The following is a 115,343-nucleotide window of genomic DNA, read 5'->3' as shown; positions in this document are numbered from 1 at the left end:
TGCCCCGGGTTTGATGCCGGAGGGACTCCGTCCTCGCGGTCCGGAACCTTTCGAAGGGCCAATGGCTGTTGCCCCAAGTCCATGGACCGGTGGCTCTTTTCCCGTGCACCACGCGAACGGAACGCACGCGCTTACGGCAAGGCCTCGTTTTTGGGCACGTTTCGAACGTCCTTTCCTTTCTTTTTCGCCCTGGCGTCGCCTTTTCGGGCCCGGCCATCATGGCTGACCCGCTCCGCGGCGGCCTCGCCCCAGGTACGCCTCGATCACCCTTGGGTCCTTTTGAATGGCCAGGGGAGCACCCTCCGCCAGCACACGACCGTGGTGCAGCACCACCACCCGCGTGGCGTAGGCCATGACAATGTTCATGTCGTGTTCCACCAGAACCATGCCCATGCCCACACGTTGGTGGGTGGCGATCCAATCCATGAGGGCTCGACTTTCGTTGGGCGAACATCCTCCCACGGGTTCATCCAGTAACAGCACGGCGGGTTCCATGGCCAAGGCGCGAAGCATTTCAAGAAGCTTTTGTTGGAACAGGGAGAGCGTGGCCGCCGGTTCGTGGGCCAAGGCGGCAAGAGGTGTTTCTTCGAGGAGTTCCATGGCGCGTCGACGAAGCTCTTTCTCTTCCCGTCTTTCTTTGAGCGTGTGGGCCATGGCTTGCAGGAATCGGGACCGGCCGAAGTGATGCATGCCAACCATGAGGTTTTCCAGAACCGTGAGGTGCTCAAAGATTTGAACCGCTTGAAAAGTGCGGCCCACACCCGTACGGGCCACTTCGTGAGCCGGTCGCCGGCTCACGTCCACATCGCGCACCGCCACGTGACCTTCCGTGAAGCGCACCAAACCCGAGACGGCGTTCAGAAGCGTCGTTTTGCCGGCACCGTTGGGTCCGATGACGGCGACGATTTCCCCCGAATGCACCGAGAAAGAAACGTGAGCCAGTGCCTGAAGCCCTCCGAACTGCACGGAAAGGTTGGCCACGCGAAGAACAGGCGTTTCGCCGATGTTTTTGGCTTTCGATGAGTCCGGCTTTCGAGTTGAAGGGCTCAATGCCCGAAACCCCGAGCCGTAAATGGATCGCGCATCGTCCTTTGGGCTGGATGGGCCGCTCATTGAACGTGAAGGCGTGCGATGGCCTGCGCGCCAAAAGGCGTTCAAGGCGGCGGGGAGCAAACCCTGAGGAAAGAAAACGAGAGAAAGCGTCAGAAGCAGGCCGTAAACAAGGACCTGAAAGTCTTCCATGGCGTGCAAAAGTTCCCGCAAGGACGTGAGAATCACCGTCCCCGCCAATCCTCCCCACAGGCTTCCCAGCCCGCCCACCACCACCATGGTGATCACTTGAACGGAATAAAAAATGTCGAAGGTGCTCGGGCTAATGAACGTCATGTAATGGGCATAGCTAAAGCCTGCCAGCCCGGCCAGCATGGCGCTCAGGGTAAACACCTGAACCTTGTATCGAGGCGTGGGCACCCCCAGGGTGCGGGCTGTCAGTTCCTTGTCATGAATGGCTTTTAAGGCACGTCCGATGCGCGAGTCTTCCAAGTTGAGCACGCCGGCAAAGACGGCCAGAAAAACCGACCACGCAAAGAAAAAGAATCGTCGGTCCGTGTCCAGAGCCCAAGGACCTAGGTGCATGCCCGGAATGGCGGCCAGACCGGAGGGGCCCCCTGTCAGCGGTTCCATTTGATTGAGACCGATGCTGACGATGATGTTGAAGCCTAAAGTGGCCATGACGAGGTAATGACCTTCCAGCCGCAGGGTCGGAACAGCCAGAGCGATGCCGAAAAGAGCCGTAACTGCCAGAGCGACGGCCAGGCCGGCCCATAGGGGCCAATGGAGCTGGGTTGTCACGATGGCGCTGCTGTACGCTCCGAGTCCGAAAAAGGCGCCGTGACCCAGGGAAATTTGTCCGGCACAGCCGATGAGAAGATTAAGTCCCAGCACCACCAGGGCATTCAGAGCCATGATGTTGAAAAGGACAAAAAAATAATCGTTGGGCAGTAGAAAGGCCGTCAGACCCAACGAGATGGCGAGGCAAAGGAGCGGTTTCCAGGCCTTGGGGACCAACGGGAGAGAGCGCATAAGGGTTAAAGCCTTCGAACTCGTTCACTGCCGAACAGCCCGGCAGGCCTTACAAACAAGACGGCCAACAAAATAATGAAGGCGAAGGCGTCTTTGTAGGCGGAGGAAAGGAATCCGGCCCCAAAAGATTCCAACAGCCCCAGCACATACCCTCCAAAGACGGCGCCCATGGCACTGCCGTACCCTCCAAGTATGGCTGCCGAAAAGCCCTTGAGTCCCAGCATCAGGCCACCACTATAGCTCATGCTGGTGAGCGGAGCGATCAAAGTGCCGGCCAAGGCGCCCATGGATCCGGCCATGCCAAAGGCAAGGGCCGTGACCTTGGGGACCGAAATGCCCATGAGAACCGCTCCGTAAGGGTTGTCGGCGGCGGCGCGCATGGCCTTGCCGAGTAGCGTGTGCCGATAAAAGGCGTAGAGAAGCCCTAAAATAAGGAGGGAAAGGCCGATAATCCAAAGCACTTGAGGCACAATGGCGGCAGAGCCCACCATGATGGGAGTTTCCCTTCCCAGAGGTGGCAGAGCATGAACGTTCTTTCCCCAAACCAGCATGCTGGCGCCTCGAACACTTATGGAGACACCAACGGTAATCATGACGAGTACCAGAACATGGCGATGGCGGGCGTGCCGCAAAGGGCCCCGTTCCAGGGCCAAGCCGCACAGAGCCCCGAAAAGCACGGCGCCGGCAAGAGCCGCAGCCATGGGCACGCCCAGTTTTTTCAAAAGGGTTCCGGCCATGAGCGCTCCGAGCATGACAAAATCGCCCTGGGCGAAATTGACGATGCCGGTGGCGTTCTGGACCATGCAAAACCCCAAGGCGATCAGGGCGTAGATGCTCCCGTGAGTGAGTCCTGAGACCACAAATTGGGGTATTTGTTGGAAGAGAGAGACATCCATAGCCGGGCTAAACTCTTTGACGAAAAGTCTCTAGGCCCACATGTTTCCATGACAAAAACGCGTCAATCCATGCGAGCCTCACTTGCTGCCTGTGCGCCTGCTTCCAAAGCCTTGAGGCTTAAAGCCGCCCTCGTGCCGGCCGTCTGAGCCAGCACGGCGGTAAGATCTTCAATGGAGCAGAAAAGAGCCCCTTGGGCCACCGCATAGCCCAGAAGGACCATGTTGGCGGCCACCGCATTTCCAAGCTTTTTGGCCAGGCCCACGGCATCGATGTCTCCGGGCGCTTTGGGGGGCGAGCGATGGCAAAACACCTGCCCATCGGGGCGAAGCAGGTAGCCGTGGGTCTCCAGGCTCTCTTGGTGAAGGGCCAAGAGCACATCGGCGCACCCCGGACGAATAAGAGGGCTTGTCAGAGGCGATGAAATGAGGGCGTCCGTGGTGCAAGGCGCCGTATGGGCATCGTAGGTAAAAACTTTGAGGTGGCCGATGACATGGCCGCCCCTCTGAGCCATACCATGGGTTTCGGAAACCAAAACAGAGAGATCTTTGCGCAGAGCCGCCTCCGCCAGGAGTTTGGTGACGAAAAGGACACCTTGTCCTCCGAGACCGCTGACGGCGATTTGTTGCTGTTGCATGGTGTTTGTCCTTCTCTATTTGTCCATCACGCGTCCGCTGAAGGCTTGACGATGGCTTTGTGAGGGCACACCTCCACACAGACACCACATCCGGCGCAGAGATTGTCGTCAATGGTCACGGCCTGGTTTTCCCCGTGGAAGATCAAGGCCGGGCATTCGAAAAACTTGAGACAAAAACCGCAGCCTTCGCACTTTTCAGTCACGATGGGCTGTTGTGGGCGGGGTTTGCGGCCTTCATGTCGGCTGTGTTCCATGAGGCACGGCCGTCGCGCGATGACCACGGCCATGCCGCCGTTTTCCGAATCTTGGCAATGGGCCTTGGCTGCCTGCAACAGTTCCATGAAGCCGGTAACGTCGTAAGGGTCGCCGACACTCACATGGTTAACGCCGCAGGCCTTGGCCAGGGCTTCCAATGAAACGGCAGGCACCTTGGTTCCATCGGCCGTGACGCCGGCAGCCGGCGTGGGTTGATGGCCCGTCATGGCGGTGGTGCCGTTGTCCAAAATGATCACGGGAAAGCGACACCCTTGGGTGACAGCGTTGATCAGGGCGGGCACGCCCGCGTGATAGAAGGTGGAATCACCGATGGTGGCCACCACGTGCCGGCTCTCTTGACCCGCATCTCGATACGCGTGGTAAAAGCCGGCAGCCTGACTGATGGAGGCTCCCATGCACAAAACGGTGTCCACGGCGCCCAGGTTCAGCCCCAACGTGTAGCAGCCGATGTCACTGGCATAGATACCCTTGGGAAACACTTTGCGAATGGCAAAAAAGGCTGCCCGATGTCCGCAGCCGGCGCACAGCGTGGGCCGTCGCCCAGGAGCCGGGGGTGGACTTGGCGCGGCGGGAGAAAGATTCAAGAAACGACGCAATATATTTTCCACGATTTCCGGCAGCAGTTCCCCTTCCTTGGGAACGTGCCCGCTCCATCGTCCTCTGACTTTCTTTCGATCCCGAATCTGCCCTTCAATCACCGGCTGCGTTTCTTCCAGAACGAGAATCTCCGAGGCGGCTTCCAGAAGCTCGGAACAAAAGTCTTCCGAAAGAGGGTAGGGCATGGGCACTTGGTAAATGGGGACTCGGTCCCACAGGTTCAGGGCCCGAAGGATTTCTACCGCATGAGCACACACGGCTCCGGAAGTCACCAGGACTTTGTCAAAAGGTTTGATTGCCTGAGGTTCCGTGGCCTCACGGAGCGCGTCGGCATTGAGAAGCCGAGGCTGCCAGAGGGCATCGCGGGAGATTTTTTCTAGTTTTTCATTGAGCTGCTGATGAAGCCGATAACGGAACTTGGGCGTGGCCGCCCATCGACCCGGGTCCTTTTCAAAGACGGGCTGAACCACATCCGTGCAAAAGGCTCGCACAGCCATGTCCTGCCTCGCGTGGCAAACTCGAGTTGTGGGACGAAGAATGACCGGGATCTCATAGTGCTCGGAAAGGGTGTAGGCCGAAGCGATCCACTCCCGAGCTTGGGACGGTAAAGCAGGGTCCAACACCGGCAACTTGGCGAACATGGCAAACTGCCGCGTGTCCTGTTCCGTTTGGGAACTATGAGGTCCGGGGTCATCGGCCACGATCAGGAGAAACCCTCCTTTGACCCCCGTGTAGGCGGCACTCATGACAGGATCCGCGGCCACATTCAAGCCCACCTGCTTCATGGCGGCGGCAGATCGCCTTCCCGCGTAGCTGTTGGCCAGAGCCGTTTCGACCGCCACCTTTTCATTGACGGACCATTCCAAATGGCATGGCACGCCGTGGTGTTTTTTGAGCTGGATCAATGTGGCCATGATTTCCGAAGCGGGGGTTCCGGGATAAGACGTGGCCATGGAGCAGCCCGCTTCCAGGAGTCCATGGGCTATGGCTTCATTGCCCAGCAGTATTTTTCTCTCGACCACGAAAAACTCCTGTCTTTCCTCGTTCATGGTTAAAAAAACCAAAGGCCGTGAACGGGCGCGCCGTCCACGGCCTCAAAGAGCCACATTTACGGCTCCAGGGTGGACGGTCCGCACGCCGCCTTTTCCACCACCATGAGCCGCTCCGAAGACCAACCATAAAATGCCGCGTCATCATTGCGATCCGTCCGCCATGATGTGCTTCATTCCCTTTTCAACGCGCTCCGTTTGTAGCAAAAGACATTCTCAAGGGTCAAGAGATCCTCAGGATGCCTGGCCCCAGGAACATTGGCATGGTGGAGTGTACTTGAATGAAGGGGACTTTTGAGGTTTCGGGGCCCGTGCCGGCTTGGGCTATGGTTGGGTCGAGTGCCCGGCGGTCTTAAAAGAGGAATCAGGAGGGGGAATGACATGGACGACGCGGTGCGAGCTTTTCTGACGGAAAAGGTGGCCCAAGAACCCTATGCCCGCCATTTGGGTCTGCGGCTTGTGGCCATGGACACCGGCTACGCTTTGGTGGAAATGGATTTCGATGAAAATAAGCAAAATATCCACGGCCTGGCCCACGGCGGCGCCGTGTTTTCGCTCATTGACGAAGCTTTCGAGATTGCGTCCAATTCCCACGGCATCATGGCGGTGGCGCTCAACATGAATGTGACCTACATGGCTTCCCCGCGCCTCGGCACCACCTTGCGGGCGGAAGCCACGGAAGTTCACCGCACGGTGCGAACGGCGAGCTACCAGATTCGTGTCACCGACGCCGACGGAACCCTCATCGCCATGTGCCAGGCGTTGGTCTATCGCAAAAAGGACAAGGCTTTTGCGGCCACCACGTCCCCGATGGCCAAGGAAGACGTGGCGGCGGGCGAAGGCGCATTGAGCACATGAACCTGGCCGGCTTCAGCTATGATGACGAAATCGTCCAAAAGCCTGCCGTCGGAACTCAGGGCTTGAGCTCGAACCCCGGCACCTCCAGGTGCCAGATCCTTCGCCGTGATGTCCGGCACCAATTTTTGTAAAGCTTTGGCAAAGAGACTTTTTGAAACGGATCGAATCATTTCCTGAAGGCCCGTTTTCCAGTACTTGCGCGCGAGTTTGAAAAAGCCTGGATAGGTCAAGGTTTCCAGGATGTCGCGCCGTTGAACGGTGGTGCGGGTGTAGCCTTCCCGTGCCCAGGCCAAGACGGCATTGGGACCCGCTTCCACAGAACCGTCGATGCGACGTGTGAAGTGCACTCCAAGAAAAGGAAATCTGGGATCCGGCACCGGGTAGATGAGGGATCGAACCAGGTGACGGCGCGCTTTGTGAAGGCTGTAATATTCCCCGCGAAACGGAACGATGCGACACGGGGGTGTGAAGCCGCCAAGGCGGGCCACGCGGTCAGCATGTAAACCGGCACAGTTGATCACGAGTCGAGTAGAAAACTCCCCTTTGGAACTGACCACGACCGTGGTGCTGCGCCCTTGGTGCATGCCAACGACCGGCTGGGCAAACAGCAGGCGGCCGCCTCGAGCTTCGACCTCTTGGGCCAGCTTTTGGGCCACTTGACGGAAATCCACGATGCCCGTGGTCGGAACCCACAAAGCGTGAAGGCAGCGGACATGAGGTTCGATGTTTCGAGCTTCCGCAGGGGAGAGAAAGGCCATGTCAGGCACGCCATTGGCCGTTCCGCGTCGCTGCAATTCCTGAAGCCGTTTCACTTCAAGGGAGTTGGTGGCCACGACGATTTTTCCGCAGATTTCAAACGGAATGGAGTGGTCTCGGCAAAAATCCACCAGCGCTCGGGCTCCTTCCATACACAACGATGCCTTTAAGGATCCGGGGCGATAGTAAAGGCCCGAGTGAATGACCCCGCTGTTATGCCCCGTTTGGTGTGTTCCGGGCTTGGCTTCCTTTTCCAGAACCACCACATTCAAAGACGGCATGCGCTCCAGAAGCCGATAGGCCGTGGCAAGACCCACAATACCTGCACCGATGACGATCACATCCTGTTTTTTCATCGTCCGCTCCATTTTGGTCAACGAAACGTCGACCGTCGCCTCCCTCACGCGTCGGGGTCCAGGCATGGATTAAAATAGCCGAACCGAAGATCGGGAAAGCGGTCCTGAAGCATGTCCAGGACGCGCCGAATGCCCAGGGGTTTTTGAACAGGTCTGAAGCCGATGGATTTCAAAATCCATTCGGGATCGGCGTTGAAGTTGCGCATTTGGATGAGGTCCACTGAAGTTCTTTCCAGTAACGCGCACAAGGCGCGCACCTCATCCGGATCGTCGGTAAAGCCGGGCAAGACAAAATAATTCAGAGAAACAAAAAGGCCTCGCGATTTCATGATTTGAATGGATCGCACCACATCGTCAAAGCCGTAGCCTTTGGGTCGATAATAGGCATGGTAGAAGGCCGGTCTTGCCGAATTGAGGCTCACCCGCAGACTGTCCAGCCCCGCATCGGCCAACCGGGCGATCACGTCTGGAAGACTGCCGTTGCTGTTGCCATGAATGGTTCCTCGAGAGGTTTCCCGGCGTATTTGTCGAATGGACGCTTCCAAGGTTGCCCCTTGTAGCAAAGGTTCTCCTTCGCAGCCTTGCCCGAAACTGACCACAGCTCGAGGGGCCTTGCGCAGGTGAGAGACGGCGACTTCGGCGATTTCATCCACCGTGGGCACGAACCGTATCCTGTCCTGGGTGGCGCACAGGCCCGATGCTTCCTGAAGACTGATGCAGCCTAGGCATCGCGCGTTGCAGGAAGGAGATGTGGGAAGCGGGGCCTCCCAGCGGTTCATGAAAAAATTTCTGGCCGCCGGGCACCCATAGGTGAGGGCGCAGCGGCCCAGGTGCTGCACCAGGCGGTTGGTGGGAGCCTGCCGCATGCGCCGCCGAGCGTTCCGAGCTATGGTCTCGGGGTCGAAGTGCTTGAAGTCCTGCCGGGGATCGGGATCGATGCGCAGGGCCGTGGTGACAAAGCCCCCTTGTAACCATCCCACGGCCGTGTAAGCAAAAAGCGGCAGAATGGGAGCATGGCGGTGCGTCTTGTAGGCGGCGCTGTAGAGCTGCGTGTGTGCCGGAGCGACGAAAGCCGCCACGGCCTCCACCGTGTGTCGAGGATTGTAGGGGTCGTGCCGAAGCACCACAAACTTCCTTTTTTCTCGGTCATAGCCTACGGGAAAACGGCCAGGCAGTCGAAAAAGTTCGCTGCCTTGAGGCAACGCAATAAGGTCCGCGGGCGAAGGCCGTGTGAAGCGCCCCGCGCTGGATGCGGCCATTTCCAAATAGGGATGTTCCAAAATGCGGCCGGAATGGTCGGCGTAGAGCAACAGAGGACGGTGGGTGGCCATGGCGGGCTCTGCGAGGCTCCTTATGGGTTTTCCAACAGATCTTGGAAGGACAGGAATTCGACTTTTTCCGACAAGCGCAGTTGCCGAAGAAGTTCATCAAGAAACGTGAAGGCAAAGGATGTCATTCTTTGGTGATGAATCATGATCCCTGCGGGCGTATCCTTATTCAGAGCGGCACGGAGTTCTTGCAACAGGGCGGCATAGTCGGCAGGGCCGTCTTCGTGTTTGCGGGTGTGCAGGTCCACGGCAATGCGCAGGTTTTTTAAGCGTCCCTTGTTTTTTCCGGCCTTGGGCAGAGGATCCATCGTCGAAACCGCCTGAAATCCCAGCTGTGCGAGCACTTCCAGGGTCGTGGCACTGCAGCGGTTCCACGGCGGTGTAAACACGGGAAGAAGGCGGTCCTGAAAAATATTCAGAAGTTTCATGTTCCCGCGCCAGATGTCCCTCCATTGCTTTTCTAAAGGGCGCTGATGACCGAACTCGGCCTTTTTCCCCGTTTTTTGCCAGTTTACATGCCGCCATCCGTGTTGATGCCATCCCCAAAGGTTTTCGTGGAGCGGGGCGGACGCCAGAATGCGCGCCGTGCGCGTTTCGGTGAGCCAGGCGGGGACGACGGCCAAGGCCAGGGGCACACCGTGTTCTCGAAAGAGGGCGCACAGGGCATCAAAACTGTAACCCGCCGCGCCGATGTCATCGGCGCGAAAAAAAAGGCGGGCCTTGTTTCCGGAGGGAAGCCGCTGCACCAGGTCTTCTAAGCGTTCGCGCCAGTGAGGAAGAGGGCTACGCCACAGTGCTGAAAACACGCGGGGTTTGGGCAGGCGCCGTCCCTGATTGACTTCGTCCATGGCTTTCGCCTTTCTTGACGCCGTGGCAAAAGCTCGCTAGGAGCTTGTCTGGCGGCATTTTGACGTGCGAAGGATGTCCATAACTTCCTCAGACCGTTACCTCGAAACGTGTCTGAAAACGCCTTCTTGGTCTACAGGATGAAGCGCACGAACGCAATGCTTTGCACGAATTCTTCGAGGTTGCTCATGGTTACATGGGCATGATGACCGCGCCAGAGGCCAAAACTGCAGGATTTTCCATGGAAAGGCGCTTGCGCACGCATGTGCGAGCCAAGGTGCACCGTTTTGCCGCCTTGGTGCCTCAGGAACTGGTCTCCGTATGTCGCCGGGAAATGGAAAGACTTGACCTGGACATCCTAGAAGAATCGGAAGCGGGCATCGAATTTCAAGGCAAACTGGAGGCCTGCTACCGGGCGAACCTGTGGCTGCGCACGGCCGGGCGCATTGTGTGTCGGTTGGCTTCCATAAAAGTGGGCGCGCGTGAAGAGCTTTTCGCCAAAACGGTGCGCCTTCCGTGGGAATTGTGGATCGATGCCGGCGTGCCCGTTCGCGTCGATGTGTATCTCAAGGGAGCTCGGCTCAGGCACAGTGGCCTGGCTCAAAAGGCTTTTCAGGATGCTTTGCAGCAGCGGTTTAAGAGTCTGGGGCGTTCGGTGTGCTTTCTTGAGGGGAGCCACGGGGAAAGGAAAACGGAGGAAGATGCGGTCCTCGAGGGGGAGGGTTTTGTTCAGCGGATTCTTCTGCACGTGGAACACAAGCAGGGCGTCATCAGTTTGGATACCTCGGGAGCGCATCTTCATCGAAGAGGGTACCGAATCCGGCATGCCGGAGCGCCGATTCGAGAAACCTTGGCGGCCGCTTTGCTGCTTCAATCCGGCTGGACCCCTCAAATGCCCTTTGTGGACGGCATGTGCGGATCCGGCACGGCCGTCATCGAAGCAGCTCTTTTGGCCGCGAACATTCCACCCGGGCGACGTCGGCGGTTTCTCTTTCAAAAATGGCCGTCCTTTCAGGAAAAGACGTGGGCGTATCTTTTGAAAAAAGCCGATGCCGGCACGAAAACTCCAAAGCCCGGGACATTGATCGGCGTGGACCTGGATGCCAAGGCGGTGGCTGTGGCCCAAGAAAATGCCCGTCGAGCCGGCGTGGGCGAGTGGGTGACGTGGCACGCCATACCCTTTGAGCACATGGATCCTCAACGTTGGTCTTTGGCTCCCGGCCTTGTTTTCTTGAATCCCCCTTATGGCGTCAGACTGGAAGCCGATCGCACCCTTTACGAGCGCCTTGGGCATCATCTTGAGCGCTGTTTTCGGGGCTGGAAAGCGGTGGTTCTGGCCCCCCATCGCGAGCTTCTCATGTTCAGGTCCGTGCGGCCTCGAAAGATTCGGCGCCTGCGTCACGGAGGCTTGTCCATATGCGTGGGTTTCTATGACCTGTCATGAGGATGCGTTTAAAACAAGGTTAAATCGTTCAAGAAAAAGAAAGCGATGGCAAGGCGGTGAAAAAGGAGTCGGCCGTGTCCATTCTCATCGAAGAAGCCGCGCCTCGAGACGGCCTCCAAAACGAAGCGCGTGTGCTGAGTGTTCAGGAACGAATTCAACTCATTGAAGCTTTGGTGGATTGTGGCGTGCCCCGCATTCAGGTCGGCTCCTTTGTGAACCCTCGAGCGGTGCCTCAGATGGCCGACACGGAAGGGGTGGTGCGAGGTCTTAGGAAGAGAAAGGGCGTGGTTTATCGTGCGTTAGTTTTTAACGCAAAAGGTCTGAAACGGGCCGCCGCCTGCGGGCTGGATCATGTGGCCGTGTTCGTTTCGGCGTCGGAAACCCATAGCCTGCGCAATAGCGGCTGTGACGTAGCGGAAGCTCTTCGCAGAGCCGAGTCCGTAGTGCGCGAAGCCAAAGCCGGCGGGATTGTGGTGCAAGCCGGTGTGATGAACGCTTTTGGGTGCCGTTTTGAAGGCCCGATTCCCGAAAGTCGCGTGCTCCGGGTGGCGGCCGTTCTTGCCGAAGCCGGTGCGGACGAACTCTGTCTTGCGGACACCGCAGGCTGCGCAAACCCTCGGCAGACCGAACGCCTCGTGGAAACCTTTTTGAAGACGTTTTCCGTGCCCTTGTCGCTGCATCTGCACGACACTTTTGGCTTTGGACTGGCCAATGTGTATGCCGCCTGGAAACTGGGCGTCACGCGCTTTGACGGGTCCTGTGGCGGCCTCGGCGGTTGCCCTTTTATTCCGGAAGCGGCGGGAAACATCGCCACGGAAGATTTGGTGCACCTCTTTCACGCCATGGGAGTCCCGACGGGCATCGACCTGGAAAAGCTCACGGTGGTTCGAGGTTTTCTCGAAACCATCGTGCAACGTAATCTCTCGGGGCGCTATGGCCGCACAGGCTGCCGCCTATAAAAAGTGTGTTTCGATGACCATGTGAAAAAATTTCTCTTGACGGCGACGCCTATTCTTCCTGTATTGAACGTACCGCTTGGCGACGGGCCACCCATTGCCTACCCCTGATGAACGGCCCGGTGCATTTTTTCCAGAGAACCACATCGTATTAAGCCGCTGAAGTTCTGTTCCTGCGCGTACTGTGAAACGAGCGTTGTCGGCGCTCTACGGCGGACTTCTTTTTTCCTGCGACGGTGCCTCATTCTTTTTCCCACCTCTTTTTGTCGGCGGCCGAAAAAGCACGAAGGAGAAGCCATGCAGGACGCTCTATTTCCTGGGATATCGAGTCGAATCATTCCGAAAGACCTGATGGAGCGATGGCGGCGAGCCGAGACGGCTTCGTGGCCTGTTCGTCCGGAGGGTGACGGTTTGGGAATGTGGATGGAAACTCCTCAGGGCCGATACCGCATTCTTTCCGAAGAATGGCTTGGACCCGGTGTGCGTCTAGGTTTGCTTGGCGCCCGTTATGCCCGCGATGGGCTTCGACAGGATGCGCCACGATCCATGGCCGCCTTCCTTTGCCAAAGACACCTTGCCCACGGCCGCTTTTACGCCCTCATGGTTCAGGCGGCTCAACGAACATCCGAAACCCGGGGCGTGGCCGTCTTTGTGCAAGATGCCCAAGGGGACTATGCGCTTGTGGACAGTCCTCTGGACGACTCGACCCTGTGGCCATTTGTCCTTGTTTTTGCCCAGTTAATGGGCCTGCGTTCCCAGGATCCGGCTCGATACGACGACTTCGGGGATTTCCTGGTTCTGGGTGGGCACAACCTGGTGGAACGACACAGTACGGACAAGCGGGTTCGATACGTGTCCCGCAAGATCCGCGTGGACAAGGCGCAATGCACGGGATGTTTGCAATGTGTGGGGTTGTGTCACGAGATGCGGATTCATGTGAGTCCGACAGGTATCGAACTTCTTGGGGCTCAGGAAGACCACTGCACGCACTGTGGTCTATGTCACATGCGCTGTCCCCACTTGGTTTCCGTTCCTTACACCGCGGACCAGGAATCGCCGTCGCGGCGCCGCGCATTCGTGGATTACGGCATCGGCATTCGGCTCTATGGGAATCATGTCGCCGCCTGGGAACGGTGGCTTACGGCGTTGGAAAAGGACGGTTCGGGCCCGTACCCGTACGCGGTGCAGTCTCTCGCCTTCCGTCGAGGCCCCTTAGGATCCTGGCCGGAAGAGGCCATTGAGCAGATCGTCCTCACACCGGTGCCTCGGGATGAATGGCCAGGGCGCGTTCCAGGAAGGGGATTGACCGTGACCTTCTTTTTCAACGGCAACCCCACCTGCCTGATTCGACCGCGATTTACGGCCGGCCTTCTATGTGTCACCGAAGACGGCCTTGTGGAACAGGACCTTTTGGCGGCGGCTTTACATGCGGGGCTTGAAGTGCGAGCCACGGGGCTTTTTGATAGACCCGTGACGAATTTTCGGTCACCCACCCTGGGATCCTCCTCGGTGACGCGAGTGCATGTGCCGGCCAACGAGGTGACCCGGTGGTTCAAGGAACAGGGCTTGTGGGACGGCCGATCCATCGGCCGGCTGTGGCGTGAAGGGGACATCGACCTCATTCTTGCGCCGCGATACGAAGACGTGCCGGCAAAGGTGCATGCGGAAGTCCTGCGAGATGTGGGAAGGGAAGGGCTCATTCTGAGTCCGCACCTGCCTCAGAAACATCCGGTGACGAAGAGCCCGTTACTGAACGGGCTGACCAGGCACTTGCAAGAGATCTTTTTGCGGCACCCCGAACTGTTGCAGGAGGAAGCGACCATTGCGCAAAAGCTTCTCAACGAGCTTCCTCAATCCGCGGCACAGCTTCATGCCCGCTACGGTCCCATGGCCTTTGCGGGGGGACATTCGGCGTGTCCGTCTTGCGCCGAGGCGCAGGTGCTAGCGATACCTGTGGCCATGGCCATAGCCATGAGTTTAGCCCGCGGCGAGGTGCCTCAGGTCGCCTTCACGTGTGAAACGGGTTGCATGAGCGAAACCCTAAACAAGATGAACGAAGCGGCGCAGAAGGTTCCGGGAGGGCGGACGGTTTTTGGGGGTGGTTTTGCCTTTGGCGAAGCCATGAGCCAGGTGTTGGATCGTGCCGTGCGCATGGGGCTTTTGAAAAAGGGGCGGCGCTACGTGGTGAGCCAAGGTGGTGACGGTGGGGCTGTGATCGGCCTTCCGGCATGGCTTAACGCCCTGCGCCAGCAGGCTTTTCTCATCCGACAACGGTGGCCCAACGTGCTGCATTTCATCACGGTTACCGATACCCAGGTCTATTCCAATACGGGAGGGGAAAGCTCGGCCAGTTCGCTTCTGGGCATGGGAACCTTGACCACACCCATAGGAAAATTCCTCATGGGCAACCAAAGGGTCCAGTGGACACTCATTAATCTGGCAGCGGAATTTCCTGGGGTTCTTGTGGGGATGGGGCACAGTGGGGATCGAGCCGCTGCCCAAGAGTTTTGGCTTCTCGCGGACCGACTGGGACAATCCGCCATGCGATGGGACGTGACCCCGTGTCCGGAGACCGGCAAGTTTTTCGGGCAAGATCCCGACGATTACGCCCGCATTATGGCCCATGCGGGCATGCTTCCCGAAGTGGTGTTTTACGGCCGATACCGCAAGCGCGTGGCCCCGTTTCATCCGGAAGATCGGGGAAAACCTTACGAAGAATGGCGTATGGATCCCAAGCCGGTGCTCTATTGGATCTCCAGGGATCCCCGCTACAAAGCCTTGCTCAAGCGCGATGAGGACACCGGTCAGTGGGTGCCCAGAAACGCTTTGGCCCGATTCCTCATCATGCAACTGGAAACCTACCGCGATCAAATGAACTGGCAGATCGACCTAGAAACTCGCTTGATCCTTCAGGCCGAAAGACGAGTGCGAGCCTTCATGGACGATCTGAGGTCCCAATGGGCATCGGCACGCGTGGACGGCAGGGCCTTTCCCTACGCGGTTCTTTTCGACGACGACGGCCGACTCAAACCGCATTTTGCCGAAACCCTGGAACGGGACATGGTGTTACGGCTTCTCGGACAGGAAACCGGTGCTCGGTATGCGGATCTTCGAGACGGGTTTCATGATGAAGACGAAAAACGGTGGCGTGCCGTGGTTCGCGCCCTAGAAAGCCTGGAAGCCTATGAATCAGGGTTGGAGGCATTTGGCGATGAGGAACAAGCCTTGAACCGATGGCGCAGGGAAGCCCGCGCGGCCTTGGAACAGGTCCACAAAGCTTATGCCAGACTCCGAGATGCCGCCCGGGCTTTGTGGGAAGCCGATCCCATCGGCAAGGAACTGTTTCAAACGGACAACGAGCTCGACTCCTCGGCCCAGAGCCAAGAGGGCCTTACAGGGATTTTGTTTCAGATCTTGGATCGCCTTTTGGAAGAGCGCACGTTGGCGGCATGGACCGAACTGCAACAATATCGTTTGTCCCAACAGTTGCGTAGGGATTTTCTGCAAACCGGGGGGCTGATTCGTGTTCAGCATGTTCAGGCTGCTGGGCATGAGCGGGAAGCGCTTCGACAGGTGCTTTCCCGATTTGGACCGTTTACCATCGCCGTAGCCAGTCTGGCGGGCGATCGTGGCATTGCCATCAACCGTGTCTTTGCCCAGTTTCTCACCGCCAAAGGGTGTTGGGCGGGAATGTCCTGGCAGTTCGGTTCTTCCAAAAGAGGCACGCCGGTCCTTTCCGCAACCTTCGTGGACAGCCGGCCCCTGGAAAGAAAAGACGCCATGTTCTCCTTTGATGCCCTTGTGGTGGTGGTGACCAACTTTGAAGAAATGAAAAGAGATCCGCACATGCTCTTTGGATCCCTGCGAGTGGGCGGAACAGTGATCGTGAATCATTGGGACGAGCCGGAACGGCTCTGGACGGAAGTGGTGCGTTTTTGTCCGGAAAACCTTCGAGTTGCGGTGATGGCTTTAAGGCAACAAGCGTTTCAGGACGGCGGATGGTCCCCTGAGCGTTTAGAGTTGGAACTGGATCGGGCATTGGGCACGCCAGGCGGGGAGGCGGCATTCCCAGAGCGTGATCGACTGCGTACCTTATGCCGCGCCTTGGTCTCCTGCCGCATGATCACCGTGGATATGGACGGCATCATGGAACGGTTGTCCGGACGGTCCGGGATGGTGTCCAACCTGGTGGCGGTTTCGGCCATCTTTGATGCCCTGGTGCATGCCGGCCTTCCCTTCAACTGGGATAGGGACAAGGGGATCCTCACTCGAGGATTTCCCGGCGCCGTGCTCAAAAACCCCGAGCTGCTCGCCCTCTACGAAAAGGCCATGGACAGGGCTCGAAGCGAACGGCACGAATGGCCGTCGCCCATCTTGACGAACGTTGCCACGGGTGAGGAAGTGCCCGTGAAGAGCGTGCGTTTGTCCGGGTCGAGGGCCGAAGCGGATCGGCGTGGTTGTGCGGACGATCCCGGGGATGCCCTGATGATCATGGGCGGGACATTGGCCGGCATGGTTCTTTCGCAGATTGCCCTGCCCGAACATCCTCTCTTTTACGTGGGTTTTCCCATCACACCGGCCGGCAATCCCTTTTATGCCATGGCCGAAGCTTTTGCCAACGGACACCCCTACATCGTCGTGGATGAACTCAACCCATCGGAAAAAGTGGCGGCGGAAAAGCTCTTGGGAGTCGCGCGCACCGGTATGTTTCTACCCGTCACCTTTACCGCTTCCCAAGGCTGGCGGCTCTTTACGGAAATCATTCCCCAGTTCGTTGGAGCGCGGCTGGAAGGGCTGTTTCTTCTGGCCAAGAGAGCCTTGGCGGCGCCCAATTTGAACATTGAAGAGAGCCACACAGATTTCATGAGTTTTCGAGACGATGGCGGCATCATGTTGGCGCCCAAGAGCATACAAGAATACGTGCCCTGTTTGTACTTGGCTCGGCTTTTAACCCACTTTGCCAAGTTGCCGGTCATCTTGTCCATTGGTGGCATTACGGACACGCACAAGATCGGGCTTGTTCGAGTGCCCCCTGATGCCGTGGTGCGCCGGTGGTTGACGGAAACGCTACAAGGGTTTGATTTCTCGGAACACCGCATTGTGAATGCAGATGGGCACCGGGTGGTGCACGGTCCCAGTTGTACGGCCGCAACGTATCAGGAAACGCAAAGCGAGGTGGAAAAGGCCCACGAGATGGTACGCTGGGTGTGGCCCAAAGCCGTGGAGGCCGTGAGGCGTTTGACCGGGGTTCAGCTGCATCCTTTGGAGGTGCGTGTGGCCGGCTCAGCTTTCGAAGAAGCGTCCGTGCCCACCACGGACAGCCTGAAAACCCTCCTCGTTTTGCAAGGATCCTTGTTTCCCAACGCTGTGGAGGCTCTGCAAGAACTGGAAGAGGAGGGCTGGCGGGGCATGGGGTGCGTGTCCGTGCGGCTCATGAATCCCTTTCCGGAAGAAGAACTCCAGCAATGGCTGAAGGGCATGCGAGCCGTGGCCGTTCTGGATCGGTCCAACAGTTTCGGATCTATTCCGCCGTTAGCGTCCCGCGTTTTCAACGCCTGTGCTCGCTTGGATCAGGGGGCCAAGGGCCCACCTCCGGCGGTGCTGCGCAGCTTGGTGGGCGGTTTGGGCGGCCGCGAAATCACGGTGCCGGAAATGAAAGAGCTCTTGCTGTCAACTCATCTGCTTTTCAGTCCCCTGGAACCTTGGGAACGGGAAGCTCTGAAACACTGGATCCAGGAAGATGACACGCTGAAGGACTGGATCGAGGAACTCACGGCGCTCCACATAAGAGCTCTGGCACGGCACACGCGGGTTCCCAAATACTTTCCGGGCCAGGATCATGAAGCGGAAGAGTCCTTTAGAAAGCAGCTGCATCGGCGCATCATCGCGCGCGACTATGTGGGGCTGCTGGCCCACTACAATCAGGTGGAGTTTGTGGGACCGAGGGAAGTGTACGAAGAAACCGAGCTTCGCCGGCGCCTGATTGTGGAACTGGAGAAGCGCTTGGCTCGTCTGGCGGCGAATACGGGCCGCAGTGATGCGCGCCGCGCTCTGGTGTTGCTTCACTACGGAGGATCGGCCGAAGACAGGGAAAAGGCTCGCCATCTTCTTGCCAAATCACCCAGGGAGTCTGTCTCGGCAGCGCTTTTGCGCCGGTTCGGACTGGACGCGGACGCCCTTCCAGGAGCTTTTCAGACGGAGAGCCCGACTGGGCCTTTGGGGGAGCCGCTTTCGGTCCATTCCCATGCCGTCATGGAAGAAGCCGACAAGCCAACCTCCACGCCATGGACGTGCGTTTTGGAAGACATCGAACGGGAAATCGCGGCGCTTGTCGCCGTGCCCTTTGAAGCCGAAGAGGCAGCTCGCATAGAAAAGGTTGTGCGCCGTCTCGTGAACCTTTCCTGCCGCCGAGCAATGTTGCTCAATCCCGAAGACTACGATCGTCTTCTCCTCGAATTCCTGGCTCAGGACGAAACATCTCAGTGGAGCCGCCTGCGCACAAAGATTCCTCAAGAATTGATTGGCCATTTGGAAACGGAATACCTGTGGACCTATCGCGATGTGATTGATCGATGGGTGCAGCGGGAAGTGATCGGCAAACTGTACGCTCCGGAAATCGAAGACTTTTTTGAGGGGCAGGGTCGAGGGAAACTCCAAGCGTTCTTAAACGGGCTTTCGGATTCGTTGAGTCCTAAACAGAAACGGCACATGGTGGAAGAATACGTGCGACGCCACGTGTTGGTCGGCACCACAAAGACTCAGGACTTTTATCTAGAATATTTTCGAACCTGGGTGTGGCCCGACCTCAGTGGCCAGGGCGCCATCTAAGCACAGAACGGGGGAGACCATGGGCATCGAAGGATTCACTCCACAGCGTTCTCTGGAACAATTCTACTCCGGCCTTTTCGCCGAATGGGAAAGCGCCCTGCGAAAGACGGCGAGAGAGATCACGGGGACCCTTGCCGAAAGGTTTGAGTTTGGAGAAAGCCTTCAACACCTTAGCGTCGCAGTGGTTCAAGCCATTGAAACCTTGCACGGCATCGACAAGGTCTGGAACACCGATGCTGAGGATGTGGATCCTGAAAAAGTATGCCTCGGCGCCGTTCGCCATAGTTGGTTCGAAGCGGGGGATCCTTTGGAGCATGCACGGCGTGTGGGGTCTTTTGCGACCCAGCCGTGTGATCTTCTTCCTTGGGTGCGTTGGTTTCTTCTTGTGGAAAACTATCATCGCACGGACCCCGCCTTTCATGAGCGCCGTCTGGACCGCTTGCGCTATCTCAAGTCGGAAAACCCCGAAGCCCCCTGTGTCACCCACGAGGATGTACTTCTGTGGCTGGAACACCAGCTTCTCATCAACGAAAACGAACCGCTTTCCACCATCGCTCACAAGTGCGCCAACCAGTTGCGTTATCGCCTCGATGCAACTCTGAGGCCGGACGTGGCGCTGGAAGCCTTTTTTTACCTTCTGCTGCGATGCCACCAGTTTTGCCTGGCCGAGACCATGACGGATGAAGACACAAAACGGCTTCAATCCGTTTTGGGATGGCGTCGTTTTCTATCCTTGACGGATGTCATGCTCGTCGTGATTCAGCGTGTGGTGGAAAAAGAACCCCTGCCGGATGCGGTTTCGATCCTCGAAGGCCTCATGGCCGACGGTTTTCGTATACGGCATGCAAGCTTCAAGGATCCCTACGAAGCCGATGTGGTGCCCCCTGAAGAGACCGCGCGTTTTGAGGAAGCGAAACTGCGCCTATTGACGCCCATTCAAGAACTGCACGGTTCCCTGGAACAGGATTGCGCCTCTGTGTTTGAGTTCTGGCAGCAGCAGCGCGCCAAAGTGCTGGACCAACTCCTGAGCGAGATTCGGGAACTCAGGGAGATGATTGTCCAACCCTTGCCTCGAAAACACGCAATCGTTCAAAGTCTTCGCTTCTTCACATCGTGGTCTCTGGCCGGTTTGAAAGACATGCCCTATGAAGAGGGCGTCAATGCCTTGAAGGATCGGGTGCGCACTGCGTTTCCGGAATACCTCGTCAAAGCGCTGGTGCGGCAGCGCCGTGGCTACGAAGTGGCGACGCGAAAGGAGCTGGCACATCTTCTGGAACGAGAATGCCGTTTGCAATGGGAAAGCTTCCGGAAAAAGCCGGGTTCTCGAACTTTTGGAGAAGCTGATTTTCATGTGGCCGTTCGCACCGAGGTCCTGGCCCATGGCCCCACTGCTGCGCCGAATGGCGCTGCGGACCCCAAAGAGTTACAACGGGTTCTGGACGCCTTGGGCGAACATGTGGCGCGTTTCAAGACCTCTTCGGCATCATTAGACGCATCTTTTTGCTTGGGGACTCCCACGACCTTTCCCCCCACGGGAACACCCCTTGAATTTGTGGAGCTTGTTCGTGAGATCGTTCCCTGGTCAAAGGCATGCCGCAGTGCACCAGCTTTGCAAAGGCTTGCTCCTAAAAAGGCGTTCAGCTTTTTTGAGCGAACCGTGGCGCGATTTGCCGAAGCCTTTTACAAATTGGTCGTTGCGCAGTGGAAGAAAGCGCAAGGCCACACGTTGCATCTCTCCATGGACCAAGTTCCGGCATTGGCCGCCGTGCTGGTTCCTCCGTGGGCAAAGGTTACCCAAGGCCTGGCGCAAAAAGCTGTGCAAAAGTTTCAAAACAAAGCGACCTCATTGTATCGACGTCTTAACCATCCCGTGTGCCTGAATGAAGAAGAAGTGGGCGTGCATTTAGCCCATTTCATGGTTCAGGAACTGAAAGCCGACGTGTTGCAGGCCGCGGAAAAAGGCACTCTGGACGCGGTGCGCTCAGCCCTAGTGGGAGAATCCCAGCGCCTTGTGCTTCCAGGGCAGGTGCGCCAGAAGATGGTCCCGGAAAAATTCCTGCTGCAATGGGCGGGGATTTTGAACGGTCGATCAGGGGATGAAGGGTTTACAAGAAACCTGATATCGATCTTGCCGGGATTGGATTGCGGCGCCTGCGGCGAAGCTCGATGTGCCGGTTTTGCTCTGGGGTTGGCGCAAGGTCGACGGCGGGTGAACGAGTGCGTTCATCTTGCGGTCGTTGAAAGGGAGAGACTTGCGCAGGTTCTTAAGGCCCATTTAGCGGAAGCCTCTTCACAGGATGCGGTCGGTTCTGCTTACGAACTTTTCAAAAACCCTAGCGCATGGAGGCGCCTGGGAAAAGACCACGCGGTGCGCCGTGCGGTGACCAAGGTGCTGGATGTGTCGCACCAAGAGGTGCGCCGACGGGTCATGGAAAAGGCCATGTCCCGCTGGCGCACGCTGGAATCCAAGCCCGGTGTGTGCAAGAGACCGGATTCCGAAGCCTTTTATCAAGCCCTTGTGGAAACCATCGGGTATGAAGCCACGGAAAAAATTCGGCCTGAAGAGCGGCACTGGTTGACTCAAAACGGTTCCGTGCGGTTGGAAAAGGAATGGGAGCGCCTTAAGGACCAAACCGATTGGCTGGCCTTGGAACGACGTATGGTGTCCGGCGGGCCGTCGGTTCAGGAGGCCCATCCCGAGATTCAGGCTGAGCGATTCTATGCCTCCGTTCCTTACCTCCACTTACTGAGCGCGGAAGATCGGCAACGCTTGCTGGCGCATCGGCTGGAGCGTTTTGAGGAACAGTTTTTTGAGTGGTGGAATCAAGATCTTCTCGCCATGAATCACCCTCGCTACCGAATCGACAACTGGGAAGAATTCTCCAAGGTCGTGAAAAACGCCTACTGGCATCAGGAAAACTTTCCTCCCCCTCGGCGCGTGGCAGAAGAGCTTCTTCAGGAAATGGAACAACGAGGCGACAAGGAGATCTTCTTTCGGGATGTGCTGACCTCATGGGTTCACGATGGAAGAGAGTTCAGGCCAGAAGGCGACGCGACGGGTGCGGGGAGAACAATCCCCAGCGCGGTAATTGACAACCCTGCGGCCTTAAAAGCGCATGTGGAAAGCATCTGCCGCGATATGGTGCGTCGTGGAGACAAGACAGGTTTGGGCCTTGGTTCGCTGAACAGAAATCGCCTTCGGGAAATGGCCTGGCAAGCGTTTCAAGCATCGAAGGTGACCTTGGCCGAAGAATTCTTGCCGGCCGAAGGTGAGGCTTCGGAACACGAGCTCATTCGAAATCTTATCGGTGAAGTGTTGGAGCGGCAGGAACAGGTCAGGCGACTGGCCGTTCTTGTCGAGGAGGCTGTCAGATCGAACCGCGCGGAACAGCTCCCCGCCGAGGCCCTTCGAGCCTGGCTGCTCGAGGCGTTGCATGGTGGCATGGAGCCACCGAAAATTCTGGAAAAAATGTTTGGTTGGTTTCACCGCTATCCTTCATGGAAAGATGCCCTGCTCCTGGACGTTCTTCAGAAAATGGTCGTCTTGGTTCGATGGCGCCTTCTTGTGGAAGCTTTTTCAGGGGTCGTTCTGGAGGGCATTCCGGACACGGCTATTGGGTGGTACGAGACCGCGTTTCCTCGATGGATGAAAGAGGTGGAAATGGCCGTGCGCCGCTACGCCGACTTCGACCGAGAACGGCTTCTGCATTACCTCTTCGTCTTGGCCAAAAGAGAGGGGGATTTGGACGTGATCACGGCTCTGTTGCGAGAAATCCGCGAAACTTCCGATATCATTGAAGCGGCGTGGCTCCAGTTTACCAATGATCGCCTCACGGAAGCCTTGCCGGTTCCCTTGGCCAAGGGCTTGGGGGCTCGCTACAGCCTTTTAGTGAATCGCATGAAGGATCTGGAACCCGTACGTCGATGTTTGCGCCAAGGGGTATCGCGAGGAGAAAAGCCCGATGTGGCGGCTGCCGTGCGTGAACTGCAGCTCTACATGCGGTTTCACATCGTCCAGCAGGCAGCCGAAGCCATGAATGAAGAGGCCTGCTTTGAGGCCTTTTGGGACGAGGGGTACAACCTGGAAGGGTTAAGCAAGGACGAGCTGCGTCACGCCTTTACCCGTGAATGGGAGCAGAGAAACCGATGGCGCAAGGACCGCATCTGGATCATGACCATGGCCGTTGCGCGACGGCTGGCATCCCAAAGCCATGAGCTCTACGAAGCCGACAAGGCCTTTTCCAAAATTCGCCAAGGTTTGCTTAGAGGAGAGGGCTTTGAGCACGCTCGGGATGTCATGCAGCGTCGCGGCATTGCCTTGGGAACCCTCAAGGAAGCCATGTACCGGGAATTGTCGGAACTCCTGGAAAAGGAGCGCATGGAGTCCTTTCGAAAGCGTATCCGTCAGATTGTGCATCAATTGGATCGCAAAAGGCTTCGCATTGTTCAGGCATGGTATGAAGGTGCCATCGATCGATACAGTATCTTTCATGTTCTTCGCCAGTACCAAAAACGACCGAATCCCCCTAGCGATGAGGATTTTCGTGACTTCTTTATGGAGCAATGGTTTCAGCGCATCGAGACTTTGAGGGCATCGCATCGAGAGGACCGCGAGGATCGCATTCGTGAAGTGGATGAAGGATTCCAGGTTCTTCTTGGCGTGTCACCGCTGGCTCTGGAAAAGGAGGCGGAAAGGGAAGCGGCCGAGGCGTGGAGCGGCTGGCTCCAGGCGTCTCAGCAGGAAATGACACGGCGGCTCTGGACCATGGGCGATGCCGTGTCGCCCGTGAGGATCTAAAGACTCGATAAAGGATGGAACGCAAGGCTCTGCGCACATCGGTCCATTTCATGGCGCCTTCCGGCGCCTTTGTAAAACGAAGCAACGAGGTCTGGGAGTCACCGATGTAGGTGAAGGAAGGCTTGGAACACTGCTTGAGAATAAAAACGTCGGCCGTGGAGAAGACACCATGAACGCTTACCAGCCCATAAATCCTCGAATGTCGTGCGATCCCGCCTGGTGGATGGAACGCCTGCAAGCCGCCGTGGTTCATGCGGGACCGATTCGAGATACCCGCTTGCCCAAAGACCTTTGGCCATTGGCCATGGTGCTCCGTGCGCTGCGATCGGGACTGGACGAACTGCGGTTGCTTTTGGGTGATGATCCGGAAAGTCTTGCCACGTTCGTGTCCAAGCTTGAGGCGCAGGGCCCGGAATTGTGGGGGCGTGATCGGGAAGACGCTTTTGTCCGTTTGGTTCGAGAAAGCCTGGGACGAAGGGACTGGCGCGAGAAAGACATGATCGACATGATCCTCGAGTACCTCAGAGCTTCCGGTCCAAGACTTCCCAAAGATCTGAGGAAGTCTTTGGAAGCCTTGGATCTGGCGTTCGCCGATGCTAACGCTCGAGGCCGTGCCATTAGGGATGGGCTGGTCAGTGAGGCTCGAGGTGGACTGGGCGGCCTTCAATGGGTTCGCCACGTTGCGCCCGAGCTAAGGCGGTGCCCAGGGCCGTTGGGACCGGATTCCCTGACATGGCTTTGGGAAACCCTGGCCACTGTGACCGGATGCGCTGAAGAGCTCGCCGTGCCTTCACCGGACGATTGGGTGTCCTTGCCGGGATCGGAGTTGTGGAAGGACTTTGAAGCGGCTCTGAGGAAAGCGTGGGGGAAACAAGGCCGAAGCTTTCCTGTCAAGGATCTGGAAAAGGCCTCTTTGTACCTTATGGAAGATATGGAGGCACGCGATCCCCATCATAGGTATTTCATTCGATTCTTAATCGAAAACGACGCGGCCTACCGCCGTCTTCTCAAGACCTGCTACGCTGATGAGAAGGTGCAGAGGGCGGCCTTAGAGCAGGAGTGCGAACGTTTTAACCGTCTTCCCGAACATGCCGCCCACCGTGTCAGCTACGATGAGGAAGAAAAAAATTGGTGGCTTAAAGCGTTTTTCTTCAGACCCGACGTGGTCCAGTGTTTCGTGGAACGGGAAAAAGTCAAGGACATGTATCGTGCTCTTGGGGGACTGGATGCGCGAGCCTATCTGCCACGAGTGCTCCATGAGGTTCAGGGGCTGTTTGGATACGTAACCCCGGAGGCGTGCCAAAATATCGTGGAACGTCTGGGTCTGGACCCCGAAGACGTTCTCCGAGTCATTGCTTCGTACAAGCAATACAGCGCCGATCCGTCCGGAGAGATCATCATCTATGTGTGCAAGGGAACGGCCTGTTTTCTCCGAGGTCAGCCTGAATTGTCGCGCCGCCTGACCATGGAGATCGGAGCGGAAGTGGATGTTGTGGGGCGCTATGGTGTCCAATACGTGGAAATGGACTGCTTCGGTGTCTGCCATTTGGCTCCCGTGGTGCGAGCCGGCAATCGGTTTTACGGACAACAGAAAGCCGAAGACATTCCTCGGCTCGTGCGTCAACTGATTCAGGGCCCGGACTATACAAATCGGCAGCTTTTCGTGGCACGCCTCGTGGAAAAATTGGTGTCCGAAACGGTGAGCGAACCTATTGAGGCCTTGAAGGTAGAGCGTGTGGACGTTTTTCCCAAAACGGGATCAGGGCTGACCGTGCCGGAGGCTTTTCGGGACGAGACCTTCAGCGGCGGCGCCGTGGTGTTGCATGCCGAGGGGGATGTGGCCGTGGAGCGGCCGGACGGGCGAAGAGAAGATCTTGGGCGGTTGATTCCTCGAGTCCTGCCGTTCAAGATGCGGGATGTGGACGGTTCCGATCGCTTCGGAGCCGTGATTTATGGTAAGAATCGGCGGTTGATTCGAGGGCTTGGCCTACCCGAGATGACCGACGAAAGCATCCTGGCTGCGGTGCTTCCTCCGACTGTTCATTTGGTGGATGGTCTCGTGGCCCTGATAACACCTGAGCGCACGGTGATTCTCGGGCCTTATACGGACCGGCTGCTCGTTGTGGAATCATCCCAGGCCTACCTGGGTGTGGTCCTGACCGGGGAAAGTTCCGGTGTTCCCTATGGAAACGATGCGGCGGTGAAAGGCGAATCCGCAGGTCATCAAGACCCCTCCTTTCGATCCGCTCAGGATCGTGTGGTTTTGGGCTATGCCAGCGCCAAGAACCCCATGCGCATGGATTCCTACCGCGAGGCGGGAGGGTATGAATCCGTGTTTCGAGTGTTGGGATTTCGGGGCGAGCCTCCCTGGAGTCCTGAGCGCCTTATCGCAGAGGTTCGGGACGCGCGACTGCGGGGACGCGGAGGCGCCGGTTTTCCCACGGGTCGAAAGTGGGAAGCCATGCTGCGGGCGGTGTGTCGCATCGAGCCGGAAGACGGCAATCAGGACCCCATCAAGCTGATCGTGGCCAACGGCGACGAAGGCGATCCTGGAGCCTTTATGGATCGCACGCTCATCGAACAAAAACCCCACCAGGTCTTGGAAGGAATGATTCTGGCTGCCATAGCTGTGGGGGCCCGCTATGGTGTGATCTACGTGCGTAAGGAATACGAAGACGCCGTGCGAAGCCTTGAGGATGCCCTTTTTGAGGCGCGACGCTGTGGATTTTTGGGGCACAATATTTTCGGTGTGCCCGGTTTGCATTTCGACATCGAAATACGCTTGGGGGCTGGGGCTTTTGTTGCTGGAGAAAAGCGGGCCATCATGCGCGCCATCGAGGGCAAGCCGGCCGAGCCGACCATCAAGGCACCGTCCAACACGGTGCGGGGGTTGTGGGGCAAGCCCACCCTGCTCAACAACGTGGAAACCTTTGCCAATGTGCCCGTCATCATCCAGCGAGGTAGTGCCTGGTATGCGGGTCTGGGCACGTCCCGAAGCGGTGGAACAAAAATCTTTTCTGTGGCAGGCATTGTGAAAAAAACCGGCCTGGTGGAAGTTCGATTCGGCAAGACCCTTGCCGATATCATTGAAATCTGCGGAGGCGTTCAGGATGGAAAGAAGCTTTCCGGGGTACAAATCGGCGGGCCGTCCGGAGCCATTCTCTCTTTGACGGGAGCTCGAGCCTATCTGCTGCAAACCCCGCTGGACTTCGACACCTTCAGTGATGCTGGGGCCATGTTGGGATCAGGCGGGCTGGTGTTTATCGGAGAAGACGACGACGTGGTGCGTTTGGCCAGGCATTTTACGGATTGGCTCGCAGAAGAGTCCTGCGGGCAGTGCCCGTCGTGTTTTCGGGGGACCCGGGCTTTGGGAAACGTGCTGGATCGGCTTCTAGCCGGGCAGGGTAAGGCGGCTGATATTCATGAACTATGGGCCATGAGCGACGTGGTGCGCTCAGGAAGTCAATGCGGCCTTGGGACCACCGCCGCCAATCCGGTGACCAGTGCCCTTCGGTTCTTTCCTGCGGCCTTTTTTCACTACCTTTTGCAAAATCCCGAAATGGGACGGCGCGACGTTTTTGAAGCCCTGGAAGCTTTGCGTCTGCTCACGCGCCAGGACCTTGTTCGCGTAACCGGCGTGCGGCGCCATATGGAAGGCACGACGTTCACATTGAAACGCCATCTGGTGCGATTTCTCGTGGAAGAGATCGAAAAAATAGACCAATACCGTCCGAGGTCATGTCGAATGACCGATCGATTGCTTCGCCTTTTGGGATTGCCCCGCTACGAAGTGGGCCAAAGGGAAGTCGTCATGGAATGGCGGCATGTGGCCTGATAGCCTCTTCCACGAGACCTGCACAAGTATCTAGGGGCTTTTGGCCGTGTCTCGATGGGCGTTTCCTGAGGAGGCTGAGCGGTAGAGTACTTGCCTGGTCTCGAAATGTGCTTGCTCGGTCTGCGAGGGCACCTTTTTCCCGTTTGTTGAGGCGGTCCCGAGGGCCAATAAGGTCTTACTAAGGACGCCACGCCGACCTCAGGAGGCACGCATGACCACCGGGGACGGCCTGAGGCTTGGATGCAAGAGGCGTCCAAAGGATGGTGGAAAGTTGGAAGAAAAGCCAAAAAAGGGTGGGTGACGATGACCAAGGAGAGAACATACCTTGAAGCCTTTCGAGAAATAGTGCAGGTGGTGAGCGGGTCTCTGGACGTGCAGAACGTGCTGCAGGCCATGGTGAAAACTGTTCCTAAAGTCCTGAAAGCCAAGGCGTGCGCCGTTCGCCTTCTGGATCCCAAAGGAAGAACCCTGGAACTGGTCGCCAGCTATGGCTTGAGCGACGCTTACATTCATAAGGGCCCAGTGGATGCCGACCAAAGCTTGGCGGAATGCCTTCAGGGGCACACGGTGATCATCGACGATGCGGCCACCGATCCTCGCGCCCAGTATGGAGAGGCGGCAAAGAAGGAAGGCATCGTGGGCATCTGTTCTGTGCCGCTCAAAGTCAAGGGGCGTGTCATCGGTGTGTTGCGCATCTACACGGAAGAACCCAAGAGGTTTCAAGAAGAAGACCTGGCTTTCGTGGAGGCCCTGGGGGAATTGGGAGGGATCGCCATCGAGAACGCTCGCCTCTATGAAAGATTGAAAAAAGACTACGAAGAAGTCATGAGCGACGTCTTTCGTTTTGTCGGCTACCGTCGAAGCCTATAAGTTTAGCGGTTCAAAGCCCAGAGGCCTCAAATCTTACAAAAATGGTCGTGTAAGCTCTCAATATGGCTGAAAGAATTTTCAAGAATTTTGACGAAGCTGCCGATCTTTTATAGAACCAGGGCAGGTGTCTGCGCAAGAAGGGTTTTAGGCCTGACGCTTTCTGAAGCGCCATGGGGTGCAACACGGGAGCGAAAAGGTCCAGATGGACGCCATTATGGTGAGGTGGGTGGATATGGCGAGATCGGCGGCGGTGCTCGACACTGGGTTTGGCGCTCTCGATCTTCGAAAGGCTCGGAAACAATCCCTCACAGGACCGGTCACCTTTGAAGAGCTAGGTTACGAGGCTTTTCCCATTAAATTCTTGGTTCCGGACTTCATGGTGCCGTGCAATCTTTATATCCCGGTGATGGCCAAGGGGGAAAAATTGCCCACGTTCGTTAAGGTCTTGGAACGGGGGCAGTCTTATTCTGAAGCGTGGAGAAAGGCTCTCAAGGAGCAACGCGTCCACGAGCTTTATGTTGAAGCGCATGAAGTGGCGGAGTTGGACGGTTATTTTCATGAAATTCTGCGGGCGTATGCCGAAGATGAGGCCACGCCCATCGCGCAGAAGGCTTTGGTCCTACATCATTATGGAGAATTCATTGCACGGCGTCTCTTTGGAGAGGTGAATGACGGAACGTTTGTCAAGAAAGCGGGTCAATGGGCCGACGCCGTCGTTCGGTATCTTCGCTCGAACCGGTTGAGGGCCGGCCACATCTATCGCCGATTCATGAAGAATTATGAGATGTTTACGCACAGCGTTCAGGTGTCCATGTTGGCCATGGCTTTTTGCTGGCATATGAACTGGCGTCATGAAGATGTGGTGCGGCTTGGATCGGCCGGTTTGTATCATGATATCGGCAAGGTATGGGTGGATTCGCGCATCCTCCTGAAGCCCGATTCCCTGACGCGTGAGGAATTTGCCCACATTCGGCGGCATCCGGAAAGTGCTTACGCTCATTTGGCTTCCATGGGATGGATGAATGCGGATCAGTTGGCCACCGTGCGCCAACATCACGAGGCCATGGATGGCACGGGTTATCCTCTAGGCCTCAAGGGCTCCGAGATTCACCCTTTTGCTCGCGTGCTGCATATTTGCGACTGTTTCGATGCCCTCACGACGCATCGCCCCTACAAGAAAGCCGTCACCCCCTTCAAGGCTCTCAGGATTATGCAAAGTGAGATGAGGCTTTCCTTTGACCGGCACCTTCTGTATAAGTTCATTCAATACCTTGGCTCGTGAACCGAGCCGCCCCAAAACCGCTCAAAAGCACGGGAAGGTTGCTGAAAGCATTGGAGTCAACAATGCCACCAAGCCAAGTTTTTCTTTACGATACCACGCTGAGGGACGGAACTCAGGCGGAAGATTTCAATCTATCCCTGACGGACAAGATCCGTGTGGCCTTGAAGCTGGACGATTTGGGCATTCATTACATTGAAGGGGGATGGCCGGGATCTAATCCCAAGGACGAAGAATTCTTTTCGGAAATACGAAATTATGCGCTGAAGCGGGCAAAAATTGCCGCCTTTGGCTCCACGCACCATCCTTCCAAGCGGGCGGAGCACGACCCAAATCTACACGCCTTGGTGGAGGCCAAGACGCCGGTGGTGACCATTTTTGGCAAGAGCTGGACGGTGCACGTCAAGGAGGCTCTACGAACCACACTTGAAAAGAACCTGGAAATTATCCGCGATAGTTTGGCCTTTCTGAGACCGCAGGTGTCCACCTTGTTCTACGATGCCGAGCACTTTTTTGATGGGTTTCGAGAAGACTCGGAATATGCTCTGGCCACTTTGGAAAAGGCCGTGGAAGGCGGTGCCGAGTGCCTGGTGTTGTGTGATACCAACGGAGGCAACCTTCCGTCCTTTATACAGGAGGCTATCAAGGCGGTTCAGGAACGGTTTCCCAACGTGCCTCTGGGTATACATGCGCACAACGATTCGGATCTGGCGGTGGCCAATTCGCTGGCGGCTGTGGAGATGGGAGCGAGCCAGGTGCAGGGGACGTTCAACGGGGTGGGGGAGCGCTGCGGCAACGCCAACCTTTGTTCCATCATTCCCGCTCTGTGCGTGAAGATGAACATCCCATGTCTGGATCCCGAAGATTTGCGAAAGCTTCGGCAAGTTAGTCGATTTATTTTGGAAATCGCCAACGTGCCTCCCAATCGGTACCAACCCTACGTGGGGCGCAGTGCCTTTGCTCATAAGGGTGGTGTGCATATCAGTGCGGTGGAGCGCCATCCATCCACGTATGAGCACATTGACCCGGCTTTGGTGGGGAACAAGCGGCGGTTTCTCATTTCCGACCTGTCCGGGCGGGCAGGTGTTCAGCGCAAGGCCATGGAGTTCGGCATTCCCATTTCTTCCAAGGATCCTGTGGCCTTGGAAGTCCTCAATCAGATCAAGGAATTGGAGCATCAGGGGTACCAGTTTGAAGCCGCCGAAGCCAGTTTTGAACTCCTCATCAACAGGGCCATGGGCCGCTTCAAGAAATACTTTGAACTGATCGGCTATCGCGTGGTGGATCAAAAGTTCAGTGAAGACGGCGATCCGGTTTCGGAAGCGACCATTCGCGTGAGGGTTGGTGGGCAGGAAGAGCACACCGCGGCTTTGGGGCGCGGGCCTGTGAATGCGCTAGACAATGCGCTCCGAAAGGCTCTTGAAAAATTTTATCCAGAGCTCAAGGGCATGGTACTGACCGATTACCGCGTGCGCGTCCTTCCTGGCAAAGAGGGCACGGCATCCAAGGTGCGTGTCTTGATCGAATCCCACGATGGTAAGGAACGTTGGGGCACCGTCGGGGTGTCCCACGACATCTTGGAAGCCAGTTGGCAGGCGCTGGTGGACAGCATCAACTACAAGATGTACATGGCAGAAAAAAATCAGGAAAAGAAGGGCTGTGGCGAAAAGTAAGCTAAGCCTTTTCCACGTCATTATTGGGACTCATGAAGGCCTCGATCGATTTGGCACAATGAGCGCATTAGGGGATGGGCGCACGACCTGGTACCTTGTCGGTTGACCATACTTTTGGGCCGTGGGAAGGCCACGGCCCTCCTTTTTCGAAAACAGCCGGAAGTCCAAGAAGCGATCAACCCCTATGACGGCTTTGCCCAGGGCACTCCTTTTTCAGGATGAAGTCCTTCGAGGTCATGCCCGGAGGGGATTCAGTCAGTTATTGAGGCTTTGTACGGGGGCGGGAATGCGGCCCCCAAGGCAGATGAATTCCGTGGACAATTCCCCGTTAGGCACGGGAATGATGGTCGCTTCTCCCAAAAGGCCTCCAAAGTAGGCCTTTTCTCCTGCCTTTTTTCCGGGCACGGGAATGAGTCGAGCCGCCGTGGTCTTGCGATTGATGACGCCGATGGCCATTTCGTCGGCGATGATGGCGGCCAGGGTTTCTGCCGACGTGTCCCCGGGAAGGGCCACCATGTCCAGGCCCACGGAGCAGACGCTGGTCATGGCTTCTAGCTTTTCCAGGCTGAGGTGCCCTCGGCGGGCCGCCTCCGAAATGTTCAGATCTTCGCTCACGGGAATAAACGCCCCGCTCAAGCCTCCAACGTAACTGCTGGCAAAGGCGCCCCCTTTTTTCACGGCATCGTTGAGCATGGCCAAAACGGCGGTGGAGCCAGGCACACCGATGCTGTGCAGGCCCAGGCTCTGAAAAATCTCACCCACACTGTCCCCCACGTTGGGCGTGGGTGCGAGGCTCAAGTCCACCACGCCAAAGGGAATGTCCAAGCGTCGGGCGACTTCGCGCCCGATGAGTTCCCCCACACGGGTCACCTTGAAAGCGGTGTGTTTGATGACTTCCGCCAACTGGCCCAAATCCAGCCCTGGGTTGGATCGGCGTGCTCGGTCAATGGCTTTGCGCACCACTCCGGGGCCGCTGACGCCCACATTGATGACCGCCTCTGGTTCCCCGACGCCCAGGTAGGCTCCGGCCATAAAGGGAATGTCTGGAGGAATGTTGGCAAACACGCACAGCTTGGCGCACCCGATGCCGTCGGCGTCGGCTGTGGCGTCAGCCGTGCGCTTGATGATTTGGCCCATCATATGGACCGCGTCCATGTTAATGCCGGCCTTGGTGCTTGCCACGTTCACCGAAGCGCACACGCGCTGAGTCTTTGCGAGAGCGTCCGGAATGGCATCCATGAGGCTCACATCCCCGTTGGTGAATCCCTTTTCCACAAGAGCGCTGAACCCTCCGATAAAGTCCACGCGAACGATTTGAGCGGCGTCGTCAAGGGCCTGGGCCGCCTTGACAAGCTCTTCCCGTCCAAAGGCAGCCCCAACGACGGCCAAGGGACTGACGGCCACGCGTTTGTTGACCACGGGAATGCCGTACTTGTCTCCCACTTCGTCGCAGACGGAGACGAGGTCGTGGGCCAGGCGAAGGATTTTTTGCCGGATTTTTTCACAAAATGCGTTCACATCGGAATCGGCACAATCAAAAAGACTGATGCCCAGGGTCACCGTGCGCACGTCCAAATGTTCGCTTCGAAGCATTTCCAAGGTGGAAAGAATCTCACGGTCCGAAAGCATAGCTTACGTCAACTCCTCATGAAGTTTTTGGGGCTTTCCGTCTGAATCAGACACGATGGATCGCCTCAAAGATGTCCCGATGCTGAAGACTGAGGTCCAGCCCCAAGTCTTGCGCCCTTTGGCGAAGGGCTTTGCGAAAAGCCTGCTGGTCAATGTGCAGGGGAATATCCACTTCGTAGATCATGACATTGCGCCGAGGATCGGTTCCGCCTCGAAAGGCCGCCCGCAGGTTCGTGATATTGACGCCAAAGCGGGCCATGACTTCCGTTATTCCGGCCACAAGACCCAAGCGATCAGGCCCGATGGTGGTGACCACAAAGGGTTGGCTTGGCGGGGGCTCGTATCTTATCGATAGCCTGACCGGTTTGATCAGGACCGAGAGATCCATGGGCTTGAGGTGCTCCTGAAGCCGGCTCTCCAGTGCCTCCATGGACAATCCCTTGGGAAGCGACGCCATAAAAACCCCGGCAAACTCCGATTGAAGAATGGTTTGGCTGACATCCTCGATGTTGCACTCATTTTCGGACAGAACTCGAGAAACGGCGGCCACGATGCCGGGTCTGTCCGAGCCGAGAACGGCGATGAGCACCTTTTCAACAGGCATGACTCTACCTCCCGTGACCTGACACGCGATTCCGTGAAGATCTGCACGCTAACGTGCGCGCTTCGCCAAGTCAATGGCTCATGGGCCACCCTGCCCCTGAGCCTCAAGGCCGCTTTCATGGCCTAGCTGGTTCATGGAAAGGGTTTTGTCCCTCAAAAGAGTTGCCTTCCTCTTTGGTGTTGCCTTACCTAGGTTGCGGAGGTGCCTTTGTCATGTTGGGAAGTGTTGTCTTGTCTACAGGAGCGCCGCAAAGCGCCCCAGGGGCTTACGCCTTGCGCCGCGTTCCCCCCTTTGGGGTCTGCTTCTATGCGAGTTATAGGGATCGGACCCGGGTCAAGTGAAGAGGCTTGAAGGCATCGACGGCCACAATAAAGGCACTCGACTTTCTCAGAGGATTCTTGTTAAAAATTTCTAAAAAGCCTCGTGGTCATTTTTGCCGTGCGAGCATGGAAATCTTTCAGTGAGTTTCAAAGCGATTTTTTAAAGGAGACCTTACATGAAAGTTCTTTTGGTTTACCCGGAGGTTGCTGAAACCTTTTGGAGTTTCAAGCACGCTCTGCGCATCGTGCGCCGCAAAGCGGCTTTTCCGCCACTAGGTCTTTTGACGGTTGCGGCTCTTTTGCCGAGCCATTGGGAAAAAAGGGTGGTGGACATGAACACCCGTCCCCTCAAAGACGAAGATATTTTATGGGCGGACTATGTGTTTGTCAGTGCCATGATTGCTCAGCGCCGATCTACTAAAGAAGTGGTGCGCCGATGTTCCAGTCTCGGTGTGCCTGTCGTGGGAGGCGGTCCCCTGTTCTACGGCTATGCGGAGGAATTTCCGGATGTGGACCATGTGGTCATCGGGGAAGGGGAAAGCATTGTTCCGGAACTTGTGGCCGACTTGGAAGCCGGGCGTGCGCGGCCCCTTTACCGCACGGACGAACATCCACAGCTGGATCGCACCCCATTGCCCTTATGGGATCTGATTCGTCTCAAGGACTACGCCAGCATGAGTGTACAGTATTCTCGAGGGTGCCCGTTCAACTGCGAGTTTTGTGACATCATCGTGCTCAACGGCCGAAAGCCGCGCACCAAGCCGCCGGAACAGATGATCGCCGAACTGGAAGCGCTCTACGCCAGAAAATGGCAGGGATCCGTGTTCATTGTGGACGACAATTTCATCGGCAACAAGCATAGCGTCAAGACCGTGCTGGAACACATCATCCGCTGGCAGGAACGGCGAGGCCGAAAGTTCAGCTTTTACACGGAAGCCTCCGTGGACCTGGCCGAAGACAAAGAACTGATGGATCTCATGGTTCGAGCCGGATTCAACAAGGTTTTTTTGGGATTGGAAACGCCTTCCACGGAAAGCCTCAAAGAATGTGGCAAGGGCCAAAATCTGCGCCGCCCATTGGCCGAATCGGTGCGCATCATTCAAGAAAACGGGCTCGCCGTCATGGGCGGTTTCATCATCGGCTTTGACAACGATCCTCCGGACATTTTTCAAAAGCAGGTGCATTTCGTGCAATCCACCGGCGTGGTGACGGCCATGATCGGCCTGCTGACGGCTGTCCCTGAAACGCGGCTTTACAAAAGGCTGGAACGGGAAGGGCGCCTTCTCTTCAAGCCCAACGGGGACAACACCAGCATCGAGGGCACCCTCAATTTTATTCCCAAAATGGATCGACAGAAGATCATGGACGGCTATCGTTGGGTCATGGACACCATCTATTCTCCGCAGATGTACTACGAACGCATCAAAGCGTTCCTGGAAACCTACCGGCCTCGCGCCAAAGCCGTCCTGGAAAAGAACGACATTGTCACTTTTCTGCGTTCCTTGTGGTACCTGGGTGTTCGAGACACAAAGGACTCTCGATCCTGCTTTTGGAAGCTCCTGAAGGAAACGCTCCTTCACTATCGCGCAAGCCTCGCCGACGTGGTGACCGTTCTCGTCTACGGCTATCACTTTCGGAAGCTGTTTCATTCGGGCATGTTCAAAAATTCGGAAGTGGCCGACGGGCACTCGTAAAGCGCCGAGGCGAAACGTGTCCGAAGAAGGCCGCCGAGCTCAAAGGGGTTTATGACGGCGCCGTGAAGGCGGCCTTGTCATGTTCATCTTTCGGTTGAAGGCCTTCTTTAAGGCTAAGGAAAAGATCGGCGAAGCGGCGTTCCAAGTCCTTTATGTGAAAGATCGCGCGCAGCCGGCGGGAGGTGGGTCCGAGGATTTCCAAAAAGACATCCAGGCGCGCTGCGGGCAGCAAGGATCCCAAGCGTTCCGGCCATTCCACCACGGCCACACCGTGGCCAAAAAGGGCTTCCCGCCAGGGAAGGGTTTCCAATTCTTCCGGATCACTGATGCGGTAGCCATCCATGTGATAAAGGCGCAGGCGGCCTTCGTATTCGTTGATCAGGGTAAAGGTGGGGCTGGTGATGGCCGTTTCTGCGGGAATGCCTAGGCCCAGCGCGATGCCTCGGGTGAGCAGGGTCTTTCCCGCTCCCAGTTCCCCCCACAAAGCCACCACATCTCCGGAAACCAAGCGCTCGCCTATGGCACGCCCAAAGGCCAGAGACGATTCCGGAGCATGGGATTCCACGCAGATGACTGTGTTCATGCCGTCTCCAACGCTCCGATGACCAGAGGAATGTGCTCTAGGAGATCCGAAGCCAATAGACCTCGCGTCGTCTTACCCTGGCAAACGTTTTCTGCGGCCTTGCCGTGAATGTATGCGGCCAGGCACGCCGCCTGAAACGGTTCCACCCCTTGGGCAAGAAACCCGGCAATCATTCCCGTGAGCACATCGCCCATGCCGCCGGATGCCATGGCCGGCGTGCCGGACCCGTTGATGGCGACGCGCCCTTCAGGCGACGCAATCACGGTGCGGTGCCCTTTGAGAAGAACGATGACGCCGTGTTGCCGGCTGAATTCCTGGGCTACCTGAAGCCGATCCGCCTGCACGTCGGCGACACGGCATGACATCAGCCGAGCCATTTCTCCGGGATGGGGCGTCACGATCACCGGCACGGGGGCTTCACCAAGGGTGTCCAAAGCGCCGGCCAGAATGGTGAGGGCATCGGCGTCCAACACCAAGGGACAGGGTACGCGGGAAATGAGGCGAAGCAGCAGGCTTTGGGTTTCCGGGTGCAGAGAAATCCCCGGACCTACGGCAAGAGCCTGCTTTCCGTGCAGAAAGTCCAGAATCTCGGTCTCGGCCGCAATGGATGCGCTGTGTTCCGAGGTTTCGGGGATGGGCAAAGTCATGGCTTCGGTGAGTTTGACTTCAAGAATCGGGTTCAGGGAGCGGGGCACGAACAAGGTCACAAGCCCTGCGCCGACCCGGGCAGCGCCAAGGGATGCCAAGGTGGCCGCTCCGGTTTTTCCTGGGGACCCGGCAAGAAGGCATACATGTCCCGCTCGCCCTTTGTGCGTTTCAGCGGGGCGAGGCGACAACCACCGACGGCACAGTTCCTCGTCGAGCCACCAGCGGGTCACCCCTGCGGAGGCCACCACGCACGGCGGAATGCCGATGTCCACCACATGAAGCGCGCCGACGAGGGCATCGCCTTCGCCGATTCTCTGGCCCACCTTCGGCAAGCCAAACGTGGCCGTGGCCGTGGCGCGAATGGCGGCGCCCAGAACCTTTCCTGTGGAGGCGTCCAGGCCGGACGGAAGATCCACGGCCAGAACGGGTTTTTGCAAAGCGTTCACCGCTTCGATGATATCGCGGTAGAGCCCTTGAACGGGGCTGGAAAGGCCGGTTCCCAAAAGGGCGTCGATGATCACATCCGCATCGCGAACCATCGAAAACTGGGACGAAAAGTCCTCGTTTTCATTCCAATGGAAAGGCTGGACCCCGATCTTTTCCAAAATACGATAGTTGAGGAGCGCATCTCCTCGAAGGCGTTCGGCCGGACGCAGGCACACCACGCGCACCCAGACCCCCTTGCCGTGCAACAGTCGCGCGATGACAAATCCATCCCCGGCGTTGTTGCCCGATCCGGCAAGCACCACCACGCGCCGTCGCGCCAGGTCGGGCATGACGCGTTCGAAAAACGCCAAGGCGCCTCGAGCGGCATTTTCCATGAGCACGGCGCCGGGAAGACCAATCTCTTCAATGGTTCGGCGGTCCAGTTCCGCCATTTCTTGGGCGGTTACGAGTATCATTGCGCATGTCTCCCATACGGCCCAGCCCCTCAATGGGGCTTACTTCCGCAGTTTCCAAAACTACCACGGCCGCCCCATAGAGGCCGTCATCGGTGAGGCTCACATGCCACGCATGGATGCCGAGATCGCGAAGGAGCCCTTGAGCCCTTGGGGACAAGCAGATGACGGGCCGTCCTGAAGGGGCGTTGAGGACTTCCATGTCTTTCCAAAAAAGGGGAGCGCGAATGCCGGTGCCCACAGCCTTGGCAAAGGCTTCCTTGGCGGCGAAACGCATGGCCAGACAAGCCGCTTGATTTTTCTTGGCCAAGCAGGCTCGCTGTTCGGTGACGGTGAAAACCTTGTCCAAAAACCGGTTTTTCCAGCGCGCAAGCCCCGCTTCGATGCGGTCGATGCGCACGAGGTCGATGCCGATGCCGTAGACACCCATTACCCTTGCACCAAGGCGACCATTTCTTTCACGGCCCGTTCCATGCCCACCAAAACGGCTCGAGCGATGATGGCGTGGCCGATGCTAAATTCTTCAATTTCCTTGATCAAGCGAAGCCACAGAATGTTTCGGTAATCCACGCCGTGTCCCGCGTGGACCACCAAGCCGATTTTTGCTGCCAGCTTGGCGGCATCCTGAATGCGTTCGAACTCTTCCTGCCGTTTTGCGTAGGTTTTCGCTTCGGCGAACAATCCCGTGTGGATTTCCACGCAATCGGCGTCGATTTTTGCCGCGGTCTTAACGTGCTTGGGGTCCGGATTGACAAACAAGCTGACGGAAATGCCGCCTTGATGCAATCGCGTGATGGCTTCCGCCAGAGCTTCTTCGTAAAGCACCACGTCCAAGCCCCCTTCCGTGGTGAGTTCCTGGCGCTTTTCCGGAACCAAGGTCACCACATCTGGCTTGATGCGCAGCGCCGTCTCGATCATTTCCGCCGTAGCGGCCATCTCCAGGTTGAGTCGCGTCTTGACGGTCCGACGGAGAATTTCCACGTCCCGGTCCTGAATATGACGTCGATCTTCCCGAAGATGGACCACGATGCCCTGAGCGCCGGCTAGTTCTGCCAGGGCCGCAGCCGTTACCGGATCGGGCTCCGTGGCCAACCTTGCCTGCCGCACCGTCGCCACATGGTCCACATTGACGGCCAACCGTGCCACGTCCTACGCCTCCTTTGTCTCATTGCCAAAATCCGTTCGATACCAGGAAAAACGGGCGGGTTCGTGCCCGAGCGTTTTCAGGAGCTGCAAGGTCAGGGCTTCCATGGTTCGCGCCTCCTCGGGCTCGCCATGGTCGTGACCCAGCAGATGAAGGATGCCGTGAATGAGAAGAAGATCCAGGACCTCATCCAACGTGCACCGGGCCGTTTGTGCCATGACTTGGGCCGTGTCCATGCTGATGACCACGTCCCCTAACATGTGAGGCGCAATGTCCCCAAACTCGCCTTCCCTCATGGGAAAGGACAAAACATCGGTGGGTTCACCAACCCCCCGAAACCTTTGGTTCAAATCGGCCATTTCCTCGTCATCGGTCACGACGAGGCTCAGTTCTCCATCACTGCAGTCCAAGGCGTTTAAGATCCGTTCGGCCACTTGCTGCAGCCGTTCCAGGTCGATCTTTATCCGGTCGCACTTCTCGCTGATGTGAATCTGTGCCATTGGGTTTGCCCTTTGTTGAACTTGCCTGTGCGGGATATTCAATGCGTTTGTGATGCACCGTGGCCAGAATTTGATGGAAGTGCTTGGCGATCTGGTGCAGATCCTTGAGGGTCAGTTCGCATTCATCCAGCTGCCCGTCGGTGAAGGCGCTGTTGATCAGGCGGCTGACCATGCCTTGAATGCGCGCCGGTGTCGGTTCACTTAGAGACCGGCAGGCGGCTTCCACCATATCGGCCAGCATCACCAAGCCAGCTTCCTTGGTTTGCGGCTTCGGGCCGGGATATCGATAATCGTCGATGTTGATGGGAGGCAGTTCCGCCCCTTTGGATGTCTTGGTCTTTTCCCGTGCCTCCATGGCTTTCTGATAAAAGTACGAAATGAGACTCTTGCCGTGGTGTTGGCGAATAATGTCAATGATAGGTTTTCCCAGCCGGTGCTTGCGAGCCAATTCCACGCCGTCTTTGACGTGGGAGATGAGAATGAGGCTGCTCATGGACGGGGCCAGTTTTTCATGCCGGTTTTCTGCGTCAAACTGGTTTTCGATGAAATACAAAGGCTTCTTGATCTTGCCAATGTCGTGATAATAGCCCGCTACCTTGGCAAGCAGAGAATTGGCTCCGATGGACTTGGCCGCGGCTTCCGTCATGTTGCCCACAATCAGGCTGTGGTGATAGGTGCCCGGGGCTTGAATCATGAGTTCCTGCAAAAGAGGCTGGTCCATGCTGGCCAGTTCTAGAAGCCGAATGTCCGTGGTGTAGCCGAAGAGAAGTTCGGCCAAGGGGGTGAATCCTGTGGCAAGGACTCCGGAAACAATGCCGCCCATGAACCCCAAAAAGGCATTCACCAAAACGGCCACGGATGATCCGTGTTCTTGAAACAAGGCGAAAAGGGTAAGGCACGCCGCGTTGGTGGCCCCTGTGAGCAGGCCTGCCCGGATGGGAACCAGCCGGTTTCGACACGGGTTGACCCCGTAGCTTCCCACGAGGGACCCCAAAAGGGCAAAGACAAACACCTGAAAATCGTTGCCGCACAGGAGTGCCGCAAAGACACTGACGGCCAGGGAAAAGAAGACGGCCGTGGTGAGCCCAAAAAAGATACTGGCCAGCATGGCTCCCGCCGCAATGGGAACCGCGTAAAGAAAGCTCCGCTGATTAAAATAGCCGGGTTGTGAGCCCACTGAGGCGCTGAGCCAGTCGGCGGTTCGGCACAGCACCAAGACGACGAGGAGCACGCTGGCAAGAAACACATAATCATGAAAATCCAGACGTACCGAAGGAATGCGTAGGGAAAGCATGTGCCACAGCACGGCCAAAAACAAGGCCGAAAACAGCCAGATGGCCCAAAAGGCGGACAGAGCACGTTTCTTGGGTAGAGCTGAGGCGTAGGCTTCGAGCTTGTGCAGATCTTCCTCGGCAAGCTTCTGGCCATCGCGAATGATCATTTCGTTTTTCTTGATCTGCACATACACCGGCTTGACGGCTTCCGCAGCGGCACTCTCTGCCCGTTGGGTTTCCAGCCGATTGAAAAACAGATTGGGTTCCAAAAGCTGGGCGCAAAGATACGCGATGGCCCGTGCCGATTGAATGTCGCCTTCCTGCTGAAGAATGCGCGTTGTGGCCTTTTCTCGAGCCCGATGAATGTCCATGAAATGGCTGAGCGAGACAACCGTTCGTTCTCGAAGCGACGGAATCATGCGCACCTGAACCGATCTTCGGGCCGGTTGCATTGATTGTAGGGCCACCAGGTCCGGATCCCCCGCATCGGGAAGAATGCCTTCTTCAAAAATGATGTGAAGCCAGCCGATGACACGTTCTTCCAAAGACGGTGAAAAGTGTTCGCCGGCCAAGATCAAGTAAATGTTTTCCGGAACGGAAAATCCCAAGGCTTCTTCAAAGGCGGCTCGAAAGGACGGTATGCGAGGCTCGCCCCCTTCTTTTTGCGTGCTGGAAGACCGCGCCGAAAGCCGAACCCGGTGGTCCGGCATGAGGCCATTGGTTTCCTGAAGAAGAGCGTCATGAAGGGCGCCGCGCGTGGTCTTGAATGCCCGTGAGAGTCGAAGGACTGCGATTTGGGCCGCCTTTTCGTGAAGATCGAAAATGAGGGGGGCGTCCTGACGAGCCGATTGCCTTTTTTGTTTGGTCGCCTCCTGGTCCAGCATAAGGAAGTCCCGATCCGCCTTGATATCGTGGGTCGCCACGTCGCCAATGCGATAAGCCGGAGGGCGCTTCAAAAAGGTAGGGGTGATCAACAGGGCGGCCGCCAGAGAAAACACCACCACCAAAAGCACCTTGGCATGTTCAGGGTTTTTCCACCCTTGCGGCATCCTGAACCGCCCGCCCAAGGTCTCCGAATTCAGGCGACGACTGTCGAAACTCTTGTCTCGTTCCATAGGGGCCGCCTATTGAGAGTCGGGGGATTTTCTGGACAGGACCCTGGATTCGGCATTTTCGTAGGCTTCGATGATGTCCTGAACGAGGCGGTGACGGACTACATCCACATGGGAAAAGAAGATGAAATGAAGGCCTCGAATGCCCTGCAGGAGCTCCATGGCTTCGATGAGGCCGGACGGCTTGTTTTCGGGTAAATCGATTTGGGTGACGTCGCCGGTGATCACGGCTTTGGAGCCCAAACCGAGGCGCGTCAGGAACATTTTCATCTGTTCCGTGGTCGTATTTTGAGCTTCATCCAAAATGACGAAGGCCTCGTTCAGGGTACGACCACGCATGAAGGCCAGAGGAGCCACTTCGATGGTGCCGCGCGACAGAAGCCTGGAGGCCTTTTCAAAGTCCATCATGTCGTGCAGCGCATCGTAAAGAGGCCTCAAGTACGGGTTAACCTTTTCGGCCAGATCCCCGGGAAGAAATCCCAGTTTCTCACCCGCTTCCACAGCGGGCCGCACCAAAATGATGCGCCGAACTTGATCTGCCATAAGGGCCGATACCGCCATGGCCATGGCCAGATAGGTCTTGCCCGTGCCGGCAGGACCAATGCCGAAGACAATGTCGTGGGTTCGAATCGCTTCGATGTATTCCTTCTGCTTCAGGCTCTTGGGCGTGATGACGCGTTTGCTGGATGTGACAAAGACTTTGTCGAGAAAAATGTCTTCCAAGTGGCTTTGAGGCTTGTCGCTGAGGATTCTGACGGCGTAGAGCACATCCGAGGCATAGAGCGGGTAGCCTTTGCGCAGCAAGGCCTCCAGTTCATCCAGCACGCGCTCCGCCAGAGCCACATGTGCTTTATCGCCCGTGATGGTCACCTGCGTGCCACGAACGTGAAGTCGCACATCCAACTGTTTTTCAATAACCTTTAGATGACTGTTGCGTTCCCCCGCCAGGTCCCGAAGCACGGACGGATCGGTGAAGACCTTAATCCGAGAGCTGGCAACGGAGTCTTGAACACGGGAGGTCAACAATAACTCGTCCTTTCCTAAAAGATGTTGTGGGCAAGCCCACCACATGTTTCAGATACCATTCGCCGCACATTCTGACAATGAATTCTTCAACGGCGCGCATAGTGAAAACCCGTTGAACCCCCTGGGCGAAATGGACTATGGTTTGCCTTGTCGACAGGGTAGCATGGGTCGGCGATGAGGGAGGGCCCTGGCGGGAGATGAAAACCATGAACATGGTGGACGGCGTGCTGATTGTCGTGGTCATCTTTTCCGTGCTACGAGGCCTATGGCGAGGCGCCGTCTCCCAGCTTTTTGGTATAGCGGGTTTTGTGGCGGGTTTTTTCGTGGCCCACCGTTTTGGGGCGGCTCTGGGCAATCGGCTTGCAACCAGTTTTCCGTCTCTACCGCATTCCACGGCCATGGCTGCCGCCCTTCTGTTTTTCCTCACATGGTTTCTTATCGCCCTGGCCGGGGCTTGGATCTCTCATGGGCTTCGACGTGGAGGGTTAGGCGGCACGGATCGAATGGTCGGCGGAGCCCTGGGGCTGGTCAAGGGCGGTTTGGGCATGCTTCTGATGGTGTGGATTTTGACCCTGCTCATGCCACCCGACCATAAGCTTCTTAAGCATTCCCGACTCATCCCCTATGCGCAGGAAGCCACGCGGCTCCTGGTGGACGCAACGCCCAAGAGTTTCCGCGAGCGGCTGAAGATCCTGCCAAGACGTTCACCTGGAAAAAACATCACGCCGCCGGGCGTGATATTGGAGAAAAAACACGGTGAAGATAACGAGCCCAAATCAAGATCCATGTAAATCGAAGGAACGCTGGAACAAGGTGCAACGCCTTTGGAGCATCATCGGCCGGCTTCGGGGAGAAAACGGGTGTCCGTGGGACCGGCAACAAACCCCGGAAACGGTACAGACCTACCTGGTGGAAGAAGCCCATGAAGCGGCCGCGGCCGTTCGAGCGGGCTCGGTGGATGAGGTTGCCGAGGAACTGGGCGATCTTCTGTTCATGGTGCTTTTTATGATCCACCTCTATGAGGAAGCCGGCCAATGCACTTTGGAATCTGTCTGTGATGGGATTGCCGAAAAGATGATACGGCGGCACCCTCATGTTTTTGGCGACGCCACGGTGAATTCCACCGACGATGTGCGAATGAACTGGGAAAAAATCAAAGAAAAGGAGAAAAAGGCCCGCCCATTTTCGAGCCTTGGCGTTCCCGCATCCCTTCCGGCTCTCGTTCGAGCTTCACGGCTTCTTGCCAGACTCAAGAGTCCTGAGCTCTTTGGCCTGCCTGCGATCAACGAAGAATCCGTGCTATATGAAGCGATGAATCATTTGACGGAGGGGGAGCATCTCAATCGGGCGCAGGTCAGCCAGTGGGTAGCTCAAAGCCTTCTGGCACTGGTGGCCATGGCCCGACGCCACGGTGTGCGTCCAGAAGACTGCTTGCATATGTACCTGAACCAGCTAGAACGCTGCGCCTTGAAGCACGACAGCGGCTCAAGGAATGAAGCCTCGGATCACGCAGAGCCCTCCCACAACAGGGCGTCGATCACCGCATGACAGGAGCAGCTGGTGGCCACACAGTAAGCTCCAGGGGAGGCCTCAATGGCTCCAAGTGCTTCCTTAAGCTGTGCGCCGGTGTATCCGCCGACGCCTGGGGCTAATTGGCGGCTTTGAATGACCACCGTGCCGAAGGTGGGGATGGAGAGGTTTTGAAGGGTTTGATAAAGTTTTTCTGGACGGGGCTTCTTTGTGATGGTGCAATGGTCTTCGGGTTCCGGACAGTCGTCGGGGCATCGGAAGGTGGCATGGCTGGCATACACCGTGCCGGACGGGGTGCGAATGGGATGGGGCACCTGAGCGTCCACGACCGTGGGCACCGCAAGGCGGCGCGCCACTCCCTTCTTGCTCAATTCCATCAGAATCCAGCCATACGCCACGTGGACCGGAACGGCGGGAATGATCCATTGGTGGTCCACCAGGTCCTGGTTGGAAAGAAAGACAAAAATATCTCCGCGAACCCGAATGACGGGACTTTCTTCGGGAATGTCCATCAAACGCTGGCGATCCGCGTCCACGACCACAGCCTGGTTGATGTCGCCCTTGAGCAGGCGTTCCATGGCCAGGCGACCGAAACGGCCGGCCCCCAAAATCCACAGCTGTGCTCCGCCTCTCACCGATTCGGGGAAAGGCTCTTCTGCCGGCCAGACCTGCTTGAGATTCCAATGGGCCACCGCAAAGCACCTCCGTTTTCTGAACACACCATGCCGCCGCAAAGGGGCACACCATGAGCAACCTTTTTACTATTTTTGAAAAAATTGCGGAACAGAGGATTCAGGAAGCCATGGAGCGAGGGGAATTTGACAACCTGCCCGGCGCGGGAAAGCCCCTCACCCTGGAAGACGACAGCCATCTTCCTGCGGATTTGCGCATTGCCTACAAAATTCTCAAGAACGCCGATTGTCTTCCTCCGGAACTGGAGCTGCGCAAAGAAATCCGCACCACCGAAGAACTGCTATCGGGGATTCAAGACACGCAAGAAAAATACCACCAGATGAAGAAGCTCAATTACTTGATCATGAAATTGAACACCATGCGCCGTGTTTCGCCCTTGCTGGAAGAACACCAGGTCTACTACCCCAAGGTCCTGGACCGGTTGGCTCGAAACAAGGACAACAAGGGTCCATGATGGCGTCAGAACCGAAGGCCATGCCGTCTCGATTCGGATGTGACGTGTTCTTGGAAAATCTGCCGCAGTGGGTTTTCGAGAAACGCCTCGGTATCTTGACCAATCACGCGTCGGTCACCGCCGATTTTGTCCACGTGGTCGACGCGCTCATGTCGCGCGGCGCCCGCGTGAGCGCTTTGTTTTCGCCCCAGCACGGATTTTACGCGGAAAAACAAGCCAATATGGTGGAATCCGGACACAGTCGCCACAGGGTTTACCAGGTTCCCATCTTCAGTCTTTACGGAGAGACGCGAGAGCCCACCGAGGCGATGCTGAAGGCTATCGATGTCCTTGTCGTCGACCTGCAGGACGTGGGGACGCGCGTCTACACTTACGGAACCACGGTGGGGCTGTGTGTGGAGGCTTTTTGCCGACGTTCCAAGCCCGTGGTGGTATTGGATCGGCCCAATCCCATCGGTGGGGATCGCGTGGAGGGCAATCTTGTTCGGCCCGCTTATCGGTCCTTTGTCGGCCGTTATTCTTTGCCCATGCGCCACGGGCTGACACTGGGAGAACTGGCCCTATGGGTGGCTCAAAAGAAAGGCCGGTCGGAAATGGTCAGAGTGGTCCCAGTTCAGGGGTGGGCGCGAAGAGATCTATGGCCGGATACGGGACGTTCCTGGATCTTTCCTTCACCCAACATGCCTTCGTGGGAATCCGCGCTGCTCTACCCCGGAATGGTTTTGCTGGAAGGGACCAACGTGAGTGAAGGCCGGGGAACCACCCTACCGTTTCAGGTGGTGGGCGCCCCATACCTGGACCCGGACGCGGTGCACGCAGCCTTGGCTCCTTGGGCCCTTCAGGGAATTGTTCTGCGCCCCGTGGCCTTTGAGCCGACCTTCGACAAGTGGCGCGGGCAGCTGTGCCGAGGCTTTCACCTGCACGTCACGGACGCGCGGGTTTTTTGCCCTTACCGGTTCGGGCTGGCTTTTCTTCAGGCCGTCCTTCGAGTGCACCGAGAGGCTTTTCAATGGCTGGATCCGCCATATGAATACGAGACGCGGCATCGGCCCATTGATATTCTTACGGGGGATCCTCGCATTCGCGAATTTTTGGAAAACGACGGACCCATCATGGCCTTGGAAAAGGGCTGGGCCGAGGAATTGCGCGGCTACGAGGCTGAAAGGCAGGAGGTGTTGCTTTACGGCGAAGAATTTTTCCAAGGACGGTGTACGACGGACTGGTCAACTCTCTAGAGTGAGCAAGACGGCCTCGGCCACTTCTCTCATGGATTTTCGCGTGTCCATACTCTTTTTTTGCAGCCAGCGATAGGCGTCTTCACCGCTCAGGTTCAGTCGAGAGATAAGAATGTCTTTGGCTTTTTCGATGATCTTTCGTTTTTCCAGCTCCTCCTGAATGACTTTCGACTTGACCATAAGTTCGGTATTTTCGATGGCCACGGCAGCCTGATTGGCCACGGCGGTCAGGACATTCATTTCCAACTGCGTAAACCGGTGCGGGTAAGAAGTGTAGCAGTTGATGACGCCGATGACGCGGTCCTTGACGCGCATGGGCATGCTCAGCAGGGACACCAGCCCAAGGTGCCTGGCCAGATCCTTCTCTTTGAAGTAGGGGTCTTCAAGAACATTGAAAGCAATGTGGGGTTTGTTTTCCACCACCACCTTGCCCACAACGCCCTCACCCACCTTGAGCACGCGATCCTTTACGTATTCCGGATTGATGGCCTGAGTGGCTCGAAGCCGCAGGACCCGTTCTTGTTCGTCCAAAAGCCACAGGGAACACACACTGGAATTCATCGCCTGGGCGGTGACCATCACGATCAGGCGAAGAATATCTTCCAGGTATTGGTCTGACGTGATGGCCTTGCTGATGACGGTTAAGGCCTCAACGCTTCTGTCGGCAGGACTGGGTTCCAGGGCTGAGGACCTTTGTTCAGGGTACGGCTCCACGGTTTCCTCAAAAAACCGAAGGGGTGGGCGCCTCTTGTGGGCCGTGAGAGCTCGAAGCTTCTCGATGCGTTTTCGCACCGAGGATGGAACCGAACGGTGTTGCCCGCTCAAAAAGCTGTCCAGCTGCTTGTAGGTGAAGCCCAATTCCTCTTCATCTGTTTGGCCTGGCCACAGGCCGGCGGACGGCGGTTTGGTCAGAATTGGCTTAGGCAGTTTCAGGGCACGAGCCAGCCGTTGCACATCTTTCTTGAGCAAATGCACGATGGGTTGAATGTCTGCCGCTCCGTCCCCATATTTGGTGAAATAGCCCACTTCCCATTCACTGCGGTTGCTGGTCCCCATGACCAAATAGCCAAGTTCGGCAGCCCGGTGATAGAGCACCGCCATGCGCAGTCTTGCCTTGAGGTTTCCCAGCAACTTTGGGTTTTGCGAACCCAAAAGGCGGGCCAGCTGATCGAAGGCGTCGCTCAGATCGATTTCTTCATGGGCCACAGCCAAGTGATGGCAGACGCTGCGGGCGTCCTGAACATCTTCCGGAAGAGTGTGACAGGGAAGAATGAGGCCGAGCACGTTGTCTCCCAAGGCTTTTTTAGCCAGAGCGGCGCAGACGGCGGAATCGATGCCGCCGCTTATGCCAAGGACGACCCCTTGGGCTTGGGCGTCACGAATGCTTTGAGCTATCCAGGCAACGAGCTGGGGTACATGATGGCGTGGTTGCCGCGGTGCCATATCAACAATTCCTGCCTATGCCCGAAAATGTTGCCGATCCAATGACTGACCGTGGGCTTTCTATCGGACAAGATGTCCCAGTCGATTCCAGCGAAGGAAACTTCGGTCAGGATCAAGAGTGAACTGCCCGTTTTTGTTCCAAGACCAATAAATGACAAAGGCTTTTCCCTTGACCACCGATGCGTCCACGAAGCCCCAAAACCGGCTGTCGTAGCTTTCGTCTCGGTTGTCCCCCATGACAAAATAGCTATGTTCGGGAACCACCAGCGGCCCCAAGTTATCTCGAGGACTCACAGATGCGGGCAAGATTCTGGTGTCCGTGAAACGAACGTAGGGTTCCTGCAGAGGTTTTTCGTTGATAAAAACGGTTTTGTCCTTTATGAGAATCACATCCCCTGGGACGGCAATGACCCTTTTGATAAAGTCTTTGGATGGGTCCTGGGGGTACTTAAAGACGATGATATCCCCTCGGCGGGGGTGATCCCAGTCGATGAGGTTCCTATCCACGATGGGCAGTTTGATGCCATAGCGGAATTTGCTCACGAGGATGTGGTCCCCGATGAGCAGTGTGGTCATCATGGATCCCGAGGGAATCTTGAAGGCCTGAACGATGAAAGCCCGAATGAAAAAAGCCAGAAGAACCGCAATTAGAATGGCTTCTGTGTATTCTCGAACGGTGCTCTTTTTTCTCGCTTTTGCGGATTCTGGTCCTGAAAAAGCACTCAATGCCGCCTCCGATTGTGCCGATATACCATGGAGAGATGCTTTCTGTTTGTGTGCCGGAAAGGCTTGATGGTAAATAACAAAAAACGGTGAGTGTCAACGCCAAAGTGTACAGGGGGCCGCGAGGCGCATGTTCCGAAAACAAAAAGCTTTGGTTGGCGTCGACGTGGGATCGTATGCCGTCAAGATGGTCGAGCTCGCCGAGGGAAAAGCCGGGCACAGGTTGGTGAACATAGGCATGGCTCTGATCCCCCGTGAAGCCGTCTCAGAAGGGCGCATTCAGCGGCCGGAAATGGTCGTCGAGACACTGCGCAAATTGGCCACGAATTTGAAAATCAAGCCGGGTCCCATTGCCGCCTCCATTTCAGGTTACGAAGTCATGATCAAGAAAATCGAAATGCCCACCATGACCGAAGAAGATTTGGGTGTTCGATTGCGCCAGGAAATTGCCCAGTATGTGCCGTATCAACTGGACGAAGTCAACGTGGACTACGAGATTCTAGATGTTTCTAAAAGTCGCGCAAAGTTCATGGATGTGCTTCTCGTGGCCGCCAAAAAGGAGGCGGTGTCTGCCTATGTCGCGATGCTGCGCACGGCGGGTTTTGATCCCGTGGTCATCGATGTGGACTATTTTGCCTTGAGCAACGCCTTTGAGGCGACGTACGGAATTTTTGCCGACGAAAACATCGCCTTGATGGATATCGGCGCGTCCAAGACCACAATGACCATCGTACAGGCGGGACGCCCTCTTTTCACAAGAGACGTGACCTTCGGGGGATACAGCATCACCCATCGTATAGCCCAGGAACTTGAGACGCCGGAGGACAACGCCGAGCGCATCAAGCTGGGACTGGGTATCGAAAATGTGGATCGAGCCCGACTGGAAAAGGCTTTTGTGGAGACGCTCACCGAATGGACCACGGACGTCAAGAGAGCTCTGGACTTTTTCTTCAGCCATTTCCCCGAAGCCAAACTGCACAAGATTTACCTAAGCGGTGGGTCGGCTAGAATTTCCGGCCTGGAAAAATTCGTGGAGGCCGAATTGGGGGTTCCCAGCGAGGTGTGCAACCCCTTGCAGCACCTGGAGGTGGATGCGGGTCGGTTTGATGCGTCCTACCTGGAACAGATCGGCCCTCAGATGACCATCGGCCTTGGACTCGCACTCAGGAGAGCAGGGGACAAATGATCCGCATCAACCTTCTGCCTGCGGAAAAAAAGCCGATTCGAACCACTGCCCGCCAGTACCTGATCGGCTACGTGCTGTGTGTGGTGGTGACGGGGTTGGCCATTGCGTTTCTATGGTCCAACCAAACCCGCACCATCGAGACCCTGCAGCGCAGAGAGTCGGAACTCAAGGCAGAGGCCGCCAAGTACGCCAAGTACGAAAAGATTCTTCAGGACCTCACAAAGCAAAAGGAAATTATTGAGAAGAAAAAAGAAATCATTCAAGGCCTTGAAAAGGACAGGGACCGAATGGCTCGAGTCCTGGCTCTTTTGAGCCTGTGGGTTCCGGTGGATAAGGTGTGGTTCGAGACGGTGACGATCACTGGTGATAAGGTCGACGTTGCCGGAATTGCTTTGAGCAATGAGAGTGTGGCGGAGTTCATGAGAAATCTCGAGGAATCCCCCTTTGTGATGCGCGGCAGTGTGGTGTTGGCCCATTCGAGGCAGACGTCCGTGGGGCAGCGCAAGCTCAGGGAATATCGGTTGACGTGGAGGATGGTGCCCTATTCGCGCGTCAAGGAATCCCTGGCGCACAAGGACAAGGGCCAGGGTTCAGAGGAAGCGCAGAAGCCTTCGCCACAGACGACGTTTCAGGCAAAGCCTCAAGGCTGAGCCTTCGGAGTCCGGCATGAAAAAGGTGTCTTTTCCCATAGAAACCATCGAGGCAAAGGTTGACGAACTGCCTGTGGTCCAGCGCGTGCTGGTGCTCGTTATCACGGTGTTGGCCCTGGCCGCGGCCTTCTATTATTTCCAGTATGCCCCTCAAAACAAGCGCATGCAGCAGCTTCGGGCCAGCATTCAAAGTCAAGAAAAGCGCCTGGCCACTCTAAAAAAATACGCTTCGGAATCCGAAAAACTGGCGCAAGAAGTGCGCAAAGCGGAAGAAGAATTTGCCAGCATGCTCAAGGTGCTTCCTGACCAGAGGGAGATTCCGGCACTGTTAGAGACGGTCTCACAGATCGGGGCCCAAGAAGGTCTGGAAAATTTGCTGTTTCAGCCTCTGCCCGAAGTCCCGCACGAATTCCACGCGACGATTCCCGTGCGTTTGGATCTCGTGGGGCGCTACCATCAACTGGGGTTGTTTCTTGACAGAATCAGTCGATTGGGGCGCATCATTCAGGTGGACAATTTGGCTTTGAAGCGGCGTAATGATTCTTCGGTTCAGGTTTCCTGTCAATTTTCCACATACAGGTTCTTGGAAGAGCATGAGAGAAAGAAACCGGCAGCCAAGAAGAAATGATACCGAGGGAAGGTAGGTGGTCCAAGGCCCACGGTGGAGGTGAGGGCGAGCGGATCGGCTGAAGACTCAAAAGATAGGACGGGGGATCATGAAGCTTTGGAATTGCTCGAGTCGTCTCATCAGGACCGTTGCCGCCTTTATGGTCACCACCGTGTTCCTGGTGAGCGGGGCGGTGGCCCAAGCTCCGACGGCGGCGTCCTCCCCAGCGCAAGCTCCCGCCTCGGATGGGGACAGAGTCAGGGTTTTTGGAGTACAGGCCGAAGATTTTCCGGATCGCACAGAGGTCGTGGTGATCACCAATAAGCCTCCTCTTCATCATCGCACCGTGCGGCAGGGAGACGCAGGTTTTTCCATCGTCTTGGAAGGCGTGGAGACCTCCCTGGGATTCGGAACTGTCCCCACGGCATCCAAGCGCGTTGGTTCCATGAAGGTGACAACGGATGGTCGAGGCGGGTTTTTCATTTCCGGCCGAATGGCCTCAGGCCTGGAAAGACTGGAAAGCGCCATCCAGGGGGACCGTTTGGTGGTGCGCCTCTACCCGTTAGAGGCTTTGGGGAAAACGCCCTCGAAAGCGGCTGTGAGCTCGAGGGTAACTCGGCAGCACGCGTCATCATTTGAAGCGGGAACGCATTCCGTAAGTGCCGGCGCTTGGCCTGCAGGGATGGATTCCAGTGGAGCCCTATTTGAAAAAACTTACCGGGGCAAGCCCATCAGTTTGGATCTGCAGGATGCCGATCTCAGCAACGTGCTTCGGCTTCTGGCCGATGTGAGCGGCATGAACATCGTGGTGGAACCGGATGTCAGCGGCAAGGTAACGCTGAAGGTGGAAAATATTCCATGGGACCAGGTCCTGGACATGGTCCTGATGATGAACCGGCTGGGTCATGAAGAAGTCGGCGGCGTCATTCGCATTGCCAAGCAAGAAAAACTCAAGCAGGAAATGAAAGAGCGCGAAGAGCGGCTCAAGATCGAACAGCAGTTGCTGCGAACCCAAAAGGATCTTGGGGAACTGGACACGGCTTACCTGCAGATCAACTACGCCAATCCCGCGGAAATTGCTGCAAAGATTTCCGAAATCAAGAGTGACGATGGGAAGATCAGTGTGGATCAACGCACCGGAATCATTTTGTACACCGATTATCCGGCCCGCATCGCTGCGGCCCGGGGGATCATCGGACGTCTTGACATTCCCACCAAACAAGTGCTTATTGAAGCACGCATCGTACAGCTCAACACCACGGCATCGCGGGACCTGGGCGTGCAATGGGGATTTTCGTTAACTAAAACAACCGACCATCAAGTGGACACGCGCTACGCCGTGAACCACCCCGTGACCGCCACATCCACAGCGAGCCTCACTGTGGGAAAACTTGTGGGCACCACTTTGTGGAACCTGGACTTGCGCCTCCTTGCCGCCGAACAAGCGGGACGGGGAAAAATCATTTCGGCGCCTCGCGTTCTGACCATGAACCACGTGAAGGCCACCATTTCTCAGGGAACTCAGATTCCCTACCAGGCACAAAGCCAAGATGGTATTTCCACGGAGTTCAAGGACGCCACCCTGGAGTTGGCCGTCACACCTCATGTGACCCCCGATGGGCGCATTCGGCTGCAAATACAAGCCAAGAAAGAGGCTCCCAATTTCACGCAGGTCATCCCAGGCCAACCTCCGGCCATCGACAGTCGCAAGGTGGACACGGAATTGCTGGTGGATGACGGAGCCACGGTGGTTATTGGCGGCATCATCGAAGAAAATGAGTCCGATTCGGAGAGTCGAACGCCCGGCGTTCACAAAGTGCCTGTGCTAGGGCATTTGTTCAAGTCCAAGTCTGTACGCATGGAAAAGAACGAACTGCTGATTTTCATCAACCCCCAGATCGTCGATGTGTCCAGCGGCACGGTGCGGGCTGGATCCTGAGGCGCAAGGGAGTTAAAGGGGGACAGGGTCGTCACGATGAAAAGGTCCCTGAGGGTAGGTAGGCTGCGCTGCACCGAAGCAAAGCGTCATGGATCTTGGATGCTTTGGCTGTGGTTGGCTATGGTAGCGGCTGGGTGCACCTTTCAGAGTCCGTCACCTCAGGGACAGTTGGAAAGCACGAGCGCTCAGGAAGTGGATAAGACGGCCCAGGAGCGCTCTCGGCCCTTTGAAGATCTCAAGCCTGTGCGCATCGACTATCTTAGACCCACCGAGGAAGTGCGATCGGCCGAGCTTTACATCTACAAGGACAAACGGCGCTTGTATGTGATGGATGGCGATGTCCTGGTCCGCAATTATCCCATCGGCTTAGGCAAGAACCCAAAAGGGGACAAGAAGTGTGAAGGCGATGGAAGGACACCGGAAGGCAGCTTTTTTATCTGCTTCAAGAATCCGCGAAGCCGATTCTTCAAATCCCTGGCCCTGTCCTATCCCTCGCAGCGACATGCCGAACAAGCCTTTGCGGCGGGTTTGATTTCTCCGACTCAGTATCGTGACATTATCTTGGCCCTGGACCGACTATTGCAACCACCGTGGGACACACCCCTCGGAGGAGGAATTTACATCCACGGGGGAGGGGCTCACGGGGATTGGACGGACGGATGTATCGCCCTCTACAACAGTGACATGAGCGAAATATATCAGATGGCCCGTCTAGGCACACGGGTCGAGGTGCGCCCTTAGCTGACGAAGGGGGTCACATCTTGACTTATTCCACAGGGATCGCATTGAGCCACCCTCCCGCCCAATGTTGGACTTCGCCTCCGTGACACCTTTCAACGGCGGAGCCGCTCATGACCACCATCGACGCCGCTCTTCCCATTCCCGAAAAGCTTTGGCCACCACCATGGAAGCAAAACGGGGACTGGCTAAATAATTTCGGTTCGTCTTCAGAAAATCTTCCTTCAAGGTTTGAAAGACGCGGTCTTTTTCCTTTTCGTCGATGAAATGGCGAGCCTTGTGATGCCGGAAAAGAAAAGGATTTCCCTGTTCCTGAACAAATCGGTCCACCAGGGCCTTGTCGGGGCTAAGCTTTTCACACACCTCCGGAGTCAAAGGCACCGGAATTTCCATCATGGCTTCCACGTACCAGCGATCTCCCGCCAACTTTCTGGACCGATCATAGATACGCAATTCGAGATTGTTGGGAAGGATCAAGGTTTCCATGGGTTCCTGTCTTGTGTCCATCTCCTTCGCCTCCTTGGGCATGCCTGATGCGCGCTTTCATTTACAGTAAGTGTGGGCCTTGTGACAAGAACCAAAGACCTTTTGAACATGGCGAGGGATTGACCTGTGGTGAGAAAGAAAGTAAGAGAACGCGGCGTGCCGAATAGACACCGAGGAAAGGCCGTGAGTCAGAAGAAATGCCGAGGATGAGATCATGAGCAAAAGAAAAAATATTCAAGTCCGGTGGCACGGGCGAGGGGGCCAGGGAGCTGTCACGGCTGCCATGATTCTTGCGGAGGCGGCTTTTGAAGAGGGTTACCGGGGTGTGACGGCAGCGCCTTTTTTCGGGGCCGAAAGGCGAGGCGCTCCGGTCATTGCGACCAATCGCTTTTCGTGGAGGCCAATCCGCACCTATTCTCTGGTTGTGCAGCCGGACATCGTGGTGGTGCTGGATGAAACCCTTCTGGACGTCGTGGATGTGACGGCGGGGCTAGCGTCCGAGGGCCTCGTGTTGATTAATACCGCGAAGAAACCCGAAGATTTTCAATTTCGCCATGCCTTTACGGTGGCCACGACCAACGCCGAAGCCTGTGCTCAAGAAGCGGGGCTCATGGTTTCGGGAGCGGTCATTTCCAACACGGCCATCCTGGGTGGATTTGCCAGGGCTTCGGGCTTGGTGAGCCTGGAGAGTCTGGAGAAAGCGCTGGCGCATCATTTTCACGGAGAAGCTTTGGAACGCAATCGACAGGGGGCTCGGCTGGCCCATGAAAGGACGAACATTCTTGGAGAATGCCGCCTGGAATGCGCATAAAACGCGGCCCTTACGACCCTCTGCGAGATTGAAAGGATAAAAGACACCATGGTGGAGCCTCGAAAAGACCCGTATACTTACGCCCATTCTTCCGCCTGTGAAGGCGAAGGGGGGTGCACCGGAGATTGGCGCTCCGAAAGACCCGTCATTGATCCGGAAAAGTGCACGCCCACAAAAAACCAAAAGCCTTCTTGCTTCTTGTGCTGGCTGTACTGTCCTGAAGGAGTCATATCCAGGAGTATTCCGGTGAAGATCCATTATGAGTACTGCAAGGGATGCGGCATTTGTGCGGAGGAATGCCCGACTCGCGCCATTCGCATGGAGCCTGAGGCGTAAGGAGAGGGTTACGAAATCTTGCGCGCGCGAACAATTGCCCGCCACAAGGGGTCCACTTCGCAGTCCTTGCGCAGGATTTCTGCGCCCGCAAAACCTGTGGTGTGCAGGATGTCGAAGAGCTCTTGTTCTTCCATCGATCCGTTGACACACCACAGCCAGCCTTCCATGGCCGATCCCCACTCCTGTGGAAGAGGGCCCGTTCGAACCAAATCTGCCAGCAAAAGGGTACCTCGGTTTTTCAAGACCCTGAAGACTTCCTTCAACAGAAGGTCCTTGCACTCGAAAAGATTGAAAACTCCGTTCATGAGCACCAGATCGAACACCGCGTCGGAAAACGGTATGGCGTCCGCATCGGCCTGAACCCAAAAGATGTGAGCCCTTGGGCCGTGGGCGGCTAGGGCCGCCTCCATAAGGCTCTTGCCGCACGTCAAGGCTTCGTGGGCGATGTCCACGTTGACCACGGTGCCGTCTCGCATGGCCATTCCCAAAACCACAAAGAAGGCGTCCAGCCCTACTCCGGAGCCCAAGTTCAGGATTTTGGGTGCCCTCTGCCCTTCGAAGGCAATCCAGGGCACCGGGTTACCGCAGGGGAAAAAGCGGGCCCATAAGGCTTCCGGCACGAGCCGGGTGAGGCAGGGGTCATAGCCGAGAGCGCAAGCCAGGTCTTTGCCTTGCACGATGGGCAGGTCGCGGCTGGTCCCATTGCTGTAAAGCCGCCGGTATGCGTCTCGAATATAATTTTTAATGTTTTGTGTGGATTCGACCATGAGTCATTTATTGCCCGTTGTTATTGATTTGTTCCCATGCTAAAAAGAAGTAATAGAAGGCACTGGCGCAGTGTCTCAAGAGCACAGGGGGGAGAAAAGATGGCCGTACGAGTGATTATCGAACGCGTGGTGGACCCGGATAGGGAATTGGTTCTGCAACACAAATTGGTCGAACTTCGCGCCAAGGCGATGCAGAGTAGAGGGTACATTTCAGGAGAAACGCTGCGCTCCGTCAATAATCCGCAAAAATTCCTCGTCATCAGCACCTGGGCCAGTTTGAACGATTGGAAATCCTGGGAAAACAATCCGGAACGGAAGCGCTTGCAAAAAGAAATCGATGTGCTGCTGAAAGCTCCGGCAAACGTGGAAATCTACGCCTACGCCTGACGGTTTTTGGGCTTGGGCAAAAACCGATCCCGTTCACTGTACACGCAGCCGCAGTATTGCTGTCGGTACAGTCCCATGGCAATGGCTTTGTGCTGCCCTTCGGCCCATCCTTTTCGAAAATCCTCGTACACGAACGGGATCGAAAAGGCGGAGGCGGCCTCTTCACCAATTTGGCGCACGAGGTCGTGATTTTGTCGTTTGCTGTACAGAAGTGTCGTCGTAAAGGCATCGAAACCGCTCTTTTTGGCAAGTCGCGCCGCCGTTTCGATCCGTCGGCTATAACAATATAGGCATCGGCGGTTTTCTCGAAAGGCGGTCTGACGAAAAAATTCCTCCAGTTCGTAGTCCTCCCGCACAATCATGGGGACCTCAAAGGTGGTGGCGACCGTGCGGGCCGCTTCGAGCCGCCGTTGCCATTCCTGGTACGGCTGAATGTGCGGGTTGTAAAAAAAGGTGTGCGTTTTCCATCCTGAGGCGATAAGGACCTCCAGTGGAAAAAGAAGGCAGGGGCCACAACATGCGTGGACTAAAATCCTTTTTCTATCTTGTGCTCTCATGAGGCGTGCCTCCCACTTTTCCGCCTGTTTTCAATCCTTTTTTGCATCAGAACCTTTTGTTCCCGTGCCTGCAAGGCTTGACAAAGTTCCATGGGTAGCCCGTCCATGCTGCCGTTGCTCATGAGAAGGACCACATCCTTCGGCTCGATATGTTCCAGCAATGACGGCAGGACGGGTTTGCCTTCCACGAAGAGATGGGCCGGTGCGCTGCGTTCTTGAATGTCCTTGACCAGTTGTTCCGTGTCGAGCCGTTCCTCGACCGCTATGGAGTGAAATCCTTTGGGTTCCTTGATGCCCACCCAAGAGGCCCCGTGAAAAGCGTTGGCGTATTCGTGCTGGAAAAAACGGCGGCGGCTGGAGTTTGTGCGAGGTTCAAAGAGGGCGAGCAGGCGTCGGTGGGGGTAGAATGCTTTCACCGCCTGAATGGTCTCTTTCACCGCGGTGGGATGATGGGCGAAATCGTCCAGCACAACAATTTCGTTGGATTGATAGATGACTTCCTGGCGTCTTTTCATGCCGCCAAAACGGTCCACCGCCTTGAGAAGAGTTTCCGTGGGAACGTTCAAGAGCCGGCAGACCGCCATGGCGGCGATGGTGTTCAAGGCGTTGTGTCGTCCCGGCAGCGGTGAGGTGACCCGATGTGGAGCGCCGTCCGGGGACCGGGCGGTGAAGACCACGGCTCCATTTTGGGTGGCACAGTCCACCAGGCGCCATTGGCATCGAGAAGAGGTGCCGTAGGTGATGACCGTTCCGGGGCACAGGGCCGCGAGTTCGGCACACCGAGGGTCGTCGCCATGGATCACCAGGTACCCGTCCGCGGGAATGAGCCGGCTTAGGGCTCGAAACGCGTCCATGACATGCTCCAGGTCTCGATAAATGTCCGCATGGTCAAATTCGATGCCGGTCACCACGGCGAGCCACGGCTTGTAACGCAGAAATTTGGCGTGCTTGTCAAAAAAGGCCGTGTCGTATTCATCACCTTCCAGCACCATGAAAGGCCCTTCGCCGATCCGATAACTTCGGCGCCAGGTCCGAACAAAGCCGCCCACAAAGACTGTGGGGTCCAGATCGGCTTGTTCCAGAATCCAACCCAGCAGGCCGGCCGTAGTGGTCTTGCCGTGGGTTCCGCACACCACGAGATTTTTTCGACCTGGAAAGAAAAAGTGGTCCAGGGCCTGGGGCATCGACCACAAAGGAAGTCCCAATTCCTTAGCTCGCTGCGCCTCTGGATTATCCCTTCGAATTACATTGCCCACGATGGCGACCTGAGGCTTTGCCTGCTCTAGATTTTGCGGGTTCCAACCGGAGAGGACGGGAATGCCCTTCTCGGCCAGAAAGGTGCTCATGGGCGGATACACCTGGGTGTCTGAGCCCAACACCTCATAGCCTGAGTCTTTCAGCATGGCGGCCAAGGTTCCCATGGCGATGCCGCAGATGCCCATGAAGTACAATCGAGTCCGCCGCTGGAGGTCGGCCGATGTCATGCTCTTCACGCAAACCCTCCTTCATAGAACCATGAAGACGCCCCCTCCACCCCAAGCACAGATTCCATCACGGTATCGTGGAAAAGGGGGCGAAAGCTTCGAATACGGTCGTCGTGGCGGTCAGGGTGAACGCGATTGGTCAAAAGGATGACCGTGATGTGTTGATCCAGGTCGATCCAAAAAGATGTTCCTGTAAAGCCCAGGTGGCCAATGGTTTGTGGAGAAAAGTACCGTCCCGCACTGGAACCATGAGCGTTTGGGACATCAAAACCAAGACGCCATTGCGGCTCGAAAAGGTCCTTAAGCTTTTGACTCCATTGCCAAATATCCCATGCGGTGCCGAAGAGTCCCGCATGGCCTGCCACCCCGTTAAGGCAATAGGCGTTTTCGTCATGCACTTCTCCCTGAAGCAGGCGGCCTCGCCATGGGCAATGTTCCGTGGCCACGCACACGTCGTGGGGCTCCGTATCTCGGGTGGATGCCTCAGGCAGGTGGTCGGTGGCCGAAAAGGCCATGAGCCGTCTGTATCCAAGGCGCCAAGACGTTTCATGGGATCGCAGACGTTGGTCGAATAGGATGTCCAGGGGCGATTCTGAAACCTCTTCCACAATCCATCCCAGCAACATGTAACCCAGATCCGTGTAGAGGCGTTGCGTGCCGGGCCGTGAAACCAGGGGTTCGCGCAAAATCCACTCCATGAGCGTGTCCTTGCGGCGCTCGGGACGCACGGCAATGAGTTCTCGAAAATAGGGCTTGTAGGCGGGAAGCCCGGACGTGTGGCACAGCAGCTGCTCCACGGTCAGCGTTCGTTTGTCTCTGGGAACGAACCGAAAAGGAAAAATGTGCTCCAAGGAATCTTCCAAAAGGATTCGGCCTTCTTTAACCAGCGCCATGACCAGGCTGGCTGTGGCAATGGGTTTGGTGAGAGAAGCCAGATCAAAGAGAGAGGATGGGGTGACCAAAGGAGCCTTCTGCCCAAAGAATGTGGTTCCATAGCACCGGGAAAAGACCACGGTGTCTCGGTGGCCCACGAGCACACTGGCTGCGGAAAAGACTCGCTCGGCTAAAGCCCTTTGCATAAGATCGACAAGGCGCTGTTCCAGGGGTTTCATGGCTCAAGGAAAGGGTTTTCAAGAAAGTAAAAGTTTTGGGCTTTGGTGTCCAAACACGATGAGGCCCCCAGTGGCAGGACGTGATTCCAGCGACCATGCCCAAAAGGCAGATCCATCACCACGGGGATTTGATAGGAAAGCACGTGTTCGCGAAAAAGGGTTCGAATTTCTGCGGGGTCACCGCAATCCACAAAGGAGCCGCAGATGACACCTCGGACCACTTCAAAGACACCGGCTTGCGCCAGATGGACCAGCATACGGTCGATACGGTAGGGTGGCTCGTTCTTGTCTTCAAGAAAAAGCAAGGCTCCTTCAAAGGTGGGGGCAAAGGGTGTTCCCAGAAGATGGGTGAGGCAAGTGAGGTTCCCCCCCACGAGGTGCCCGCAGGTTCGGCCGGGGTAAAGGACCTGGTCTGCTTCAAAGGACCAGGCAAAAGGCGTGCGCCCTTCCAAGAAGGCCAAGCTTTCCGAACAATCGCCGGGACGATCCACCCATTCCACGGCGTTGGGTCCGTGAAAAGTGATCCAACCGGCGCATGATTCCAAGGCGGCATGAAGAAAGGTCGCATCACTGTAGCCGAGGAAAATTTTACTCGCCTCAGGCATTTGAGAAAAGGCGAGGCGTGTGAGCAGCCGGCTGCATCCATAACCCCCTCGTAGGCAAAAGACGGCGTCGATCGAAGGGTCTGTCAGAGCCTGCCACAGGTCGTGGGCTCGATGGGCATCCTCTCCGGCCATGTATCGATAGCGATCACGAACATGGCTTCCGGGTCGAACGATGTATCCCAACGTTTCCAGACACGACTGGACGCGTTGCACCGTTCCTTCCGGAAAGGTGCCCGCCGGAGCCACCAGGGAAACCGTCATGCCCGGATGCAATCGCCGCGGTTTGCGCAAAGGGGCGGTGACGGCACGGCGAAAGCGCAACCCGTGCATGGTCAGCGTCGATTCCTTTCAAAAAGAATTTTCAGTCCCTTGAGCGTGAGGAAATCGTCGACTTTTTCTATGGCGGGGCATTCGCTGGCGATCAGAGGGGCCAAGCCTCCCGTGGCCACCACGGCGAGCGGTTTTTGAATTTCCCGTTTCATTCTGGCAATGATGCCTTCCACCAGACCCGCATACCCGTAGACGATGCCGGCGTTCATGGAGGCTATGGTATTCTTAGCCAGGATGGACTTGGGCTTGGCAAAGATTTCCACTCGAGGCAACTTGGACGCTTTTTGGAACAGAGCTTCACAGGAAATGAGAATACCCGGGCAGATCACCCCGCCCATGTATTCCCCGCGTTCCGACACGTAATCAAAGGTTGTGGCCGTGCCGAAATCCACGACGATTACGGCCGATCGAAAGGTTTCGTAGGCGGCCACTGCGTTGACAATCCGGTCGGCTCCCACTTCCTTGGGATTATCATATAGAATGGGCATGCCGGTGCGAATGCCGGGCCCCACCACGAGGGGTTCTGTCTCAAAGTATTTGTGGCAAAATCCCTCGATGTGGTTCAGCACAGGGGGTACAACACAGGAGACGATCACGTCGGTAATGACACTCAAAGGGAGGTCTTGAGTTTCGAGGAGGTTTTTCAGCAGAATGCCGTATTCGTCTTCGGTCATGTGGACTTCGGTGCGAATGCGCCAATCATGCACCAAAGCGTCTTCTTCAAAGAGGCCGAGCACCGTGTTGGTGTTGCCCACGTCCATGGCGAGAAGCATGGGTCTGTGATCTCCTGCGCACTCAAGGCCGTATCTAGGGGTGATGGAGGTGCTTTTCGATGAGCTGAGCCAAATCTTCCGCCAGTTCTTGAATCCGCTGTTCGTCTCGGCCTTCGATCATGATGCGAATGACGGGTTCGGTGCCGGAAGGACGAATGAGGCAGCGGCCATCGTTGCCCAGCAGCTTTTCTACGCGGGCTACCTGCGCCATGATTTCCGGAATCTCGTGAATATCCTTTTTTTGGGTGACCCTCACGTTCATGAGGGTTTGAGGGAATCGCTCCATAATGGTCTTAAGTTCCGAGAGGGGTTTGTCGGCTTCCATCATGACGGAGAGAACCTGCAGGGCGGAAAGAATGCCATCTCCCGTTGTGCTGTGATCCATAAAGACGATGTGGCCCGACTGTTCTCCGCCCAGATTGAGCTGGTCTTGGGTCATGCGTTCCACCACGTAGCGGTCACCCACGGGGGTTCGAACGAGGGAAATGCCCATGTTGCGCAGGGCCACCTCCAGGCCCATGTTGCTCATGACCGTGGCCACCACCGTTTGTTTACACAGCTTTCCTTTCTTAGCAAGGTGCTTGGCGCAAATGGCCATAACCTGGTCCCCGTCCAGAACTTCGCCCTTTTCATCGGCCAAAATGACGCGGTCCGCATCGCCGTCAAAGGCGATGCCCAGGTGCGCTTGGTGTTCCCGTACCAGGCGGGCCATGTTTTCCGGATGGAGCGAGCCACAGCCGTCGTTGATGTTCTTTCCGTTGGGCCGGTCGCCCGTGAGAATGACCTGAGCTCCCAGCTCCTCAAAAACGGAAGGGGCCACTCTGTAGGCGGCACCGTGGGCGCAGTCCAGGACAATGCGCAAGCCTTCCAAAGTTTGGTTTCGAGGAAAGGTGTTCTTCAGAAAAACGATGTAACGGCCCTGCGCATCGTCAATCCTTCGAGCACGGCCGATGTCGGCCACGTTCGGGCGCGGGAGCGAATCCACTTCGCCGTTCAGCACGAGGCGTTCAATTTCGTCTTCCACATGGTCGGGCAGCTTAAACCCGTTGCTGGCAAAAATCTTGATGCCGTTGTACTCATAAGGGTTGTGCGAAGCGGAAATGACGATGCCGGCATCGGCCCGCATGCTGGCCGTGATAAAGGCGATCCCCGGCGTCGGCAAAGGCCCCAGAAGAAGCACATCCACGCCCATGGCACAGATGCCCGCCGTCATGGCATTTTCGATCATATACCCGGAGAGGCGTGTGTCCTTGCCAATGACGATCTTAGGTCTACGGTGGCGGCTCTTGAAAAGATATGCCGCTCCAATGCCCACCTTCATGGCGATGTCGGTGGTCATGGGAAACTGATTGGCGATGCCTCGAATCCCATCGGTGCCGAAAAGTTTGCCCATGGGAACTCCTTTGCGTCTTGTCAAGCGGTTGCCTCGTTCGTCCACAACCCATTGCGCAGGGCATCGGCCATGAGCGCAGCACGCCGGTGAAACGCCACATCGTGGACCCTCACAATGTGGGCTCCTGCGGCAATGCCAATGGCGTTGACCACGGCTGTGCCCAGTTCACGGTCTTCCACGGGAGCGTCGAGCACGGTGCCGATAAATCGTTTTCGCGAAGCTCCGAGAAGGATTGGGCGTTCCAAAACGGCCAAAGCGTCGAGGTCTCGAATGAGCCGAAGATTGTGGGTGACCGTTTTGCCAAATCCAATCCCCGGATCCACGATCATTTGATTGCGGTCGACGCCCGCTGCCATGGCCACCGCCATGCGCTCTTCAAGAAATCGAATAATTTCCGAAAACAAGGCTTCGTAATGCGGAGACTGCTGCATGGTTTTTGGCGTGCCCAACATGTGCATGAGGATGAGCGGCACGCCAAATTCGGCCGCCACAGCAGGCATTTCCGGGTCAAAACGCAGGGCGCTCACATCGTTGATGATGTCCGCACCGGCCCTCAGGGCCTGATAGGCCACTTCAGCCTTAGTGGTATCGATGGAAATGGGAACGTCCGTGTGACGGCGAAGCTCTTGAATGACGGGCAGGACGCGGCGTAGTTCTTCTTCCAGGGGCACGGGGTCGGAAAAAGGGCGAGTGGATTCTCCGCCAATGTCCAAAATGTCCGCACCGGCTCGCACCAGTTCCAGTCCGTGAGCGACGGCGGCATCGTGCGTCGCCCATTTTCCCCCGTCAGAAAAGGAATCCGGAGTGATGTTGACGATGCCCATGACCAGGGTGCGGTGGCCAAGCACCCAGGGTCGGGATCGGAGCGTCAAGTGAAAAACAGGTCTCGGCCCCACGTTCATTTGGCGTCAGCTCCCGATGCTTTCGATTCCGTTTCGGTGACGCTGAGCTCATCAGATGAGTCAACGTTGGGCGCTGAGGCCGAATGCACAGGCTCCTCAACGTTGGTCTTCAAAGCCGGTTCCTGAAGCTCATGGGGCGAAGACGCAGATGCCTGGGACGAGGTGTCGCCCGTCGGGGTGGATCGGGCCAAATCCGGGCGAATGCTGGCAACGATCATCTCGATATCTTGATTTTCCAAAGTTTCCTTTTCCAGCAAAGCCGCGGCCATCGCATCCAAAATGGTTCGATGGCTTTCCAGAAGATCTTTAGCTTTTTTGTAGTTGTCTTCCACGATCCGGCGCACTTCCTGGTCAATTTGAATGGCGGTCTGTTCGCTGTAATCCCTATGATGCTGGACGATTTCTCGGCCGAGAAAGACCTGATCGTCCATCTTTCCGAAGCTCAAAGGCCCCATTTGTTCGCTCATGCCCCATTCGCACACCATGCGTCGAGCCAACTGGGTGGCCCGTTCAATATCATTGGACGCTCCCGTGGTCTGTTGGCCGAAGACGATTTCTTCCGCCGCTCGCCCCCCCATGAGAATGGCGATGCTGTTCAGGAGGTATTCTTTGGGATACGTGTGTCTCTCGTCCTCAGGCAACTGCTGAGTGAGTCCCAGAGCTCGGCCGCGAGGAATGATGGTCACTTTGTGCACCGGATCGGTTCCGGGAAGAAGCCGCGCGACCAGAGCATGTCCTGCTTCATGATAAGCGGTGGTTCTCTTTTCCTCGTCACTGAGAATCATGCTCTTGCGTTCCAGGCCCATCATGACTTTATCTTTGGCTTCTTCAAAGTCGGCCATCTCGATCCTGTCTTTGTTCCGCCGAGCAGCCAACAGGGCGGCTTCATTGACCAGATTTTCCAAGTCGGCTCCCGAAAAGCCGGGGGTGCCTTTGGCCAGGACTTTCACATTCACATTATCGGCCAACGGCTTGCCTTTAAGGTGCACGGCCAGAATGCCTTCACGGCCACGAATGTCTGGAACCGGGACCACCACTTGCCGGTCGAACCGGCCGGGTCGAAGTAGTGCCGGGTCCAGCACATCCGGACGGTTGGTGGCCGAAATCAAGATGACTCCCTCGTTGGATTCAAACCCATCCATTTCCACCAGCAACTGGTTCAACGTCTGCTCCCGCTCATCGTGGCCTCCCCCCAGACCTGCTCCACGATGCCGGCCCACGGCGTCGATTTCGTCAATAAAAATAATGCATGGGGCAAACTTCTTTCCTTGCGTGAAAAGGTCTCGCACGCGCGATGCGCCAACGCCGACGAACATCTCCACAAAATCCGATCCACTGATGCTGAAAAACGGAACGCCCGCTTCGCCGGCGATGGCTCGAGCCAGAAGCGTCTTGCCGGTGCCGGGAGCGCCCACCAGCAGCACGCCCTTGGGAATGCGTCCTCCAAGGCGCGTAAATTTCTTGGGATCCTTCAGAAATTCTACGATTTCCTGCAGTTGTTCTTTGGCTTCGTCGATGCCCGCCACGTCTTCGAAGGTCACTTTGCGCGCATCTTCGTTCAACAGCCGCGCTCTGCTCTTTCCAAAACTCATGGCTTTCCCGCCGCCCATCTGCATCTGGCGCATGAAGAAAATCCACACGCCGATGAGGAGCAGCATGGGAAACCAACTGATCAAAATGGTCATGTACCAAGGAGACTCTTCCTTAGGTTTCGCTTGAATCTCAATGCCCCGTTCCCTCAGAAAGCGAATGAGGTCGGGGTCCTGCGGGGCATAGGTGCGAAACGAGCTGCCGTTGACATACACGCCGAGAATGTGATCTCCTTGAATGGTTACCTGCGCTACTTCGCCTTTGCGTACGGCATCCAAAAACTGGCTGTAGTTGGTTTCCAGGCGAGATGTCTGAGGCTGATTGAACATGTTGAAGAGCAAAATGACCATGAGGCTGATAACCAGCCACAAGGCGAGATTCTTGTAAAAAGGGCTCAAGGCTTCCTCCTTTAGGGCAACCTTTCTGCGCAACGGTCGCAAGTCTACCGCACGTGGACTCCCTAATCGGGCACGGCGGATTTTTTTCCAACTTTAACACTCTGCGCGTTCCCTGTGAACTGTCTTTATGGGGAGGACTCGCCCAATCTGTGCAGTCCCCTCTTGTACCAGCTCTCGCCCCGGCGTGTTCGAAAAGATTCGGCCATGACCACGTCGTCCACTCCTTTTTCTATGGCTTGGCGAAGGATCCGAATCTTTGCGGCCGGATCCAGAACCGGCACGTCACACACAAACGCCACCCACGCGCGCAGAGCTCCTTCCCTTTGGCCTGACTTCTGGGATGTGCACAGGCTGTGAAGCTTCAGGCAGGCCAGCACCAGGTCCCTCTCCTCATCGTCGGCGAAACCGTGTTGCCCGTAAAGGCGCATGGCTTCCTTGCCCACCTGGTTGATCATGGCGATGGTAAACCAACGCACAAGCCACCGCAGGCTTTCCCTGGACAGTTCTCGGCTGACCCAGTAGAAAGGATTTTTCCAATTCTTGGCATGCCACATCACTTGTGCCGCCTTGTAGAGCATCGGGTGTTTTTTTAGGGACTGCACCAGGGACGATGCGTTCACGCGGCGATACGTCTTGTAAAGGGCTCGGTAATGCCCGATGGGGCGGCTCGAAAGAAGCCGAAAAGGCCCTCGCTGCACCACGGCCTCCAGCCGAGACGTGGTACGCCGACACAGCGCGAGCACGTCTTTCAAAGAAGCCTCGTATTGGGCTTCGGCCTTGTCCGGATGATAGATGGAGGCGATGGTGTGGACGATGTCTTGGGCCTGGGAAAAAAAAGTATCGAGGGAAAGGGAAATGTCTTGGTCGGGCATGGACCAGACTTTTTGGCGCAGAGCTTTAAGATAGCTAAGGGCGGCTCGATCCTTTTCGCTCAGAGAGGATTCCTCAAGAAGCCGAAAAGGCTCCTCCGAAGCCTCTTCCAACAGCGAGTGCCAATGGCGGCGCAAACGGCGTCGCATCCAGTAGACGGCACCAAGAGACGCGGCCGTGAGAAGGGCAAGGGTTAGGCTGACGGGATGCGAGGTCACAACGTCCTGAAAGAGACGAACGGCTTCAGGCCACGTCATGGCTTCCCGATGTGGCGGCGTTCAGCTGGCCGCCTTGAATCCAGTGCCTCATCGCAGGGAGGACGTCCGAAGCCCAGGAGGAACGCAGACGTGCCAACAGGAATTCCCGATAGGCGGCGTTGAGAACCCCCAGGACCTCGTCGATGAAAAACATTTTTTCAAGAAACCGAGCGTCCGGATCCTCTTCTTCCGCATGGGGGATTTGTTTCGGGGTCTTGAGGCCCTTGACGGCCCAGAGGTCTCGGTCCAGTGTGAGGGTGTATTCGTTGTCCGCCGTCATAACAATCCACTGGGCCTCTTCCACCATCTTGCCTTGTCGCAAGGCCGTGCGCGCCTCATCCAAAGCACCGGCCTGCGTCGTGCAAATGACCCGTTCCTTGCCGTCGTCCTGGCGGCTCAAGACCACTTTTTCGCCTAAAGCCAACGTGGCAAAGGCCCCTTGCTCCAAAGGCACGCGCCCTTGGCGGGATTCGGCCAGGTACCAGAGCCATGTGAGGAATTCGTAGCCCAAAAACCGCCCTTCATGCAGGGCGTGGGGGGACTTCACGGAGACGAGTCCGGACAGGGCATCCTTCAGGTTTTCCGGCAAGGAGAGTCCGTAGAGGGCCCATTGCACATGGTAAAGGGGAATTGGATGGAGCTTGAAACTCCGCTCAAAATGTTCCAAAAAGGCTTCCAGCATCTTTAGGCTTGCCGTGCCCACAAGGAGCCGACACTGCGCTGGAGACCACACCACCTCACAGCCGAAAGGTTGCGGCAGAACGCGCTCCAGCAGTTGGTTCTGAATGGCTTCACGGATCTTGAGGCGTTCGTGCCGAGGGGGAAACTTGCCGTCGTGTTCCGCCCGATAGGCCTGAACGGCTTCCCGCTCATACTGTTTCAGAACCAACGGGGGAACCTTGCGCTGATCCCATCGGAACTGAAAGGCCACGTATTCCCCTTTGCGGTAGCTCGCAAAAGGAAAAGAGGCATCGAAGAGGTCCTCCCAGCGGGCGAATCCTTTGGCCGAAGCCTCACCCTGCGCACCCTCGCGATAGGCACCTTCGTGAAGGCTTTCGTCGATGAAAGACCACACGTCGGCCACAGGAGGATCCGGCACATGAAAACACGTCAACGTCACCGTGCTGCTTTGAAGACCCATGAAGATAACCCGATGTTGCTGGGCAGGTTAGGAGCTCGATGAAGCTTCTACAGGGGGAAGCAACCCCTTGGCTCGCAGTTTCTTCCTTTTTTCCCGCCGTCGCCGTCGGCGTTCCAATTCCCTACGACGTTCAATTTTTTTATGTCGGGCCATAGCCGAGCCTCCTTCATGTACGCAACAGAATTGCATTTCCCTGAAAAAACTCAAATCGGCCGTGCCCTTCGACACAGCCGTTCGTCCATTACAGGTGGCTCTATTTACCCAATGGTCCTAAAGGCGTCAATGAGAAAGCGTGTTGTCCGCCGGCTGGGTGATAAAAGTTTCCATAAAAGGGCAGGAGCCAAATACGCTCAAGACGGCCTGCATGCCGGGTATTTTGGAGTCCTGAAGCAGGGCAAGGGTTTGCCCGTGGACGCGGCTTTCTTCCATGTCTCTTTCCTTTTCTGGAGCGTCGAAGCGCTGAAGAAACCTGGCGAAACGCACGACATGGATTAATTCATGCGTCACGATGTACGTGGCTAAGGGAAGCAAGGCCAATTGAGGGTCTCGAAGGAGGGCCTTTCGAATGACGTGATCCTGCAGGCAAATCTTAAAATAGTCGCCGTGACGGCTGGCAAGAGTCTTGTCGTGGGGAGGAAAGGCGTAGCGTCGAATTTGAGCGAACGCATGGTCGGTAATTTCTTCCGGGAGGAGATCTTTAAGCGACCGAATGTCGTAACGGTAGCGTTTCCATTGCGACGTGGAAATCTTGAGGCGATCACTGATGAGCTCCTCGGCGATGCCAATCGCCTCCGCAAGCACAAGAATCTCCTCATCATTAAAGGGGACGCGCTGTTCCAGTTCCCGTCGCATGCTCTTTTATCGCATCCCTTGTGCAGCGGCCTTTGACGGCTCCTCAATCTGCTGCAACCCTTTGTCTTTACGCCTAGCCCCTTTGGGCTTTTTGAAGCTTTGTCCCTTCATTCTAAGGCTATAAAATTACAGCATATGCCAAGGCAAAACAAGCCCGCTTTTTTCTTGACGTGAACGTTAAGTGCATACTAAATTGGTATGGTTTTGGGGCTTGCGCCGTGAAAGGCCCGGCTCTCATGCCTGGGGAACGCGTGCCGCGTGGCATGAAAGAGCAAGCAGGGCACGGAAAGGGGGGATGCAAGGGAAGCGCGGGGCGAAGGTCCAAAAGAGACGACAGGGGGCTTTCCTGAAGGAGCGAAATCGCGCGTGGAAACTCACGAAGAGGGGGAAGTGATGAGTTGGACAGGACGTGCCTTTGTTTTCGGGTTAGCCATTTTTATGGCGGTGACGGTCAGTTCCATCGTTGAAGCACAGCCGGCAAAGGACATTACGGAAGAAGTCATCGTGGGGCCGGGCAGTGTGAGTGTGGCCACTAAAAAAGATATTATGATGAGTTTTGGTGCCTTGGTGCGTTTCATTCCCACATCGGAGTCCAAATGGGATTTCGGCATGAGTGACAATCTCAAGGGCAACAGCTTTTTTGGAGGTAAGTACACCGAACGTCTTTTTGAAACGCATAGCAATGAAAGCGGCACGGTGCGAGGTGGCTACATTCGCAACGAGGACAAGATTTATTTCAACGCCATGCCCACAGACCGCAAATGGTCCTTTTACGCAGCTTTGGAATACGATCGGCCCATTGACACGGACACGGTGGACAATCGTGGTGGCCGTGGGGACAACAGCAACTTCGGGTTGGAGCGCCTCAACGTGAGTGTGGCGCTGCCCTATGGGACGCGGTTTCACGCCGGTTGGGACGTCTGGGGCTTTGATCACTACGAGGGCGCCTCCATGGTCTATGCCGATGACAATGCGGGTTTTTGGCTGGACGGGCAGGCAGGACCTGTCACCTACAGCATTGGCTATTTTAAACTGGCCGAAAACAACTTCCAGACCAGCCTCGCGAAGACCATCGGCAACTATGAATTTGCGGCCAACGACGATGACCGAGACCTCATTGCAGCCTATGCGGACTACAAGATCAACGACAAGCACAAAGTGAAGTTCTTTTACGGCTACGATCGCATTCGTGGCATTCCCGTAAGGGACTTCTACACGGCGGCTTGGGGGGCAGCTCAATCGGCCACGGGCCTTTCCATGGCAAAGATCTACGATCTGTTAGGCTTGGATGGTTCGGCTCCGGATCCCACCGATCCGGATTTTCCCTTTGCTTATGGTGCGACTAAGGTGGTGAGCGCCGGCAGCCCGAAAACCGATTCTCACCATATCGGCTCTTACTATGTGGGGAACTTTGGCCCGGTGGAACTTTTCCTGGAAGGTGTCTACCAGTTCGGGTCCGCCGACAAAGTGCAGAACCTCAAATACAGTAAGTATGATATTTCCGCCTACGCCCTAGCGGCCGATGTGGCTGTGGAACTTAAAGATTGGATCGGATTCAGCCTGAAGCCGCACATCGGCGTCCTCTACACCTCGGGTGACGACGACCCCAACGACGACAAGCTCAAAGGCTACAACGGCATTGAAAACGCTCAGCGCTTTTCCAATCGCTGGGGGGGTGAAAACACCATCATTGGCGACACCAACTTTGTGCTGGGCACCGCCCTTTACGGGTACCTGCCGGAATTTTACGGCAACGGCACCCCCATCTTTACCGGCGGCTTGCAGAACTTTGCAGGCTACGGCAACGGCCGCGGCGACAATCCCGGTTTGACCATGGTGAGTGTGGGACTCACGGCGGCGCCCAAAAAATTCATCATCTATCGAACCAACGTGAACAATTTCTGGTGGAACGAGGACATCAAGGTCAAGAGCTTCGTGTACCCTTATGCCGAAACTTGGGTGAAATCCGGGTTTGTGGGCACCGAATGGGACAACGAGCTGACGGTGGCGCTGCACAAGAACGTCTTTGTTAAAGGCCAGGCCTCGTTCTTCTTCCCGGGTGAAGTGATCGAAGATGTGACTGCGGCGCTGGGTGCCAAGAGTGACGACACGGCGTCCCGCATTGCGGCGGAACTCATCTGGAACTTCTAAAGCTTGGTTTTCGCCTTTCCCTTAACAGAGGGAACCCAATGGGGGTATAGTAGGCCGGCTTAGGCCACTATACCCCATTTCTTTTCTCCCAATCCCATCAGGCGGGAGCAAATTTCATGAAAGTCGTGTCATTTCGCCATCAGCTATCGGTGCTCATCCTCTTGTCTGTTGTGGGTGCTGCCGGATGCGCATCGTCTCCGGACATTGTCAGTCGAGAAAAGGCCCCGGGTCAAAAGTATTCGGCAGCGGAAGTGCGGGAAATTTTGGTGGACCACCCGTTTCTGCTTTCCGGAGACTATTTTCGGGAACGCCAGGATCTTAAACCTTTCGTCCTGAGCGATGTGCTTGCCGGATCTGGAAAAGAATCGGCCCGGGCCGTCAAGGAGTCGCAGGAGGTTCAGGAAAAAAGATTGGCCAAGCTGGAAGCCGCCGTTTTTGAAGGCCGCCGCCTGTTGGCGACTTCCGGCGATGTGCTGCGCTGGAAAGTGGGGTTCTTCATGGACACGCAGGGCGTGCCGTCGTACCTGGCGGATCGGCTTCTTTCGCAAGCCGATCGCCTCTCGGTGACCTATGATGTGTTGTTTGTGCATCACCGAGACCTGGAGCAGGTTCTGTCCCAAACGGACTGCGTGCAGCGCCATGATCTGGGGTGTATTGTGCGCATCACGGCCATTTATCCGGGCGTGCGCTTTATCGCTTTAGTGGAGTCCCTCACGGTTCCCTCCACGTATCCGGGAACGGCCCGGGCACGGTTCGGGTTGGTGGATGCGGGCATTGGGTATCGTTTTCCCTTGCAACAAATGGAAATGCCGTTGATGGAAGAAGCCGATGTGAACACTTTTCTGGAACTGGTGGTGCGGCGAAGCTACGAACAGGCTCTGGATCACAAGGACCTCATGCCATGGTTCACCCACATGTTTTCCAACCAAAACGGGGAGTATTTCGTGAGTGCCGGCCACCGATCCGGTCTCATGGTCGGCGACGTCTTGGACGTCATCGAAGAAGGCCGGTTGGTCAATTCCCCAACGGGCACGCCGGCGGCCTGGATGCCGGCCAAGCCCAAGGGACAGCTTCAAGTGGAGCGGCTCTTTGGAGAAGACCTGGCTGTGTGCCGGCTCATTTCCGGGCAACCGCCCAAGATGGACGATTGGCTCCTTCCCACTCGGGCCGCCAAGTAATCGGCCGGTGCACCGTCTTGCGGCGTAAAGAGGTCACGAGGACATGGTTTCCTTGCGTCAAAGGATTGCGTGGGCTCTGGAAGAAGATCTGGGCCCGGGTGATGTGACCACGCTGGGAACGGTTCCAGAGGGAGCGTGGGGTGTCGCGCACATGGTCACGCGAAAACCCTGTGTGGTGTCCGGCATGGAGGCGGTGCGCCTGGTCTATGAACTCTTGGACCCTACAGTGGAGTGTGCGGTGGCAAAGGGCGACGGCATCCCTGTGAATGCCGGATCCACCCTGTGCACGCTTCGAGGCCCGCTGCGTTCCGTCCTTATGGGGGAGCGAACAGCCTTGAACCTGGTCCAACGCATGAGCGGCATTGCAACCCTAACGCAGCGCATGGTCCAGCAGGTGGAGGGGACGGGTTGTACCATCTTAGACACGCGTAAGACCACCCCGTTGTGGAGGGACCTGGAAAAGGCGGCCGTGCGGCATGGAGGGGGTCGAAACCATCGGTTTGGTTTGTTCGACGGCGTGCTCATCAAGGACAACCACATCGCGGCCGCAGGGGGTTTGCGGCAGGCCGTGGAACGCGTGCGGACCCGCGCGCCGCACACATTGCGCATCGAAGTGGAAGTGGATAGCCTTGAGCAACTGCAGGAGGCGCTCGATGCCGGCGTGGAAGTGGTCCTGCTGGACAACTTTTCCCTTCCTGACATTCGGCAGGCGGTGCGCTTGGCCCAAGGAAAGGCCCTTCTCGAAGTCTCCGGCGGAGTGACTCTGGAAAAGGTTCGCTCCATTGCCGAATGCGGCGTGCATTTCATCAGCGTCGGAGCCCTGACCCACTCGGCTCCTGCCATTGACATCGGCTTGGATCTCTCTTTCTGATTCTTCCCGAGTTCACGGCTGAAACAAAGCCGTGCGAATTTTTCGGGCTAGGGTGCGAGCTTCCCCAAGAACCTGGGAAACATCCAAGTTTTGCACTGTGCCATCGCGAACGATGGGTACCCCATCCACCCAGACATGGCGCACATCTGACGATCGTGCTGCATACACCAGGTGCGAGACGGGATCGTATAGGGGGGTGAGGTGTGCTTGGTCCATATCCACGGCCACCAGATCGGCTCGTTTGCCCACTTCCAAACTGCCGATGATCCCGCCCAAGCCCAGCGCGCGCGCTCCTCCTTGCGTGGCCATGAGCAGCACCTGACGAGCGGAACACACGGTGGGATCGTCGAAGGCCGCCTTGTGGATTTTGGCGGCAAGGCTCATTTCAGAAAAGAGGTCCAAATCATTGTTGCTGGCACATCCGTCCGTGCCCAAACCGATGGGGATGCCCGCCCCGATCATGGCCGGTAGGGGGGCAATGCCCGAAGCCAGCTTCAGGTTGCTTTCCAAACTGTGGGAGACGCCGGCTCGGGTTTGGGCCAGGATCTGAATCTCTTCCTCATCCACCCACACGGCGTGGGCGCATAGAGTCCTTTTGTCGAGGATACCGAGGTCTTTCAAAAGGCGCACGGGACTTCGGCCGTATCGCGACTGGATTTCTTGGACCTCCCATGCCGTTTCCGAGACATGAATCTGAAAGAGCAGGCCGTGGTCTCGGCACAAGTCCTTAGCCCATTGCAGGGTTTCCGGGGTGCACGAGTAGGGGGCGTGGCAGAAAAGAGAAGGGGTCAGCCGAGACGGCCTGCGGGAAAAGCTTTCGAGAAATGCGGCAACGCGATCGGCGATTCGAGCCGGGTCCGGCACATCCGGCGTGGGAAAATTCAAAACCCCTTGGCCCAGCACGGCCCGCATGCCGATACGTTCCGCCGCATCGGCAGCGGATTCCTCAAAAAAATAGCCGTCGCAAAAAGTCGTCGTGCCCCCGAGCACCATTTCCACGCAGGACAAAAGGGTGCCCAGGTGCACGAATTGCGGCCGCACAAACCGGGATTCCGCGGGAAAAATGCGCTCATGCAGCCAGTGATGCAAAGGGAGGTCATCGCCCACGCCGCGAAAGAGACTCATGGCCGCGTGGACATGCGTGTTCACCAGACCGGGAAGCAGAAGATGGCCTTGAAGGGACCAGGTCTCTTTCGCCGCATAGCGCTCCTCCAGCTCGCTGCAAGGGCCCACCGCCACAATGGTTCCCCTGTGGAAGGCGACGGCGCCGGGGCTGAACACTCGAAACGAAGCATCGCAGGTGAGCACATGGTCTGCCCTTGTCAGAAGCCCATCGACAGGTATTTTGCCGTCGGAGCGCATGGCAGCCCTCATGGTTGCAAGAGGCGAGCGATGGCCCGCACTTGGGATAGGACTCGTTCCAGGTCGATGGTGGTCAGTGTTCGATTTTCCATGACCACCTTTCCGTCAATGACCGTATGAAGCACGTCGGATGCTTTGGCGGCGTAGACGAGATGGCTCACCGGATCGTAGACGGGCGTGAGGTGCGGCGCGGAAAAGTCCACCACGATGAGGTCTGCGGCAAATCCCGGCCGAATTTGCCCGATCGTATCTTTCAGGCCCAGAGCCTCCGCGCCGGCTCGAGTGGCCATGCGCAGCACCGTGGCCGCGTTCATGGTGGTGGGATCCGAAGCGACCGCCTTATGCATCTTGGCACAGGTGGCCATTTCGCCGAATAGATCCAGGTTGTTGTTGCTGGCGCAGCCGTCTGTGCCCAGGGCGACGCAGACACCGCGCCGAAGCAGTTGGGGAACGGGGGCGAAGCCGGAGGCTAATTTGAGATTGCTTTCGGGATTATGGGCCATATGCACGCCGTGTTCGGCCAAAAGATCCATGTCCCTCTCATCCAGGTCGACGCAGTGGTCAGCGATCAGGCGGTTATTCAAGACCCCGAGCGCCGCCAGATGGGCCACGGGTCGCCGGCCGTAACGGGCCATGACCTGCTGAACTTCCGAGGCATTTTCCGAAAGATGCGTGACCATGGGCACATCATGTTTTTGGGCAAGATTCATGCACCGGCGGTAGAGTTCTTCGGAGCAGGTGTAAGGGGCATGGGGTTCCACGGCCACGCGAATCAAGGGATCGCCGCGCCAATGCTGAATCAGCTCCTCGGTGAAACGCAACCCGTTTTCTATGGGTCCATAGTGGGGCGAAGGAAAATCGTAGAGCACCTCCCCGACCAGGGCGCGCATGCCCGCCTCTTTGGCCGCCTGTGCCACCTTGTGTTCAAAAAGATACATGTCGCAAAAGGCGGTGGTGCCGGAAAGAATCATTTCCGCACAGGCCAGAAGAGATCCCCAATAAACCCAGGATTCAGTGAGACGACTTTCGGCGGGGAAGATGTGATGATGCAGCCAATCCATGAGGGGAAGGTCATCGGCAAGGCCGCGAAACAAGGTCATGGCCGCATGGGTGTGGGCGTTGACCAGCCCGGGCAGCACGACGCCTTGTCTGGCATCCAAAACATGGGCGGGCGCAAAGCGCCTCTTCATCTCCTCGCTGGGTCCCAGCGCTACGATGCGACCGAGGGTGACGGCAATGGATCCGTCGTCAACAACCGTTCCATGATCGTCCAGCGTCACGATGAGACCATGGATGATGAGCAGATCACAGGGAATCTTTTCCATTGTTTTTAAAGTCCTCAAGGGCGGTCGCCATGCGGGGCAGAGAGCGTTCCAGCAGGTGCATGAGTTTGGGGCCGGCGGCCGAGGCCGTTTCGATGACTTTTTCCAACGGCACGGGTTCGTAACAATCCGGGCGGTTGACATTGGAGATGACGGAGATGCCCACGACCTTCAAACCGGCATGGACGGCAGCGATCACTTCCATCACCGTGGACATGCCCACAGCATCCGCTCCAGCAGCGCGCAAGAACCGAGTTTCCGCCGCCGTTTCCATGCTCGGCCCCAACACGCCTACATACACGCCTTCCCTCAACCGAAGGCCTGCTTTCAAAGCTTCTTCTCGAACGATCTCCTGCAGCCTGCGACAATACGGTTCCGTCATGTCGGGAAATCGAGGACCCAAGGCGTCCACGTTGGGACCCACCAAGGGGTTTTGGCCCGTGAAGTTGATATGGTCCGTAATCAGCATCAAGTCACCAGGCTCAAAGCGTGGGTTCAATCCTCCGGCGGCATTGGACAAAATCAGGACCTTGACGCCAAGGCGCGCCAGAAGTCGAATGGGAAAAGCGATCTGCGCGGGGCTGTACCCTTCGTAGAGGTGAAAGCGCCCTTGGAGCGTTATCACGTCCACGCCCGCCAATGTGCCCCATAGGTAGCGGCCTTGGTGGCTTGCCACCGTGGAGACTGGATGATGGGGCACCGCCGTGTAGGAAAGTTCTCCCTCCACGGCCATGGCGTCGACCACGCCACCCAGGCCCGTGCCCAGAATGAGCCCACAGCGAGGACGCACGCCCATGGTGGACGCTAGAACCTCATAAGCTTTTTCAAGATGAGAGGAAGTCCGCGAAGGTTCTGTCATCGATACCTCCTGGTGCGCACTCCTTGCAGACCGTGGCCCTTGGGGTTCCTTGTTAACTTTTCACAGCAGACTTCAAAGCATCAATTGACAGAAAGTCACCTTTTTGTAAAGATCCGCCGATTTGAGCGCCATGGATCACGATGTCTTTTGTCCGGCGAACCGTGCGTGGAAAGGTGGGCACGTGACTGAGCTGATCTTGGTTCTGGGTCTTTTGACAGGCGCGTACATGGCCTGGAATATCGGGGCCAATGATGTGGCCAATGGCATGGCTTCCGCCGTGGGAGCCAAGGCCATCACGTTGCGCCAAGCGGTCCTTATTGGTGGGATTTTGGATTTTATCGGAGCCACGTTTGTGGGTTCTCACGTGACGGCCACCATTCGGGGAAACATTTTGGTGGCGGAAAACATCACTCAAGATCCCCAAATCATGATGCTGGGCATGTTGGCCGCCCTGCTTTCGGCGGCGTTTTGGGTCTTTGTGGCCACCTGGAGCCAGTTTCCTGTTTCCACAACGCATTCCATCGTGGGGGCACTCATCGGCTTTGGTATCGTTTCCGGGGGATTTCGAGCCATTCAATGGGCGAAAATTACGGCCATCGTGGCCAGCTGGATCATCTCGCCGATTTTTGCCGGGCTTCTTGCTTTTCTCATTTTTCATTTCGTTCGAAAAACCATTTTGGAGTGGCCCAACGCCTTCGTGCGGGCTCTTCGCTGGAGCCCTCTTTTTGCCGGTGCGACGCTCTTCACTATAGTGCTTTCTTTCCTGATGAAGACGCCTCTGGGCAAAAGGTTGCAGATCTCGGGTTGGAGTGCCCTCGGCATTGCTTTGGGCATTTCTGTGGTCCTCGGCCTGATCGCTCAGGAATGGTTGGGCCGTACGATTCGGCGCTTCGATGAGGAGGGTGTGGAGGAAATCTTTCGCCGGTTTCAGGTGTTCACGTCGTGCTATGTGGCGCTGGCCCATGGCGCCAACGATGTGGCCAATGCCGTGGGGCCCGTGGCCGGTATCTATGCCATCTACACGACCCAGTCCGTGGTGACGACAACGCCCGTGCCCACATGGCTCTTGGCCGGTGGCGGCTTTTTCATCGCCCTCGGCGTCTTCACGTGGGGATACCGTGTCATTGAGACCGTGGGGCGCCGCATCACGACCCTGACCAATACTCGGGGGTTTGCCGTGGATTTTGGCACGGCCACCTCCGTGCTCGTGGCTTCCAAGATGGGTCTGCCCGTTTCCACAACCCATGCGGCGGTGGGCGCCGTCATCGGCGTGGGGCTTGGCGGTGGCTTGGCGGCGGTTGATTTTAAGGTGGTTTTCAAGATTATTATCTATTGGGTGATCACCTTGCCCCTGGCGGCCATACCGACCATGATGATTTTCAAGATGTTGATGTGGATCTTTCACTAGACAAGGAGACCGGCAATGCGTTCGGCTTTCTTCAGTATCTTTCGTAAATCTCCCTTTGAGGGCTTGTTGCGTCATGCGGAAATCATTCGGGAGGTGGCGCCGCTTTTTAAAATGGCATTTATTACCTATTTGGACGAAAGTCGGGAGGATTTTGAAAAATACCACAACAAGGTGACGCTTCTGGAAAGCGAAGGGGACGCCGTGAAGCGCAACATTCGAGGTCATCTGCCTCGAGGGATTTTACTTCCCATGGATAAATTCCAGCTGTTGTGGTACTTGCGAGAACAAGACAAGATTCTGGATTCCGCGCAGGATTCTCTGCACTGGCTATCTTATCGCCAAACGCACATACCCGATGAGGTTGTAGATGACTTTTTGTTGATGGTGGACAAGATCACCAGCGTGCTCAAATCGGTGCATCCCATGGTGGCTGCGGCGGAAAGCTACTTTCAGACTTTTTCCGAAAACCATCGGGCCATGGTCAAGAGCGCCATCAAGCAAATCCGTGAGTACGAATTCGAATCGGACCAGGTGGAACGCAAGCTTCTTGCCGATTTTCTTAATTATCCTTTTGACAATGCCACTTCGGCCTTTCATTTGGTGCGCCTCGTGGAATACATGGGAGACATTTCCAACCATGCACAAAACGCCGGAGATATGATGCGGGCCATGATTTCCCGTTAGGTTCGTTTAGGCAATGGCAGAGATAACAGCGCGTGAAAAGCCCTCAAAGCGCCCTTCGCCTTCTGAGGGCTTTTTGCACAAGTGCTCGACCTCATTCAGCATGCCGCTTTGTTGGTCCTATCCCGACGAGTTGCCCATCTCAGAGAAAAAGGATGCCATCGTTGATGCCCTTTGTCGGCATCGCGTCGTGGTGGTCACGGGGGATACCGGTTCGGGTAAAAGCACGCAATTGCCCAAGATGTGCCTGGAAGCCGGCCTCGGTCGACAAAGGCTCATCGGCATCACCCAACCACGGCGCATCGCCGCCGTCACTCTGGCCCGCCGTGTGGCCGAGGAACTCCAAGAGCCTCTCGGCGGTCTCGTGGGGTATAAGATCCGCTTTCAGGAGCGACTGTCTGCACGGACGCGCATCAAGTTTATGACCGACGGGATTCTTTTGGCGGAAGCCCAAGCGGATCGTTATTTCAAGGCTTACGATGTGGTCATTGTCGATGAAGCCCACGAACGTAGCCTCAACATCGATTTCCTTCTCGGCCTGCTTCGCAAGGCCATGGTTCGGCGTATCGACCTGAAGGTGGTCATCACGTCGGCGACCATCGACCCGGAAACTTTTTCTAAAGCCTTTGACAATGCGCCCGTTATCGAAGTTTCGGGACGCACGTACCCCGTGGAAATTCGTTACCTGCCCCCCGACTCGAAGGCGCAGGAAGACAGCACGGCGGTGGATTTGGCAGTGCAAGCCGTGCAAGATCTGCGTAAAGAAAACCTTCGCGGGGATCTGCTCGTGTTCATGCCCACGGAAAACGACATTCGCGAGGCATGCGCCCGTTTGCAGGAGGTGCACGGATCCGAGGCGGTCGTCTTGCCCCTTTACGGACGGCTTGCGGGTGCGGATCAGGAGAGAGTCTTCCAACTGCTGCCTCAGGACAAAATCGTCGTTGCCACCAACGTGGCGGAAACTTCGGTGACCATTCCGGGCATTCGTTGTGTGGTGGATACGGGTCTTGCCCGTTTAAGTATGTACAATCCACGAAGCCGCACCCAGGGCTTGCCGGTGGTACCCATTTCCCAGGCCAGTGCCGATCAAAGGGCGGGGCGATGCGGCCGCACAGGACCTGGCGTGTGCGTGCGGCTCTATGCTGAAGAAGACTACGCAAGCCGACCCAAATACACACCTCCGGAAATCCTTCGATCCAACCTAGCTGAAGTCATTTTGAAAATGTTGGCTTGGCGCTTTGGGGATGTTCGATCCTTTCCCTTTATCACCCCCCCTTCTGAGGCCGCCATCAAGGATGGGTTTGCCGTTCTCAGGGAACTGGGCGCCGTGGACCGCCACCATCGCCTCACGGATCTGGGGCGCCTCATGGCTCGTTTTCCCCTGGATCCGCGCATGGCTCGAATGCTTCTGCAGGCGCAAAGGGAAGGGGCCTTGAAGGAAGTGACCGTTTTGTGCGCGGCCTTGAGCATTCAAGACCCACGGGAAAGGCCTTTTGAGCACCAAGAGCAAGCGGATCAGATCCATGCACGATTTCGGGATCGGCGTTCCGATTTCCTAACACTGCTCAACATCTGGAAAGCCTATCAACAGAAGCGACGGGAAGGAGCGTCCCAGTCTCAGTTGCGCACTTTTTGTCGAGAGTCCTTTTTGTCGTACCGTCGCATGCGCGAATGGACGCAGGTGGTGGAGGAAATTCAGGCCATTCTCGAAGACGTGGGTTTTGGCAAGGGGCCGGGCGATGGCAGAGCGCCGGCTTCCTACGAAGCCATTCACCGTAGTGTGGCCTGCGGTTACTTGAGCCACGTGGCGGTAAAAAAGGAAAAAAACACGTACATAGGAGCCAGAGGCCGCCAGATGATGCTCTTTCCAGGATCAAGCCTTTTCAACAAAGGTGGAGACTGGATCGTGGCGGCGGAAATCGTTCAAACAAGCCGTCTTTTTGCGCGCATGGCCGCCACCATTGAGCCAGCATGGCTGGAGGAGTTGGGGCGTCATTTGATCAAATCGCATGTGTCGTCGCCGCATTGGGAAAAGAAACGCGGCCGCGTGGTCGCCTTTGAGCGGGTAACCCTCTATGGCCTGCCCATTGTGGAGAAAAGGCCTGTGGATTATGCGCGGTATGATGCCGAAGAAGCCCGCCGCATTTTTATTCGCTCCGCCCTCGTGGAAGGCGACGTGCCCAAGTCCTATGGCTTTTACGAACACAATGAAAAGCTTCGTGAAAGCCTGGAAAATGTGGAGGACAAGCTGCGTCGGCGAGGAATGCTCATCGACCAAGACAACATTTTTTCTTTTTACGACCAGAGAGTTCCCCTTTTGTCCGATATCCGCTCATTTGAAAAGTGGCTGAAGACCCAGGGCGGTGATGAGATCCTTCGCATGAAGGAGGAGGATCTCATCCGGAAGGGTTCAAGCCCTGGGGGACTCGCGGATTACCCAGATGCGCTCGATCTGAAAGAGTATTCTTTGCCCCTGCGCTACAGTTTTTGCCCTGGTCAAGAGGCGGACGGCGTCACGGTGACCGTCCCTATTCACATTCTGACCCGTCTTCGGCCGGACGACTTTGAGTGGCTGGTTCCGGGGTTTCTTGAAGAAAAGATTTTCTTTTTACTCAAGAACTTGCCCAAAACCCTTCGACGTCAACTGGCCCCCGTGTCGGAAACGGCCAGAAAAGTCTTACTCCAACTTTCTTGGGGTCAGGGTGATTTCTACGACGCTCTGGGGCAGGCCGTTTTGGATGTCACGGGTTTGCATGTCCCACGGTCTTTGTGGCCGCGGGAAGCTCTTGCCGATCATTTGCGCATGCGTTTTGAGGTGGTGGACGAGGACGGGTCTGTGCTGCGGGCTGGGCGAGATTTGGCGCAATTGCAGCAGAGCTCTCCTCAGGTGCACCACGATGCGGTGTGGGACAAAGCGCGCCGCCGGTGGGAACGCTCCGGCCTCACCTCTTGGGATTTTGGACCCCTTCCCCAAGAAATCGAACTAGGCCGGGATGCCTACGGTGTCATGCGCTGCGCCTATCCCGGGCTTCAAGCCGAAGGGACCACCGTCTCCGTTCGTCTCTTTGCCGATGCGCCGTCGGCTCAAGAAGCCACTCGAGACGGGCTGCTTGTCCTGTATCAGCATGCTTTTGCCCCTCTGCTCAAAAGCCTTCGCAAAGAGTGGGTGCTGGCTCCAGGGAGGACGCACTCCGATTCAACGCAGGCGCCGCTATCTTTGAAAGCCCTCCATTTTCTCGGCCATCTGGGCGAAGCGCAAAAGCAAGCCCATCTTTACATGCTTCGTGAGCTTTTTGACCTTCACGACCCGCAACCCTTGGACGAGGAAAAATACCGTCAGACGATTCAAGATCTTCCGGCCCAGCTGGGGTATCGCTCCAGGCAGCTGTGGTCCGAAATCCTGGCGGTCTTGCATGCCCGCGCAGAGGTCATCGAGACGCTGGACAAATTTCGGTCCAAACAGACTACCACGGCCATGACCTTGGAACGACTGCACGCCGTGGAGAAGGAATTGATTGAGCTGGTTCCAGCGGATTTCTTACGACGGTATCGAAGTGCGGTGATGCGGGAATTGCCGAGATACCTACGAGGTTTAGCCCTGAGGGCGGAAAGAGCTTTCGTGGCTCCGGAAAAGGATCGGCAGAAATGGGCAGAAGTCGCTCCCTTTGTGGCTCGTTACCAGAGCGCGCACCAAAACCTTGCACCGGAGGCGCCGGCTCAGGTTCGAGAGTTCCTTGACGCGATGCGCTGGATGATAGAAGAATACAAGCTCAGTGTTTTTGCGCCGGAAGTGAAAAGACCCTATGTGGTATCGGCCGAGCGTTTGGAAAAGAAATGGGCCGAATACGAGGCGCTGATAGGTTTGAAGCCATGAAGACCCTTGCCGACCACGGCGATGTCGAGGAAATCCTTGCGCACCCGAATCTTTTGCAAGACCACATCATCAAACGATTGGCTCCGAGTTGTCTCAAGGATCCATGCGCCGAGGCCTTTGGGAAGCAACTGAAAAATTCATCCAGCGTCCTTGTGCTTTTGGGCTGCGGCCTGCATGAGGATGGATGTGAGCACGAACCCTGCCTGATCCTCAACCGCCGTTCCCGTCGCGTGCGCCAGAGTGGGGACCTGTGCTGTCCCGGCGGCACCGTGGAACGGCGTCTGGATCCTCTGCTGGCCAAGGCCCTATCATTGCCCGGATTCCCTCTGGCTCGATGGCCTCATTGGTCGGCCATGCGCCGCCATTATCCTCGAGCGGCTCGCCTGCTCGCCCTGCTGCTGGCCACCAGTTTAAGGGAAAGCTGGGAGGAGATGCGACTCAACCCCCTCTTTGTCCGTTTTCTCGGACCATTGCCGGAGGAAAGGCTGCGTTTGTTTGTTCGCATCATTCACCCCTTGGTTGGGTGGATTGGTCGGCCCCAGAAGTTCGTGCCCAATTGGGAAGTGGAGCGGATCGTCAGCATACCTTTGCGCCAACTTTTGAACCCTCGTCACTATTACCGCTACAGGCTCTATGTGGATCCGGAAGTGCAGGCCGTGGTGCAGCCACCGACCCAGGACTTTGCGTGCTTCTTGTATCAGGATGGTGCTCACGTGGAAGTTCTTTGGGGGGCCACGTTTCGGATTGTCACCCTCTTCCTTGCAAAAGTTTTCGACTTCTCGCCCCCGGACGTTTCCACACGACCCATCGTTCCGGGTCTTCTTAACGCCGCGTATCTCAACGGCACGAGAATCTAGAACGCCGAGGCTCGCTTGCGGCCTACATTTAGGCCTGCTTCAGAGCCGCCGTCCAATGACGCACAAAGACGTTGACCAGGGCCCAGATGGTATCCAGAGCAGGAAGATGCTTGGCGATGGTGGCATCAAAGCGAATGGAGAGGGACGGTGGGAATTCGCCGTCACCGTGCCAATAAAGGCATTGCACGGGGACGCGGGGCAACACGACGAACACAAAACCCATATCGGCGGACGGTACGGGAACCCCTCCTAGCGCCTTGGACGTTTCGGCCAATCGATGCGGCGCATCGGCGACGTGGCGCACGAGGGCATCCAGGGGCAAAGCGTGAGGGCCTGTAAAGAACTGATGTCCCGATGGGATGTCTTTTTCACTGATCCACCGGCCCGACAGAGGAAGGTCTTGGGCTTCCAGAAGATAGTGCAGCAGCACCAGTCCGGTTTGAAAATCCACCATGGGCCAGACTAATCCTTGTTCCGGTAAAATGGTCTTTTGCGCAGGAACGCAAGTGAATGCTCCCGCAAGGAAAGGAATGCGGTACGATTGATGCGCAGCATTCCAGGTGACGGCGGCCCGTCGGCACACATTCTGAGGATCCCTGCGTGCGAGCTGATCCCACAAGGAAGGATCCAGTTCTTCCACGGACTCGTACAGCTTGGGTGAGGTCAAGGATTCCAGCACGGACGCCACAAGCTTTCGTGCCGTGCTGAGAAACTCGGCCGGCACGAGAATCTGTCCCCAGCCGCGCTGCGGCACGAACAAGCCGTCATAGGCCGTTTCCACGAAAGATCGCACGAGATACGGCACACCGTTTTTTTCCAGCACGTCCGAAAGCACATCCGCCTCAAAACGGTTGGCCAGAGTGTAGAGAAAAACCCATGGAGACGCGGACGGGGACTCCATCACCGTGAAACCTCCACACAGGCGTCCAGGGAGCTTTCCCCTCGAAAAACCATTGCGGCAAACGCCAGGCATGTGGGCACGCCGCATCGGCCGCAATTGGTCTTGGGAAGCGTTCGGTAAATGTCAAGGACGGTTTTCGCAGGACGAGTTCGCAAAGCCGGCGCGATGTTTTCCCGATTTCGGCGAATATGTTCAATCTTTTCATAATAGAGGTCGCACCATTTCACGGCCTCCTCGGGTCCCGAAACATCCGTGATGGTGATGGTCTTGGCGTAAATGCCGACAATGTGGCCTTGATCCATAACGTTCACGACGCCGCTTCCATGAACATAGGTGGCCCCGGGAAGAACGGCGGCGCAATAGGGCAGAAGATCCTCGATGGATTCTTCTAGGTCCATAATGACGTTGAAGTGGTCGGACTGGGGCATACACTCGATGTTCACCAAACGGTATCGATACGGTCGTTTGCGCCGTTCATGGTGGTGTGCCGTCTCCGTCATGGTCGTGACTCCCCCCGGGCTCGCATCACGGTTTCATAGGCCCACTGAATCTCTTGAAATTTCTCCTTGGCCAGCTGCTGCAATTCTTCTCCCAGATGATTCACCTTGTCGGGATGATATTGAGCTGCCTTTCGATGGTAGGCCTTCTTGATGGTCTCCATGTCGGCTTCCGGGGAAATACCAAGAATGTCATAGGGATTTTTGGCCCCGGACTGGGTTCGAGCCCGGGTGCTTTCGGCTCCTTGCCCGCCCTCGTATTCCGCCCGTCGGTCACGCGGGCTCGCACTTTGGGACGATGTTCTCGAGTCGTTGGCCGTTCCTTGGCGAAGGAAGAAATAGTACACGAGACCCAGCAGCACCAGGTCATCTACCCATCCTGGTCCCAGCACAAAATCGGGAAATAGGTCCGTGGGCAGGATGAAATAGGCCAACCAGGCCAACAAAGGCCAAAACTTCTGCATCGGGACACCTCGGTTGTCCCTTGGCCGAAGACATGTCTCAGCCCCTAAAAGGCACCGACGCACGAGACGGGGTGGCGATGGGCCCAGCGGCACCGGGGCTTAGGCCGGCTTTGCGCAACAGCAGTTCCCAGTCTTCGTCCACCATGCGTTGAATCTCTTCCAAATCCGCATCCGTCAGGTGCTTGAACCGCCCTTGAAGTTTGAAGTATTCGCGCACCAGGTACCCTTTGGGCATGTAGTTGATGGTGTAGCGCACGCCGTTTTCCACTTCGTAGAGAGGAAAAATATTGGTTTGCACGGCCATTCTGGCGATTTTCACCGCCAGTTCTGAGGGCAGGCGCCAACCCGTGGGGCATGACGCATAGATGTGCAAGAAACGGGACCCTCGAATGCCCTTGGCCTTGTGCACCTTGCGCATCAGATCTTCGGGAAAGGCGATGCTGGCCGTGGCCGCATAGGGAATGCGGTGAGCCACCAGGGCTTCCACAATGTTTTTTTTGCGCAGCTTTTTCCACTCCTGTCCGGGCGTGGTGGTGGTCCAGGCGCCGTAGGGCGTGGAAGAACTGCGCTGGACTCCAGTGTTCATGTACGCTTCATTGTCGTAACACACATAGATGAAATCCTCGTTGCGTTCCACCGCCCCGCTCAAGGCCTGAAATCCGATATCAAACGTGCCCCCGTCTCCTGCCCAGGTCACTACCGTGGTTTCTCGGTCCCCTTGAAGATCAAGAGCGGCGCGCACGCCGCTGGCCACGGCGCCTCCGGTTTCAAAGGCCGTGTGCAGCACCGGCACTCTGAGGGTCGACTGAGGGTAAGGTCCGGCGATGATGGACCAACAGCAGGCCGGAATGACCATCACGGTCTTTTCGCCCAAGGCCTTCAGAAGAAACCGCATGGCAATGGCCGCGCCGCATCCCGGGCACCCCACATGCCCCGAGCACATATACTCGCGATCCTGAACATTGGATTCCATGGCACGACTCCTTCACGGTTCGATGTTTCTTTATGCCGCCGGTGCGGGATGCTGCAACCCCATCCATAGGCTTTCCGATTCCGGATGGGCGCTGGTTTTGGTTTTCCAGTAGATTTCTTCCAAAAGTTCGGGTGTCACATCCCGGCCGCCAAGCCCGGCCACGTAGCCAAAGACCAAGGGCCTTTTGGGTTCATTGCACAGGGCAGCGCGGATTTCCTGGGCAAAGATTCCCGAAGCGCCAAAGGAAAAATTTCGATCGATGACCGCGAGCTTTCGAGCCTTCAAGGTCCATTGTTTGACCAAGCTATAGGGAAAGGGTCGAAAAAGGCGCATTTTCAACAGCCCGATCTTTTCGCCGTCCCGGCGAAGCTTTTCCACCACGAGGCGACAGGTGCTGGAGATGGTTCCTGACGTCACAAAAATAATGTCCGCATCGTCACAGTGCACGGCTTCCACAGCGCCGTAGCTTCTGCCAAAGAAAGATCGGTATTCGTCGTCGATGCTCAGAAGCGCATGCAGAGCCGATTCCATGGCATCTTGAAGGTCGCGGCGCATTTCCATGTACACGTTGGGCGGGGACAACTGATTGAACGCGGCCGGTGCTCGAGTGTCCAGTCGAAAGGACGGCCGAAAGGGCGGTAGGAATCGGTCCACATCGCTCTGATCCGGAATGTCTACCGGTTCGTAAGTGTGGGACAGAAAGAAAGCATCCAAAATCACCATCACCGGCAAAAAGACCGTTTCGGCCAGCTTGTACGCCTGAATGGTGGAATCCAGGGCTTCCTGAGCGTCTTCGCAGTAGATCTGAATCCAGCCCGTATCCCTTTGCGCCAAGCTGTCGGTTTGGTCCGTCCAGATGTTCCAGCCCGGCGCCAAAGCGCGATTGACTTCCGCCATGACGATGGGCAGTCGCGCCCCTGAAGCCCAGTGAAGCAGTTCGTGCATCAGGGCCAGCCCCTGGGAGGATGTGGCCGTAAAGGTGCGCACGCCTGCGGAGGCGGCACCGATGAGCGCCGCCATGGCCGAATGTTCACTTTCCACGCGCAAGAATTTGGCCTTCAGGGAGCCATTGGAACAGAATTCCGATAGCCTTTCCACAATGTGGGTCTGAGGCGTGATGGGATACGCCGAGATCACTTGAACACGGCAGAGCCGAACGGCTTCGGACACGGCATGGCTGCCTTCCACCACCTTTTTCATGGGCGGCCTCCCGTTTCGTTTTCCACCAAGGACATGGCGTTTCGAGGGCACTCCACCACGCAGACGCCGCATCCTTTGCAGTAGTCCAGATTGATATGGCGCCCTTGGGCGGAAGTGTCTTTACACACGGCAAGATCCGGGCAGTAGAGCCGGCAATTGTCACATTGATTGCAAAGGCCGCAGTTGAAGCACCGTTCGGCCTCACGAATGGCCAAGGCGGCCGAAACCTTGAGATCGATTTCCCCAAAACCCTGAAGCCGTTCCTCCTTGAGCAGTCTGGGTTGGACGAGGCGAGGGCTGTAAAGAAAATAATCCGTATTGATTTCCTCAAAGGTGACCACGTGAGGGTTTCGGCGGCACCGTTCTCCTTCGAGATACATTTCCATGGACACCGAAGGTCCCGGCCCGACGCGGCAGCGCGCCAAACGGTCGGCGACGGCGTTTCGGCCATTGCGCAAAAACACATCCAAGGCTATGGCCGCCTCTTTGCCCGAACCGATGGCATGGGCCACGGATTTGTTCTGCGCCGCCAGATCGCCCCCGTACGCCACCGCTGTTCCGTCGGCGTGGCACACCAGGACGGTGTTGGCAAGGCGCAGGACCTCAGAAGTGTCCTTCGTGGGAGGATTCAACCACGGCTCTTCGGCCGTGTTGCCCAGAGCCATAAAGATCTTTGCGGCCACTATGGTGGTGGTGCGGCCGCGAAGAGGGCGCACCACGGCGCGCCCTTCTTCTTCAGACACCACTTCCATCTGCTCCAGCGTCAACAGTAGCCCTTGGGGGTGGGGGGAGATTTCCCTCGGTGCCCACAATTCCATGAGCTCCACGCCTTCTTCCAGAGCCATATCCACTTCGTGGCCAAAGGCCGGCATGTCCTGGCGACGCCTTCGGTAGACCATGATAGGCCGAGCGCCGAGCCTCACGGCGCATCGAGACACGTCCACGGCCGTGTTGCCGCCACCGATGACGGCGACGGTTCCCTCAAGAGAGGGCACGGACCCGGAGCGCACCGATTCCAGAAAAGGCAGGCCTTGTTCCACGCCGGGCAGGTCCTCGCCGGGAATTCCCGCCGAGATGTTTCCATAATGGCCACAGCCGAGAAAAACCGCGGCGTAGCGTTTCGGCAGGGCTTTGAGAAAATCCTGGGACAACCTCTGGCCGCAGTGAAAGCGCACACCGAGGGAACGAATCCCATCCACTTCTCGGTCCACCACGGACACAGGGAGCCGATAGGGGGGAATGCCCCATCGCAACAACCCCCCGGGTTCAGAACGCGCTTCAAAAACGTCGCAGGTGTAACCCAATCGAGCGAGAAAATAGGCGGCGGCCAGTCCGCTGGGACCCGCGCCCACCACGGCCACCTTTTCCTTTTGGACGGATTTGGAGTTCCCGAGTTCGGGGTGTAAGCCGTAACGCAGGGCTGTGTCCGCCACAAAGCGTTCCACCGTGTGAATGGCAATGGGTTCGTCAAAGGGACCGCGGTTGCATCGGGTTTCGCAGGGATGAAAACACACGCGCCCACACACCCCGGGTAACGGATTTTCCTGAAGAATCGTTTCCCACGCTTCTTTAAAGAGTCCTTGAGCCACAAGCATTTGTACTCGAGCGATGTCTTCCCCGGCCGGGCAGGCCGCGCTGCATGGGGCCGTCTTTTCATCGTAGCGCGGTTGCAAAAAGCGCCAGGATCCGGTCTTGTTGCTTTCCGTGGTGGTGTTGGAGCGAGGAATAAAAGGGACGGATGTTGAGGATATGGACGGATGTTCCATAAAAAACCTCTCTTCGCTTGGCCGTCACACAGAGGTGGATGGACGGATGGTCAAGGACACGCCATGAGCCGCTCGACCCGCACGTGCCCCCTCAAGGATCACGGCTTCAAAAGCTTCGCGGGCTGCAGCGATATTGTTTTCAAGCTTCACGGGAATTTCTTCCCGTATGGCATGGATGACCGCTTCCAGGGGTGGCTCGCCGAGAACCCGCGCGAAAGCCCCCATCATGGCCGTATTCACGATGGGATGCGTACGCGTGCCTAAGGCATGCTTCTGCGCAATGCGTGTGGCATCCACCGTGGCCACGCGAAAGGGCGCAAAGGAAGGCGGCAGGTCCATGCCTTGCGGCACATTGATCAGAATCCACCCCCCAGGCTTCAAGCCGCGCGTCACATCCACCGCCGTGACCAAAGAGGGGTCCAGAACCACCACATGATCCGGCGCATAGAGGTTGGTTCGTATCAAAATCTTGGTCTTATCCAGGCGCAGATAGGCTTCTACGGGTGCACCCCGCCTTTCCACACCGAACAAAGGAAAACTCTGCACAAAATAGCCTGCCCGAAAGAAAGCCTTGGCCATGAGGATAGAAGCTACCACCGTTCCCTGACCGCCACGCCCATGAAATCGCACTTCCATCATTGTCGCCATCCTTGTTTGCGCCTAAGGGCGGCTCCACACCACCACTACGGCCTTGGCCGTGCCTTCCCCCACACACCGAAAACTGTGACTGACATCGGAATCGAAATAGATGCTATCTCCGGGTTCCAAAATCTCCACGCGATCCGGCGTCCGAAATTCCAGGCGCCCTTCCATGAGGTATACAAACTCCTCACCCTCATGGCTCACAAAGACCATGTCCTCTGTGGGCATGGCCGGAAACTCCACCAGGAACGGCTCCATGTGTTTGTCTGGCTTTCTGTTCTCCAGCGTTTCGTAAATATAAGTCACTTCCCCGGACATGTGGTGCGGCCGTCTTTCCAAGCGCTTACGATCCGCTTTGCGCATCAGGGAGATCTTGACGCCACCGGGCTGGTCTTCAAAGAAATAGGCCAGACCCACCTGAAAGGTCTTGGCCAGTTTAAGGAGCGTGGCCACAGGGGGAACGAGGGCGCCGCTTTCGATGTGGGTGAGCGTTTCGGCGTCAAGACCCGTGCGTGCTGCCAGGTCCTGGATGGTCAGGCGAAATTTATCTCGTAAATCTTTAAGCTTGTGCCCCAGCTTGAGATCCTTCAGTTCATGGCTTTCGTCGTGGTGGGTCGGCATACGCAGCCCTCCTTCTCCATGGCGTTATGTCACCGTCCGTGGCCTAGCGAAACGCGGCTTCCCTTGAAGCCGGGCTTTCAAGGTATCCTTCAGAGACAAATGTAACTGGGCGGAGGCGGAACATCAACGCCGGCTCTAGGCCTTGGCGCCCTTGCACCCGACCATAAAGACATGGGAACGGAAAAGGAAACGTGAAGGACCCGCGGAAAGGCCTTCACCTCGTCTTGCCTCACGCCAGGCCCTTTCGCCTCATATGAAGCACGGCTAAAACTTGCGGTGTATGATGGCTTTTTTCAATTGCGCGATGGCTTCCGTGGGGTTCAGCTGCTTGGGGCATGCCTCCACACAGTTCAAAATAGTGTGGCACCGCCAGGCTCCGTCGCGGTCGTTGATGATTTCCAACCGTTCGTCGGCACCCTCATCGCGAGAGTCGGCGATGAAACGCCAGGCCTTCAGCAGCGCCGCAGGTCCCAAGTACTGAGGGTCCGCCCAGAAACTGGGGCAGGAAGTGCTGCAACAGGCACACAAAATGCACTCGTACAACCCGTCCAGTTTCTTGCGATCCACGGGACTTTGCAATCGTTCTCGGTCCGATGGGGGTGGCGTCTTGGTAATCAGATAGGGCTTCACGAGAAAGTACTTGGCATAGAAGTCCGTGAAATCCACCACCAAGTCTTTGATGACTGGCATGGAGGGTAGGGGCTGCACCACGATGGGTTCTTTTAAGTCCTCGATGTGCGTGATGCAGGCCAACATGTTAACCCCGTTAATATTTAATCCGTCGGAACCGCACACGCCTTCTCGGCACGAGCGGCGATAGGCCAGCGTGCCGTCTTGTTCCCAGCGAATTTGGTTGAGGCCGTCCAGGACCATCATGCCGGGCCGGCGCAGTTCCACGCGATAATCCTGGTAACGTGGCCGGCTGTCCTTTTCCGGATCATATCGAAAGATAGAGAATGTCACGGTCTTCGCCATCTCTAGCACCTCTTTTGGGAGAGAATCCTTTCCACGGCTCAGGACTGCAGTTCACTCATTAGGGGCCTATCCTCACGGCCTTTGTGCTTTCCCGCTACCGGCGCGTCGTACGGCACGATGCGGTCTCGCACCTGGCAGCGCTTCCACAGCGTTATTTCTCGAATACCCCCTAGTAGACCCGTTCTTTAGGTTCAAAGGTCGGCACGCTTAAGGGCTTCATCCGCACCGGCTTGTAGTCCAAAGTGATGGTGCCGTCTTCGTCCATAGTAGCCAGGGTGTGTTTGAGCCACTTCGCATCGTCCCGTTTCGGGTAATCGTCGCGGTAATGTGCGCCACGGCTTTCCTGGCGGGCCAGAGCCCCCTCCACGATGGCTTTGGAAAAATCCAGCATGTGCCCCAGTTCCAGCGTTTCAATGAGGTCAAGGTTAAAGGTCAATCCCTTGTCGGCGATGCCGACGTTTTTGAAGCGTTCACACAGCTTCTTGAGAATCCCGCGCTGGGTGGCCAGCGTTTCCTCGGTGCGAAAAACGCCGCAATTGAGCTCCATGGTCTCCTTGAGTTCGTTCCAAATAGGTCCCATACGCTCGGAGCCGGTGCCGTTGAGAAGATTCGTCACTTCTTCGATGCCTTTCCGACCGGCGTTTTCCGGAAGAGGAACATGCTCTGGCAAGGATTGGGCAAATTCCGCCATGCGCTGACCGCCCACCTTACCGAAGACCATAATATCCAAAAGGGAGTTGGATCCCAGCCGATTGGCTCCGTGTACCGAAGCACACGCGGCTTCGCCGGCGGCGTAGAATCCCTTGACCGGCTCTTCGGGTTTTTCCATGTTGCCGACGACCACTTCCGCAAAGCGGTTCGTGGGAATGCCGCCCATGGAATAATGCGCGGTGGGTGTCACAGGAATGGGTTCCTTGGTGCAGTCCACGTGAGCAAAAACGTAGGCCAACTCCCAAATGCCGGGAAGCCGCTCGTGGATGAGTTCCGCGCCGAGGTGATCTAGTTTAAGCAAGATATAGTCGCCTTTAGGGCCGCAGCCTCGTCCTTGCCGCATTTCTTCGGCCATGGCTCGAGACACCACATCCCGAGAAGCCAGATCCCACACTGTGGGCGCGTAGCGCTTCATGAATCGCTCGCCGTCCTTATTCAGCAGATAGCCGCCTTCGCCGCGGACCCCTTCCGTAATGAGATTGCCGACCCCGTAAATGCCCGTGGGATGAAATTGCACAAATTCCAGGTCTTCTACGGGCAGCCCTGCCCGTAGCGCCAGGGAAAGGCCGTCCCCGGTGTTGATGTGGGCGTTGGAGTTTGTCTTGTAGACGCGAATGTAACCTCCCGTGGCAAATAGCGTGGCTTTGGCATGAAAGATATGAAAGCCGCCGTTGGCGATGTCCCAGGCCAAAACGCCCACCACATGCCCTTCGTTCATGAGCAGTTCCAGGGCAAAAAACTCACTGTAAAAGATGACCTGGTTTTTCACGCACTGTTCATAAAGCGTGTGCAACATGGCATGGCCCGTGCGGTCTGCGGCGGCACAGGTGCGGCAGATGGCTTCCTTGCCGAAGTTCTTGGTATGGCCTCCGAAGCGGCGCTGAAAAATCTTACCGTCCTGCAGGCGGCTATAGGGCATGCCCATGTGCTCTAATTCAATGACCACCTCCGGGGCCATGCGGCACATGAGCTCAATGGCGTCTTGGTCGCCCAGGTAATCGCTTCCCTTGATGGTATCAAACATGTGCCACACCCAGTCGTCGGGTTCCACGTTGCTCAGGGAAGCCGCCACGCCTCCTTGTGCCGCCACGGTGTGGGATCGCGTGGGAAACACCTGAGTGATCACCGCCGTATTGACGCTTTTGGAAGCTTCCAGGGCCGCTCGAAGCCCCGCACCCCCGGCGCCCACGATCAAAGCATCATGTTTATGGACTGTGACGGGAATATCTCTCATAATGGTATTCGCTCCTTTGTCGCTAGGCTTGCACTTTGAGCGTGACGATGGTGAGGAGGCCCAGCCCGAAGAATCCGATGGCCACAACCCACAAAGCCCCCACGAGCACCGCTCGAAGGCCCGGTGCGTGCACGTAATCATCAAGGATCATCTTGAACCCGTTCATGGCGTGATAAACGGCGAAAACCAAAAAGGCGATGTCCAGGGCTTTCCAGGCCGGAGAGACCAAGCGGGCCATGACCTTTTGGTACGTCACAGGCCCTTGCGTGGCATAATGCAGAACCCAGAAGTGGAGGAACAAGGTGATCAGTAAAGCTACTCCGGATACCCGCTGAAAGAACCAATCAAAGGCTCCGGACCGACCGGATCCGAAAGACTTTCCCAACATGTTGCCCTCCTTCCCTTAGAGGCCCAAGGCCAGCCGAAGCATTGGAACGGCTCCGGCGGCGACCAACACGGCAGACACCGCCAAGACGGCATAAACCGCCTTGCGCATGATCTGTCGATGAGCCAGATTGCCGTAGTCGATGAAAACCACGCGCATTCCGTTCAACCCGTGATAAACCACCGTTGCCAACAAGCCGATTTCGAGCAGATGAAACAGAGGTGACTGCACGACGGCCATCACCTCGTTAAAGGCTTCCTCGCCTTGAGCCAGATGGTGGATCACCCAAATGTGAAGAAAGAGATAGAGGCCCAAAAGGATGCCCGTGGCACGGTGAAGGATCCAGGCCAAGTAACCCGGATGCATCTTGTAACGAACCTTGGGTTGAAACACGACCTTTTTCATGAAAAAACCTCCTCGTCTGAACGGAAGACTTAACCTTTCCCGCACGCAAAGCCCGGAACAGCGGTGAAGCTGCGCCGAAAACCAATGGCCGGGAAGGTCACCGATGGATTCCATCAGGCATCTTGGGCATAGAGACGCACCCCTTCTTCATAGAGGTCGCCACCGTGCACGTCGTTGGCCACAATCACCGGAAAGTTCTTGACTTCCAGCCTGCGCACCGCCTCTGGACCCAGTTCCGGGTAGGCGATGATTTCCGCCGATACAATGCTTCGAGCCATGAGGGCCCCGGCGCCGCCAATAGCCGCAAAATAGACGGCTTTGCTTCGGCGCAGGGCTTCCTTGACGGCTTCGTTGCGAGCCCCCTTGCCGATCATGCCTCGCAGGCCATGGCCAATGAGGACGGGGGCATACGCGTCCATGCGGTAGCTGGTGGTCGGCCCCGCCGCCCCAACAGGTCGACCGGGCGCCGCCGGGGACGGTCCCACGTAATAAATCACCTGGCCTTCCAGGGGAAGAGGCAACGGCTCTCCCCGTTCCAAGAGCTCCACCAGCCGTTTGTGGGCGGCGTCTCGAGCGGTGTAGACCACACCGTTGAGGAGCACACGATCCCCGATTCTAAGGGCCGTCACGTCGCTTTCACTTAAAGGCGTTTTCAAAAGGATGGCATTGGGCATCATGAAAAATCTCCTCGGTGCGCCAGGCTTCGGCGCGCGGGTTCCACATATCGAAACCACGAGGCTGGCCTACAGCGAGGCTTCCTTGTGACGCGCGGCATGGCACTGAATATTCACCGCTACGGGAAGACTGGCAATATGGCATGGCATCATCTGAATGTGCACGGCAAGGGAAGTGATGCGTCCTCCCAGTCCCTGCGGGCCGATGCCAAGGCGGTTGATGGCCTCCAGCCAGTCCTTTTCCAGGGCCTGCAGTTCAGGGTCCGGATTAAGGCTGCCCAGAGGGCGCAGCAAGGCCTTTTTGGCCAAAAGCGCCGCCTGTTCAAAGGTGCCCCCGATGCCGACCCCCACGATGGTCGGGGGGCACGGATTGGGACCTGATTCCTTGACCCGCTGGACCACGAAGTCCTTAACTCCTTGGACGCCCACGGCGGGGGTGAGCATGGTCACGCGGCTCATGTTTTCGCTGCCGCCTCCCTTGGGCGCCAGGGTGAGGCGAAAGTGGTCCCCGGGCTGAAGATCGATGTGAACAATGGCAGGGGTGTTGTCGCCCGTGTTCTGCCGCGTGAAGGGATGGCAGATGCTCTTTCGCAGATACCCGTCCCGGTATCCCTGGCGCACCCCTTCTTCGATGGCGTCTCGCAAAGCCCCCCCGACAATGTGCACGTCCTGACCCAGTTCCACAAAAACCACGGCAAAGCCCGTGTCCTGGCACATGGGGATCTTTTCCTCGCGGGCAATCTGAGCGTTTTCGATTAATCGCTTGAGGATGTCCTGGCCCGTGGGGGATTCTTCCCTCTCCAGAGCGGCCTCAAAGGCCCGCACTACGTCTTCTCCTAATTCCGTGTTAGCGCGCATGGCCAGGTCCCGGACGGTTCGCACGATGTCATCCACATGGATGGAACGCATGGATGCTCCTTTGGAATGGGCGGAATGCCTTGAATTGGAGGTTCTGACGAAGGATCCCAAAGACCACTCGGAGGGAACGTACTGAAGCGGGACGCTCTTGCAAGCCCTCCGCAGGCTGATGCCGGCACGGATCGTTCATGGAAGAAGGTCTCCCAGAAAAACATTTTTCGCTATGCACGCGCTGTCACAACCGTCACCGATGTGAACTCTCGCGGGAGATCCTTGACCGTCCCATGGGCTTGTAATCCAAAGCAGTTACGGTGTCAATTGTTTCTCCGCTCTGGAGTGAATGAAATTCATCCAATCATTTTCTGTGGAAGAAACAGGGCGATTTGAGGGAATACCGTGACCAGAACAACCGTGACAACCATGATCACAAAAAAGGGGAAAGTGGCCTTGAGAATGAACCCCACGTCTTTGTGGCTCATGGACTGCAACACAAAGATGCTGAATCCAACGGGTGGCGTGATTTGAGACAGTTCTACCATGAAAACTAAGAAAATACCGAACCACAAGGGTGAAAAACCCGCATGAAGGATCATGGGCAGAACAATGGGCAGGGTCATGACCACCAGGGAAATGCCGTCAAGAAGCATACCGAGAAAGATGTACATAAGACCTAAAATGAAAATGAGCATGTAAGGGGAGAGATGCAAATCGGCAATAAAGCGGCTGAGCGTCGTGGTGATGCCCAAAAAGCCGACCACCTGGCTTAAGAAGGCGGCCCCCACAATGATGAAAGTGATCATGGTGGATGTGCGCACGGCGCTCCAAAGTGCGTCTTTAAAGATCGACCAGCTCATGGTGCGGAAAAGAACACCGAGAACAAAAGCCCCCAGCACGCCTATAGCCGCGGCTTCAGTCGGTGTGGTGTAGCCCAGGTAAATGCCGCCCAGGACGACGGCGATGAGGAACAGGACCGGCGCCAAATCCCGCAGGGATCGAAAGCGTTGCGCCCAGGTGAAGGATTCTTCCTGAGAGGGCACAATGTCCGGGGTCACGATGGCTCGCAAGGCAATGTAGAAGCTGTAACCACCGGCCAGGAGCAATCCGGGGAATATGCCGCCGATGAAAAGCTGCCCAATGGATGTGTCGGACAGAATACCGTAGATGATCATGATGAGGCTGGGCGGAATCATGAAGCCCAAAGTTCCGGCCCCGGCCAGGGATCCTAAAGCCATGGATTCGCTGTAGCCGCGCTTGGAAAGTTCGTCCAGCGTGATTTTGCCGACGGTGGCCGTGGTGGCGGCACTGGATCCCGAGACCGCGGCAAACAAGGAACACGCAAAGACATTGATATGCAAAAGCTTGCCGGGAATGCGATTCAGCCAGGGCACCAGACCGTTGAACAATTTATCCGAAACGGCGGTTCGGTGAAGCAGTTCGCCCATGAATACGAAAAGAGGCAGGGCCGTAAGGGACCAAGAATTGACACTGTTCCACATAGAATTGACGAGGAGGTTTCCGATCTTAGTCCAAACAGAAAAGCCGGGTGGCAGGTTCAGATCGGCGAGAAGCATGCCCGCGACGCCGGCGGCCATCAAAGAAAATCCGATCCATAAGCCGGATAGCAAGAACAGAAACATAATGGAAAAAACGGTGATGGAAAGCACAAAAGGATCTGCGATCATGTGCTCGGTTCTCCAGACTTTCTGTCAAGCAGGGCATGAAACATCACGGACGGAATCGCGATGCCTTCCAGCGCGACGCAGCAGCGAGACCGTGGGCCAAGAGTTGTACCATGAAGAGGAGAAGGCCCAAGGGGATGGCCACTTGAGGAATCCACATGGGGGTTTGGGCAGGGGTCTCGGAGACCATGCGCAGGCTGTAGGCCTCCCAGACGAGAGCAACGGAAAACTTTAGGGCAAATCCTGCCAACCCCAAAGCCACCACGGTGGCGCAAAGATCCAAAAGGGCTTGGCCTCGTTCGTTGAGGCGAGATGAGATGACTTTTACGCGAATGTGCCCGTCGGTGGCCAGCGTGTAGCCCAGGCCGAAGAAGACCAGGACCACGTACATGTAGGCGCTGTATTCGTCGGCGATCATGGTGGAGGTGTTTAAAAAAGATCGCACGAACACTTCCAGAAGGATGAGAAGGACAATGCACAACATGGCCGCTGAGGAAATGAGAGCCGCCCAGTCAGAAACTTTTTTGGACCATCGAAAAATTTTTTCCATACCGTGCCGTCTCGTTGCAAGAGAAGTTCAAGGGTCTGTAGCCACTGCCACGCAACGCCCATGGCGCCATCCTTGATCAAGTCGTCCGAGCTTGAGACGCGTGGTGGGAGCGGTACCAGCCGCGACAGGGGATCGCGCCGTGCGGCGCTCCTGCTCCGTCAAGCCCCATGGGCTTGATTAGACAAACTGTGTGGCAGAGCGCACAGCCCCGCGTGCTCGCCGACGTGCGATTCCCCGCACGCATCGCACGTCGGCCGCACAACATGTTCTACTTTTGACTTTTCCGATAGCCTTCCACCACGGCGGCCACATCCGCTCCGGCACTCGCCACGAAATCCTTGATGATGGCATCTGCGGCGGCATCCAATTCCGCGGCCAAAGCGGCGTCCGTCTCAGAAATCGCGATGCCGTTTTCTTCTATGGCTTTCAGAGATTCTGCGTTGTCGGCGGCAGATTTTTTCCACTGCATTTCCTGTACCTCAATGGCCGCTTTTTCCATGGCCGCTTTTTGGTCAGCCGTGAGCGCCTTCCAGTAGTCCAGATTGATGACGACCATGTTGAGCGGGTAGGCGTAGTCGATTTTCTTGAAGTATTTCAAAACCTCCCAAAGCTTGGCGTCTCGTCCGGAAACGGCGGAAGTGAGCACGGAATCGATCATGCCCGTGCGCAAAGCCGCGTAGACTTCACCCCAGGGAAGGGACACGGGGCTGCCGCCCAGGTTGGCGAGAAAGTCGGCGCCGTTTTTGTCGTAAGTCCTCGTCTTCAGCCCTTTGATGTCGGCGGCCGTTTTGATTTCCTTGGTGGTGAAAAGACCGCTGGGCGGCCACGGCGCGACGTAAAGAATTTTTTGATTCCACTTGGCTGCCGCCTTATCGTAGAGATCCTTGCAGCTCTGGTACAGCTTGAAGGCCTCGTCGTAGGACGTGACCATACGGGGCAGAGAACTGATGCCGAAAGTTTTTTCACTGCCCTGAACCACCCCCATGAGAATGTCCGACATGGGCACCGTGCCGTCCTTCACTGCTTTCAGCAGTTCCGGGCCCTTAAATCCCAGGGCGCCTCCCGGATGCACCGCAATCTCAACGGTTCCTCCGGTGTATTCTTTGACGCGTTTGGCGAATTCTTCAGCGCCCTGAGAATGAAAATTGGTGGCCGGGTAAATGGCGTTTAAGTTCATTTTGACCACGTCGGCGGCCCCTGCAGAACCGCACACAAGCAAACCCAAAATGAAAACCGGAATCCACACTTTTCGAGCCATGCTTTTCCCTCCTCCTGTCATGTTTGCTGCACTTCGTGGGCCCTCAGGCATGCACCTACCCACCTCGCCTTTCGCACAGGCCCATGGGCAAGGGCAAGAAAAAGGTTCGCCACCGTGTCGAGGATGGTCCGTCTTCAGATCCGCTCCTTTGAGCTTTCAGCCCACAAACCGGTGCATCGGAACCACCTCGATGCCGGCACCTTCCAAAGCCTGTCGAATGGTCGCCGCCAACTGCCACGCGCCCGGGGTATCGCCGTGAACACATAGCGTGTCCGCTTCCATGGTAAGTTCCTGGCCGGTGATGGTGCGAACTTTCTTTTCTCGAACCAGTCGCAGCACCCGCTCGCGCACCTCCTGAGGGTCATGAAGAACGGCCCCGGGCATGGAACGAGGTGCCAAAGCCCCGGAATCCGTGTAGGCACGGTCCGGAAAGAATTCCCGAGCCACCACAAGGCCTTCCTGTGCGGCCATTCGAGCCAGCACGCTTTCGGGCTGTGTGACCAAGATCAGCCGAGGATCAAAAGCCGTGACGGCCTCGCAGACCTCCCGCGCCAGCCGCTCATTGAATGCGGCCATGTTGTACAGGGCCCCGTGGAGCTTCACGTGCTGCACCGTCGCTCCGTGAGCTCGAGCTACCCCCCAAAGGGCTCCCAATTGGTAGAGCACATAATGCTTCACTTCTCCGGGATAGGTTTCCAGAGCACGGCGCCCGAAACCCATGAGGTCGGGAAAACCGGGGTGGGCCCCCACCGCAACCCCATGGTCCATGGCGAGCCGAATGGTGGATCCCATAACCAAGGGGTCTCCGGCATGATAGCCGCAAGCGATGTTGGCCGAGGTGATGGAACGAATGACCGCTGCATCATCACCTAAGGTGTAGGAACCAAAACCCTCGCCCATGTCGCAATTGATGTCGATCCTCATGAATACGCGTCCCCCCCTCGTTCATGGCGTTCCAAAAAACGCCGAAAAGCAAAGAGGTGCTTCAGATAAAGTTCTCGAGCTTCCAAGAGGCTAAGGCTCTGAAATCGCACCAATCGGCCCGGCGCCGTTTGCACCAGAAGCGGCAGGTCCAGGGAAAAGACGGTGGCGATTTTGGCATAGCCCCCTGTGGTGGGCCGATCCGCCAAAAGGACGAAAGGTAGTCCTTGGCCGGGCACCTGAATCGCTCCGAAGGCCAGCCCTTCGGAGATGATGTCCGCGGAACGTCGATGCCTGAGTCGAGGCCCGTCCAGCATCATGCCCATGCGATCACTGCGCGGGGTCACGTGATAGGGCGCCGACAGAAAGGCATGGATGGATTCCGGAACAAACGCATCTTCTTGAGGGCCCAGAATCACGCGGATGGTGGGATGGTCACGGTATGGAGGTCGCAGAGCTTCGGGAAGGCGCTTTGGAGCCACGCGCTGCCGTGAACCCGTCGCCAAGACATCGCCTCGGCGCAAGGCTCGACCATCTAAGCCTCCAAAACGCCCGCGTAGATACGTGGACCGGCTTCCCAGCACCAAAGGCACGTCCAGACCTCCGGCAAGGCACACGTAATGCCAGATGCCTGAACTGCCGGCTCTCAGCTCGAGCACATCCCCGGGTTCGGCTGCCCACGCGGTCCAGGAAGGCACGGGGTGGTCATTGAGATAAGCCTGAGGATCGAAGCCCGTGACGGCAAAGGAGGCGTGAGCAAGAAACCGCGCTCGAAATCCCCCCATGGAAATTTCCAGAGCCGCCGCATCGGGGGGGTTGCCCAAGAGCGCATTGCCCAGCTTAAGGGCCGCGGTGTCCATGGCTCCGGATACAGGAACCCCCTTGTCCTGGTAGCCGTAGCGACCCCCATCTTGCACGGTGGTGAGGAGGCCGGCTTCCTCAATATGCAAGGTCTTCATACTCTTCTCGAGAGATGGCGTAAAAGCGCACCTGCATGCCCGCCTCCACCAAAAAAGGCGGGTCTCGATGAACGTCAAAGAGCTTGAGCGGCGTTCGGCCGATAATCTGCCATCCACCGGGGCTTTCGATAGGGTAGATACCCGTTTGCTTTTCCGCAATACCCACACTACCCGCGGGGACCTTGGGCCGAGGTGTCTTCTTGCGGGGTGTGGCAATACGGCCATCCAGACCTCCCAGATAGGGAAAGCCCGGAGTGAACCCAATCATGTAGACATGATAGGTGGCCGCCGTGTGGCGCCGCACCACCTCGTCCTCGGTCAGTCCATGAAAAGCGGCCACGTCGGGCAGGTCCGGTCCCAATTCCCCACCATAGCAGACGGGAATGTCCACGCACGACGCCAAATCGTTGCCGGCATCCCCGCCCTCTTCCAGGAGCTCTTGGACCGTGAGCATGAGGCGCTCAAAGGAGCATAAGGCCGGATCGTAGTGAATGAAAAGAGAACGATACGTGGGGTTCATGGAAAGGATTCCGGCCAGCGGCCTACGTTTTAAGGCTCCATGCAGTGCATGGACGCGCCGATTGACGTCCATGTCGATGCCTTCGCCGAGCTCCACCGAAAGGGCTGTCTCCCCACAATGGCGAAATCGAGGAAAAAGGCTCACGGTGCATCCCCCTTGAACAAGACCCCACATGCCTTGAGGCTCTGAGACGATGGGCTCGAATGTTTCATCCCCGAGGTTTTTTCTTCGCGGGGGTTCCCCTGCCGCCGCTCATCGTGGTTATTTGGCATAAATGAGATTCGATATCCAGAGCTAAAATGGGTGGCCCCCGGGAGTGCACATCCTGATCTTTTTCGGCTTGACTTGCCTCAAGCTCTTTGGGATAAACTTTCTGCGAAAAGTCCTGCGCTCTTCATGCATGCCATATTCACGCGGTGTAACGTTCCGCACCTTTCTCCTGCGCGCCTCTAACGTGACTAAGCGGTTCGGTGAGGTTGCCAGTGGATTCCTCCCATGCTTTGAGCAGGGCGAACCATGTTGTCATCGAAGAAGGGAGGTGAGAAGCTTGCCGGCATGGGAACCCTCACGAGTCGGTGACAACGAGGGTTCATCATTTTTCGCTGTTTTCAAAATCATCTTACTTCGTTGTGCGACAATGCACGGTCGGCGAACTTCGAGGCAGTCAAGAATGCGGCGACGGCAAAGCCCATGACGACAATGGGAATTCCCTGACGGAACGTCTCCTGGCCTCATTCCCATGGAACAGCGCACACATGCCCTTTGGTGCTCCTTTCCCTGTCATATCCTCACGAACGCTCAGTTCTCTTTCCATTCAGAAGCTTTTTGTCGAGGACCGGTTTCTTTGACGACCGGTGAGTCGAAGGAAACGGTCAAGGAAGGCCGAAAAGGTCTCAGGAGTGAACTCCCTATGCGAAAGGGAAGGAGGGAGCAAAATGGCGGATAAAGTTCCAGGAAGAGCGTGGGTGGTCACGTTTGCGGGAACCGCCATCAACTTGTGCTTGGGTATTCTGTATGCCTGGAGTGTTTGGGCAAAAGAACTGATCAACGAGAAAATGGTCGGGCAGGCGATGACCGGCCTTAACGAGGGCTGGACCTATTTGAACAACGCCCAGGCCTCCGTGCCTTTTTCTCTGTGCGTCATTATTTTTGCGCTGTTGATGATTCCCGGCGGGCGCATTCAAGATAGATTCGGCCCCAAAGTGGGTGCCACGACGGGTGGTTTGTTCCTTGCGGCCGGTTGTCTTCTGTCCGGGTTCATGAAGAGCTACACCGGTCTCATTCTCGGTTTCGGGGTCCTAGGGGGTATTGGCATGGGCATTGGGTATGCTGCCCCGACCCCGGCGGCCCTCAAGTGGTTCGGCCCGCATAAGCGGGGTCTCGTCGCGGGCCTTGTGGTGGGTGGCTACGGCGGCGCGGCTTTGTACGTGTCGCCCCTGGCGGCTTATCTGATCAAGTCGGGTGGGTTGTCCTACAGCTTTTACTTCTTGGGGATACTGTTTGCGGCGGTGACCATTATTGCGGGGCAATTGCTGGCATGGCCACCGGAAGGTTATGTGCCTCCGGCACCTCCGGTCAAGGCGGGCCCGACCCCCAGCATCACCAAAGTGGATTGGGTGGCCGGCGACATGGTGAAGACGTGGCAATTCTATGCATTGGTCTTCATGTTCATCGGCACGACGCAGTCGGGTCTGCTGATCATCGCCAATGCGGCCAAGATTCTTGCCGAAGCGGCCAAGGGCAATCCGTTCTTTGCGGCCAACGCGTGGATTCTGGCTTCCTACGGTGGGCTTGTGAACGCCTTGGGACGTGTGGGCACCGGGTTGTATTCGGATAAAATCGGCCGGGCCAATGCTTACACGCTCAACTGCTTGGTGTCCGCCCTGTGCCTCTTTGCGCTTCCGGCCATCATCGCTTCAAGGAACCTGTTCTTCCTGTTTCTTGCCGTAGGCATTGCGTACTGGCAATACGGCGGCGGGCTTGCCTTGATGCCCTCCTTCACGGCGGACTTCTATGGTCCCAAGAACCTTGGGTTCAACTACGGCTTGGTGTTCCTCGGCTGGGGTCTCGGGTTCTTCATGGCTCGCCTCGGTGGGACCATCAAGGACGTTACGGGAAGCCTGAACTGGGCCTTTTATCTCTCCGGTATTGTCTTGATCATCGCCGTGATTGTGTGCCGGCTCACGAAACGGCCCACGGCCGTCGGCGAGACAAGATAGTTGGGCCGAAAACGCCTCGCACGGCACCCGCACGAGGCGTTCTTCCGTGAACCGTTGTTGAACAAGGTCAATGTTGAAGGCCGTGGGCTATGCCCCGTGGCCGGAAGGAAGGCAGGAAGCGGGCTTCCTGCCTTCCTGTTTGAGAGCCCCACAGGAGGTGAAAAGGTCCCATGGAAGCGCGCCCGCTTTTTCCTATTCCCTATGTGCTGCACCCTGCCCATTTGGCTGTGGACGATGCGGTCTCCTTTTGTGTGGCCGTTTTGGTGGCCGTGTTGGTCAACGCGGAAGGACAGGCGTTTGCGGCAACGCTTCTTGGCGACAAGCGGCCTGGAGCCAAGGACCGTCTGCACTTCAACGCATTTCTGCACTTGGATGTGCTGGGCACGCTGTCCTTTTTAGCCACAGGCATGGGGTGGTCCAAGAGGATCGGCGTGGATACAACCAAATTCAAGTATCCCGACCTTTACCTTGTGCTGACTCGAGCGGCCGGCCCCTTTGCCAATTTTCTCATGGCCAACATTTTTGGCAGTCTGGCCTGGCTTCTCAGGAGTCTGTCCCTGGATCCTCGCGTGTTTCTCATGGTCGTGGCGGTCAACTTGACCGTGGCGGTGTATCACCTGGTGCCCATATTGCCCATGGCGACGGGCACCTTGGTTTCCGTCATGCTCATTCCCAAAGGCAGTCGCCTGGAACAATCCTACCACCAACTGGGCCCGTACCTTCTGCTGGCGGTTCTGCTCCTAGACCGGCTGTCAGAGGGGGAAATCGTGGGGCGGTTCCTTGCGCCTTTCGTGCGCGATCTCTTCACCTTATTGACCACCTAATCCTATTGTCGAAACGAGCCCACAAAGCCTCACGGGCACGGAGGGCCTGCCTTGGCGCCGCCTAAAGAGCGGGCGAGAAGCCCGCGTTCCTAGGGCTGTTCATGTTTTCCAAGACGCGGCAAGGCGCATGACCGAAAGCTTTTCTTGAATCAGCACGCTTGTGGCGGCCCAAGGGACTGCGCCGTCGTGGTTCGACAAGGCAGGGGCGGCCACAGATGCCGCCCATACCTTCACCGGTTTGTCGTGTGGTGGACAGGTGGAAGGGCCCCCCTTTCAAAAAAGGGCGAGACCACAGATCTTTGAATGCTCAAAAGGCTCTGGCTTGCAGCCGCACTGTGGTGGAAGTCCGAAGTGCACTTGACTCTTGCGTCACGAAAGCGATGCCGTTATGGTCCAGCGCCGTGAATCCCGCTGAGGCGCTTGCGTGGCAACGTGCCTAGGACGGTTCATCCATTCCTTTTTGGCTCATCCTGCAGTATTTTGTCTGCCAAAGGGGTGTATGGCGATTCGGAATTTTCTGCACGTTATGGACGTGCACTTCGAGCTCTTGTGAGAACTTGCGTGCGCGAAACTGACGCCCTTGAGTCACAAAGACGTCGGGTCCTTGGGCGAAATGTGCGTGCGGAATGCTTTTAGGAAAACGGGGCGGCTGCATGTTGGGGACGGTGTTGAATGTGAGCACGGTAGTTGTCGGCGCGGCGCTGGGGAGTCTGCTTGGAGCGCGCCTTTCGGAAAAGACGCAGCACACCGTCATGAGCGGCCTCGGGCTGGTCACTTTGGTTGTGGGCATGCAAATGGCCCTGCAGACCCGGAACATTTTGTTGGTGCTGGGAGGGATTCTGCTGGGCGGTCTTTTGGGTGAGGGGTTTCGTCTTCAAGACGGCTTGGAAAGGTTGGGGGCAATCCTTCAAAATCTCTTTCGGTCCAGATCCGGCTCGTCCTTGAGTGAAGGGTTTGTGACGGCGAGTCTTGTTTTTTGCGTCGGGCCCATGGCTGTCCTGGGGTCCATTCAAGACGGCCTCGGCGGCGATTTCCGCCTTTTGGCCGTCAAGTCCACGTTGGATGGATTTGCAGCTGTGGCTTTTGCGGCCACCTTAGGCTGGGGGGTGCTTCTATCGGCTGCAAGCGTACTCGTCTTTCAGGGCTCGATCACGTTCATGGCCTCGGCTTTGGATCGGTTGCTCTCCGCGGAGATGATCACAGAAATGTCGGCCACCGGCGGGTTGCTCATTATGGCCATTGGATTGAAGCTTCTGAACATCAAGGATGTTCGCGTGGCCAATTTTCTTCCGGCTTTGGCTGTCGCTCCGGCCATCGTTTTTCTTATGCCGTGGATTCGATCGTGGTGGCCGTTTTGAGGCTTGCAAAAAAGGAGCTTGCAGGGACAAGGAGAAAACATGAAGATTCTGGATTTTCCCGATAGTGTTCGAGACCGCATCGTGCCAAAGGTGTCCGGAACCTACGTGTACCGATGCCTTGCGTGCCAGGCGAGCTTTGACGTAGGCAAGCTGCTCTACACCTGTCCACAGTGCCGCAGTGTTCTCATGATTGAAGACCGGGACTGGGATCGCCTCAAAAAAACCCCCGGCCCACAGTGGCGCCAGATCTTTGATTATCGGGCCATGATTCACGAGCCGGCCCTCAAGGGCATCTACCGATTTCATGAACTCCTCGGCGCCATTTTGCCTCTCGAGGCCGTGATCTACTTGGGCGAAGGCCACACACCCGTGGTGCAGGCCAACGGACGCCTCAAGGACTGGGCGGGTCGGCCTTTCTTTTTTAAAAACGACGGGCAAAATCCCAGCGCGTCCTTCAAAGACCGGGGTATGGCCAGTGCCTTTAGTTACCTCAATGACCTCATCACAAACCAGGGACTGGGCCATGTCTTAGCCGTGTGCGCGTCCACGGGGGATACCTCCGCCGCCGCGGCCCTTTACGCCTCATACTTTATCCAAGGTGTCACCTCCGCCGTCCTCTTGCCCCACGGCAAGGTGACGCCCCAGCAACTGAGCCAGCCATTGGGCAGCGGGGCTCGTGTGATTGAAATTCCAGGTGTCTTTGACGACTGCATGAAAATCGTGGAGTACTTGGCGGAACAGTATCCTGTGGCACTCATGAATTCCAAAAATGCCTGGCGCATTCTGGGGCAGGAATCGTATAGCTACGAAATCGCGCAGGTTTTCGACTACAATGTGACCGATCTGGTGGTAACGGTTCCCATCGGCAATGCGGGGAACATCACCGCGGTCATGGCGGGATTCCTCAAACTGTATGACCTGGGCATCATCACCCAGCTTCCATGGATTTTGGGGGTGCAATCACACCATGCCGATCCGGTGTATCGTTATTACTTGGAACCAAATCCAGAGAAGCGGGTTTTTCGGCCGGTGACGGTCCGGCCCAGTGTGGCCCAGGCGGCCATGATCGGCAACCCGGTGAGCATGCCTCGAGTGGTGCAGCTGGTGGAGCAATACCGATCCATCGGCGGAGAAAAGGCAGTGCAGGTGGTCCAGGTGACGGAACAGGAAATCATGGACGCTATGCTTATGGCCAACCGAAACGGGCACATTGCGTGCACCCAAGGCGGTGAATGTCTGGCTGGATTCCGCCGCGCCGTTTCGCAAGGGCTCCTACCCGAAGGCAAGGTGGGCGTCCTGGACGCCACGGCCCACGCGCTGAAGTTTGCCGTCTTCCAAGAAAAGTACTTTGAAGATCGCTTTGAGCCCGAATTCGGCATAGAGCCTAAAATGGAGCTTCAGAACCGCCCGGTGCTGGTGCGACCTCCAGAAGGAGTGCCGTGCCCGAGGCCGGGAACGGCCATGGATTCGGAATCCTTCCGCGCCTTTGTGACGGCGACCGGCGACGCCATTGCCTCCATTTTGGGGTTGCGGCCCTAAAGACCACGCCGTTCAAAGAGAGGCCGACCAGAGGAGAAAAGCTGCGATGGCGGAATCAGCGCAGCACGAGCACTGAAGTTCTGCACCTGCTGACAAAATGCCCAATGGAGTCGGTTTTTTTCTGAAATAGCCGCGACAAGAGGGATTTCTTTCCTAGCCACAGAGCCAACAGACCTTCGGTGACCTGAGACGAGATGAACTCTTGGAATGCGTCGATCTCACGGAATCGAATGTGGCACGGCACGCCCTTGCTGTTGTAGTAGTCAGACACGACCTTTAACCAGGGATAGACCTGTGTCTTGATGCCCCCACCCTTGGTGAGGCCCACCACGTCCAATTCGGCTTCAGTAATGGAAACCATTTGGTTAACCATTTCCAGAGCGTCCTGAGTGATGCCGCTGTCGTCCAGGCACATATAAAGTTTGCGGATAGGGGCAGCCTCCTTGACCAGCAGCACGGACACCGTGGCACCGTCCACGACCTTTTGAGGCACCGACGGATCATCCTGCCAGAGGCAGGCGTCACCGCCCGTGCAGCCCATCACGATCAAACTGCTGGCTTCTTCTTCGGCGGTGGCCAAAATTTCGGAAGCGGTCTGTCCAAAACGCAGGCGAACCTTCAATTGTTTCATGGACCCTCGCGCCACCTGGAAATATTCCCAGACCCCCTGACGCAACTGGATCCATTCGTGCTGCTGTTGAGTGGGGGCGTAGGGCGAATCGCCTTTGGGCCAGCGTGCAAGAAAATCGTCCCGATAACGTGCCAAGGCTCCAGGCAGGGCATGGGTGCCGACCTCGGCAGAGCCAGGTGCAAGGGAACGGTCCACTGATTTGTTGATAACGCCCACAAACGTCAAATCCGCCCAGGTATTCTGGGCCAGTTTAACCAGGGCTTCAAGCGCATGAGCGCTGTAGCGATACTGGTCTGCTGCAAAGAGAATTCTCATAAAGTCACCTCCTGCCCGGAGAGATTGGCGTTGTGTTGCTCTACCTTCGACCGCCAGGGCTGCCACCGACGTCCCTTTGTGTTTAGAGCCTGGCAGCGCGCCTTTTCTCTTCCACTCGGCGCACTGCATCCAGTATCTCACTCATCTTGAAAGGCTTGGCGACGAAGTCGAACACACCCTTTTGAAAGGATTCCTTGGCCGTTTCCATGGTGGCAAATCCCGTGATCACGATGACCTCCGTCGTCGGAGTGCGCTTTTTGACCTCCGACAGGAAGCGCATTCCATCAATCTTCTCCATCTTGAGGTCCGTGATGACCACGTCGAAGTCTTGTTCCCGGATCCGTTCCAGGGCGAGAGTGCTGTCGGTAAAGGTTTCCACCTCGTAGCCTGCCTTTTCAAAGGAGGGTTTCATGCGTTTGCAAACGATGGGCTCATCGTCCAGAATTAAAACTCTCATCTTAGGTTGCTTGTCCATGGGAACCTCCTTGAGGCTCGGCTGCTTGGGGCCGAGGCCAAAGGGACCGGAACAATTCCATGAATCGCTCCACGTGCCGCACCACTTCCTCGTCGCTAATCATCTGGACGTCCAACTGCCGGGTATAGGCCACCAACGCACCCAGCATTCCGAGATTGTGTTCCATGGTGGAACGGGGGCGCTTCTTCATGCGCCCCACCACCAGATCGCCTCGTATCTCAACTCGAAACCCTGTGCGGTCCAAGATTTCACCAATAAGTCGAGCACGCCGGGATCGTCGCGTCAAGTCGGTGACCCCTCCTATAAACCGAAAGTAGATGTAGTTGTCATCAATGCGGTCATCGACATAGGCATCGATGATGTTGAAGTGATACCCGATCCGAAGGTTAATGTTCATGTAGTTGGAAGAAACGACCGCCAGGTTAAGGCCCACCTCTTCGAGGGGGACCCGGTGTGTGTCGAAAGTCCGGCTCATGCTGGCCAGGAAACTTTTGAAGTCCATTGCCACAGGTGTTCTTTCCCACAGATTGGATTCCACCACGCCGGCAAGAAAAGCTCGCATGGGAATGGAGGTGACGTCCTGCAGGCGAAGAGTGCGGGCGTCTGGGCTGGCGACGGTGCCGCCATCTGCATCGATCACCCTGAGGTCGAGAGGCACGGGGATCTCGAGAAGCCGGATTTGGCATCCTGAGGTGTGAAAGCTGGCCAGATTCATGCCCACCAATTCAGCCACAGCCCGCTCGTGCACGAAACGCACAATGTCGTGCAGGGTTCGGCAGCCTGCCGGCGTGAAATCGGTTCCCTTAGGATCCACAAGATGAAGCGGTGTGATCAGGCGAAGGAGGCGGCGCAACAAGCGATACTCATAAGTTTCTTCAAAGACTTCCTCGTAGGTGAGTTCATGGTAAGATAACTCCTTGATGTATCCTCGATACAAAACGTTTTGGGTTGCGTCCAAGGTTAAGGGATCGCCGGTGTGAATAAGCTGCGTCGCAATTTCTGTGTTCACCACGGTGGGTACGCGAAATTCCCTCGCCACCGTGGCCATGTGTCCCAGAGGAGATCCCACGTCGGTGATGACGCCGCGCACATGCCGAAAGAGAGCGGCAAGGCGAGGGGAGCTTTCCCGGGCCACCACAATGGCATCGGCAGGCACGCGTTTTAGATCCTCATCACTTTGCACCACGAAGGCCTTGCCCACCGCGATGCCCCGCTGCACCACGTCACCTCGCCCTGACCACAGGACAGGGGCGGAGGCGGTAATGTCGCTGATGCGACAGATGTCGGAATCCGAAAGGTTAATTTGCAGCGGACGGGTTTGTAGAATGATGAGCTGGCCAGAGGTGTCAAAGGCCCATTCGATGTCCTGAGGGCGCTTGAAGTAGCGTTCTAAAAGAAGCCCGGTGGACGCGAGGAGGTTGAGCTGCTGAGAATTGAGGCATGATCTGGATTGGTCCACCTCCGAGACATCGACCCACTGCGTTCCCCCATCACGTTGAGAGATCAAAGACGCCGTTTTGGGTACCACGTGCATCTGCAGAAGAGCGTGGGGTGGGTCCCGGCTGACGCGGAAACGATCCACCTTTCGGTTGCCTTCTACCACGGGTGGGCCGAGCCCCCATGTGGCTGACACGGTGAGGGCATCTGAGTGGGGGGGCGCTGTCGGGTCCACGGTGTAGAGCACGCCGCTGACCACGGCATCGACCATGAGCTGACAGCCCACCGCCATGGCGGCCTCATGCTCGCCGAACCCCTTATCCCTTCGGTACCTCCATGCCTGCAGAGTAAAAAGGCTGGCCACGACCTGCCGATAGGCTTGAAGCACCTCCGTCTCCGGAACGTTGAGCAGCGATCGATGCAACCCCGCAAAACTGTGCTCGGTATCCTCACCGGAAGCACTGCTGCGCACGGCGAAAAACAGGGTTTCGCGACGGTACTTGCGTCCCAGGGTCTCAATGCGGTGATAAATTTCCCGAGCTAATTTCTCGGGGATCGAAGAGGCTTCAATGCGTCGTTGTAGATCGCGAAGGCGCTGCTCCAACGCCTGGGTATCTTGTGTTTCCCAGGGATTCAGCTGTTGGGTGAGAAAATCGGAAAGTCCGGCCGACGCCATGAATTCATGGTAGGCTCGAGTGGTGATGACAAAGCCATCTGGCGTGGGTAAGGCCAAGACGTTGCGCACCTCTCCAAGATTGGCGTTTTTGCCGCCGACTTCATCGATCCAGTCACGGTTGCAATCTTCGTAAAAGAGGGTGTAGGGAATGTCACCTATGGACGGCTGTCCCGCCAGAATGGCGTCCAGACGCCGCCGAATCCCTTCCAAGCTGGCGTAAAGATCCACGTATTTTTGCCCGCTCAAGATGTTCAGATCATGGATCAGGCTTTGCGTCAGATCGATCAACCTTTGACATGAGGAGTGTACAAAGTGGCTGTCGAAAACGTAATCGCCGCTAAGGGCTTTCCCCATGGTGGCCATCAGATCCAGGATCTCGCTGTTCCTGGCCAAGATGGACCGAAAGCACTTCAGTATTCTCGCCAACGGAACACGGGGCTCGCGCCGTCTCCATCGGCTGAATGTTCCGCAAATCCTGGCCCACAACCCGTTCATGACTGACTTCCACTCAGTGGGACCCTTTGGAGGTGCCGAAAAGGTATCCCACAATCAGGCCGCCGACCACGGCCACCAGCGTGGCCAAAACCCCGTGCCAAAAGGGATGCTGAAAAGCCAGGTTCTTTATGAAAGCCGGCGCTGCAACGAGGCGTGCCTGAACAGGGACGATGGCCGAATCAAGGATGCGCCCGTCCGCAACAGCGTACACTTCCACGCGATACTGCCCTTCGGTGAGTCGAGCCGGAATGGCCAAAGAGGCTTGAAAGGTTCGTTGCCCTTGCCCTTTTTGAGTGTAGTGCACCCGACCCACATGCTCCTGATACAGTTTTTGCTTGGTTTTAAGCTTTAGAAGCTCGTGGAAAAGGAGGTGCTTGTCTTCGCCTTCCGGTTCCATGAAGACGAGAGACTCCAAATTTTCCAGGCTTAGCTTTCGAATGCCTTCAGCATCTCGTGCGGGCGCTTCCCCCTCCAGGGCTTCCCAAGGTTTGGGCAGATAGACCACAAAGACGTTGGGAACCCCGTGAAAGTCCACGGAGCCTCGGTTCATCCACAGCAAATTCAACACCTTGGCCTTTTTCTTAAGATGCAGATCCCCCGGCACGCCCACAAAGCGCACCACAACCTCTTGATCCGCCCCCACTTGGCCTTCCACGTTCAGAGTGGTGCCGTTGAAAAAGGTGCCGATTTCAAAGGCCTGAGGGCGCACGATCACATTCAAAGCTCGTGCCTCAGGACAACCCAGCAAGGCCAACCATCCCAGGGTCGTAATAAAAAGCCATGTGCGCCTCATCAGTGCCCTCCAGCTTCCGCAATAAGAACATCAGGGGTGAGCAACAAACCCAACAACATCTTAACCATCACCAACAGAACCAGCACGGCCAGAATGATCTTGAGCTGATCTCCACGAAGCCGCTTGCTGATACGAGCTCCCACCTGAGCTCCTACGGTGGATCCGAGAAGCAGCAGAAATGCCAGAACGAAATCCACCGTCTGGTTGATGTAGGACTGCATGATAGTGACATTAACGCAGGTAAACAAAATCTGAAACAAACTCGTTCCCACGACCACGTGCATAGGCATGCGAAGCAAATACACCATCACGGGCACCATAATGAAACCACCTCCCACGCCCATAATGGCCGCCAAAATGCCCACCAGAGTCCCCAGCAGAACGGGCATCAGGACCGACATGCGAACACCGGATCGGGGAAAATCCGCCTCCAGGGGCAGCGACGCAACAAAGCGGGCATAGACCGATGGGCGCCCTGGATTGGCCGAGGCGGGAACCTTTTCAGGTTCACGGCTGGTTTTTTTTAGCGACCGATAGCTTTCTTGAAACATGTAGGTGCCGATGATGCCGAGCATAAGCACGTACGTAAGACTGATCAAGAAATCGGCATTGCCCAGACGTCGCAGGATTTTGATGATGTGAACGCCCAGAGTGCCCCCCAAAACGCCCCCTAGAAGTAACAACAGGCCCATTTTGAAATCCACGTTGCCCAAGCGAAAATGGGCCACCGTTCCCGACGTAGACGCTCCCACGATCTGGTTGGAATCGGAAGCGGCCGCCACCGTGGGGGGAATGCCGATCATGATGAGCAAGGGCGTCATGAGAAAGCCGCCCCCCACGCCGAAAATGCCGGACAGCAATCCCACGATGCCCCCCAACCCCAGGATGTGTAGGATGTTCACACTGTTCCCTGCAATGGGAAGATAAAGATGAATTGGAAGATCCATGCCATCACCTACTTTCTTTCCTAAAAATCTCTGATTTAGGTCTTACCATCTCCACCGAGCACCCCAGCTTGTGGCGAAGGCTATGAACCCACATCATCGCCTGATGGTGCTTCCGCCTCTGCCTTCCAGGGACCCCAACAATCCACAGCGTGACGCGATGTTCCCTACAGAAGGCCAAAATGCCCTCTTCGGGGTTTCCTCTCAGGATGTAAGTGCTCACCGAGACCCCATCCCCTCGCGCCCCCTCAATCAGCATGTGCATCCGCTCTCCGACCTCTGACGCCGGCACGAGACGGTAGGGCTCTTCCCCTCGATGCTCCGTCGGCCTCTCCAGGCCCACTACGTAAAGATGGGCGCCAATTCGACGCGCCAGGCAGATGCCTCGGGCCAAAGCCCCCAAGTCTTCCGTGGTCCCTCCCGTCACCGTCACCAAGATCCGCTCCATGAGCCGCCTCCAGCCTCAACGAGAGCAAAAAAAATGCCCATTGTGTAACTCCCTTAAAACACGTCATAATGTGCTTTAACCGTGTTGGGGATTGGGGGTGTAGGCTTTGGAGAGTTTCATTCTGAAATAAAACTTCATCGAGATGTCGGCGAGTGTTTCATAATGGAATGAACGAATGGTGGGTCGAGCGGGGTTCAGTGGGACGGCTTCGAGGGGGAGGACTGTAGAATGCCGTACTTTTTTATCTTCCTCCACAGGGTGGTGCGAGGCAGACCAAGAATCTGAGACGCCAGATTCTTGTTGTAGTTCGTCTTGGCCAGGACTCTGCTGATGTGGCGCTTTTCCACTTCCTCGAGGGACAGCAGTTCTTCTGCCGGGTAGGCATCCACTTCCAGCTGGCGCACATCTTCGGGAAGGTCGTCCACGCCGATGAGAGGTTTTTCGGTGAGGGCCACAGCCCGTTCGATAATGTTTTCCAACTCGCGAACGTTTCCAGGAAAGCTGTGCTTTTTGAGGATTTCCAAAGCGTGTGGGTGAATGCCTTCCACAGGTTTGCCGAAAAGGGTTTGGTACTTCTCGATAAAGTGGGCTACCAGGAGAGGAATATCATCACGGCGCTCGGCCAGCGTGGGCAGGGGAATGCGCACGACGTTCAGCCTGTAGTAGAGGTCCTCCCGAAACCGGCCGGCGAGGACTTCCTGCTTAAGGTCCTTGTTGGTGGCGGCGAGAATGCGAATATCGAGGGCAATGGGCCGGGTGCCACCCACCCGAAAAACGCGTTTTTCCTGAAGTACATGAAGCAGCTTGACCTGCATGGTTAGAGGCATCTCCCCGATTTCATCGAGAAAAACGGTGCCCCCCATGGCAGATTCCATGAGACCCAGCTTGGTCGTTGTGGCACCCGTGAAGGCGCCTTTTTCGTAGCCAAACAGCTCGCTCGTGATCAGCGCCTCGGTGAACCCTCCACAATTGAAAGCAACAAACGGGCGAGAGGCTCGAGGACTCAAGCCGTGAATGGCTCGAGCCACAAGCTCTTTTCCCGTTCCGCTCTGCCCTTCAATGAGAACGGTGCAGTCCAAGGGAGCCACCTTGCGGATCAGCGCGAAGACATGCTGGATGGTTTGGCTTTTGCCCACGATGCGGCCCAGGGGATCCCGGCCCCGCAGGGCTTCGCGAAGGCGTTCGTTTTCACGACGCAGGGCCACTTTCTCGACGGCCCCTCGAATCAGGTGCCGAAGTTCACTGAGTCGAAGGGGTTTGGGTACATAATGGTAGGCGCCGGCCTTCATGGCCGCCACTGCACTGTCGATGGATCCGTAGCCAGTGATCACGATAACTTCCACCCAGGGCCATCGTTCTTTGACCCGTGTGAGAACATTCAAACCGTTC

95 protein-coding genes (1 of these 95 only partly in view) are annotated in these 115,343 nt (G+C 56.8%); 33 read left to right on the top strand and 62 right to left on the bottom strand.

Annotated elements, in window-relative coordinates:
* Nucleotides 1–216: 216 nt before the first annotated feature.
* From EDC27_RS01665 to EDC27_RS01650, 4 genes are all read right to left on the bottom strand, one after another.
* Nucleotides 217–2,082, bottom strand: coding sequence for a branched-chain amino acid ABC transporter ATP-binding protein/permease (locus EDC27_RS01665; RefSeq protein WP_123288879.1), 1,866 nt, complete (start codon nt 2,080–2,082; stop codon nt 217–219).
* A 5-nt stretch (nt 2,083–2,087) separates the two neighbouring features.
* The gene (locus EDC27_RS01660; protein WP_123288878.1) at nt 2,088–2,978 is read right to left on the bottom strand and encodes a branched-chain amino acid ABC transporter permease; all 891 of its coding nucleotides are present in this window, start codon (nt 2,976–2,978) and stop codon (nt 2,088–2,090) included.
* A gap of 62 nt (nt 2,979–3,040) precedes the next feature.
* Nucleotides 3,041–3,613, bottom strand: coding sequence for a 2-oxoacid:acceptor oxidoreductase family protein (locus EDC27_RS01655; protein WP_123288877.1), 573 nt, complete (start codon nt 3,611–3,613; stop codon nt 3,041–3,043).
* Nucleotides 3,614–3,639: 26 nt separating this feature from the next.
* On the bottom strand, nt 3,640–5,508 hold the full coding sequence (locus EDC27_RS01650) for a thiamine pyrophosphate-dependent enzyme (RefSeq protein WP_123288876.1): 1,869 nt from the start codon (nt 5,506–5,508) through the stop codon (nt 3,640–3,642).
* Nucleotides 5,509–5,916: 408 nt separating this feature from the next.
* Here EDC27_RS01650 and EDC27_RS01645 point away from each other — a divergent pair, with 408 nt between their 5' ends.
* Nucleotides 5,917–6,393 carry a PaaI family thioesterase gene (locus tag EDC27_RS01645; protein WP_123288875.1) on the top strand — a complete coding sequence of 159 codons (477 nt, stop codon included), beginning with the start codon at nt 5,917–5,919 and terminating at the stop codon, nt 6,391–6,393.
* Here EDC27_RS01645 and lhgO read toward each other — a convergent pair.
* Genes lhgO through EDC27_RS01630 form a run of 3 tightly spaced genes read right to left on the bottom strand, consistent with a single transcriptional unit; the run spans nt 6,303 to nt 9,681 of the window.
* The gene (gene lhgO, locus EDC27_RS01640; RefSeq protein WP_211334735.1) at nt 6,303–7,505 is read right to left on the bottom strand and encodes an L-2-hydroxyglutarate oxidase; all 1,203 of its coding nucleotides are present in this window, start codon (nt 7,503–7,505) and stop codon (nt 6,303–6,305) included. The genes EDC27_RS01645 and lhgO overlap by 91 nt on opposite strands.
* Before the next feature lie 44 nt (nt 7,506–7,549).
* On the bottom strand, nt 7,550–8,836 hold the full coding sequence (locus tag EDC27_RS01635) for a radical SAM protein (protein WP_123288873.1): 1,287 nt from the start codon (nt 8,834–8,836) through the stop codon (nt 7,550–7,552).
* A 20-nt stretch (nt 8,837–8,856) separates the two neighbouring features.
* On the bottom strand, nt 8,857–9,681 hold the full coding sequence (locus EDC27_RS01630) for a polysaccharide deacetylase family protein (RefSeq protein ID WP_123288872.1): 825 nt from the start codon (nt 9,679–9,681) through the stop codon (nt 8,857–8,859).
* A 239-nt stretch (nt 9,682–9,920) separates the two neighbouring features.
* Here EDC27_RS01630 and EDC27_RS01625 point away from each other — a divergent pair, with 239 nt between their 5' ends.
* From EDC27_RS01625 to cimA, 8 genes are all read left to right on the top strand, one after another.
* Nucleotides 9,921–11,123: a THUMP domain-containing class I SAM-dependent RNA methyltransferase gene (locus tag EDC27_RS01625; protein WP_170161510.1), complete on the top strand. Its 1,203-nt coding sequence runs from the start codon at nt 9,921–9,923 to the stop codon at nt 11,121–11,123.
* 74 nt (nt 11,124–11,197) lie between these two features.
* Nucleotides 11,198–12,082, top strand: coding sequence for a hydroxymethylglutaryl-CoA lyase (locus tag EDC27_RS01620; protein WP_170161509.1), 885 nt, complete (start codon nt 11,198–11,200; stop codon nt 12,080–12,082).
* Nucleotides 12,083–12,376: 294 nt separating this feature from the next.
* A complete protein-coding gene (locus tag EDC27_RS01615) occupies nt 12,377–18,907 on the top strand; it encodes a hypothetical protein (protein ID WP_123288869.1) in 6,531 nt (2,176 codons plus the stop codon).
* Nucleotides 18,908–18,926: 19 nt separating this feature from the next.
* Nucleotides 18,927–23,705: a (Fe-S)-binding protein gene (locus EDC27_RS01610; protein ID WP_123288868.1), complete on the top strand. Its 4,779-nt coding sequence runs from the start codon at nt 18,927–18,929 to the stop codon at nt 23,703–23,705.
* 169 nt (nt 23,706–23,874) lie between these two features.
* On the top strand, nt 23,875–27,540 hold the full coding sequence (locus EDC27_RS01605) for an NAD(P)H-dependent oxidoreductase subunit E (RefSeq protein ID WP_123288867.1): 3,666 nt from the start codon (nt 23,875–23,877) through the stop codon (nt 27,538–27,540).
* Between the two features lie 303 nt (nt 27,541–27,843).
* Nucleotides 27,844–28,410: a GAF domain-containing protein gene (locus EDC27_RS01600; protein ID WP_170161508.1), complete on the top strand. Its 567-nt coding sequence runs from the start codon at nt 27,844–27,846 to the stop codon at nt 28,408–28,410.
* A 232-nt stretch (nt 28,411–28,642) separates the two neighbouring features.
* Entirely contained in the window at nt 28,643–29,692 is a 1,050-nt protein-coding gene (locus tag EDC27_RS01595; RefSeq protein ID WP_170161507.1) for an HD-GYP domain-containing protein, read from the top strand.
* Nucleotides 29,693–29,754: 62 nt separating this feature from the next.
* On the top strand, nt 29,755–31,362 hold the full coding sequence (gene cimA / locus EDC27_RS01590; RefSeq protein WP_123288864.1) for a citramalate synthase: 1,608 nt from the start codon (nt 29,755–29,757) through the stop codon (nt 31,360–31,362).
* Between the two features lie 255 nt (nt 31,363–31,617).
* Here cimA and EDC27_RS01585 read toward each other — a convergent pair whose 3' ends face one another.
* The gene (locus tag EDC27_RS01585; protein WP_123288863.1) at nt 31,618–32,991 is read right to left on the bottom strand and encodes a PFL family protein; all 1,374 of its coding nucleotides are present in this window, start codon (nt 32,989–32,991) and stop codon (nt 31,618–31,620) included.
* Between the two features lie 46 nt (nt 32,992–33,037).
* The gene (locus EDC27_RS01580; RefSeq protein WP_123288862.1) at nt 33,038–33,595 is read right to left on the bottom strand and encodes a glycine cleavage system protein R; all 558 of its coding nucleotides are present in this window, start codon (nt 33,593–33,595) and stop codon (nt 33,038–33,040) included.
* 496 nt (nt 33,596–34,091) lie between these two features.
* On the opposite strand from EDC27_RS01580, the gene EDC27_RS01575 reads away from it, so the two are divergent.
* Complete coding sequence (locus EDC27_RS01575) at nt 34,092–35,609, top strand: B12-binding domain-containing radical SAM protein (RefSeq protein WP_123288861.1); 1,518 nt, start codon at nt 34,092–34,094, stop codon at nt 35,607–35,609.
* A gap of 49 nt (nt 35,610–35,658) precedes the next feature.
* Here EDC27_RS01575 and tsaE read toward each other — a convergent pair whose 3' ends face one another.
* The 7 genes from tsaE to EDC27_RS01540 are packed head-to-tail and all read right to left on the bottom strand — an operon-like array spanning nt 35,659 to nt 42,795.
* A complete protein-coding gene (gene tsaE / locus EDC27_RS01570) occupies nt 35,659–36,192 on the bottom strand; it encodes a tRNA (adenosine(37)-N6)-threonylcarbamoyltransferase complex ATPase subunit type 1 TsaE (protein WP_123288860.1) in 534 nt (177 codons plus the stop codon).
* The gene (locus EDC27_RS01565) at nt 36,189–37,742 is read right to left on the bottom strand and encodes an NAD(P)H-hydrate dehydratase (RefSeq protein ID WP_123288859.1); all 1,554 of its coding nucleotides are present in this window, start codon (nt 37,740–37,742) and stop codon (nt 36,189–36,191) included. Before EDC27_RS01565 ends, tsaE begins: the two co-directional genes overlap by 4 nt.
* Nucleotides 37,690–38,169, bottom strand: a complete 480-nt coding sequence (gene acpS, locus EDC27_RS01560) for a holo-ACP synthase (RefSeq protein WP_123288858.1) — start codon at nt 38,167–38,169, stop codon at nt 37,690–37,692. Before acpS ends, EDC27_RS01565 begins: the two co-directional genes overlap by 53 nt.
* Nucleotides 38,169–38,885, bottom strand: coding sequence for a pyridoxine 5'-phosphate synthase (locus EDC27_RS01555; protein ID WP_123288857.1), 717 nt, complete (start codon nt 38,883–38,885; stop codon nt 38,169–38,171). Before EDC27_RS01555 ends, acpS begins: the two co-directional genes overlap by 1 nt.
* Nucleotides 38,886–38,888: 3 nt before the next feature.
* Nucleotides 38,889–39,317 carry an rRNA maturation RNase YbeY gene (ybeY, locus tag EDC27_RS01550; RefSeq protein WP_211334734.1) on the bottom strand — a complete coding sequence of 143 codons (429 nt, stop codon included), beginning with the start codon at nt 39,315–39,317 and terminating at the stop codon, nt 38,889–38,891.
* Complete coding sequence (locus EDC27_RS01545; protein WP_123288855.1) at nt 39,280–41,772, bottom strand: HD family phosphohydrolase; 2,493 nt, start codon at nt 41,770–41,772, stop codon at nt 39,280–39,282. The genes ybeY and EDC27_RS01545 overlap by 38 nt, the downstream gene beginning before the upstream one ends.
* Nucleotides 41,773–41,781: 9 nt before the next feature.
* The gene (locus EDC27_RS01540; RefSeq protein WP_245994151.1) at nt 41,782–42,795 is read right to left on the bottom strand and encodes a PhoH family protein; all 1,014 of its coding nucleotides are present in this window, start codon (nt 42,793–42,795) and stop codon (nt 41,782–41,784) included.
* 197 nt (nt 42,796–42,992) lie between these two features.
* On the opposite strand from EDC27_RS01540, the gene EDC27_RS01535 reads away from it, so the two are divergent.
* A complete protein-coding gene (locus EDC27_RS01535; protein WP_170161506.1) occupies nt 42,993–43,586 on the top strand; it encodes a CvpA family protein in 594 nt (197 codons plus the stop codon).
* Between the two features lie 22 nt (nt 43,587–43,608).
* On the top strand, nt 43,609–44,343 hold the full coding sequence (locus EDC27_RS01530) for a MazG family protein (protein WP_170161505.1): 735 nt from the start codon (nt 43,609–43,611) through the stop codon (nt 44,341–44,343).
* Here EDC27_RS01530 and EDC27_RS01525 read toward each other — a convergent pair.
* The gene (locus EDC27_RS01525; RefSeq protein WP_123288851.1) at nt 44,301–45,017 is read right to left on the bottom strand and encodes a potassium transporter; all 717 of its coding nucleotides are present in this window, start codon (nt 45,015–45,017) and stop codon (nt 44,301–44,303) included. The genes EDC27_RS01530 and EDC27_RS01525 overlap by 43 nt on opposite strands.
* A 53-nt stretch (nt 45,018–45,070) precedes the next feature.
* Between EDC27_RS01525 and EDC27_RS01520 the strand changes: the two genes are divergently transcribed.
* Both EDC27_RS01520 and EDC27_RS01515 read left to right on the top strand, forming a co-directional pair.
* Entirely contained in the window at nt 45,071–45,472 is a 402-nt protein-coding gene (locus EDC27_RS01520; protein ID WP_123288850.1) for a DnaJ family domain-containing protein, read from the top strand.
* Nucleotides 45,469–46,707: an exo-beta-N-acetylmuramidase NamZ family protein gene (locus EDC27_RS01515; protein ID WP_211334733.1), complete on the top strand. Its 1,239-nt coding sequence runs from the start codon at nt 45,469–45,471 to the stop codon at nt 46,705–46,707. The genes EDC27_RS01520 and EDC27_RS01515 overlap by 4 nt, the downstream gene beginning before the upstream one ends.
* On the opposite strand, the gene nadE is transcribed toward EDC27_RS01515, so the two are convergent.
* A complete protein-coding gene (gene nadE / locus EDC27_RS01510; RefSeq protein WP_123288849.1) occupies nt 46,696–48,150 on the bottom strand; it encodes an NAD(+) synthase in 1,455 nt (484 codons plus the stop codon). The two genes, EDC27_RS01515 and nadE, sit on opposite strands and share 12 nt — an antisense overlap.
* A 60-nt stretch (nt 48,151–48,210) precedes the next feature.
* Entirely contained in the window at nt 48,211–48,876 is a 666-nt protein-coding gene (gene lepB / locus EDC27_RS01505) for a signal peptidase I (RefSeq protein ID WP_123288848.1), read from the bottom strand.
* 127 nt (nt 48,877–49,003) lie between these two features.
* Between lepB and pilM the strand changes: the two genes are divergently transcribed.
* From pilM to EDC27_RS01480, 5 genes are all read left to right on the top strand, one after another.
* Complete coding sequence (gene pilM / locus EDC27_RS01500) at nt 49,004–50,059, top strand: type IV pilus assembly protein PilM (RefSeq protein ID WP_123288847.1); 1,056 nt, start codon at nt 49,004–49,006, stop codon at nt 50,057–50,059.
* On the top strand, nt 50,056–50,709 hold the full coding sequence (locus EDC27_RS01495) for a PilN domain-containing protein (RefSeq protein ID WP_123288846.1): 654 nt from the start codon (nt 50,056–50,058) through the stop codon (nt 50,707–50,709). Before pilM ends, EDC27_RS01495 begins: the two co-directional genes overlap by 4 nt.
* Before the next feature lie 16 nt (nt 50,710–50,725).
* Nucleotides 50,726–51,337, top strand: a complete 612-nt coding sequence (locus EDC27_RS01490; protein ID WP_123288845.1) for a type IV pilus inner membrane component PilO — start codon at nt 50,726–50,728, stop codon at nt 51,335–51,337.
* A gap of 88 nt (nt 51,338–51,425) precedes the next feature.
* Nucleotides 51,426–53,255, top strand: coding sequence for a type IV pilus secretin PilQ (locus EDC27_RS01485; RefSeq protein ID WP_123288844.1), 1,830 nt, complete (start codon nt 51,426–51,428; stop codon nt 53,253–53,255).
* Nucleotides 53,256–53,354: 99 nt separating this feature from the next.
* The gene (locus EDC27_RS01480; protein WP_245994148.1) at nt 53,355–53,996 is read left to right on the top strand and encodes a L,D-transpeptidase family protein; all 642 of its coding nucleotides are present in this window, start codon (nt 53,355–53,357) and stop codon (nt 53,994–53,996) included.
* Between the two features lie 108 nt (nt 53,997–54,104).
* On the opposite strand, the gene EDC27_RS01475 is transcribed toward EDC27_RS01480, so the two are convergent.
* Nucleotides 54,105–54,500, bottom strand: a complete 396-nt coding sequence (locus tag EDC27_RS01475; RefSeq protein WP_123288843.1) for a hypothetical protein — start codon at nt 54,498–54,500, stop codon at nt 54,105–54,107.
* A 193-nt stretch (nt 54,501–54,693) separates the two neighbouring features.
* Here EDC27_RS01475 and EDC27_RS01470 point away from each other — a divergent pair, with 193 nt between their 5' ends.
* Entirely contained in the window at nt 54,694–55,290 is a 597-nt protein-coding gene (locus tag EDC27_RS01470) for a 2-oxoacid:acceptor oxidoreductase family protein (protein WP_123288842.1), read from the top strand.
* A gap of 48 nt (nt 55,291–55,338) precedes the next feature.
* Nucleotides 55,339–55,626, top strand: a complete 288-nt coding sequence (locus EDC27_RS01465; protein ID WP_123288841.1) for a 4Fe-4S binding protein — start codon at nt 55,339–55,341, stop codon at nt 55,624–55,626.
* An 8-nt stretch (nt 55,627–55,634) separates the two neighbouring features.
* On the opposite strand, the gene EDC27_RS01460 is transcribed toward EDC27_RS01465, so the two are convergent.
* Nucleotides 55,635–56,393, bottom strand: coding sequence for a methyltransferase domain-containing protein (locus tag EDC27_RS01460; protein WP_123288840.1), 759 nt, complete (start codon nt 56,391–56,393; stop codon nt 55,635–55,637).
* A gap of 99 nt (nt 56,394–56,492) precedes the next feature.
* Here EDC27_RS01460 and EDC27_RS01455 point away from each other — a divergent pair, with 99 nt between their 5' ends.
* A complete protein-coding gene (locus EDC27_RS01455; protein ID WP_123288839.1) occupies nt 56,493–56,780 on the top strand; it encodes an antibiotic biosynthesis monooxygenase family protein in 288 nt (95 codons plus the stop codon).
* Here EDC27_RS01455 and EDC27_RS01450 read toward each other — a convergent pair.
* From EDC27_RS01450 to EDC27_RS01400, 11 genes are all read right to left on the bottom strand, one after another.
* A complete protein-coding gene (locus EDC27_RS01450; protein ID WP_123288838.1) occupies nt 56,771–57,337 on the bottom strand; it encodes an epoxyqueuosine reductase QueH in 567 nt (188 codons plus the stop codon). The two genes, EDC27_RS01455 and EDC27_RS01450, sit on opposite strands and share 10 nt — an antisense overlap.
* Nucleotides 57,334–58,821, bottom strand: a complete 1,488-nt coding sequence (locus tag EDC27_RS01445) for a UDP-N-acetylmuramate--L-alanine ligase (RefSeq protein ID WP_245994204.1) — start codon at nt 58,819–58,821, stop codon at nt 57,334–57,336. Before EDC27_RS01445 ends, EDC27_RS01450 begins: the two co-directional genes overlap by 4 nt.
* A 5-nt stretch (nt 58,822–58,826) precedes the next feature.
* On the bottom strand, nt 58,827–59,933 hold the full coding sequence (locus EDC27_RS01440) for a serine hydrolase domain-containing protein (RefSeq protein ID WP_123288836.1): 1,107 nt from the start codon (nt 59,931–59,933) through the stop codon (nt 58,827–58,829).
* A complete protein-coding gene (locus tag EDC27_RS01435; RefSeq protein ID WP_123288835.1) occupies nt 59,930–60,868 on the bottom strand; it encodes a S66 peptidase family protein in 939 nt (312 codons plus the stop codon). The genes EDC27_RS01440 and EDC27_RS01435 overlap by 4 nt, the downstream gene beginning before the upstream one ends.
* Nucleotides 60,869–60,870: 2 nt before the next feature.
* Nucleotides 60,871–61,641, bottom strand: a complete 771-nt coding sequence (locus EDC27_RS01430) for a type III pantothenate kinase (protein ID WP_123288834.1) — start codon at nt 61,639–61,641, stop codon at nt 60,871–60,873.
* Nucleotides 61,642–61,675: 34 nt separating this feature from the next.
* Nucleotides 61,676–63,034: a phosphoglucosamine mutase gene (gene glmM, locus EDC27_RS01425; protein ID WP_123288833.1), complete on the bottom strand. Its 1,359-nt coding sequence runs from the start codon at nt 63,032–63,034 to the stop codon at nt 61,676–61,678.
* Nucleotides 63,035–63,054: 20 nt separating this feature from the next.
* Entirely contained in the window at nt 63,055–63,936 is an 882-nt protein-coding gene (gene folP / locus EDC27_RS01420) for a dihydropteroate synthase (protein WP_123288832.1), read from the bottom strand.
* Nucleotides 63,933–65,924 carry an ATP-dependent zinc metalloprotease FtsH gene (ftsH, locus tag EDC27_RS01415; RefSeq protein WP_123288831.1) on the bottom strand — a complete coding sequence of 664 codons (1,992 nt, stop codon included), beginning with the start codon at nt 65,922–65,924 and terminating at the stop codon, nt 63,933–63,935. Before ftsH ends, folP begins: the two co-directional genes overlap by 4 nt.
* Nucleotides 65,925–66,049: 125 nt before the next feature.
* Entirely contained in the window at nt 66,050–67,051 is a 1,002-nt protein-coding gene (locus EDC27_RS01410; RefSeq protein ID WP_123288830.1) for a hypothetical protein, read from the bottom strand.
* Nucleotides 67,038–68,192: a recombination-associated protein RdgC gene (gene rdgC / locus EDC27_RS01405; protein ID WP_123288829.1), complete on the bottom strand. Its 1,155-nt coding sequence runs from the start codon at nt 68,190–68,192 to the stop codon at nt 67,038–67,040. The genes EDC27_RS01410 and rdgC overlap by 14 nt, the downstream gene beginning before the upstream one ends.
* Nucleotides 68,193–68,471: 279 nt before the next feature.
* Nucleotides 68,472–69,044, bottom strand: a complete 573-nt coding sequence (locus EDC27_RS01400) for a hypothetical protein (protein WP_123288828.1) — start codon at nt 69,042–69,044, stop codon at nt 68,472–68,474.
* A 366-nt stretch (nt 69,045–69,410) separates the two neighbouring features.
* On the opposite strand from EDC27_RS01400, the gene EDC27_RS01395 reads away from it, so the two are divergent.
* The 3 genes from EDC27_RS01395 (at nt 69,411) to nadC (ending at nt 73,244) form a co-directional block, all read left to right on the top strand.
* Nucleotides 69,411–71,195 (top strand): hypothetical protein, encoded by a 1,785-nt coding sequence (locus EDC27_RS01395; RefSeq protein WP_123288827.1) that lies wholly within the window; start codon nt 69,411–69,413, stop codon nt 71,193–71,195.
* A 116-nt stretch (nt 71,196–71,311) separates the two neighbouring features.
* Nucleotides 71,312–72,373, top strand: coding sequence for a hypothetical protein (locus EDC27_RS01390; protein ID WP_123288826.1), 1,062 nt, complete (start codon nt 71,312–71,314; stop codon nt 72,371–72,373).
* 43 nt (nt 72,374–72,416) lie between these two features.
* Nucleotides 72,417–73,244, top strand: a complete 828-nt coding sequence (gene nadC / locus EDC27_RS01385) for a carboxylating nicotinate-nucleotide diphosphorylase (protein ID WP_123288825.1) — start codon at nt 72,417–72,419, stop codon at nt 73,242–73,244.
* 12 nt (nt 73,245–73,256) lie between these two features.
* Here the strand turns inward: nadC and EDC27_RS01380 are convergent, their stop codons facing one another.
* From EDC27_RS01380 to EDC27_RS01370, 3 genes are read right to left on the bottom strand one after another with little or no spacing between them, the layout of a single operon-like run.
* Nucleotides 73,257–74,606 carry an amidohydrolase family protein gene (locus tag EDC27_RS01380; protein WP_170161504.1) on the bottom strand — a complete coding sequence of 450 codons (1,350 nt, stop codon included), beginning with the start codon at nt 74,604–74,606 and terminating at the stop codon, nt 73,257–73,259.
* A gap of 8 nt (nt 74,607–74,614) precedes the next feature.
* Complete coding sequence (locus EDC27_RS01375) at nt 74,615–75,931, bottom strand: amidohydrolase family protein (RefSeq protein ID WP_123288823.1); 1,317 nt, start codon at nt 75,929–75,931, stop codon at nt 74,615–74,617.
* Nucleotides 75,912–76,787, bottom strand: a complete 876-nt coding sequence (locus EDC27_RS01370; RefSeq protein WP_123288822.1) for a purine-nucleoside phosphorylase — start codon at nt 76,785–76,787, stop codon at nt 75,912–75,914. Before EDC27_RS01370 ends, EDC27_RS01375 begins: the two co-directional genes overlap by 20 nt.
* A gap of 181 nt (nt 76,788–76,968) precedes the next feature.
* Between EDC27_RS01370 and EDC27_RS01365 the strand changes: the two genes are divergently transcribed.
* The 4 genes from EDC27_RS01365 to EDC27_RS01350 all read left to right on the top strand — a co-directional run bounded on the left by EDC27_RS01365 (nt 76,969) and on the right by EDC27_RS01350 (nt 83,607).
* A complete protein-coding gene (locus EDC27_RS01365) occupies nt 76,969–78,195 on the top strand; it encodes an inorganic phosphate transporter (RefSeq protein ID WP_211334732.1) in 1,227 nt (408 codons plus the stop codon).
* A gap of 15 nt (nt 78,196–78,210) precedes the next feature.
* On the top strand, nt 78,211–78,879 hold the full coding sequence (locus EDC27_RS01360) for a TIGR00153 family protein (protein WP_123288821.1): 669 nt from the start codon (nt 78,211–78,213) through the stop codon (nt 78,877–78,879).
* A 100-nt stretch (nt 78,880–78,979) separates the two neighbouring features.
* Nucleotides 78,980–82,750 (top strand): ATP-dependent RNA helicase HrpA, encoded by a 3,771-nt coding sequence (hrpA, locus tag EDC27_RS01355; RefSeq protein ID WP_170161503.1) that lies wholly within the window; start codon nt 78,980–78,982, stop codon nt 82,748–82,750.
* Nucleotides 82,747–83,607: an NUDIX hydrolase gene (locus EDC27_RS01350; RefSeq protein ID WP_123288819.1), complete on the top strand. Its 861-nt coding sequence runs from the start codon at nt 82,747–82,749 to the stop codon at nt 83,605–83,607. The genes hrpA and EDC27_RS01350 overlap by 4 nt, the downstream gene beginning before the upstream one ends.
* A gap of 28 nt (nt 83,608–83,635) precedes the next feature.
* Here EDC27_RS01350 and EDC27_RS01345 read toward each other — a convergent pair whose 3' ends face one another.
* The 20 genes from EDC27_RS01345 to pxpB form a co-directional block, all read right to left on the bottom strand.
* Nucleotides 83,636–84,508: a DUF3786 domain-containing protein gene (locus EDC27_RS01345; protein ID WP_245994197.1), complete on the bottom strand. Its 873-nt coding sequence runs from the start codon at nt 84,506–84,508 to the stop codon at nt 83,636–83,638.
* The gene (locus tag EDC27_RS01340) at nt 84,508–85,008 is read right to left on the bottom strand and encodes a (Fe-S)-binding protein (protein ID WP_123288817.1); all 501 of its coding nucleotides are present in this window, start codon (nt 85,006–85,008) and stop codon (nt 84,508–84,510) included. The genes EDC27_RS01345 and EDC27_RS01340 overlap by 1 nt, the downstream gene beginning before the upstream one ends.
* Nucleotides 85,005–85,469 carry a DnaJ domain-containing protein gene (locus EDC27_RS01335; protein ID WP_123289140.1) on the bottom strand — a complete coding sequence of 155 codons (465 nt, stop codon included), beginning with the start codon at nt 85,467–85,469 and terminating at the stop codon, nt 85,005–85,007. The genes EDC27_RS01340 and EDC27_RS01335 overlap by 4 nt, the downstream gene beginning before the upstream one ends.
* A gap of 37 nt (nt 85,470–85,506) precedes the next feature.
* The gene (locus EDC27_RS01330) at nt 85,507–86,442 is read right to left on the bottom strand and encodes a 3-methyl-2-oxobutanoate dehydrogenase subunit beta (RefSeq protein WP_123288816.1); all 936 of its coding nucleotides are present in this window, start codon (nt 86,440–86,442) and stop codon (nt 85,507–85,509) included.
* A 30-nt stretch (nt 86,443–86,472) separates the two neighbouring features.
* A complete protein-coding gene (gene porA / locus EDC27_RS01325) occupies nt 86,473–87,642 on the bottom strand; it encodes a pyruvate ferredoxin oxidoreductase (RefSeq protein ID WP_123288815.1) in 1,170 nt (389 codons plus the stop codon).
* Complete coding sequence (locus EDC27_RS01320; protein WP_123288814.1) at nt 87,639–89,408, bottom strand: FAD-dependent oxidoreductase; 1,770 nt, start codon at nt 89,406–89,408, stop codon at nt 87,639–87,641. The genes porA and EDC27_RS01320 overlap by 4 nt, the downstream gene beginning before the upstream one ends.
* A 24-nt stretch (nt 89,409–89,432) precedes the next feature.
* Nucleotides 89,433–90,047: a 2-oxoacid:acceptor oxidoreductase family protein gene (locus EDC27_RS01315; protein ID WP_123288813.1), complete on the bottom strand. Its 615-nt coding sequence runs from the start codon at nt 90,045–90,047 to the stop codon at nt 89,433–89,435.
* A gap of 21 nt (nt 90,048–90,068) precedes the next feature.
* Complete coding sequence (locus EDC27_RS01310; RefSeq protein ID WP_123288812.1) at nt 90,069–90,671, bottom strand: helix-turn-helix domain-containing protein; 603 nt, start codon at nt 90,669–90,671, stop codon at nt 90,069–90,071.
* A 264-nt stretch (nt 90,672–90,935) separates the two neighbouring features.
* The gene (locus EDC27_RS01305) at nt 90,936–91,646 is read right to left on the bottom strand and encodes a succinate dehydrogenase iron-sulfur subunit (RefSeq protein ID WP_123288811.1); all 711 of its coding nucleotides are present in this window, start codon (nt 91,644–91,646) and stop codon (nt 90,936–90,938) included.
* Nucleotides 91,647–91,815: 169 nt separating this feature from the next.
* Complete coding sequence (gene sdhA / locus EDC27_RS01300; RefSeq protein ID WP_123288810.1) at nt 91,816–93,591, bottom strand: succinate dehydrogenase flavoprotein subunit; 1,776 nt, start codon at nt 93,589–93,591, stop codon at nt 91,816–91,818.
* Between the two features lie 22 nt (nt 93,592–93,613).
* Nucleotides 93,614–93,979 carry a succinate dehydrogenase, hydrophobic membrane anchor protein gene (gene sdhD / locus EDC27_RS01295; protein ID WP_123288809.1) on the bottom strand — a complete coding sequence of 122 codons (366 nt, stop codon included), beginning with the start codon at nt 93,977–93,979 and terminating at the stop codon, nt 93,614–93,616.
* A gap of 15 nt (nt 93,980–93,994) precedes the next feature.
* On the bottom strand, nt 93,995–94,381 hold the full coding sequence (gene sdhC, locus EDC27_RS01290; RefSeq protein ID WP_170161501.1) for a succinate dehydrogenase, cytochrome b556 subunit: 387 nt from the start codon (nt 94,379–94,381) through the stop codon (nt 93,995–93,997).
* Nucleotides 94,382–94,494: 113 nt separating this feature from the next.
* Nucleotides 94,495–95,058, bottom strand: coding sequence for a Fe-S-containing hydro-lyase (locus tag EDC27_RS01285; RefSeq protein ID WP_245994146.1), 564 nt, complete (start codon nt 95,056–95,058; stop codon nt 94,495–94,497).
* Nucleotides 95,059–95,124: 66 nt separating this feature from the next.
* Nucleotides 95,125–95,964 carry a fumarate hydratase gene (locus tag EDC27_RS01280; protein WP_123288807.1) on the bottom strand — a complete coding sequence of 280 codons (840 nt, stop codon included), beginning with the start codon at nt 95,962–95,964 and terminating at the stop codon, nt 95,125–95,127.
* Nucleotides 95,965–96,260: 296 nt separating this feature from the next.
* Nucleotides 96,261–97,595 (bottom strand): TRAP transporter large permease, encoded by a 1,335-nt coding sequence (locus EDC27_RS01275; RefSeq protein WP_123288806.1) that lies wholly within the window; start codon nt 97,593–97,595, stop codon nt 96,261–96,263.
* Between the two features lie 43 nt (nt 97,596–97,638).
* The gene (locus EDC27_RS01270; RefSeq protein WP_123288805.1) at nt 97,639–98,142 is read right to left on the bottom strand and encodes a TRAP transporter small permease subunit; all 504 of its coding nucleotides are present in this window, start codon (nt 98,140–98,142) and stop codon (nt 97,639–97,641) included.
* A 268-nt stretch (nt 98,143–98,410) separates the two neighbouring features.
* On the bottom strand, nt 98,411–99,400 hold the full coding sequence (locus tag EDC27_RS01265) for a TRAP transporter substrate-binding protein (RefSeq protein WP_123288804.1): 990 nt from the start codon (nt 99,398–99,400) through the stop codon (nt 98,411–98,413).
* 156 nt (nt 99,401–99,556) lie between these two features.
* Nucleotides 99,557–100,324, bottom strand: coding sequence for a LamB/YcsF family protein (locus EDC27_RS01260; protein WP_123288803.1), 768 nt, complete (start codon nt 100,322–100,324; stop codon nt 99,557–99,559).
* Nucleotides 100,321–101,280: a 5-oxoprolinase subunit C family protein gene (locus EDC27_RS01255; protein WP_123288802.1), complete on the bottom strand. Its 960-nt coding sequence runs from the start codon at nt 101,278–101,280 to the stop codon at nt 100,321–100,323. Before EDC27_RS01255 ends, EDC27_RS01260 begins: the two co-directional genes overlap by 4 nt.
* Nucleotides 101,261–101,944, bottom strand: coding sequence for a 5-oxoprolinase subunit PxpB (gene pxpB, locus EDC27_RS01250; protein WP_211334731.1), 684 nt, complete (start codon nt 101,942–101,944; stop codon nt 101,261–101,263). Before pxpB ends, EDC27_RS01255 begins: the two co-directional genes overlap by 20 nt.
* A gap of 791 nt (nt 101,945–102,735) precedes the next feature.
* Here pxpB and EDC27_RS01245 point away from each other — a divergent pair.
* The 4 genes from EDC27_RS01245 (at nt 102,736) to thrC (ending at nt 107,740) form a co-directional block, all read left to right on the top strand.
* Nucleotides 102,736–104,019 carry an L-lactate MFS transporter gene (locus EDC27_RS01245; protein WP_123288800.1) on the top strand — a complete coding sequence of 428 codons (1,284 nt, stop codon included), beginning with the start codon at nt 102,736–102,738 and terminating at the stop codon, nt 104,017–104,019.
* 170 nt (nt 104,020–104,189) lie between these two features.
* Nucleotides 104,190–104,843: a zinc metalloprotease gene (locus EDC27_RS01240; protein ID WP_123288799.1), complete on the top strand. Its 654-nt coding sequence runs from the start codon at nt 104,190–104,192 to the stop codon at nt 104,841–104,843.
* Nucleotides 104,844–105,496: 653 nt separating this feature from the next.
* Complete coding sequence (locus EDC27_RS01235) at nt 105,497–106,201, top strand: DUF554 domain-containing protein (RefSeq protein WP_123289138.1); 705 nt, start codon at nt 105,497–105,499, stop codon at nt 106,199–106,201.
* 39 nt (nt 106,202–106,240) lie between these two features.
* Nucleotides 106,241–107,740 (top strand): threonine synthase, encoded by a 1,500-nt coding sequence (thrC, locus tag EDC27_RS01230; RefSeq protein ID WP_123288798.1) that lies wholly within the window; start codon nt 106,241–106,243, stop codon nt 107,738–107,740.
* A gap of 55 nt (nt 107,741–107,795) precedes the next feature.
* Here thrC and EDC27_RS01225 read toward each other — a convergent pair whose 3' ends face one another.
* The 7 genes from EDC27_RS01225 to EDC27_RS01195 form a co-directional block, all read right to left on the bottom strand.
* Nucleotides 107,796–108,686, bottom strand: coding sequence for a universal stress protein (locus tag EDC27_RS01225; protein WP_170161500.1), 891 nt, complete (start codon nt 108,684–108,686; stop codon nt 107,796–107,798).
* Between the two features lie 82 nt (nt 108,687–108,768).
* Nucleotides 108,769–109,161 carry a response regulator gene (locus tag EDC27_RS01220; RefSeq protein ID WP_123288796.1) on the bottom strand — a complete coding sequence of 131 codons (393 nt, stop codon included), beginning with the start codon at nt 109,159–109,161 and terminating at the stop codon, nt 108,769–108,771.
* Nucleotides 109,145–111,769: a PEP/pyruvate-binding domain-containing protein gene (locus tag EDC27_RS01215; protein WP_123288795.1), complete on the bottom strand. Its 2,625-nt coding sequence runs from the start codon at nt 111,767–111,769 to the stop codon at nt 109,145–109,147. The genes EDC27_RS01220 and EDC27_RS01215 overlap by 17 nt, the downstream gene beginning before the upstream one ends.
* 13 nt (nt 111,770–111,782) lie before the next feature.
* Nucleotides 111,783–112,562, bottom strand: coding sequence for a TIGR02186 family protein (locus tag EDC27_RS01210; protein WP_123288794.1), 780 nt, complete (start codon nt 112,560–112,562; stop codon nt 111,783–111,785).
* Nucleotides 112,562–113,509, bottom strand: a complete 948-nt coding sequence (locus tag EDC27_RS01205; RefSeq protein ID WP_123288793.1) for a sulfite exporter TauE/SafE family protein — start codon at nt 113,507–113,509, stop codon at nt 112,562–112,564. The genes EDC27_RS01210 and EDC27_RS01205 overlap by 1 nt, the downstream gene beginning before the upstream one ends.
* 4 nt (nt 113,510–113,513) lie before the next feature.
* Nucleotides 113,514–113,954: a universal stress protein gene (locus EDC27_RS01200; protein WP_123288792.1), complete on the bottom strand. Its 441-nt coding sequence runs from the start codon at nt 113,952–113,954 to the stop codon at nt 113,514–113,516.
* A 194-nt stretch (nt 113,955–114,148) separates the two neighbouring features.
* Nucleotides 114,149–115,343, bottom strand: partial view of a sigma-54-dependent transcriptional regulator gene (locus tag EDC27_RS01195; RefSeq protein ID WP_123288791.1) — the 3' portion only. 182 nt of this gene lie beyond the right edge of the window; only the last 1,195 of its 1,377 coding nucleotides appear in the window; its start codon lies off the right edge, out of view — the gene reads right to left on this strand; the stop codon is at nt 114,149–114,151.

Source organism: Desulfosoma caldarium (assembly GCF_003751385.1).
In the GTDB taxonomy this organism is placed as follows: Bacteria; Desulfobacterota; Syntrophobacteria; order Syntrophobacterales; family DSM-9756; genus Desulfosoma; species Desulfosoma caldarium.
The sequence above is the reverse complement of the archived record's forward strand: the minus strand, read 5'-3'. Positions and strand labels throughout refer to the sequence as shown.

Coding starts and splice junctions, on each gene's coding strand:
- EDC27_RS01665 (WP_123288879.1), bottom strand. CDS start 2,082: ATGCGCTCTCTCCCGTTGGTCCCCAAGGCCTGGAAACCGCTCCTTTGC.
- EDC27_RS01660 (WP_123288878.1), bottom strand. CDS start 2,978: ATGGATGTCTCTCTCTTCCAACAAATACCCCAATTTGTGGTCTCAGGA.
- EDC27_RS01655 (WP_123288877.1), bottom strand. CDS start 3,613: ATGCAACAGCAACAAATCGCCGTCAGCGGTCTCGGAGGACAAGGTGTC.
- EDC27_RS01645 (WP_123288875.1), top strand. CDS start 5,917: ATGGACGACGCGGTGCGAGCTTTTCTGACGGAAAAGGTGGCCCAAGAA.
- lhgO (WP_211334735.1), bottom strand. CDS start 7,505: ATGAAAAAACAGGATGTGATCGTCATCGGTGCAGGTATTGTGGGTCTT.
- EDC27_RS01635 (WP_123288873.1), bottom strand. CDS start 8,836: ATGGCCACCCACCGTCCTCTGTTGCTCTACGCCGACCATTCCGGCCGC.
- EDC27_RS01630 (WP_123288872.1), bottom strand. CDS start 9,681: ATGGACGAAGTCAATCAGGGACGGCGCCTGCCCAAACCCCGCGTGTTT.
- EDC27_RS01625 (WP_170161510.1), top strand. CDS start 9,921: ATGGAAAGGCGCTTGCGCACGCATGTGCGAGCCAAGGTGCACCGTTTT.
- EDC27_RS01615 (WP_123288869.1), top strand. CDS start 12,377: ATGCAGGACGCTCTATTTCCTGGGATATCGAGTCGAATCATTCCGAAA.
- EDC27_RS01610 (WP_123288868.1), top strand. CDS start 18,927: ATGGGCATCGAAGGATTCACTCCACAGCGTTCTCTGGAACAATTCTAC.
- EDC27_RS01605 (WP_123288867.1), top strand. CDS start 23,875: ATGAACGCTTACCAGCCCATAAATCCTCGAATGTCGTGCGATCCCGCC.
- EDC27_RS01600 (WP_170161508.1), top strand. CDS start 27,844: ATGACCAAGGAGAGAACATACCTTGAAGCCTTTCGAGAAATAGTGCAG.
- EDC27_RS01595 (WP_170161507.1), top strand. CDS start 28,643: ATGGCGAGATCGGCGGCGGTGCTCGACACTGGGTTTGGCGCTCTCGAT.
- cimA (WP_123288864.1), top strand. CDS start 29,755: ATGCCACCAAGCCAAGTTTTTCTTTACGATACCACGCTGAGGGACGGA.
- EDC27_RS01585 (WP_123288863.1), bottom strand. CDS start 32,991: ATGCTTTCGGACCGTGAGATTCTTTCCACCTTGGAAATGCTTCGAAGC.
- EDC27_RS01580 (WP_123288862.1), bottom strand. CDS start 33,595: ATGCCTGTTGAAAAGGTGCTCATCGCCGTTCTCGGCTCGGACAGACCC.
- EDC27_RS01575 (WP_123288861.1), top strand. CDS start 34,092: ATGAAAGTTCTTTTGGTTTACCCGGAGGTTGCTGAAACCTTTTGGAGT.
- tsaE (WP_123288860.1), bottom strand. CDS start 36,192: ATGAACACAGTCATCTGCGTGGAATCCCATGCTCCGGAATCGTCTCTG.
- EDC27_RS01565 (WP_123288859.1), bottom strand. CDS start 37,742: ATGATACTCGTAACCGCCCAAGAAATGGCGGAACTGGACCGCCGAACC.
- acpS (WP_123288858.1), bottom strand. CDS start 38,169: ATGGGTGTCTACGGCATCGGCATCGACCTCGTGCGCATCGACCGCATC.
- EDC27_RS01545 (WP_123288855.1), bottom strand. CDS start 41,772: ATGGAACGAGACAAGAGTTTCGACAGTCGTCGCCTGAATTCGGAGACC.
- EDC27_RS01535 (WP_170161506.1), top strand. CDS start 42,993: ATGAAAACCATGAACATGGTGGACGGCGTGCTGATTGTCGTGGTCATC.
- EDC27_RS01520 (WP_123288850.1), top strand. CDS start 45,071: ATGAGCAACCTTTTTACTATTTTTGAAAAAATTGCGGAACAGAGGATT.
- EDC27_RS01515 (WP_211334733.1), top strand. CDS start 45,469: ATGATGGCGTCAGAACCGAAGGCCATGCCGTCTCGATTCGGATGTGAC.
- nadE (WP_123288849.1), bottom strand. CDS start 48,150: ATGGCACCGCGGCAACCACGCCATCATGTACCCCAGCTCGTTGCCTGG.
- pilM (WP_123288847.1), top strand. CDS start 49,004: ATGTTCCGAAAACAAAAAGCTTTGGTTGGCGTCGACGTGGGATCGTAT.
- EDC27_RS01495 (WP_123288846.1), top strand. CDS start 50,056: ATGATCCGCATCAACCTTCTGCCTGCGGAAAAAAAGCCGATTCGAACC.
- EDC27_RS01490 (WP_123288845.1), top strand. CDS start 50,726: ATGAAAAAGGTGTCTTTTCCCATAGAAACCATCGAGGCAAAGGTTGAC.
- EDC27_RS01485 (WP_123288844.1), top strand. CDS start 51,426: ATGAAGCTTTGGAATTGCTCGAGTCGTCTCATCAGGACCGTTGCCGCC.
- EDC27_RS01480 (WP_245994148.1), top strand. CDS start 53,355: ATGCTTTGGCTGTGGTTGGCTATGGTAGCGGCTGGGTGCACCTTTCAG.
- EDC27_RS01475 (WP_123288843.1), bottom strand. CDS start 54,500: ATGGACACAAGACAGGAACCCATGGAAACCTTGATCCTTCCCAACAAT.
- EDC27_RS01470 (WP_123288842.1), top strand. CDS start 54,694: ATGAGCAAAAGAAAAAATATTCAAGTCCGGTGGCACGGGCGAGGGGGC.
- EDC27_RS01465 (WP_123288841.1), top strand. CDS start 55,339: ATGGTGGAGCCTCGAAAAGACCCGTATACTTACGCCCATTCTTCCGCC.
- EDC27_RS01460 (WP_123288840.1), bottom strand. CDS start 56,393: ATGGTCGAATCCACACAAAACATTAAAAATTATATTCGAGACGCATAC.
- EDC27_RS01455 (WP_123288839.1), top strand. CDS start 56,493: ATGGCCGTACGAGTGATTATCGAACGCGTGGTGGACCCGGATAGGGAA.
- EDC27_RS01450 (WP_123288838.1), bottom strand. CDS start 57,337: ATGAGAGCACAAGATAGAAAAAGGATTTTAGTCCACGCATGTTGTGGC.
- EDC27_RS01445 (WP_245994204.1), bottom strand. CDS start 58,821: ATGACATCGGCCGACCTCCAGCGGCGGACTCGATTGTACTTCATGGGC.
- EDC27_RS01440 (WP_123288836.1), bottom strand. CDS start 59,933: ATGAAACCCCTGGAACAGCGCCTTGTCGATCTTATGCAAAGGGCTTTA.
- EDC27_RS01435 (WP_123288835.1), bottom strand. CDS start 60,868: ATGCACGGGTTGCGCTTTCGCCGTGCCGTCACCGCCCCTTTGCGCAAA.
- EDC27_RS01430 (WP_123288834.1), bottom strand. CDS start 61,641: ATGCTTCTCGCCATGGACGTGGGCAACACCAACACGGTGCTCGGCCTC.
- glmM (WP_123288833.1), bottom strand. CDS start 63,034: ATGGGCAAACTTTTCGGCACCGATGGGATTCGAGGCATCGCCAATCAG.
- folP (WP_123288832.1), bottom strand. CDS start 63,936: ATGAACGTGGGGCCGAGACCTGTTTTTCACTTGACGCTCCGATCCCGA.
- EDC27_RS01410 (WP_123288830.1), bottom strand. CDS start 67,051: ATGACGTGGCCTGAAGCCGTTCGTCTCTTTCAGGACGTTGTGACCTCG.
- rdgC (WP_123288829.1), bottom strand. CDS start 68,192: ATGGGTCTTCAAAGCAGCACGGTGACGTTGACGTGTTTTCATGTGCCG.
- EDC27_RS01400 (WP_123288828.1), bottom strand. CDS start 69,044: ATGCGACGGGAACTGGAACAGCGCGTCCCCTTTAATGATGAGGAGATT.
- EDC27_RS01390 (WP_123288826.1), top strand. CDS start 71,312: ATGAAAGTCGTGTCATTTCGCCATCAGCTATCGGTGCTCATCCTCTTG.
- nadC (WP_123288825.1), top strand. CDS start 72,417: ATGGTTTCCTTGCGTCAAAGGATTGCGTGGGCTCTGGAAGAAGATCTG.
- EDC27_RS01380 (WP_170161504.1), bottom strand. CDS start 74,606: ATGCGCTCCGACGGCAAAATACCTGTCGATGGGCTTCTGACAAGGGCA.
- EDC27_RS01375 (WP_123288823.1), bottom strand. CDS start 75,931: ATGGAAAAGATTCCCTGTGATCTGCTCATCATCCATGGTCTCATCGTG.
- EDC27_RS01370 (WP_123288822.1), bottom strand. CDS start 76,787: ATGACAGAACCTTCGCGGACTTCCTCTCATCTTGAAAAAGCTTATGAG.
- EDC27_RS01360 (WP_123288821.1), top strand. CDS start 78,211: ATGCGTTCGGCTTTCTTCAGTATCTTTCGTAAATCTCCCTTTGAGGGC.
- hrpA (WP_170161503.1), top strand. CDS start 78,980: ATGCCGCTTTGTTGGTCCTATCCCGACGAGTTGCCCATCTCAGAGAAA.
- EDC27_RS01350 (WP_123288819.1), top strand. CDS start 82,747: ATGAAGACCCTTGCCGACCACGGCGATGTCGAGGAAATCCTTGCGCAC.
- EDC27_RS01345 (WP_245994197.1), bottom strand. CDS start 84,508: ATGGAGTCCCCGTCCGCGTCTCCATGGGTTTTTCTCTACACTCTGGCC.
- EDC27_RS01340 (WP_123288817.1), bottom strand. CDS start 85,008: ATGACGGAGACGGCACACCACCATGAACGGCGCAAACGACCGTATCGA.
- EDC27_RS01335 (WP_123289140.1), bottom strand. CDS start 85,469: ATGCAGAAGTTTTGGCCTTTGTTGGCCTGGTTGGCCTATTTCATCCTG.
- EDC27_RS01330 (WP_123288816.1), bottom strand. CDS start 86,442: ATGGAATCCAATGTTCAGGATCGCGAGTATATGTGCTCGGGGCATGTG.
- porA (WP_123288815.1), bottom strand. CDS start 87,642: ATGAAAAAGGTGGTGGAAGGCAGCCATGCCGTGTCCGAAGCCGTTCGG.
- EDC27_RS01320 (WP_123288814.1), bottom strand. CDS start 89,408: ATGGAACATCCGTCCATATCCTCAACATCCGTCCCTTTTATTCCTCGC.
- EDC27_RS01315 (WP_123288813.1), bottom strand. CDS start 90,047: ATGATGGAAGTGCGATTTCATGGGCGTGGCGGTCAGGGAACGGTGGTA.
- EDC27_RS01310 (WP_123288812.1), bottom strand. CDS start 90,671: ATGCCGACCCACCACGACGAAAGCCATGAACTGAAGGATCTCAAGCTG.
- EDC27_RS01305 (WP_123288811.1), bottom strand. CDS start 91,646: ATGGCGAAGACCGTGACATTCTCTATCTTTCGATATGATCCGGAAAAG.
- sdhA (WP_123288810.1), bottom strand. CDS start 93,591: ATGAGAGATATTCCCGTCACAGTCCATAAACATGATGCTTTGATCGTG.
- sdhD (WP_123288809.1), bottom strand. CDS start 93,979: ATGTTGGGAAAGTCTTTCGGATCCGGTCGGTCCGGAGCCTTTGATTGG.
- sdhC (WP_170161501.1), bottom strand. CDS start 94,381: ATGAAAAAGGTCGTGTTTCAACCCAAGGTTCGTTACAAGATGCATCCG.
- EDC27_RS01285 (WP_245994146.1), bottom strand. CDS start 95,058: ATGATGCCCAATGCCATCCTTTTGAAAACGCCTTTAAGTGAAAGCGAC.
- EDC27_RS01280 (WP_123288807.1), bottom strand. CDS start 95,964: ATGCGTTCCATCCATGTGGATGACATCGTGCGAACCGTCCGGGACCTG.
- EDC27_RS01275 (WP_123288806.1), bottom strand. CDS start 97,595: ATGATCGCAGATCCTTTTGTGCTTTCCATCACCGTTTTTTCCATTATG.
- EDC27_RS01270 (WP_123288805.1), bottom strand. CDS start 98,142: ATGGAAAAAATTTTTCGATGGTCCAAAAAAGTTTCTGACTGGGCGGCT.
- EDC27_RS01265 (WP_123288804.1), bottom strand. CDS start 99,400: ATGGCTCGAAAAGTGTGGATTCCGGTTTTCATTTTGGGTTTGCTTGTG.
- EDC27_RS01260 (WP_123288803.1), bottom strand. CDS start 100,324: ATGAGGATCGACATCAATTGCGACATGGGCGAGGGTTTTGGTTCCTAC.
- EDC27_RS01255 (WP_123288802.1), bottom strand. CDS start 101,280: ATGAAGACCTTGCATATTGAGGAAGCCGGCCTCCTCACCACCGTGCAA.
- EDC27_RS01245 (WP_123288800.1), top strand. CDS start 102,736: ATGGCGGATAAAGTTCCAGGAAGAGCGTGGGTGGTCACGTTTGCGGGA.
- EDC27_RS01240 (WP_123288799.1), top strand. CDS start 104,190: ATGGAAGCGCGCCCGCTTTTTCCTATTCCCTATGTGCTGCACCCTGCC.
- EDC27_RS01235 (WP_123289138.1), top strand. CDS start 105,497: ATGTTGGGGACGGTGTTGAATGTGAGCACGGTAGTTGTCGGCGCGGCG.
- thrC (WP_123288798.1), top strand. CDS start 106,241: ATGAAGATTCTGGATTTTCCCGATAGTGTTCGAGACCGCATCGTGCCA.
- EDC27_RS01225 (WP_170161500.1), bottom strand. CDS start 108,686: ATGAGAATTCTCTTTGCAGCAGACCAGTATCGCTACAGCGCTCATGCG.
- EDC27_RS01220 (WP_123288796.1), bottom strand. CDS start 109,161: ATGGACAAGCAACCTAAGATGAGAGTTTTAATTCTGGACGATGAGCCC.
- EDC27_RS01215 (WP_123288795.1), bottom strand. CDS start 111,769: ATGAACGGGTTGTGGGCCAGGATTTGCGGAACATTCAGCCGATGGAGA.
- EDC27_RS01210 (WP_123288794.1), bottom strand. CDS start 112,562: ATGAGGCGCACATGGCTTTTTATTACGACCCTGGGATGGTTGGCCTTG.
- EDC27_RS01205 (WP_123288793.1), bottom strand. CDS start 113,509: ATGGATCTTCCAATTCATCTTTATCTTCCCATTGCAGGGAACAGTGTG.
- EDC27_RS01200 (WP_123288792.1), bottom strand. CDS start 113,954: ATGGAGCGGATCTTGGTGACGGTGACGGGAGGGACCACGGAAGACTTG.